General features: G+C 46.0%; 105 protein-coding genes, 1 tRNA gene and 1 other annotated feature (1 of these 107 cut by a window edge). Of the genes, 31 read left to right on the top strand and 75 right to left on the bottom strand.

The features are described 5' to 3' along the window. From J7E21_RS03095 to J7E21_RS03055, 9 genes are all read right to left on the bottom strand, one after another. A protein-coding gene (locus J7E21_RS03095) for a TrkH family potassium uptake protein (RefSeq protein WP_215104614.1) crosses the window boundary here: on the bottom strand, nucleotides 1-878 show its 5' portion. 472 nt of this gene lie to the left of the window's left edge; the window shows 878 of its 1,350 coding nt (coding positions 1-878); it begins with the start codon at nucleotides 876-878; its stop codon lies off the left edge, out of view. A 260-nt stretch (nucleotides 879-1,138) separates the two neighbouring features. Continuing rightward, nucleotides 1,139-2,281 carry an anti-sigma-I factor RsgI family protein gene (locus tag J7E21_RS03090; RefSeq protein WP_215104612.1) on the bottom strand — a complete coding sequence of 381 codons (1,143 nt, stop codon included), beginning with the start codon at nucleotides 2,279-2,281 and terminating at the stop codon, nucleotides 1,139-1,141. A gap of 227 nt (nucleotides 2,282-2,508) precedes the next feature. Beyond that, entirely contained in the window at nucleotides 2,509-3,255 is a 747-nt protein-coding gene (sigI, locus tag J7E21_RS03085; RefSeq protein ID WP_215104610.1) for an RNA polymerase sigma-I factor, read from the bottom strand. A gap of 305 nt (nucleotides 3,256-3,560) precedes the next feature. Then, nucleotides 3,561-3,803, bottom strand: a complete 243-nt coding sequence (locus tag J7E21_RS03080; RefSeq protein WP_483313473.1) for a TerC family protein — start codon at nucleotides 3,801-3,803, stop codon at nucleotides 3,561-3,563. A gap of 266 nt (nucleotides 3,804-4,069) precedes the next feature. Beyond that, nucleotides 4,070-5,149 carry an SDR family oxidoreductase gene (locus J7E21_RS03075; protein ID WP_215104608.1) on the bottom strand — a complete coding sequence of 360 codons (1,080 nt, stop codon included), beginning with the start codon at nucleotides 5,147-5,149 and terminating at the stop codon, nucleotides 4,070-4,072. Nucleotides 5,150-5,247: 98 nt separating this feature from the next. Continuing rightward, complete coding sequence (locus J7E21_RS03070; RefSeq protein WP_215104606.1) at nucleotides 5,248-8,334, bottom strand: efflux RND transporter permease subunit; 3,087 nt, start codon at nucleotides 8,332-8,334, stop codon at nucleotides 5,248-5,250. A gap of 188 nt (nucleotides 8,335-8,522) precedes the next feature. After that, nucleotides 8,523-10,091 (bottom strand): peptide chain release factor 3, encoded by a 1,569-nt coding sequence (locus tag J7E21_RS03065; RefSeq protein WP_215104604.1) that lies wholly within the window; start codon nucleotides 10,089-10,091, stop codon nucleotides 8,523-8,525. Between the two features lie 168 nt (nucleotides 10,092-10,259). Further along, complete coding sequence (locus tag J7E21_RS03060) at nucleotides 10,260-11,723, bottom strand: UDP-N-acetylmuramoyl-L-alanyl-D-glutamate--2,6-diaminopimelate ligase (RefSeq protein ID WP_215104602.1); 1,464 nt, start codon at nucleotides 11,721-11,723, stop codon at nucleotides 10,260-10,262. Nucleotides 11,724-11,740: 17 nt separating this feature from the next. Beyond that, nucleotides 11,741-12,790, bottom strand: a complete 1,050-nt coding sequence (locus J7E21_RS03055) for a M42 family metallopeptidase (RefSeq protein ID WP_215104599.1) — start codon at nucleotides 12,788-12,790, stop codon at nucleotides 11,741-11,743. A gap of 103 nt (nucleotides 12,791-12,893) precedes the next feature. On the opposite strand from J7E21_RS03055, the gene J7E21_RS03050 reads away from it, so the two are divergent. Next, the gene (locus J7E21_RS03050; RefSeq protein ID WP_215104597.1) at nucleotides 12,894-14,465 is read left to right on the top strand and encodes an ATP-binding protein; all 1,572 of its coding nucleotides are present in this window, start codon (nucleotides 12,894-12,896) and stop codon (nucleotides 14,463-14,465) included. A 36-nt stretch (nucleotides 14,466-14,501) separates the two neighbouring features. Here the strand turns inward: J7E21_RS03050 and J7E21_RS03045 are convergent, their stop codons facing one another. The 6 genes from J7E21_RS03045 to J7E21_RS03020 form a co-directional block, all read right to left on the bottom strand. After that, nucleotides 14,502-15,083, bottom strand: coding sequence for a PepSY domain-containing protein (locus J7E21_RS03045; RefSeq protein ID WP_215104595.1), 582 nt, complete (start codon nucleotides 15,081-15,083; stop codon nucleotides 14,502-14,504). A 208-nt stretch (nucleotides 15,084-15,291) separates the two neighbouring features. Further along, nucleotides 15,292-16,017: a PepSY domain-containing protein gene (locus J7E21_RS03040; protein WP_215104593.1), complete on the bottom strand. Its 726-nt coding sequence runs from the start codon at nucleotides 16,015-16,017 to the stop codon at nucleotides 15,292-15,294. Between the two features lie 2 nt (nucleotides 16,018-16,019). Further along, nucleotides 16,020-17,387 (bottom strand): sensor histidine kinase, encoded by a 1,368-nt coding sequence (locus J7E21_RS03035; RefSeq protein ID WP_215104591.1) that lies wholly within the window; start codon nucleotides 17,385-17,387, stop codon nucleotides 16,020-16,022. Beyond that, nucleotides 17,371-18,066 (bottom strand): response regulator transcription factor, encoded by a 696-nt coding sequence (locus tag J7E21_RS03030; RefSeq protein WP_215104589.1) that lies wholly within the window; start codon nucleotides 18,064-18,066, stop codon nucleotides 17,371-17,373. The genes J7E21_RS03035 and J7E21_RS03030 overlap by 17 nt, the downstream gene beginning before the upstream one ends. A gap of 66 nt (nucleotides 18,067-18,132) precedes the next feature. Then, nucleotides 18,133-19,521 (bottom strand): aldehyde dehydrogenase, encoded by a 1,389-nt coding sequence (locus J7E21_RS03025; protein ID WP_215104588.1) that lies wholly within the window; start codon nucleotides 19,519-19,521, stop codon nucleotides 18,133-18,135. Nucleotides 19,522-19,537: 16 nt separating this feature from the next. Next, nucleotides 19,538-20,467, bottom strand: coding sequence for a Gfo/Idh/MocA family protein (locus J7E21_RS03020; protein WP_353047719.1), 930 nt, complete (start codon nucleotides 20,465-20,467; stop codon nucleotides 19,538-19,540). A gap of 95 nt (nucleotides 20,468-20,562) precedes the next feature. On the opposite strand from J7E21_RS03020, the gene J7E21_RS03015 reads away from it, so the two are divergent. From J7E21_RS03015 to J7E21_RS03000, 4 genes are all read left to right on the top strand, one after another. Next, complete coding sequence (locus J7E21_RS03015) at nucleotides 20,563-20,715, top strand: hypothetical protein (RefSeq protein WP_215104587.1); 153 nt, start codon at nucleotides 20,563-20,565, stop codon at nucleotides 20,713-20,715. A gap of 139 nt (nucleotides 20,716-20,854) precedes the next feature. Next, nucleotides 20,855-21,562: a thermonuclease family protein gene (locus J7E21_RS03010; RefSeq protein WP_215104584.1), complete on the top strand. Its 708-nt coding sequence runs from the start codon at nucleotides 20,855-20,857 to the stop codon at nucleotides 21,560-21,562. Nucleotides 21,563-21,816: 254 nt separating this feature from the next. Continuing rightward, nucleotides 21,817-21,889, top strand: a tRNA-Val gene (locus J7E21_RS03005). A 121-nt stretch (nucleotides 21,890-22,010) separates the two neighbouring features. Further along, entirely contained in the window at nucleotides 22,011-23,096 is a 1,086-nt protein-coding gene (locus J7E21_RS03000; protein WP_215104582.1) for a tyrosine-type recombinase/integrase, read from the top strand. A gap of 631 nt (nucleotides 23,097-23,727) precedes the next feature. Here J7E21_RS03000 and J7E21_RS02995 read toward each other — a convergent pair. Next, nucleotides 23,728-24,459 carry a hypothetical protein gene (locus tag J7E21_RS02995; protein ID WP_215104581.1) on the bottom strand — a complete coding sequence of 244 codons (732 nt, stop codon included), beginning with the start codon at nucleotides 24,457-24,459 and terminating at the stop codon, nucleotides 23,728-23,730. A 95-nt stretch (nucleotides 24,460-24,554) separates the two neighbouring features. Then, nucleotides 24,555-24,725, bottom strand: a complete 171-nt coding sequence (locus tag J7E21_RS02990; protein ID WP_215104579.1) for a hypothetical protein — start codon at nucleotides 24,723-24,725, stop codon at nucleotides 24,555-24,557. A gap of 289 nt (nucleotides 24,726-25,014) precedes the next feature. Between J7E21_RS02990 and J7E21_RS02985 the strand changes: the two genes are divergently transcribed. The 3 genes from J7E21_RS02985 (at nucleotide 25,015) to J7E21_RS02975 (ending at nucleotide 27,455) form a co-directional block, all read left to right on the top strand. Continuing rightward, a complete protein-coding gene (locus J7E21_RS02985; RefSeq protein ID WP_215104577.1) occupies nucleotides 25,015-25,245 on the top strand; it encodes a hypothetical protein in 231 nt (76 codons plus the stop codon). A 239-nt stretch (nucleotides 25,246-25,484) separates the two neighbouring features. Further along, nucleotides 25,485-26,207, top strand: coding sequence for a DUF4145 domain-containing protein (locus J7E21_RS02980; protein WP_215104575.1), 723 nt, complete (start codon nucleotides 25,485-25,487; stop codon nucleotides 26,205-26,207). Nucleotides 26,208-26,906: 699 nt separating this feature from the next. Then, nucleotides 26,907-27,455: a hypothetical protein gene (locus J7E21_RS02975; protein WP_215104573.1), complete on the top strand. Its 549-nt coding sequence runs from the start codon at nucleotides 26,907-26,909 to the stop codon at nucleotides 27,453-27,455. 182 nt (nucleotides 27,456-27,637) lie between these two features. Here the strand turns inward: J7E21_RS02975 and J7E21_RS02970 are convergent, their stop codons facing one another. The 4 genes from J7E21_RS02970 to J7E21_RS02955 all read right to left on the bottom strand — a co-directional run bounded on the left by J7E21_RS02970 (nucleotide 27,638) and on the right by J7E21_RS02955 (nucleotide 31,952). Continuing rightward, entirely contained in the window at nucleotides 27,638-29,671 is a 2,034-nt protein-coding gene (locus tag J7E21_RS02970) for a TRAP transporter permease (RefSeq protein WP_215104571.1), read from the bottom strand. Then, entirely contained in the window at nucleotides 29,664-30,185 is a 522-nt protein-coding gene (locus tag J7E21_RS02965) for a DUF1850 domain-containing protein (protein ID WP_215104570.1), read from the bottom strand. Before J7E21_RS02965 ends, J7E21_RS02970 begins: the two co-directional genes overlap by 8 nt. Nucleotides 30,186-30,261: 76 nt before the next feature. Then, nucleotides 30,262-31,239: a TAXI family TRAP transporter solute-binding subunit gene (locus J7E21_RS02960; RefSeq protein ID WP_215104569.1), complete on the bottom strand. Its 978-nt coding sequence runs from the start codon at nucleotides 31,237-31,239 to the stop codon at nucleotides 30,262-30,264. Nucleotides 31,240-31,367: 128 nt separating this feature from the next. Continuing rightward, nucleotides 31,368-31,952, bottom strand: a complete 585-nt coding sequence (locus tag J7E21_RS02955) for a phosphatidylglycerophosphatase A family protein (RefSeq protein ID WP_215104568.1) — start codon at nucleotides 31,950-31,952, stop codon at nucleotides 31,368-31,370. Between the two features lie 102 nt (nucleotides 31,953-32,054). On the opposite strand from J7E21_RS02955, the gene J7E21_RS02950 reads away from it, so the two are divergent. From J7E21_RS02950 to J7E21_RS02940, 3 genes are all read left to right on the top strand, one after another. After that, nucleotides 32,055-32,777 (top strand): alpha/beta hydrolase, encoded by a 723-nt coding sequence (locus J7E21_RS02950; protein WP_215104567.1) that lies wholly within the window; start codon nucleotides 32,055-32,057, stop codon nucleotides 32,775-32,777. Between the two features lie 76 nt (nucleotides 32,778-32,853). Then, a complete protein-coding gene (locus tag J7E21_RS02945; protein ID WP_215104566.1) occupies nucleotides 32,854-33,372 on the top strand; it encodes a YjcG family protein in 519 nt (172 codons plus the stop codon). Further along, the gene (locus J7E21_RS02940; protein ID WP_215104565.1) at nucleotides 33,373-33,801 is read left to right on the top strand and encodes a GNAT family N-acetyltransferase; all 429 of its coding nucleotides are present in this window, start codon (nucleotides 33,373-33,375) and stop codon (nucleotides 33,799-33,801) included. A gap of 51 nt (nucleotides 33,802-33,852) precedes the next feature. Here J7E21_RS02940 and fabI read toward each other — a convergent pair whose 3' ends face one another. Both fabI and mgtE read right to left on the bottom strand, forming a co-directional pair. Next, on the bottom strand, nucleotides 33,853-34,623 hold the full coding sequence (fabI, locus tag J7E21_RS02935) for an enoyl-ACP reductase FabI (protein WP_215104564.1): 771 nt from the start codon (nucleotides 34,621-34,623) through the stop codon (nucleotides 33,853-33,855). 106 nt (nucleotides 34,624-34,729) lie between these two features. Beyond that, nucleotides 34,730-36,097, bottom strand: a complete 1,368-nt coding sequence (mgtE, locus tag J7E21_RS02930; RefSeq protein WP_215104562.1) for a magnesium transporter — start codon at nucleotides 36,095-36,097, stop codon at nucleotides 34,730-34,732. Between the two features lie 94 nt (nucleotides 36,098-36,191). Here mgtE and prpE point away from each other — a divergent pair, with 94 nt between their 5' ends. Then, the gene (prpE, locus tag J7E21_RS02925) at nucleotides 36,192-36,929 is read left to right on the top strand and encodes a bis(5'-nucleosyl)-tetraphosphatase PrpE (protein WP_215106083.1); all 738 of its coding nucleotides are present in this window, start codon (nucleotides 36,192-36,194) and stop codon (nucleotides 36,927-36,929) included. 78 nt (nucleotides 36,930-37,007) lie between these two features. Here the strand turns inward: prpE and J7E21_RS02920 are convergent, their stop codons facing one another. From J7E21_RS02920 to yjbM, 3 genes are read right to left on the bottom strand one after another with little or no spacing between them, the layout of a single operon-like run. Beyond that, nucleotides 37,008-37,883: an RluA family pseudouridine synthase gene (locus J7E21_RS02920; RefSeq protein WP_215104559.1), complete on the bottom strand. Its 876-nt coding sequence runs from the start codon at nucleotides 37,881-37,883 to the stop codon at nucleotides 37,008-37,010. A 4-nt stretch (nucleotides 37,884-37,887) separates the two neighbouring features. Next, complete coding sequence (locus tag J7E21_RS02915) at nucleotides 37,888-38,697, bottom strand: NAD kinase (RefSeq protein WP_215104557.1); 810 nt, start codon at nucleotides 38,695-38,697, stop codon at nucleotides 37,888-37,890. Continuing rightward, on the bottom strand, nucleotides 38,694-39,371 hold the full coding sequence (gene yjbM, locus J7E21_RS02910; RefSeq protein ID WP_215104555.1) for a GTP diphosphokinase: 678 nt from the start codon (nucleotides 39,369-39,371) through the stop codon (nucleotides 38,694-38,696). Before yjbM ends, J7E21_RS02915 begins: the two co-directional genes overlap by 4 nt. A gap of 287 nt (nucleotides 39,372-39,658) precedes the next feature. Here yjbM and J7E21_RS02905 point away from each other — a divergent pair, with 287 nt between their 5' ends. From J7E21_RS02905 to J7E21_RS02895, 3 genes are all read left to right on the top strand, one after another. After that, a complete protein-coding gene (locus J7E21_RS02905; RefSeq protein WP_215104553.1) occupies nucleotides 39,659-40,228 on the top strand; it encodes a CYTH domain-containing protein in 570 nt (189 codons plus the stop codon). A gap of 94 nt (nucleotides 40,229-40,322) precedes the next feature. Continuing rightward, nucleotides 40,323-40,721, top strand: a complete 399-nt coding sequence (locus tag J7E21_RS02900) for a globin domain-containing protein (protein WP_215106081.1) — start codon at nucleotides 40,323-40,325, stop codon at nucleotides 40,719-40,721. Beyond that, the gene (locus tag J7E21_RS02895) at nucleotides 40,718-41,530 is read left to right on the top strand and encodes a ClpXP adapter SpxH family protein (RefSeq protein ID WP_353047718.1); all 813 of its coding nucleotides are present in this window, start codon (nucleotides 40,718-40,720) and stop codon (nucleotides 41,528-41,530) included. The genes J7E21_RS02900 and J7E21_RS02895 overlap by 4 nt, the downstream gene beginning before the upstream one ends. Nucleotides 41,531-41,919: 389 nt before the next feature. On the opposite strand, the gene pepF is transcribed toward J7E21_RS02895, so the two are convergent. The 10 genes from pepF to J7E21_RS02845 form a co-directional block, all read right to left on the bottom strand. Next, a complete protein-coding gene (gene pepF / locus J7E21_RS02890) occupies nucleotides 41,920-43,728 on the bottom strand; it encodes an oligoendopeptidase F (RefSeq protein WP_215104551.1) in 1,809 nt (602 codons plus the stop codon). A gap of 62 nt (nucleotides 43,729-43,790) precedes the next feature. After that, a complete protein-coding gene (locus J7E21_RS02885; RefSeq protein WP_483313483.1) occupies nucleotides 43,791-44,825 on the bottom strand; it encodes a competence protein CoiA in 1,035 nt (344 codons plus the stop codon). A gap of 112 nt (nucleotides 44,826-44,937) precedes the next feature. Continuing rightward, entirely contained in the window at nucleotides 44,938-45,594 is a 657-nt protein-coding gene (mecA, locus tag J7E21_RS02880; RefSeq protein WP_215104548.1) for an adaptor protein MecA, read from the bottom strand. A 329-nt stretch (nucleotides 45,595-45,923) separates the two neighbouring features. Then, nucleotides 45,924-46,319: a transcriptional regulator SpxA gene (gene spxA / locus J7E21_RS02875; protein WP_008429739.1), complete on the bottom strand. Its 396-nt coding sequence runs from the start codon at nucleotides 46,317-46,319 to the stop codon at nucleotides 45,924-45,926. Nucleotides 46,320-46,710: 391 nt separating this feature from the next. Beyond that, complete coding sequence (locus J7E21_RS02870) at nucleotides 46,711-47,913, bottom strand: putative glycoside hydrolase (protein ID WP_215104545.1); 1,203 nt, start codon at nucleotides 47,911-47,913, stop codon at nucleotides 46,711-46,713. A 189-nt stretch (nucleotides 47,914-48,102) separates the two neighbouring features. Continuing rightward, complete coding sequence (locus J7E21_RS02865; RefSeq protein ID WP_215104544.1) at nucleotides 48,103-49,044, bottom strand: ABC transporter ATP-binding protein; 942 nt, start codon at nucleotides 49,042-49,044, stop codon at nucleotides 48,103-48,105. Next, nucleotides 49,044-50,099 carry an ABC transporter ATP-binding protein gene (locus J7E21_RS02860; protein WP_215104542.1) on the bottom strand — a complete coding sequence of 352 codons (1,056 nt, stop codon included), beginning with the start codon at nucleotides 50,097-50,099 and terminating at the stop codon, nucleotides 49,044-49,046. The genes J7E21_RS02865 and J7E21_RS02860 overlap by 1 nt, the downstream gene beginning before the upstream one ends. 15 nt (nucleotides 50,100-50,114) lie before the next feature. Beyond that, entirely contained in the window at nucleotides 50,115-51,134 is a 1,020-nt protein-coding gene (opp3C, locus tag J7E21_RS02855; RefSeq protein ID WP_215104539.1) for an oligopeptide ABC transporter permease, read from the bottom strand. Continuing rightward, nucleotides 51,134-52,069: an oligopeptide ABC transporter permease gene (gene opp3b / locus J7E21_RS02850; RefSeq protein ID WP_215104537.1), complete on the bottom strand. Its 936-nt coding sequence runs from the start codon at nucleotides 52,067-52,069 to the stop codon at nucleotides 51,134-51,136. Before opp3b ends, opp3C begins: the two co-directional genes overlap by 1 nt. A 183-nt stretch (nucleotides 52,070-52,252) precedes the next feature. Continuing rightward, nucleotides 52,253-53,956 (bottom strand): peptide ABC transporter substrate-binding protein, encoded by a 1,704-nt coding sequence (locus tag J7E21_RS02845; protein ID WP_215104535.1) that lies wholly within the window; start codon nucleotides 53,954-53,956, stop codon nucleotides 52,253-52,255. Between the two features lie 233 nt (nucleotides 53,957-54,189). Here J7E21_RS02845 and J7E21_RS02840 point away from each other — a divergent pair, with 233 nt between their 5' ends. Both J7E21_RS02840 and trpS read left to right on the top strand, forming a co-directional pair. Further along, nucleotides 54,190-54,531 (top strand): DUF3899 domain-containing protein, encoded by a 342-nt coding sequence (locus J7E21_RS02840; protein WP_215104533.1) that lies wholly within the window; start codon nucleotides 54,190-54,192, stop codon nucleotides 54,529-54,531. A gap of 50 nt (nucleotides 54,532-54,581) precedes the next feature. Then, nucleotides 54,582-54,798: a binding site (T-box leader), on the top strand. Between the two features lie 75 nt (nucleotides 54,799-54,873). Then, on the top strand, nucleotides 54,874-55,866 hold the full coding sequence (gene trpS / locus J7E21_RS02835) for a tryptophan--tRNA ligase (RefSeq protein ID WP_215104531.1): 993 nt from the start codon (nucleotides 54,874-54,876) through the stop codon (nucleotides 55,864-55,866). A 67-nt stretch (nucleotides 55,867-55,933) separates the two neighbouring features. Here trpS and opp4C read toward each other — a convergent pair whose 3' ends face one another. The 7 genes from opp4C to J7E21_RS02800 all read right to left on the bottom strand — a co-directional run bounded on the left by opp4C (nucleotide 55,934) and on the right by J7E21_RS02800 (nucleotide 64,236). Beyond that, nucleotides 55,934-56,851, bottom strand: coding sequence for an oligopeptide ABC transporter permease (gene opp4C / locus J7E21_RS02830; protein WP_215104529.1), 918 nt, complete (start codon nucleotides 56,849-56,851; stop codon nucleotides 55,934-55,936). Between the two features lie 14 nt (nucleotides 56,852-56,865). Next, nucleotides 56,866-57,831, bottom strand: a complete 966-nt coding sequence (opp4B, locus tag J7E21_RS02825; protein ID WP_215104527.1) for an oligopeptide ABC transporter permease — start codon at nucleotides 57,829-57,831, stop codon at nucleotides 56,866-56,868. 151 nt (nucleotides 57,832-57,982) lie between these two features. Next, entirely contained in the window at nucleotides 57,983-59,701 is a 1,719-nt protein-coding gene (gene opp4A, locus J7E21_RS02820; protein ID WP_215104526.1) for an oligopeptide ABC transporter substrate-binding protein, read from the bottom strand. A gap of 27 nt (nucleotides 59,702-59,728) precedes the next feature. Beyond that, complete coding sequence (locus J7E21_RS02815; protein ID WP_215104524.1) at nucleotides 59,729-60,739, bottom strand: ABC transporter ATP-binding protein; 1,011 nt, start codon at nucleotides 60,737-60,739, stop codon at nucleotides 59,729-59,731. Beyond that, on the bottom strand, nucleotides 60,736-61,794 hold the full coding sequence (locus J7E21_RS02810; protein ID WP_215104522.1) for an ABC transporter ATP-binding protein: 1,059 nt from the start codon (nucleotides 61,792-61,794) through the stop codon (nucleotides 60,736-60,738). The genes J7E21_RS02815 and J7E21_RS02810 overlap by 4 nt, the downstream gene beginning before the upstream one ends. Before the next feature lie 246 nt (nucleotides 61,795-62,040). Next, nucleotides 62,041-63,276: a beta-ketoacyl-ACP synthase II gene (fabF, locus tag J7E21_RS02805; RefSeq protein ID WP_215104520.1), complete on the bottom strand. Its 1,236-nt coding sequence runs from the start codon at nucleotides 63,274-63,276 to the stop codon at nucleotides 62,041-62,043. A 27-nt stretch (nucleotides 63,277-63,303) separates the two neighbouring features. Beyond that, nucleotides 63,304-64,236: a beta-ketoacyl-ACP synthase III gene (locus tag J7E21_RS02800; protein WP_215104519.1), complete on the bottom strand. Its 933-nt coding sequence runs from the start codon at nucleotides 64,234-64,236 to the stop codon at nucleotides 63,304-63,306. 187 nt (nucleotides 64,237-64,423) lie between these two features. Here J7E21_RS02800 and J7E21_RS02795 point away from each other — a divergent pair, with 187 nt between their 5' ends. Continuing rightward, complete coding sequence (locus tag J7E21_RS02795) at nucleotides 64,424-64,606, top strand: DUF2929 family protein (protein ID WP_215104518.1); 183 nt, start codon at nucleotides 64,424-64,426, stop codon at nucleotides 64,604-64,606. Between the two features lie 108 nt (nucleotides 64,607-64,714). Here J7E21_RS02795 and J7E21_RS02790 read toward each other — a convergent pair whose 3' ends face one another. The 3 genes from J7E21_RS02790 to J7E21_RS02780 form a co-directional block, all read right to left on the bottom strand. After that, nucleotides 64,715-66,850, bottom strand: a complete 2,136-nt coding sequence (locus tag J7E21_RS02790) for an ATP-dependent Clp protease ATP-binding subunit (protein WP_215104517.1) — start codon at nucleotides 66,848-66,850, stop codon at nucleotides 64,715-64,717. A gap of 132 nt (nucleotides 66,851-66,982) precedes the next feature. Next, the gene (locus J7E21_RS02785; RefSeq protein WP_215104516.1) at nucleotides 66,983-67,291 is read right to left on the bottom strand and encodes a metal-sulfur cluster assembly factor; all 309 of its coding nucleotides are present in this window, start codon (nucleotides 67,289-67,291) and stop codon (nucleotides 66,983-66,985) included. A 68-nt stretch (nucleotides 67,292-67,359) separates the two neighbouring features. After that, complete coding sequence (locus J7E21_RS02780) at nucleotides 67,360-68,127, bottom strand: alpha/beta fold hydrolase (protein ID WP_215104515.1); 768 nt, start codon at nucleotides 68,125-68,127, stop codon at nucleotides 67,360-67,362. A gap of 133 nt (nucleotides 68,128-68,260) precedes the next feature. Between J7E21_RS02780 and J7E21_RS02775 the strand changes: the two genes are divergently transcribed. Genes J7E21_RS02775 through J7E21_RS02765 form a run of 3 tightly spaced genes read left to right on the top strand, consistent with a single transcriptional unit; the run spans nucleotide 68,261 to nucleotide 71,284 of the window. Beyond that, nucleotides 68,261-69,073, top strand: coding sequence for a Cof-type HAD-IIB family hydrolase (locus tag J7E21_RS02775; protein ID WP_251047776.1), 813 nt, complete (start codon nucleotides 68,261-68,263; stop codon nucleotides 69,071-69,073). A 14-nt stretch (nucleotides 69,074-69,087) separates the two neighbouring features. Continuing rightward, complete coding sequence (locus J7E21_RS02770) at nucleotides 69,088-69,939, top strand: DegV family protein (RefSeq protein WP_215104514.1); 852 nt, start codon at nucleotides 69,088-69,090, stop codon at nucleotides 69,937-69,939. Nucleotides 69,940-69,952: 13 nt separating this feature from the next. Next, complete coding sequence (locus tag J7E21_RS02765) at nucleotides 69,953-71,284, top strand: CoA-disulfide reductase (RefSeq protein ID WP_215104513.1); 1,332 nt, start codon at nucleotides 69,953-69,955, stop codon at nucleotides 71,282-71,284. A gap of 56 nt (nucleotides 71,285-71,340) precedes the next feature. On the opposite strand, the gene J7E21_RS02760 is transcribed toward J7E21_RS02765, so the two are convergent. The 7 genes from J7E21_RS02760 to J7E21_RS02730 all read right to left on the bottom strand — a co-directional run bounded on the left by J7E21_RS02760 (nucleotide 71,341) and on the right by J7E21_RS02730 (nucleotide 83,363). Continuing rightward, the gene (locus tag J7E21_RS02760; RefSeq protein ID WP_251047775.1) at nucleotides 71,341-72,801 is read right to left on the bottom strand and encodes an alpha-amylase family glycosyl hydrolase; all 1,461 of its coding nucleotides are present in this window, start codon (nucleotides 72,799-72,801) and stop codon (nucleotides 71,341-71,343) included. A 239-nt stretch (nucleotides 72,802-73,040) separates the two neighbouring features. Next, nucleotides 73,041-73,415 carry a YisL family protein gene (locus J7E21_RS02755; protein ID WP_215104512.1) on the bottom strand — a complete coding sequence of 125 codons (375 nt, stop codon included), beginning with the start codon at nucleotides 73,413-73,415 and terminating at the stop codon, nucleotides 73,041-73,043. A 68-nt stretch (nucleotides 73,416-73,483) separates the two neighbouring features. Next, nucleotides 73,484-74,383, bottom strand: coding sequence for a fumarylacetoacetate hydrolase family protein (locus J7E21_RS02750; protein ID WP_215104511.1), 900 nt, complete (start codon nucleotides 74,381-74,383; stop codon nucleotides 73,484-73,486). A 43-nt stretch (nucleotides 74,384-74,426) separates the two neighbouring features. Then, nucleotides 74,427-75,605, bottom strand: coding sequence for a DUF418 domain-containing protein (locus J7E21_RS02745; protein WP_215104510.1), 1,179 nt, complete (start codon nucleotides 75,603-75,605; stop codon nucleotides 74,427-74,429). Nucleotides 75,606-75,615: 10 nt separating this feature from the next. Next, nucleotides 75,616-79,224 carry a helicase-exonuclease AddAB subunit AddA gene (gene addA / locus J7E21_RS02740; protein ID WP_215104509.1) on the bottom strand — a complete coding sequence of 1,203 codons (3,609 nt, stop codon included), beginning with the start codon at nucleotides 79,222-79,224 and terminating at the stop codon, nucleotides 75,616-75,618. Next, on the bottom strand, nucleotides 79,214-82,678 hold the full coding sequence (gene addB, locus J7E21_RS02735; protein WP_215104508.1) for a helicase-exonuclease AddAB subunit AddB: 3,465 nt from the start codon (nucleotides 82,676-82,678) through the stop codon (nucleotides 79,214-79,216). Before addB ends, addA begins: the two co-directional genes overlap by 11 nt. Nucleotides 82,679-82,748: 70 nt before the next feature. After that, nucleotides 82,749-83,363, bottom strand: coding sequence for a TVP38/TMEM64 family protein (locus J7E21_RS02730; RefSeq protein ID WP_251047774.1), 615 nt, complete (start codon nucleotides 83,361-83,363; stop codon nucleotides 82,749-82,751). A 161-nt stretch (nucleotides 83,364-83,524) separates the two neighbouring features. Between J7E21_RS02730 and J7E21_RS02725 the strand changes: the two genes are divergently transcribed. Together J7E21_RS02725 and J7E21_RS02720 are read left to right on the top strand one after the other, a co-directional pair. After that, nucleotides 83,525-84,217 carry an AzlC family ABC transporter permease gene (locus J7E21_RS02725; RefSeq protein WP_215104506.1) on the top strand — a complete coding sequence of 231 codons (693 nt, stop codon included), beginning with the start codon at nucleotides 83,525-83,527 and terminating at the stop codon, nucleotides 84,215-84,217. Further along, complete coding sequence (locus tag J7E21_RS02720; protein ID WP_215104505.1) at nucleotides 84,217-84,525, top strand: AzlD domain-containing protein; 309 nt, start codon at nucleotides 84,217-84,219, stop codon at nucleotides 84,523-84,525. Before J7E21_RS02725 ends, J7E21_RS02720 begins: the two co-directional genes overlap by 1 nt. A gap of 12 nt (nucleotides 84,526-84,537) precedes the next feature. Here the strand turns inward: J7E21_RS02720 and J7E21_RS02715 are convergent, their stop codons facing one another. From J7E21_RS02715 to hpf, 13 genes are all read right to left on the bottom strand, one after another. Beyond that, nucleotides 84,538-84,795 carry a CsbA family protein gene (locus J7E21_RS02715; protein WP_215104504.1) on the bottom strand — a complete coding sequence of 86 codons (258 nt, stop codon included), beginning with the start codon at nucleotides 84,793-84,795 and terminating at the stop codon, nucleotides 84,538-84,540. A gap of 12 nt (nucleotides 84,796-84,807) precedes the next feature. Then, complete coding sequence (locus J7E21_RS02710; protein WP_353047717.1) at nucleotides 84,808-85,965, bottom strand: PDZ domain-containing protein; 1,158 nt, start codon at nucleotides 85,963-85,965, stop codon at nucleotides 84,808-84,810. Nucleotides 85,966-86,046: 81 nt separating this feature from the next. Continuing rightward, entirely contained in the window at nucleotides 86,047-87,153 is a 1,107-nt protein-coding gene (locus tag J7E21_RS02705) for a trans-sulfuration enzyme family protein (RefSeq protein ID WP_215104503.1), read from the bottom strand. Further along, the gene (locus J7E21_RS02700; protein ID WP_215104502.1) at nucleotides 87,153-87,740 is read right to left on the bottom strand and encodes a peroxiredoxin family protein; all 588 of its coding nucleotides are present in this window, start codon (nucleotides 87,738-87,740) and stop codon (nucleotides 87,153-87,155) included. Before J7E21_RS02700 ends, J7E21_RS02705 begins: the two co-directional genes overlap by 1 nt. A gap of 168 nt (nucleotides 87,741-87,908) precedes the next feature. Further along, nucleotides 87,909-89,453: a murein hydrolase activator EnvC family protein gene (locus J7E21_RS02695; protein WP_215104501.1), complete on the bottom strand. Its 1,545-nt coding sequence runs from the start codon at nucleotides 89,451-89,453 to the stop codon at nucleotides 87,909-87,911. A gap of 110 nt (nucleotides 89,454-89,563) precedes the next feature. Then, nucleotides 89,564-90,448 (bottom strand): permease-like cell division protein FtsX, encoded by an 885-nt coding sequence (gene ftsX, locus J7E21_RS02690; protein WP_215104500.1) that lies wholly within the window; start codon nucleotides 90,446-90,448, stop codon nucleotides 89,564-89,566. Continuing rightward, nucleotides 90,438-91,124, bottom strand: coding sequence for a cell division ATP-binding protein FtsE (gene ftsE / locus J7E21_RS02685; protein ID WP_215104498.1), 687 nt, complete (start codon nucleotides 91,122-91,124; stop codon nucleotides 90,438-90,440). Before ftsE ends, ftsX begins: the two co-directional genes overlap by 11 nt. 266 nt (nucleotides 91,125-91,390) lie before the next feature. Next, nucleotides 91,391-91,741: a cytochrome c551 gene (cccB, locus tag J7E21_RS02680; protein WP_215104496.1), complete on the bottom strand. Its 351-nt coding sequence runs from the start codon at nucleotides 91,739-91,741 to the stop codon at nucleotides 91,391-91,393. 55 nt (nucleotides 91,742-91,796) lie between these two features. Then, nucleotides 91,797-92,669, bottom strand: coding sequence for a YitT family protein (locus tag J7E21_RS02675; RefSeq protein WP_215104494.1), 873 nt, complete (start codon nucleotides 92,667-92,669; stop codon nucleotides 91,797-91,799). A gap of 184 nt (nucleotides 92,670-92,853) precedes the next feature. Beyond that, nucleotides 92,854-94,026 (bottom strand): cation:proton antiporter, encoded by a 1,173-nt coding sequence (locus J7E21_RS02670; protein ID WP_251047773.1) that lies wholly within the window; start codon nucleotides 94,024-94,026, stop codon nucleotides 92,854-92,856. Between the two features lie 190 nt (nucleotides 94,027-94,216). Next, nucleotides 94,217-95,318, bottom strand: a protein-coding gene (gene prfB, locus J7E21_RS02665) for a peptide chain release factor 2 (protein ID WP_215106073.1) whose coding sequence is annotated in 2 segments (ribosomal slippage) — nucleotides 94,217-95,245 and nucleotides 95,247-95,318 — 1,101 coding nt in all. Because the reading frame shifts where the segments join, the coding sequence is not laid out codon by codon here. Nucleotides 95,319-95,380: 62 nt separating this feature from the next. Further along, entirely contained in the window at nucleotides 95,381-97,897 is a 2,517-nt protein-coding gene (gene secA, locus J7E21_RS02660; RefSeq protein WP_215104490.1) for a preprotein translocase subunit SecA, read from the bottom strand. Between the two features lie 305 nt (nucleotides 97,898-98,202). Further along, nucleotides 98,203-98,769, bottom strand: a complete 567-nt coding sequence (hpf, locus tag J7E21_RS02655; RefSeq protein WP_285228723.1) for a ribosome hibernation-promoting factor, HPF/YfiA family — start codon at nucleotides 98,767-98,769, stop codon at nucleotides 98,203-98,205. A gap of 125 nt (nucleotides 98,770-98,894) precedes the next feature. Between hpf and J7E21_RS02650 the strand changes: the two genes are divergently transcribed. Then, a complete protein-coding gene (locus J7E21_RS02650) occupies nucleotides 98,895-99,602 on the top strand; it encodes an SDR family NAD(P)-dependent oxidoreductase (RefSeq protein WP_215104488.1) in 708 nt (235 codons plus the stop codon). 65 nt (nucleotides 99,603-99,667) lie between these two features. On the opposite strand, the gene J7E21_RS16170 is transcribed toward J7E21_RS02650, so the two are convergent. From J7E21_RS16170 to J7E21_RS02630, 4 genes are all read right to left on the bottom strand, one after another. Next, the gene (locus J7E21_RS16170; RefSeq protein WP_251047772.1) at nucleotides 99,668-100,327 is read right to left on the bottom strand and encodes a ComF family protein; all 660 of its coding nucleotides are present in this window, start codon (nucleotides 100,325-100,327) and stop codon (nucleotides 99,668-99,670) included. Beyond that, nucleotides 100,324-101,652 carry an ATP-dependent helicase ComFA gene (locus tag J7E21_RS02640; protein ID WP_215104486.1) on the bottom strand — a complete coding sequence of 443 codons (1,329 nt, stop codon included), beginning with the start codon at nucleotides 101,650-101,652 and terminating at the stop codon, nucleotides 100,324-100,326. Before J7E21_RS02640 ends, J7E21_RS16170 begins: the two co-directional genes overlap by 4 nt. Before the next feature lie 40 nt (nucleotides 101,653-101,692). Next, nucleotides 101,693-102,523, bottom strand: coding sequence for a DegV family protein (locus J7E21_RS02635; RefSeq protein ID WP_215104484.1), 831 nt, complete (start codon nucleotides 102,521-102,523; stop codon nucleotides 101,693-101,695). Between the two features lie 171 nt (nucleotides 102,524-102,694). After that, nucleotides 102,695-103,255, bottom strand: coding sequence for a DUF4440 domain-containing protein (locus J7E21_RS02630; protein ID WP_215104482.1), 561 nt, complete (start codon nucleotides 103,253-103,255; stop codon nucleotides 102,695-102,697). A 133-nt stretch (nucleotides 103,256-103,388) separates the two neighbouring features. Between J7E21_RS02630 and J7E21_RS02625 the strand changes: the two genes are divergently transcribed. Continuing rightward, entirely contained in the window at nucleotides 103,389-103,997 is a 609-nt protein-coding gene (locus J7E21_RS02625) for an exonuclease domain-containing protein (protein WP_215104480.1), read from the top strand. Nucleotides 103,998-104,044: 47 nt separating this feature from the next. Here J7E21_RS02625 and J7E21_RS02620 read toward each other — a convergent pair whose 3' ends face one another. Continuing rightward, on the bottom strand, nucleotides 104,045-104,719 hold the full coding sequence (locus J7E21_RS02620; protein ID WP_215104478.1) for a response regulator: 675 nt from the start codon (nucleotides 104,717-104,719) through the stop codon (nucleotides 104,045-104,047). A 27-nt stretch (nucleotides 104,720-104,746) separates the two neighbouring features. Continuing rightward, nucleotides 104,747-105,892, bottom strand: a complete 1,146-nt coding sequence (locus J7E21_RS02615) for a sensor histidine kinase (RefSeq protein ID WP_215104476.1) — start codon at nucleotides 105,890-105,892, stop codon at nucleotides 104,747-104,749. 398 nt (nucleotides 105,893-106,290) lie between these two features. Here J7E21_RS02615 and J7E21_RS02610 point away from each other — a divergent pair, with 398 nt between their 5' ends. Continuing rightward, nucleotides 106,291-106,926, top strand: a complete 636-nt coding sequence (locus tag J7E21_RS02610) for a YigZ family protein (protein ID WP_215104474.1) — start codon at nucleotides 106,291-106,293, stop codon at nucleotides 106,924-106,926. A 162-nt stretch (nucleotides 106,927-107,088) separates the two neighbouring features. Continuing rightward, complete coding sequence (locus J7E21_RS02605) at nucleotides 107,089-108,135, top strand: LCP family protein (RefSeq protein ID WP_215104472.1); 1,047 nt, start codon at nucleotides 107,089-107,091, stop codon at nucleotides 108,133-108,135. A 103-nt stretch (nucleotides 108,136-108,238) separates the two neighbouring features. On the opposite strand, the gene J7E21_RS02600 is transcribed toward J7E21_RS02605, so the two are convergent. Further along, nucleotides 108,239-109,315 carry a glycosyltransferase family 4 protein gene (locus J7E21_RS02600; protein ID WP_215104470.1) on the bottom strand — a complete coding sequence of 359 codons (1,077 nt, stop codon included), beginning with the start codon at nucleotides 109,313-109,315 and terminating at the stop codon, nucleotides 108,239-108,241. A 421-nt stretch (nucleotides 109,316-109,736) separates the two neighbouring features. Here J7E21_RS02600 and J7E21_RS02595 point away from each other — a divergent pair, with 421 nt between their 5' ends. The 3 genes from J7E21_RS02595 (at nucleotide 109,737) to brnQ (ending at nucleotide 111,797) form a co-directional block, all read left to right on the top strand. Further along, complete coding sequence (locus J7E21_RS02595) at nucleotides 109,737-110,027, top strand: hypothetical protein (RefSeq protein ID WP_215104468.1); 291 nt, start codon at nucleotides 109,737-109,739, stop codon at nucleotides 110,025-110,027. A 106-nt stretch (nucleotides 110,028-110,133) separates the two neighbouring features. Next, nucleotides 110,134-110,325 carry a CsbD family protein gene (locus tag J7E21_RS02590; RefSeq protein ID WP_215104466.1) on the top strand — a complete coding sequence of 64 codons (192 nt, stop codon included), beginning with the start codon at nucleotides 110,134-110,136 and terminating at the stop codon, nucleotides 110,323-110,325. A 122-nt stretch (nucleotides 110,326-110,447) separates the two neighbouring features. Beyond that, nucleotides 110,448-111,797 carry a branched-chain amino acid transport system II carrier protein gene (gene brnQ, locus J7E21_RS02585; RefSeq protein WP_215104465.1) on the top strand — a complete coding sequence of 450 codons (1,350 nt, stop codon included), beginning with the start codon at nucleotides 110,448-110,450 and terminating at the stop codon, nucleotides 111,795-111,797. Between the two features lie 40 nt (nucleotides 111,798-111,837). Here the strand turns inward: brnQ and J7E21_RS02580 are convergent, their stop codons facing one another. Further along, a complete protein-coding gene (locus J7E21_RS02580) occupies nucleotides 111,838-112,779 on the bottom strand; it encodes a YflT domain-containing protein (RefSeq protein ID WP_215104463.1) in 942 nt (313 codons plus the stop codon). A gap of 152 nt (nucleotides 112,780-112,931) precedes the next feature. Then, on the bottom strand, nucleotides 112,932-113,528 hold the full coding sequence (locus J7E21_RS02575; RefSeq protein WP_251047770.1) for a general stress protein: 597 nt from the start codon (nucleotides 113,526-113,528) through the stop codon (nucleotides 112,932-112,934). 264 nt (nucleotides 113,529-113,792) lie between these two features. Here J7E21_RS02575 and J7E21_RS02570 point away from each other — a divergent pair, with 264 nt between their 5' ends. Continuing rightward, nucleotides 113,793-115,220 carry a tetratricopeptide repeat protein gene (locus tag J7E21_RS02570; protein WP_251047769.1) on the top strand — a complete coding sequence of 476 codons (1,428 nt, stop codon included), beginning with the start codon at nucleotides 113,793-113,795 and terminating at the stop codon, nucleotides 115,218-115,220. Nucleotides 115,221-115,343: the final 123 nt, after the last annotated feature.

Genomic DNA, 115,343 nt, shown 5'->3' with positions numbered 1-115,343 from the left:
TCACTGAATTGTGTAATATCGATTGTGACAAGCCCTCCGGACCGGGAGGAAACGGAATGGAATAGTGCCCCGAAAAACGTCTGATGCCAGGACATTCCTTTGAATGCATTGACCGACTCCAAAATCAAAATGCCGATCGTGCCGACGACCAACAGCATGCCGAAAATACTCGTCGTGATTTTCGTGAACAGTGAAAAGCGGAAATTTTTCGTATCATTCGACAAAAATTCCTTTAGTTCGATCAATACAGGAAAACCGATCGCACCGAGTATGATCAGAAGCATATTGACGATCTGGACGAAATAATCATCGACATACGGCTGCAAGGAAGATCCGGTGATGTCGAAGCCGCCGTTCGTTGTCGCAGTAACCGCGCCGAATACACCGTGAAGGAGCGCTTCGCTGAAACTGTAGAAATATTGGGTAAAGTACACCGTCAATATGAGTGCCCCAATCGCTTCGATTAGCAAAAGAATCTTAACGATTTCTGTGATCAGTTTCACGACGCCAGCCATGCTCGACTGGTTATGGTCGACCATGATCAATTGCCGTTCCCGAAGCCCGATTCGCTTACCGAGCAAGATCCAGAAGAATGTCCCGATCGACATGATTCCGATGCCCCCGAACTGGAGAATGGTCATCAAAATGATGATCCCGAACACAGACAGCGTTTCCGAGACGTTGATCACCGTCAATCCCGTGACGCTGACAGCACTGACGGCGGTGAACAACGTATCGATATATGTCATGCTCACTCCAGGCTGCAAGACTCCCGGAAGCCTTAGGAGCAAAAAGGAAAAAGCAATCGCTACGAAATAATACGCTACGATTGCCTGGGCAGGTGTTAGATTCCGGATCCGTTGAACTGATTTGATCATAGGCGTAAAATTCCCTTCCGCAAGTAACTCTCTTCTCATTCTATGTAAAGAAAGTGGAAAAGAAAAGAGCTATTTTGAAATGTAGAGCGATTCCACTGAAAAACTGCACATACCCATGTGCTTGACACCATTTATTTTGAGCTTCGAAAAAAACGCCTATTCCTTAGAAATGCGCAGTTGCCGGCGCCCTCTAAAGAATAAACGATTTGAATGGCAGTCATATCGGTGATTTCGCCATCAGCAAAAGAAAACAAACGGCTTTATTGCGGGTCATCTTTCTCCGCTTTTTTATCCGGATTTGGCGCATTCACTTTTCCATCAGTTGAACTTGACGATGAATTGTTTTTATTATGCGCTCCCTGGCCATTTCCAGGCTGCCTGCTGTTCGAATCTGCTTTTTTCGGCGCATTATTTTGTGGTTTTTTCAACTTGTTCTCTTCGCTCACACTTTTTCCTTTCGAATCATTGTTGCTGTTATTGTTTTGTTTTGCTTTTTCTTGCTTGTCTTTATTTTGCTGTTCTTTTTGTTTATTATCATTGTTTTGCTGATTTGTTTTTTTGCTTTCATTGCCTTTAATATCAGCTGGATTTTCTTTTTTATCCGTTGAAGATTTTGGCTTGGCAGGAACTGAGCTGTTGTCTTTTCCTGCATTTGGATTTTTCGGTTGACCCGAAGACGACTTTGCAGATTTTGACGATTCTTTTTTCACCGCTGGAACTTCTGTGCTGGATGTAGGCTTGTTCCCGTTGTTTTCTTTTAGTGAAGCGGGTTTCGGTTTTTCTGCTGGAACCGGTTGTGATTTGCCTGCATCATCTGAAGGGCTAGCTGGTGATTTGTCATTTGAATCTTCAGCTGGCGATCGCACATCCGGGTTTTCCTTTTCCGCGGGACCAGGTTGATCGGTTTGGCCATCGCTATTCACGTTTTCGATTTCCTTCTCTTCAATCTGAGCAGGTTGCACCTCATTATTCTCATTGGTTGGGGAAGATAAAGTCCGGCTGTTTTCAGCAAATTGCCCAACAGGCACTTGTTGCTTGTTCGCTTGGCGCCATTGTTCTTTACTGGCTTCTCGCAAATGGATGTGGAGGGTTCTACCTGCATTGGCGGTTAATGCCGCTAATGTAATTTGTTCAACGGTTGAAAAGGTTTTTGTGTCCCCTCGTTCTTGTACAGTCGTAATGGTCACTTGCTCAGTGTCATCGTTTATCGACAGGGCAAGCACATTTTCCAATACATCTGCCAAAGTCCCGTTTTCCCAAGCATCAAGTTGCTCGATCAATTGCTGGCCATCCACATTCAGCTCCCGCAGTGAAATTACATGCCATTCGTTGTCTACGGCGAGTTCAATGCCAGGATTGGATTCCACCTGGACATAGCCGTATGCTTCTTGTTCCGGCATCATGAATGTGGAGAAAGCCAAAATCAATACAGCGACTGCTGCAATAATTGGCATCGCAAGTACCTTAACGCGGCGGCGTTTTAATTTGGTGTTGGAGAAAGATTCAAAAAACGCTTCCTCCCCGACCGCTGTGCCTTCTTGCGGATGGCCGGTCACGAAACGGCCATCCGCAAGCATGAAGACAGAGCGGTCTCCATCAAGTTCAATACATATGCCTTTTTGCATCCGCATCAGTTTAACCGCTCCTTTAAATAATCTTTTAAATAATGCAAATCGCTCATCAAAAGCAAAGCCATTGCAATTATGTATTTTCGGTTCCGTTCAATCGTTTTCCGTGACACCTGGACGAGGTCTTCGATTTGCTTGACCGGCAGTTTTTTCTTGTCGAGCAAATACTGTTTATAATCGTCCGTTTCCGCTACCAGCTGCGCAATTTGCATGGCGTTTCTTCTGGCGTCTTCATGAGATGGCGAGATTTTCACGAGCATTTGGAATGACAAACCATAACTTGCAAGCAGCTGTTCAAAACGAAGGATTTCCTCTCGCCTCTTATCATTTTGTTGTTCGATTGTATGATAAACCGTTGAAGCCGCATCCCCAATATGGCTGTGATGGTCTTCATTTGGAGATACTGAAAAATCATGGCTGAACTCGACTCGTTTGCTTTCTTTTCGAATATAGTCAATGACCCGCCGCCTGATGACCATATGGGCAAATGTCAGAAATGATGCATCATGTCCAGGCCGGTATTGGCGGATCGCTTCATGAAACGCTGAGAGCGCAATGCTGAATTCATCTTGGTGTTCATCAATGAACCGTTTGCATACTTGGGCAGCCGTCTTTTTTACAAAAGGCATATGTGAAGCGAGCAAATCATTCAGTGCTTCTTCATCTCCTTGCTGCGCCTGTTTGACCATCGTTTCTAATGGCATTCCGGCGCCATGCCCCAACAAACCGCCTACAGCAGTCAAAAGCATACAACTCACCTCATTTCAAATCCTTTTCTTCATTGTAACTTTCCGTCCAAGGATTGAAAAGAATGAGGCGACTCTAGCCATTATTCTATTCGTAGCTGAACGCTATTTTGTGTCCGTCCATTTATCTTCCAAAAAATAAGCTTGGTGGGCAAATGCTCCACTAAGCTTATCGTATGCTTTAAGCATTCTGTTTGTTTTTTCTCCCCCCTGTGAAAACACCGACTAGCACAATCTCTAAGAGGACCGTCCAAAACGTCAATGTTCACGGCGTCGAATGCGGAAAATCATGCAGCAAACTTCCGAATTTAGTGGGACAAGGTCAAAACGAGCAATTTGACACCTACCCAGTCGGCAACGACAAAAGCAGCGGTCTCCAATTGCGGGAATCTTTCCAGCAAACGGTTAAACTTATCGACTGCAAAGCGCAAGAAGATGCCCCCGATCAAGCCACCGGCAAGCATAACAGCAAATTGACCGCCGTTGATTCCGCCAAGATCAAAATCACCGAGATGCAGCAATGTCACAGCAAGCGCTACGGCTGCTAGCAATCCCCCGATTCCGATAGCACAAGCAGCACCCAAGTGTATTCCAACAAAATGGTATCCATAATCTCCTCCTATTTATGAACAACAAAAAAGACCTATGTCTAATGAAAGGCAAAGGTCTTGCTAAGCGCGATGTTGATCCTCTATGACAAATAAGCCATGTCTTGGCGACTGTGAAGCAGGTTTCCCTCTAGCTACTCCCCTTTGACGAGAGTCTTGATTATTGAATTATACATAGATTATGGCACTTGGCTGGATTCCGTAAACATTCAAGTGATGGGCACTTGATAATTTTTATCGGCTCGATGCTCTTTATAAAACGCCACCATGGCCGGCATCGTTTCAAGGAAATCAGCGCATTTGATGTCACTCTCTTGAAGCAGGGCTTGTGCCCGCTGTGTATCGAATTTTGCCTGCCAGTCCATATAATCCAGTGTTTCCGCTTCAACGCTGAGGTACTTCCGAACCATTGGGATCGACATCGACAGCGCGGCCAGCTTTTTCGGCAAGTGGCCTTTCGGATAAGTTCCGGTCATTTCGTGCACCATTGCACGGTAAACTTCCTCGACAGGATGCGGATTCGGATCGGTCAAATGGACTGTAGCTCCTGCGGCTTCATCCAATAAACTTAAATAAACCGAAGCCTCAAGTATATAATCAACCGGCACGACATTGATGGTTGCTTTCGAGTGGCCGATATAAGGAATCACCGGCATGTGCTTCATGCGGTCAATCATGTTCAGGAAAAAATAAGGGCCGTCAAATTTCGATGTTTCTCCGCTTTTCGAATGTCCTCTGACAATTCCCGGCCGAATGATTGTCACCGGCAGTTCACCTTTCAACTTGTCGACCAATAGCTCCGCTTCAAATTTTGTTTCTTCGTAATGATTTTTGAATGCTTCCGGGCGGATCAGTTCATCTTCACGAATGATTCCTTCCCGAGCTCCTGCAACATATGCGGTGCTGAAATACATATAACGCTTCAGGCCTTTCAAGCTTTTGACAAAGTCATTCACATGCCCGGTGCCTTCGATATTGACCTTCCGGGCGATCGCTTCCGGGACGGCCAAATCATAGATCGCTGCCAAATGCCAAAAAACCAGCTCACGGTCCTGTAGATACTGTGTATCTTCTCCTGATAAAGCCAAGCCTGGTTTTGTAATATCACCAGCAAGCAAACGGATGCTTCCACATCCTGTCTGCTTCTCGATGCGGCCGGCAGCCGTTTTTGCCGCCTCCATTTCAGACGCTAAAACAATCGCGGCAAGCGTCACCCCTTTTTCAGCACTCGTTTCCATCAGCCGCGTGGCGATAAAACCTGGAAATCCTGTAAACACCATCATCTTCATCCAATCCCTCCCCTTTTTTATATTCTACTAAATACTGGATAGCTTAAGTGAAAATAATGCATAAAAAAACCTGTGCAGAATTATCTGCACAGATCTGGTTAACTTTCGGTTTTTTCGGCTTTTCTTTTTTTGCTGTTCATCCAGCGTGTTTCCCGGTCGAATAAACTGTAGACAACTGGAACGACATACAATGACAGGAACGTTGAGCTGATCAATCCGCCGATAACGGCGATTCCCATCGGCTGGTTGATTTCTGTACCTTCCCCGATGCCGATTGCAAGCGGCAGAAGACCGAGTATGGTCGTCAAAGCCGTCATTAAAATCGGACGTCTGCGATCATGGACCGCTGTCGTGATCGCATCTAAGGAACTCAAGCCAGCTGCTTTCCGCTGATTGATGTAATCGACGAGGACGATCCCGTTGTTGACGACAATACCGACGAGCACCAGCACACCGATGACCGCTGTAATGCTGATTGGGGTTTGTGTCACAAACAAGGCTATCGACACACCGATGACCATCAGTGGCACCGTGAACATGATGACGAGCGGGTATTTGAACGATTCGAATTGCGCTGCCATAACGATATAGACGAGCACAATCGCCAATACAACCGCTAATAACATATCATTGATTGCATCATCAAAGAGTTCGCGGTCGCCACCGAATGAGATTTGTGTCTGTTCCGACAGCTCGAGTTCTGCAATGGCTTCATCGACAGCTGCCGACATTTCGCCCATCGTTTTATTGGATGAATACTGAAGCGTAAAGGAAACACTTTCAGCTTGGTCGACACGGCTGATCGATACCGGCCCTTGCGCGATTTCAATATCCGCCAATTCCTGAAGTTCGACAAAGGCACCGGACGGGGTGCGCAATGTCAGCTCACGCAAGGTTTCTACGCTGTTGCGGTCTTCTTCATTATAAGACACGAACACGCTCAGCACTTCGTCCCGCTCATCAATGAGTTGCGTGGCGAGCACACCGCGCGTGATATTGTTGACGGTTTGGGCGATTTGCGCAGGTGGCAAATTGTTTTCAGTTGCCGCCTCGCGGTTGATGGTCATTTGAATTTCATCAATTGTTTCTTGGCGGTCATTAGTCAACTCCACTAAATTCGGTAAAGCTTCCAAACTTTCATTGATGTCTTCGACCGCTCTATCGAGGCGCGGCTTGTCTGTATCGGTCACCGTAAAGCTTAACGTGTTTGGAGTAGATCCGGCTGCTGTTTGCAAATTAAAGCTGACGACAGCGTCTTCACCGATTTTTTCCACCACGCGTGGCTGTACTTCATCGACAAACTCAAACACCGATCGATCCCGCTCATCAAGCGGCACTAGTTTGACGTAGACTTCTGCTGTATTGGATTCTGCACGTCCTTGTGCCTGCCCTTCCTGAGTCGATCCGATCAAGCTGACATAGACATCCACATCCGATTCTGCTTGAAGCTCTTCTTCAATTCTGTTGACTACGCTATTTGTCGCTGCAGTAGACGCCCCGTTGTCGAGTTCAACTGAGACGCTGACAAAGCCTTCATCAGTTGCCGGCAAAAATTCAGTTCCTACTTGGGACACGCCATATGCACCGATCCCCAAAAACGCAAGTGCCGTTAAGAGAACGATAATCCGGTGACGTAATGCCCAAAGAACGCTTTTTTCAAAGCGCAGCACTCCTTTTGAATCCGGTTTCACTTGCTTTGGCTTGCCGTCTTTTTGCCCGAGCATCCGTGAAGCCATCATTGGAATGACGGTTAATGCAACGGCAAGCGACGCAATCAAGCTAAAGGAGATCGTTAAAGCAAATTCGAAGAAGATTTCCCCGATCAAACCGGAGATGAATATGACCGGCACAAAAACGGCGATAGTCGTAAATGTCGAAGCGGTAATCGCCCCTGCGACTTCACGTGCTCCGTCCGATGCCGCTTTCTTCGGTTTTTTGCCCATCGCCAAATGCCGTTCGATGTTTTCGATTACGACGATGGCATTATCGACGAGCATCCCGATTCCGAGTGCCAAAGCCCCGAGCGTCAAGATGTTCAACGCAAAATCGGCGAAAAACATCAGCACAAATGTCACAATGACAGAATAAGGAATCGCAACACCGATGATGATCGGGCTCTTGATGCCGCGAAGGAAAAAGAACAGGACGAGCATCGCAAAAATGCCACCAAGAATTAAAGTTTGACCGATGTTATTAATTGCTAACTTGACATAATCTCCTTGGTCGAACAACACATCGGCTTCTACAGATGAAAAGCGGTCTTCTGTCAGCAATTCATCCAAGCGCTCTTGAAAAGCGGTGGATACATCAGCGGTATTGGCACCGGATTCCTGCAGCACTGACAGCAGCACCGCGGGTTCATCGTTGGCACGTGTTTCACTATTCGTTTCACGTTCAGCAATAGCCACTTCCGCTACATCGGCAATGGTGACCTTATCGCCAGATAGCGCATCAACCGTCACGACAAGATTTTCGATGTCTTCCACACTTTCCAAAGTGCTGACGATCCGCGTCGTCAAATTGCGGCCATCCTCTGTCTCGATTGGATCACCCGGCAAGGATATGTTGTTCACTTGAATCAATTGAACAATATCCGCCTGTTGTAACCCTCGTTCTTCCAGCTCCTGCTGGTCAAGTTGAATCGTTACGTCTTCGATCAATGAACCGGAAATGTTAACACTTGCTACCCCGTCTGTCTGGCGCAGCTGTGTTTCTAGCTCTTCCGCTACAACACGCACATCTTGCTCGGCATCAGTGGCGCGAAGAGACAATTGGATAATCGGAAACTGTGACGGGTCGAACTTCAAAAATCGTGGATCGTTCGAGTCGTCAGGGATCGGAGTCTGAGCAATACGCTGCATCACTTCCGACTGAACATCATCAATGTCCGTGTCCCATCCGAACTGCAGCAAAATGAAATTGGACCCTTCTTGGCTATTGGATTGAATAGACTCAATGCCGGGCAAAGTCGCCAAGTTCGCTTCGAGCGGCTTGGTGACTTTTTCGTTCACTTCGGTCGGGCTCGCCCCTGGATAATTGGTGACGACTACACCAATTGGAGGGTTCAGCTCTGGAATTAATGTAACGGGTATCCGGAGAAATGACACTGCTCCTAAAATAATGACCAAAAGCATCGTGACGATGGTCAATACTGGTCTTTTGATGGAAAAATCACTTAGCTTCATCTGTTCAATCCCTCTCTATGACTGGTCCCTTTATCATAAGAAAAAAAGAGCTCTACCGCAAACTTGAGGCTGCATGTTCACAATAACGACATGTTTTTCCTATTGCCTAGTCCCAGCTAAATTGACCCAGCCCTGATTTCAACACAAAAAAACACAGCGCACTTTTCAGGTACGCTGTGTTTTCTCTCTTATAATAAGCTATACAAGCGGATTCCCGGATTTTTGTCCTGGAACCAGCGCGTTGCAAAATCATTTTCGAACAAGAACACCAAATTGTCATAGCGATCTTTCACGAGCATAGAGCGTCCGCTCGACATCGACTCTTTGACGTCTTCTTCGTTTTCGATCCAGCGCGCGATTTTATTGCCCACAGGCTCCATTCTCACATCCACATTATATTCATTTTTCATGCGGTGCTCGAACACTTCAAACTGAAGCTGGCCGACTGCGCCGAGAATAACCTCTTCCAAGTGCAGAGTTTTATAGTATTGAATCGCGCCTTCTTGAACCAATTGCAAAATCCCTTTATGGAAATGCTTTTGTTTCATGACGTTTTTCGCCGTCACTTTCATGAACAGTTCAGGCGTAAATTGCGGCAGCGCTTCAAACTCGAATTTCTTGCCGCTGGTTATCGTGTCGCCAATCTGGTAATTGCCGACATCGTGCAAGCCGATAATATCCCCCGCTACAGCTTCAGTTACCAATTCACGGTCATCCGCCAAAAACTGCGTTGTCTGGGAAAGCTTAATCGATTTTCCGGTTCTCGTTAAAGTAACGTTCATGCCGCGTTCAAATTTCCCGGAGACAATCCGGACGAACGCAATGCGGTCACGGTGAGCCGGATTCATATTGGCTTGGATTTTGAAGACAAAGCCGGAAAAAGGCGTCTCGACCGGATCGACGATGTCTCCTTCCTTAGTCATGCGCGGCTGCGGTGGCGGCGCGAACTGCAAATACGTCTCAAGGAATGTTTCGACGCCAAAATTTGAAAGTGCCGAACCAAAAAATACAGGCGTCAATTCGCCTTTTTTCACACGGTCGATGGAAAAGTCATTGCCTGCTTCTTCCAATAGTTCGATATCTTCGAGTGCCTGCGTATAATAGGACGATTTCGTCATCTCGTGTTCTCCAGCCAAATGGCCTTTTTCATCGAGTTCCATGAAACGGCCGACATCAGAGCGAAACGGCTCGATGCGCTTATTGAAGCGATCGTAAATCCCCATAAACTCTTTGCCCATGCCGATCGGCCAGTTCATCGCGTACGATTGAATGCCGAGCACTTCTTCCAATTCTTCCATTAACTCTAGCGGTTCCTTACCTTGACGGTCCATTTTGTTGATGAACGTAAAAATCGGAATGCCGCGCATTTTACAGACTTTGAACAATTTTACGGTTTGTGCCTCGATGCCTTTGGCGACATCGATGATCATGACAGCGCTATCTACAGCCATCAAGGTACGGTACGTATCTTCACTAAAATCTTGGTGTCCGGGTGTGTCAAGAATGTTGACGCGGTGTCCAGCATAATCGAATTGCATAACGGACGAAGTTACGGAAATTCCGCGCTGCTTTTCAATTTCCATCCAGTCGGATGTTGCGAATTTCCCGGATTTTTTCCCTTTAACTGTTCCGGCATCGCGAATCGCACCGCCGAATAGCAATAGCTTTTCGGTTAAAGTCGTTTTCCCGGCATCCGGGTGGGAAATAATAGCAAAAGTTCTTCTACTTTCAATTGCTTGTTCTAATTGGCCTGACATTGTATACGCTCCTTTAATATCCTCTCTCCATCTTAGAGAAGGAATTTGCAAAAAACAAGAATTATCGCCAGAAGTTGCGGCATCCGGCACATTCCTAAGCATAAAAATGAACGGAGAAAAATACTGTGATTTTTCTCTGTTCAGTTCAAGCTATAGCCATCTGACAGTTTAAGATCCGAACTTTTTGCGTGCTTCATTTTCCGCAATTTCTTTGTCGCTGTGCGGGTATTTTGTATTTTCGATAATTTGGTAATCTTCGTGGCCTTTTCCTGCCAAAATGATGATATCGCCAGGTTCCGCTTGTTGAATAGCGTGCCGCACCGCTTGCTCACGGTCTCCGATGCAGGCAAAACGGTCGTGCAGCATGCCTGCCGACAGGTCAGTTAGGATACTATCATATTGTTCGTAGCGTGGGTCATCTGTCGTCAAGATGACATAATCCGCAACAGAGGCTTTCTCTGCCATGATCGGGCGTTTCGTCTTATCACGATTTCCACCTGTGCCCACCAGGAAAATAACTCGTCCGGTTTTGAAATCTTCCACCGCAGCGATCGCTTTTTCGATTGCATCCGGCGTATGGGCATAATCGATGAACACAGAAATCGGTGCGTCGATCTGCGCTTTTTGCATGCGACCCTCGACTGGCGGAATGGCTTCTAAAGCGGTGATCACATCCTGAATCGGATATTCTTCCGCAACTAACGCCGCAATTGCCGCTAGCGCATTGGAGACGTTGAAATTCCCTAGCAGTTTCATCGAGACCGGGTAACTTCCTTGCGGGCAATAGAGCACAAATGAAGTCCCTTCTTTTTCCAGCTGCACTTCTTTTGCATTGAACATCGCATTTCCGCTCATGCCATATGTATAAACCGGAAACGGTGTCATTGCAGCGAATTTTTCCGACCATTCATCGTCTGCGTTTAAGATGGCCCGTTTGTTCTCGGTCAGATTTTGGCCGAGCTGAGAAAATAGCAAGCTTTTGGCGTGGCCATACTCTTCCATCGTGCCATGAAAATCCAAATGGTCATGTGTGAGATTGGTGAAGACTGCCGTATCGAACTCGACACCGGATAAGCGGCCCAAGACGAGGCCATGGGATGATACTTCCATCGTCATATGCGAACATCCCTCACCGTTGGCACGGCTGATCATTTCATGAGTCGTCAGCACATCGCTCGTGGTATTCGCTGACGGATGTAATTCCCCGTTCAAGTTAAACCCGATTGTACCGGTCAATGCTGATTTTTCCCCGAGTTCCATAAGCATGGCGTGAAGCATGCCCGCGACGCTAGTTTTACCGTTAGTTCCAGTGACGCCAATCATATTCAGCTTCTTCGACGGATAGCCGTAGAAGCGGACAGCGAGAATGCCGAGCGCGCGGGTTGTGTCTGACACTGTGACGACTGTTGCCCCTTCGATAGCGAGCGGTTTTTCGGCAAGAATGACCGCCGCGCCTTTCGTAACCGCTTGCTCTGCGAAATTATGCCCATCAACCGTATAGCCTTTAATGCACACAAAAAGCGAGCCATCCTGTATTGTTCTCGAATCCATCGTGATATGCGGAATAGCAAGCGGCAACTTGCCTTCTATAGTTAAAATTGGAATATTTGCGAATAATTGCTTGCTGTCCATCTGAAATCCTCCTAATGTTATGACCCGATCGGCGAACTTGCATATGCATGAAGCAACTTGGCTGTCGCTTCGAGTGAATCGATATGCGTTCGCTCATAAGCATGAGATGCTTCGATCCCTGGCCCGAACAATGCATGTTTCACGTCTGCGCCTGCACCAATTGCAGCAGAAGCATCAGAGCCGTAGTACGGATAAATATCCACTTTGTAATCGATGCCATTTTCCTTAGCCAATGCAATCAATTGGCGCGTCAGTCCGTAATGGTATGGCCCGCTTGAATCTTTCGCACATATCGATACCGTATATTCATCCGATGTTTGGCCGTCGCCGATTGCGCCCATATCGACTGCGATATATTCTTCGGTTTGTTCGGGGATATTCGAGTTTCCACCATAACCGATCTCTTCGTTATTGGAAATATAGAAATGCGTCGTATGCGGCAAAGTATCACCGCCTGCAAAATGTTTCGCCAGTTCCAGAACTAGCGCAGTGCTCGCCTTATCATCCAAATGGCGCGATTTGATGAAACCAGAATCGGTTTTTATGAAGCGCGGGTCGAATGAAACAAAATCGCCGACTTCGATGCCCTGTTCACGCACTAGTTCTGCAGAATCGCATTTTAAATCCAAGCGCACTTCCATATTGTCAGCAGAACGTTCAGCCGTTCCGGAATCCTTGTAGACATGGACTGTCGTCTGGTGAAGCAGGATTGTTCCGCTGATGGTCTCACCGCTCGCGGTATGGACGAGGCAGTTCTCGCCTTCTATGGCATTGAACTTGAAGCCTCCGACAAGTGACAATTTGAGGCGGCCTGAAGGCTTGATTTCTTTCACCATCGCGCCAAGCGTGTCGACATGCGCTGTCAACAGGCGATGGCGCTTATCGTCGTCTCCTTTAATAGTCGCAATGACGCCGCCTTTGTTCGTTGTTATATATGGAACTTGAATTTGATCAAAGTATTTTTCAACTATTTTCATAACTTGCATCGTATAGCCGGATGGACTTGGAGTCGTGACTAGTTTCTCCAAAATCGCAAGCGTTTCGTTTTCTTTCCACGAATATGCCAATTCAATCACTCCCTGATTTTCTAATCATATCAAAAACAGCCATATTCGCACAGTCCCGACTATAGTAAGATAAATAAGACTTTTAGTTGGACGAGGTGGATTTATGGATAGCTCCCTGACAAACCGCAAGCGCAATCAATTATTTATACACCTGTTCGGCTTTTCCAGCCTAGCTCATTTGACGCTTAATTTTTTTGTCGAATCTAATGCGGCCATTGTGGCGCCGATTTTCGGCATGGTTGCTTATATGTTTCTTTTCACATTGCTTTATACGAAATTACCGCCTGCCAGGTTGCGTTTAGCTGTGCTCTTTGCTATAAACGCCTACATTGTCATTCTCCAGTTCGAATCCTTATCATCTGTGACAGCGATTTATTTTATCATTCCGATCATCGCAGCCTCTCTTTATAATGATACCCTGTCTATTATTGCATTATCCGCATTAACTGTAATTGAAGTGTTGCTGCTGACGTTTGTGTTCGATCTCTTTGAGGCAAGAAGTTCGCTCGAGTATATTCATGTCTCAATGTTAACGTTTTTTGGGCTGGTCATGTTGCTGGCGGTCCTGCACAGTTCATACTTCAGCAGTTATTGGCGGCAATTGGAGCTGCGCAACGCCTCTATGAAAAAAGCACTCGTATCAAAAGAAGGCTATCTCGAGCTTTTTTTCCAGGCAGCCAAAGACGCGATTGCGGTTTTCGACTCGGAAGGCAGAATCATTGCGATCAATCCCGCTTTCGAACAATTATACGGCTGGACCGCTGATGACTCCCTCGGCAAGGTGATTGCCCTGTACCCTCCGGAACATGCAAAAGCAGCAGAAATGCGTGCTGAACAAGTCCGGCTTGGGGAAAACTTTACGCTTGAAACGGACGATATCAAAAAAGACGGTACTCGCTTTCCTGCCCAAATCACCCTCTCGCCGATTTTCGATGCACATGGGAAAGTGATTGCCACTTCAGTCATTTCGCGGGATATCAGCTACCGGAAAGAAACCGAGCGAATGCTTTTGCAAACGGAAAAGCTGAAAATGGCCGGTGAAATTGCAGCTGGCGTGGCACATGAAATCCGCAATCCGATGACCGTCATTTCCGGCTTTGTCCAGATGATGCACAACGACCCGAACCATCTCTACCCGAGCTACACGTCATTGATGCAATCGGAACTCGACCGCATCAATTTGATTATTAGCGAGTTTTTGATACTAGCAAAACCGCAAGCACCTGAACTAAAATCGTTGGACGTCGGAAAGATTCTCGATGAATGCATTTTTCTGTTCGGCCCCGAATTTGCCGTTCACGATATTGTCGTGAAAACAGACTCCACCGGGCCTTTTCGCGCTGAAGGGGAAGAAAATCACTTAAAGCAAGTATTTATTAACTTACTGAAAAATGCGATCGAAGCGATGGAAGAAGGGGGGACTTTGCGGATTGCTGCCAGGCAAACAGAAGCTGACAAACTGACAATCAGCTTTGAAGATGAAGGCCCTGGCATCCCGCTGGAATTAATTGAGCGTGTTTTCGAACCGTTTTATACGACAAAACCTACAGGCACTGGACTCGGTTTATTGATCTCCCAGAAAATCATCCAAGAACACGGGGGCAGTTTAGCGGTGAAAAACCGTAAACAACAAGGCACTTGTGTCATCGTTACATTGCCTCTGTCCACTGTATAGCAAAACAAAACTCCCGTTTAGCTACGGGAGTTTTGTTCAATCATCATGATCGGTTTCGACGTGGAGAACAATGCCGTTAATCGCATCCACCTGCACTTCGTAGTCGGTATCCCCGTCTTCAAACTCCACTTCATATATAAACATGCCGTGTTCTTTCTCAAGTTCCACATCATCCAATTTGCCCGTAGCGACTGTACGCGCTATTTCTACCGCCTGCTCTTTGCCGATCAGCTGCTTTTTAAAAATGGTTTGCGGATTCTGCTGCTCATGTTTATTGACGGCAGCCAGTTCCGATTCCGTTTGCCGGATGGAACCATTTACCGCATCGATTTCAAATTGTTGCACTGTTTGCGTTTTCTTCACTTCGACTGAATAATGCGGATTGTCGTCATCTCCGTTCAGCTTAAGCTCAACACTTTCTCCCTGTGCTTTTGTTTGCGCAATTTTCCCTGCTTCCTCCACACTGATAAAACGCTGCATTTCCACTTCCAGCGCTGCCTCTCCCGCTGTTTCCACTTGCGGTTTTTCAGCATTCTGTGACGTTCCCCCATCTGCCAACACAATGCCTCCGAACGCCAATATTCCTGCTGCTGCCGGGATGTAAATCAGTTTTTTCATTTCGGTCTCTTCCTGTTTTCTTAATAGATTTATCATATGCGCTAGAGCTTAAAGAACGCTTAAACGGAGATGAGAAATTTATGAGAACAGTGATTTTCTGCACCTCTACGACAAAACGATCTGACAGATTTTCTAAGATTTGAAAAAGGGACTGTGCCAAAAGTCATTTTCATGAGCTTTTGGCACAGTCCCTTTATCCATTATGCATTTAGTCGTCCCATTCAACCGTCATCGTTTCTCCACGAATCGCATGGATTTGAATTTTCGCTTCCCTGTCCGTTGCGTCATCATCAATTTCCACCAAATAATAACCGCCATCGGCCGTCTGGACAAATTCAATATCATCCACTTCGCCGTTCAAAGTTTCTTTTGCTATGGCAATTGCCGTATCTTTGCTGATGATACGCTCAGGTTCCGCTACCGGTTCTTCTGGCGCTGTGGCGGGATCTTCAGGGTCCGCTGCAATTTCGCGCGGCTCTTTTTGGACATCCATGATCTCTCCGTCTTCAGCAGAGACGACTAGAGTTTTCTTTTCCGTGTCACTTAACATCTCAATCTTGTATGCATTGCTTTTCTGCACATAGTGCACTTCATCCACTTCCCCTACTTCAGCAGCCTGCGCAAATTCTGCCGCTTCGCTTTCCGTCATTTTTTTTGCGGGACCTTGTGGTTCTATTAATTCCAATGAAGTGACTTGCCCATCCGCCCTGCTGACGACCGCTAAATACCGGCCATTTGCCCGATTGAACTCAATTTGGTAAAAGTCTTCCGCTTCCATCGTATTGTTGATTTCCCCGCCATACAGCTGTTCAATCGATGCTTGTGCTTCTTCGATTGTCACCGAATCGGCAGATGTTCTCGGAAACAGCAGCAATGTTAAAATTAACAGCAAAAGCACACTGGCGACAGCAGACATAGCCCACGATTTCCGCATGATCATCCCTCCTGTTCCGATTGTAGCGCGGGAACATTAAAATTCTCTGAGAAAACAACCGTAACTGTCGTCCCTAATTGTTCGATGCTCTCAATTTCAAGTTGGATGTGGAGTGAATCCGCCAGTTCTTTAGCGAGTGCAAGGCCAAGACCGAAACCGCCTGTTTCCCGGCTTCTTGCTTTGTCGACCCTGTAAAAGCGTTCGAAGACATGCGGCAAGGATTCTTTAGGAATTCCGACGCCGTAATCCTTGATCTTCACAAACACTTCGCCTTTTTTCCCTGCCTGTATTTCGATCGAAGCTTCGCTATACTTTCTCGCATTGTCCAAGAGAATATACAATAACTGCTTCAATTTCTGCACATCTGTCGTGACCAGCAGCATTTCATCTTCAAGCTGCAGCTTGAATTCCCGTTTGTACGAAGCATTCATAGCGGTCATCACTTGTCCGAGCACTGGTGCTAAATTGATTTTTTGCCATTCCACCTGTGCTTCGCTGCGCCTTGCAATGTGGAGCAATTGCTCGATCAATTGGCGCATGCGCTCCGTTTCATTGCGGATGGCGGTCAATGCCTCTTCCTGAATCGCCGGCTCTTGTGCCCCTCTGCGCTGCAGCAAATCAGCGTAGCTGCTGATGACGGTAAGCGGTGTCCTCAGCTCATGGGATGCATTTGATACAAACTCTTCTTGCTTTTTATAATTTTCTTCTAAAAGGCCGATCATTTCATTGAATGCGATGCCCATTTGGCTCAATTCGTCTTGCGAGTTGCCAGCGATCGGCAGTTTCTCGAATGAGCCGTCGCGCTGAATGCGCTGCATCGTTCCGGTCAGCCCTTCAATCGGACGCGTCAATACACGCCCCAGCAAAGCGCTCGATAAGAAAATCGGGATCATCGCAAGCAAGCTGACGGAAAACAGTACAATGCGCAAAGTAGCCAAATTCGCGTTTACTTCCCTTAATGATTGGGCGATGATCAACTCGACCACCTCGCCGCTTGGCCAAATGACTGGCGCCGTCACATAAGCAAATTGTTCACCTTCAACCGTCATTCTTCCTGATGTTCCTTCGACGTTAGTTGGAAATTCCACTTGGACGGACGGGCGCTGTATCGTACTGAACAGATTTGTGCTGGGGTTTTTTTCCTTAATCAACCCATCGACCGGCACATATGCACGCAGGACATCTCCCGGGTCTTGGCTCGTGTTGGTGTTGAAAGTAGCAGTCATCACATCCACTTCGGATTTTAAACGTTCCACTTCCGAATTATACGCCAAGCTGCTGAAGGAAAAGTAAATGACGACAGCGAGTATGGCCAGTACGAAGAACATCAAAAGCGTCGAAGACAAATGGATTTTATTTTTGAGCTTCATGCTGCTGCTCCTTTAAGACGTAACCGACGCCACGCACCGTCTGCAAATAAGTTTCATTTTCACCGAAATCGACTTTTTTGCGCAAATAACGGATATAGACATCGATGACATTCGTATCACCGTAATAATCATAGCCCCAGACAGCGTTCAATAATTGTTCGCGGCCCAGCACTTGTTTCGGATGGCGCATCAAATAAAGCAGCAAATCGAACTCCCTGGGCGTCAATTCGATTTGTCTCGCGCCTCTTTTCACTTCCCGTGTGCTTTCGTTCAGTTCGAGCTGTTCGAACCGGTGCACATGTTGGTCAGTTGGGCTTTTCGACCGTAAATTGGCCCGGATTCTCGCCAGCAATTCTTCGATTTCGAATGGTTTTGTAACATAATCATTGGCTCCCAGGTCTAGTCCTGCCACTTTGTCTTTGACGTCATTTTTTGCCGTCAATAAAATGACCGGTAAGGTGGCATTCGCCGCACGGATGCGCTTTAATACATCAAGCCCATGAATTTCAGGCAACATCAAATCCAGCAAAACCAAATCCCATTCATGTTCACGGAATTTGATTAAGCCTTCCGACCCCGTCAAAGCGACTGCGGTTTCATACCCTTCGAATTTCAGCTCCAGCTCAAGTACACGAGCAATGCTTTTTTCGTCTTCCACGATCAGTATGCGCTCCGTCATGTGGGCCCCTCCCTTTTTCCCTATAATAGCAGGTCCGAAAAGAAAAAAGCGACCTCAAGGCCGCTTTTACTTCAATACTGTCCGGACCCATTTCGCTTTATTTTTATAAGGCGGGAACGATAGGTTGGTCGATAGTTTTGTGGATTTCCGCAAGATGGATTTGGCGTGTGTAAATGTCTCGAAACTGGTATGGCCGTGGTACGCACTTATGCCGGAAGGGCCGATACCGCCAAATGGCAAGTGGACGTTGACCATATGCGATACGGTATCATTGATGCTGCCGCCGCCAAACGGCAACTGATCCAGGAAGAACCGTATAGCACGGTCATTTTCCGAGAACAGATATGCGGCCAGCGGTTTCGGCAGCTGGCGGATTTGGCGCATCAATAGCGGCAAATCGTTATAGGTGATGACCGGCAAAATGGGGCCGAATAACTCATCTTCCATTGACGGATCGTCCCACTGGATTCCGTCGAGCAAGGTCGGTTCAATATAGCGGTCCACACGGTCAAAATCGCCGCCATAAACGATATGGTCCCGCTCTTTCAACAGAATGTCAGTTAAGCGGTCGTGGTGCTTCACATTGACGATGCGGCCGTAATCCGGGCTGTCCTGGGCATCTTCCCCATAGAAATCGCGGATTGTTTGCTTGAGTATCTTCATGAACGGCTCTTTGACAGCTTCATGGACACAAAGATAATCTGGTGCCACACAGGTCTGTCCGGTGTTCATGAACTTTCCCCAGGCAATGCGTTTTGCGGCAAGCTCCAAGTTGGCGGTCTGGTCGACGATTGCGGGACTTTTGCCGCCGAGTTCGAGTGTAATCGGCGTGAGCCGTTCCGATGCTGCTTTCATGACTACTTTCCCAACCGGCACACTGCCAGTAAAGAAAATATAGTCGAATGAGGCATGGATCAACGCCGTCACTTCTTCCCGCTCCCCTTCGACGACTTTGACGTAATGTGCTGGGAAGCTCTCCTCTAAAATGGTGCGGATGATGCGCGCGACATTCGGCGTCGCTTCAGATGGCTTGACGATTGCGCAATTGCCGGCTGCGAGTGCTCCAATCAGCGGCTCCATCACCAATTGGAACGGATAATTGAAAGGCCCGATGATAAGGACGGAGCCGTATGGTTCACGAATCACAAAGCTTTTGGCCGGCTGCAGATAAAGCGGCGTTTTCACTTGTTCAGGCTTCACCCAAGCTTCCAAATGCTTCGTCATATAGCCGATGCTATCGAGCACGAATCCGACTTCTGTCGCGTATGCTTCAAACTCGCTTTTCCCGAGATCCAATTGCAGCGCTTCGATGATGTCATCTTCATAAGCCTGAATCGCCGATTTTAACCGTTGCAGCTGCACCTGGCGAAACTCGGCTGATTTCGTTACTCCTGTATAATAATAGCCGTGCTGTTCATTGATCATTTCTTCTACATCATTGGCGGTGAAATTCACAGGTAAGCCTCCCATATCATTTTGTTAATAATTGGTCAATATAACGCTGAACGACCAGCCCTTCGTCAAATCCAACGAGGAATGTCGATTGCTCTTTCATTTCAGCAAAAAGCGACGGCACAACTCTGTCCGTTTTCACTTCTTCACGTGTGTTTCCCAGTTCTTCACGGTACAAATGCGACCAGTTTTCAAGCGTCAGTACACCATCTTCGCCGTACACTTTGAATTGCAGCAATTCCTGCTGGCCCACTGCGCTCAAGCCTGACAACAAAAACGGTGCCCCCTGCTGTGTCTGGCCGTATGCGACAATGCCTGTTTCACATTTCTCGATTTCTTCAGGATAATCCACTTGATGCGCAGTAATCTCCAAAGTGCCGAACAGGCGGTGCATCAGTTGCAAATAATGCGGAAACACTTCCCGCACAAAGCCGCCCTGGCTGCGCGAGGCAATCCACGGATTTTGCTGCCAAGCTCTCGGCCATTCCGGGAACACAGTGTGAAGTTCGACGCGGCGGACTTTGCCGATGTCGCCGCTTTTTATGAGCAGCGCCATTTCACGGACTACCGGCGAATACATGAGCGGAAAATGCATAGCGGTATGAATTCGGTTATTGACAGCCGATTCGGCCATCACCTCCCCGGCTGCGGCATCATGTGCCAGTGGTTTTTCACATAACACATTTAAACCTCTTCTTGCTGCGGTTTCCGCAAGTTCCGCATGACTTTTCGGCGGTGTACCGATATAAACCCAATCAATCGGCGCTTGAAACAGCTCTTCCAAAGAGTCTGTCACAGGCAAATGGTAAGTTTTTTCAATGTATTTCAGCCTCTCCGAATCCGTGTCATAGACTGCTTGTATGTCCACGCCAGTCTCTTCCATCGTTTGCTTGATGATCCTTTCTCCTACTATGCCAGCACCAATAATCCCGATTGAAATCAAAGCCATCACCCCTTTTTTATTTCATTGTTTATAAGTGTAACCTTCCAGGGTATAGAATAGTCAAACAAATACATTCGGAGAAAATTAGAGGAGGAATCATCATGAACGAACATGCACACTGGTGGGAACCGATTTTCACTGGCACACTTGAATTAGGTGTCGACAAAGAAAAGCTCGAAACGGCCAATGAAGAAAGCATTTTATATTTTGGCGCAACCACCACCCAACTGGAGCAGCCATCGCATACAAAATGAATTTGCATCTACATAACAGCAGCGCTTGATCCGGCCAGAAGCGGAAACAGGCGTTTTTTTATTTTCTTCTATATAGTGCGACCACGTTGCCGCTTGCGTTGCTTTTCGCTATAATTCGAAATAGAAAGCAGGGATCTTTATGAAAACATTATTTCTCTTTATCGGATTATTGTTGCTGACAGGATGTACTATTCCTGGCGCGACTGAAACAGGCGGCACAACAGACCGTATTCCTGTCGAAGTGACACAAGTGATCGACGGCGATACCGTTAGAGTCATTTATGAAGGCAAAGAAACCACAGTGCGCTATTTATTGGTCGATACACCCGAAACGAACCACCCCCGATTCGGCGAACAGCCCCTTGGACCTGAAGCGACCGAGCGCAACAGGGAAATTTTAAAAACTGCCGATCATGTCGAAATCGAATTTGACGTTGGCGGCCGCTTCGATGATTACGACCGTTTGCTCGGCTATTTCTATGCAGACGGGGATAGCGTCCAAGAGCAATTGGTAGCGGAAGGATTTGCACGTGTAGCCTATATTTACCCGCCGAATACCCGTTATGTCGATGAATTCCGGGAAGCGGAAGCTACAGCCAAACAAGCGGAAATCGGCATTTGGCAGTTTGATAACTATGCAACGGACCGCGGATTTAATCCAGACGCATATCAGCCGGACAATGCCCCAGCTACTCAAGATTGCCGCATTAAAGGCAATATCAACCGGAGCGGCGACAAAATTTTTCATATGCCCGGCACCCCTTCCTACGAACAGACCAACCCGGAACAATGGTTCTGTACAGAACAACAAGCGCGCGATGCCGGATTCCGCAGTGCCGGCCAGTAAGTAAGAGAAGGAATTCCATGCAGCAACTCGTCGTGTGCCTTGATTACCTCAGCTCATCCGCTGTCGAGGGGCTGCAACACTGTCTTCAGCTGATGACAGCAGTGGAGTGCTGGTCTAAAGTGCATGGCCGCACCACTATCGAATGGAGCATTTTTCTTACTGATTGATGATGAACGAAAAAGAAAAGTTTTTTCACAAAAGCTATTGTCTTTTTCTTTTGCGCCATATATAATAATAAATGTCCTTGAGATTACGATTCCTTAGCTCAGCTGGGAGAGCGCTACCTTGACAGGGTAGAGGTCGCTGGTTCGAGCCCAGTAGGAATCATACTTGCATACGCAATGCGTTGCTATCATTAAGTTTCAAAAGAAAGTGCGTAGGACTGCACTCAACTTTTGAGCGGAACACTTCGTTATTCTGTAAATTACAGAATGAGGAGTGTTTTTTTATGTCCATTAACTTTTTTGAAGAAAAACCACGTATCGCTAAAAGGCAACCGCATAAACGGAAGCCTGAAAAAATCATCAAAAGAGAAAGCATCAAATCTCTATTTGAAAAATTCCTTGATGCCAAAGTTAAACAAAATCTGCGCCCTACCACCTTGAATAAATACGTTATTGCTTTTAAAAGTTTTGAAAAGTTCTACAGTACCATCAGTGACCAACCTTTATACCTCAGCAATATTTCCACCGATTTAATCAGCGATTATGTCTACTGGTTGAAGAATGATTGCGTTAAATTTGAAGGCCATAAATACACGCCTGCGGAATATCAAACCAAAGGACTTGCAGATGCTTCTATAGAAACAAGAATTAAAAATCTAAAATCTTTCATGAGTTGGTGCCAGAAGGAAGAATTAATTCAGAAAAATCCTTTCGATAAATTTGAAGGATTCCAGCAAAACAAAAAAGACATTGATATACTCACCCGCTCCGAAATTGATGAATTACTAAAGGTCGCAAAAATCCATTCTAAGAAGTCCTTCAAGCATTTTCGTGATTACGTCTTGTTGCACCTGTTAGTGGACGGTATGTTACGTATTACTGAGGCACTGCTGATATCGCCAACCGATATTAACCATTCGGACAAGTCAATATTAATCCAATCGGAAAATGCGAAGTCACGCAAAAGCCGCATGATTCCTTTATCAAATAAAACTTACCGTCTAATTGAGCAACTGTTGATTGAGAATGAGGCGTTCGAGGGCGAGGTCGATGATTTACTGTTCTTGTCGCTGAGCGGGAAAATGTTGAGCAAGAACAATGTGCTGAGAGATATTAGAAAATATGCTGTCGAAGCGGAAATATCCAAGCGCTTTTACCTTCACCTTTTAAGGCATTCTTCGGCCACCCATTACTTGTCGTCTTCTGGTGATATTGAAAGTCTGAGGAAAATCCTTGGTCATTCGGATTTACGGACAGTTCTCATATATGCTCACATGGCAGATAATACAGTTCAACAACGACACGCCTCTGCTGGATTTTTCGGAACGGATAATAAAATTTACAGAAAGCGGAATAATAGACGGATATAAAAAGGTCTGGGCAATTTGCTCAGGCCTTCTCTTTTGGTCTGTACTACAGTCTGTAAATCCTTTACAGATTACAGTAAAATGGGGATTTTATTCATAACCGTCTACAGCAACAACCTATGGAAAACACCACTTTTCTATTCATTTTCTATAGTTTTCATATAGTTTTTCGATGATTTTCAACGTCTTTTTCATGGGTTTTCTGAGGTATATCGTGCTTTTCTTCGTTATCCTGCTTGGAGTTTAAATAATTAAAGGGAAAAGATGGGGAGAGAAACTCATTGGTAGTGCGTGTTTGCTCAATTTTATATGTAAAAAAACATGTAAATTTTGATGGTTTTCTTCAAGTATTAGCATGCTGACTTTCGAAACCTTTAGATGGGGAAAAGTTTTTTTCACTGCTCCCTCACTCTGGTCCTCTCTCTCTAGAAAGGTTTTTTAAAAAGACCTAGGAGGCTGTCAAAGACATATCCTATTACCATTTGCTTGTGTCACCGCTCCATTTACTGATTTAGTAATAGGAATGTATTCTGTGATTTAATATGTTCCGTAGTGCATGAAGCAAACGTGTTTACTGATGATTAAGTTGAATAAGTAAAAGCCGACATTGCGCAGCAATGATCGGCTCATAACATCAAGTGACCTGATAAAAATATTCTTGTAGTTGCTGTTTAATTTCGGGATTGATGATTGGTTTAGGAACTCTCCAGCAGTGACGGAACCCAAAAGTTTCATTAATCCTTTTCCATACGATATTACTAAAGGTTGTATATAGAGGTTGGAAGTTCGCTTTAGGCGCCCGCTTCTTTAGTGGATTAATCGTTGTAACATGGTACTCCTTCCAAGCGGACCTAAACAAATTGTCGACTTGAACTTGAGACTTTTTATCAAGAAGCACTCGAGTATCATCGGACTTAATATCATAGTATACATGAGCACCTTGTACTCGATTATACTCATTCATGATTTCTCCAGTTTCCATATCTATTTCTTGCTCCTTTACACTCACTGGTTCCACCAGAATATTACGAGCATAGAAGAACGATATGTACCCATTAATAGTTCCAGATGGCACGTTCAATGCTTTCCCGATTTCATCAGATATAGGTATGACTTTGTCATCCAACAGCACTTCTAAAATCCTTGCTATTAAATCAACATCTTTTTTACCGACCTTGCAATCCAGTATGTGAACCAATGTATTTTTAGGTTCCAACGTGAAGAAATTTTTTCCTCCGATTTTCTCTTCTGTTACAAAATAATTTACCTTCAGTTCTTCCAGATATTTCTGCTTGTGACGTTTGAATGTGGCAGTCGTAATAAATAACACACTGTCGCACAATTCTTGTGTAGAATACTTTTCCATTTTGTAGAATCTCCTTCTGTAGAATTATTTGTAGAAGGTGCAGGAACTCACTAACATATAATAAGTTTACTTATATAAAATTGAGTTGGTGCAACCTACTCTTGATTAAATTTCAGCATGTCCTCAATTAGTCCAGGCGTCTGAATAAAAATAAATGCACGATAGCCTTTTCTGCTTTTACTTTCTACATCTCTCACAAATTCGTGACCTGCTCCTTTTAAGTTTTCTGCTAAAGATTTCTTCATGATTACTTTGTACTTTGACATTTTCCAAACCTCCACAAAATTTTTTCTACCGTTATTATATTGATGAAATCCGAAATCGCAGGAGGACTTTAGAGGCATCTTTACGTTATGTCCAAATCATTCCTAACGTTATTTACTCATACTGTGGCGTATATACCTCTGCTACGCATAGGTAATACGCTTACCTGCTGGACTACGCTCAGCAGGGCTGCTTTTTCCCCTTTGGGGTTATAAATATATAAAGTAGATTGCCAGCACTTGAGAATTGAATCATAATTCTTATTAATACAAATCAAGGAGGAATATCAGAATGGGAATCACTGAAGAAACTGCTCACAAGTTGGTTGAATCGTTGGATACTATCGGGTATGAACTGAAGCGTCAAAATGATATGAAAGAAGATGTAATACTGGAGCGGGTTGCTAATCAAGTTGCCGATTACGAACCGAACTTGGCAATGATATTGGATATGGTACGGAATAAATACCAAGGTTCATGCAGTGAACCTAAGCAAATTTTAAAGCCGTTTGAAACGACTTAAGGAAAATCCCAAGGTCATTGCTAATGACCTCGGGATATAACATTTCGTTACGCACCTACAGGTATGCTCCGTTTTAGGGCATACCTTTTTTGCATTGTAAACTTTTCCCACCATAGTTATACTTAATGGAAATGGCCATCAAGAAAATGATCGTGAGATTGCCTGTGGCAATCTTCATGATTCATACACACCAACAGTTGCTAATAAGATAAACTTTATCGAACTAGGAGTGATTATATATGGAAAGATTTTCAGCGAAAGTATACTGCCGTAAATGTAAAAACAGAAACCATCATGGCATTATAATGTCCCATAGTGAAAAAAGTGAATACCCTTATGATGATTTTGATTGGAAGCACGAATACTTTATAGTCCAATGTCTTGGGTGTGATACCGTTGCTTTTGTAAGTGAATACGGAGACGAGTCTATGATTGATTTAGACCCGCATGGCGAGAACAGACATTTCACAGATGTTATTGTCTATCCTGAAGAACCAAAAGTTGAAAAAAAATCGAGATATGAACCGCACAAACCTTTAGACTTCAGGGAATCTCCAGAAGCAATACAAATAATGTATTCTCAGATTGTCTCAGCTTTTAATATGGAATCCTATTTATTATCCGCTGTGGGATTAAGAATGCTAGTGGAAGGAATCTGTAAAGATTTAGGGATTCAAGGAGGATACGTTCTCGACGAATCTGGGAATAAAAAGTTGAAAGAAGATTCAACTGATGAAGTGTTTAGTAAAAGATTAGAAGGCAAAATAAACGGTCTTGTTGAGAAAAACGTAGTAGTTCAATCCCAGGCAAATATCCTGCACAAAATTAGAGGATTAGGAAATTCTTCCGCTCATGAACTTAAGCAACCTACAAGGAGAACCCTTAAACTTGCTATTGACATTTTAGAAAAGATAATCGAGCAGATTTATGAACTTGATAATTATAGTTTTAAATTTAAATAAGCACCCATTGGGAGTGCTTATATTTTTTTACCTATTAACAACAGCATGTCACTTGGTCGCACTGGTGGTCGTTTAGGACGTTCAGCGGTACTTTACGATAGATTCCTAATAGCGCAATAAAAATGTCACTGCTGAAAGATATTTCACACCAATATTTCGTTTAGGTACCTGTGGTGTAAGCAGAGTGTCAACTGGTCCTCCATCTTCAAACACGTTTTTTCTACTGGCGGGGCGGGGTATTGAAATCCTTTCTGCTGGGAATAAAAATTTTTCACACCAACCTCAACTTGGTCCTCTCTTCTTATAAGGAATTTTCTCCTGGACGAGGGGACTTCATAACCAATAATTGAATATTAATATTCAACGAACAAACGTTTCTGACTTTCTTTGCTGAACTGACATCTGTAAGAAAATGTTTATGCACTTTGTTCGAGAAATATTATGCAACCCTACTCCAGAAACGTTGATTCTTCAACGATGTATGAAAAATGTATACATGACACTTTCACGCATGTTCAGAAACGTTGTAGGACCAACGTTGCTAAAAACATTTAGTTTACACAAGTAAAGTTATCGGAGGTTGAAACCTAATACCATATACACTTCTTGCATAACAATAGTTGTCAAGAGAACTATTTGCGTATGTCTGCCTTACGTTTATTTACCTCCCAATATACTGATATTAGGAGGCGAATAATAATGAACAAAAAAGCACACGCACAATATGGACGTTGGCACGAAATGATGGGTCGCTGTCATAATCCGAATCATAAATTATATAAATACTATGGTGCCAAAGGTATCACTGTTCATGAGCGGTGGCATGATTTTTGGAACTTTGTCGAAGATATTGATAGCCACTTGTTCAACGGTCATCTACTTTATCAGTCACGCCTCGAATGGCAACTTGATAAAGACATTAAAGGTGGTAACATTTATTCGCTGGAGAATTGCACTGTAGTTACAGCGGAGAAAAACCGAAGAGAAGCATACGAAAAGCAGCAAAGAAAAATTATTGCCTATGATGATACTAAAGAAATTGAGTTTAAATCTGTATCCGATGCAAGTAGGAAACTTAACATTGGAAGGAACGGCATCCAATATTGCTTAAAGAATGGTTGGCAGAATAAATCTACTGGCCTCCGTTTTAAATATAAAATTGATGAAATTTCTGTAGACTTGCAATCAAATTCTGTATTATTAACACAACAGAATAACGAATGTGTTCATGTATCAACGTCTGCTTGATTCTTGCCTGAAGGAAATTAAGTCACTCCTTGACAGGGTAGAGGTCGCTGGTTCGAGCCCAGTAGGAATCATACAAGAGCAGTCGTGAACTGCTCCAAAAAGCCAGCCGGTGTTTCGGTTGGCTTTTTCTTATGCAATGATAAAAAAGATGGAAGCCACTTGGGGCTTCCATCTTTTTTAATTTATGCTGTTTGTGGTTTCGGTGTTTTTTTGTCTCTAGACATCCATTGGATCGCAAACAACACGACGAACACTGCCGCCCCTATAAGATCTGTAAATCCTTCAGGGTAAATCAAGGCAATACCTGTAACGAACGTGATGACCCGCTCAAACCAATTGAGTTTGCGGTACCAGTAACCGATAAGTCCCGCACCGATGGCGATCATTCCGGTAACCGCGGTAGCCACTACCCAAATCAATTGAGGCCAAGTCGTATCGATCATCAATAGTTCTGGAGACAGGACGAACATATACGGAATGATGAACGCCGCTATGGCAAGTTTTGCTGCATTAAATCCGGTCCGTATCGGCTCACCTCCGGAAATCCCAGAAGCTGCAAATGCCGCGAGTGCAACAGGCGGCGTAATATCCGCGATAATCCCGAAATAAAAGACAAACAAGTGAGCAGACAATGCGACCACAATCGGTACTGTTGCACCAACCGGCTCATCAATCATCAACAAAGTGATGATTGCCGGCGCGGCAATAGTGGATGTAATAACATAGTTTGCTGTTGTCGGCGACCCCATTCCGAGGACAATCGCTGCAAGCATCGTGAAGAACAAAGTCAAGAGCACGTTTCCGCCGGAGGCAGACACTAGGCCGTTCGCTAACGCGAGCCCTAAGCCAGTCTTCACGACGACACCGACAATAATACCTGCAGTGGCGGTGGCAGCTGCCACAGACAGCGCAGTTCGTGCACCATCCACGAGCGCATGAATCATATCTTTAAAGTTGAGCCGGGTATCTTTATTGAAAGAACTAACAAAAATTGTAAGTAAAATGCCATAAAGGGCAGCTTGCATCGTCGGTATCCCTATTAATAGGAATACGATAATTGCTAAAATCGGTGTTAATAGATAGATCTTTTTCAGCACTTCTTTGCGGTTCGGCATTTCTTCTTTCGAAAGGCCTTTCAAACCGATGCGCTTCGCTTCGAAATGCGTCATAATCCACACACCCGTAAAGTAAAGCAAAGCTGGGATTGTTGCTGCTTTGGCGATTTCCCAATAGGTTACGCCTCCGATAAATTCGACCATCAAGAACGCCGCTGCCCCCATAATCGGTGGCATCAGCTGGCCGCCCGTTGAAGCCGCAGCCTCAACTCCGCCGGCAAACTCCTTTTTATAACCGAGCTTTTTCATCATCGGAATCGTGTAAGAACCGGATGTAACAACGTTGGCGACCGAACTCCCGGAAATGGTCCCTTGCAAAGCACTCGAGAAAATCGCTACTTTTGCAGGCCCACCGGTCAAGTTTCCAGCTAAGGTGACGGCCAAATCATTGAAATATTGGCCGACTCCTGTTTTCACGAGGAACGAACCGAACAGCAGGAATGTAAAGATGAACGTTGCGGATACGCCGATTGGAGTTCCGAGAATCCCATCTGTCGTAAAGAACATCAATTGAATGAGAGAATCCAAGTCCTGGCCGCGGTGTCTCATGAAGCCTGGGAAGTATGGACCGAAAAAGGCATATGTTAGGAACAAAGCTCCAATGACCGTAATCGGCATACCGACTGCCCGTCTAGTGGCTTCTAAGGTCAGCAGAACCGCGAGAATCCCGACACCCAAGTCGAGTTCTGTTACACGGCCGATGCGGAACACCAAATCATCATACATGATCGGCCAGTAGGCACCGACCCCGACGGATAATAAGGCAAGTATGTAATCGTACCAGGCAACTTTATGGCGTGCCCCTTTGCGCCGGCGCATCGGGAACAATAGGAAAATGAGCGACAGGGCAAAGCCTAAGTGGATCGAACGCTGGATATATGCTGTGTACTGCCCGAATATAGCAGTATACAATTGGAACAATGAAAATGCGAGAAGCCCAAAAAATACGACGTGCTTGATAAATCCAGATAAATCCCGCGTATTTGACTCAGGGTCATATTTTTGAAGTACTTCTTTCTGTTTTTCTTCTGAGATATAGCTCTCATCTTCTGGCGGAAGCTTTTTTTCTTCTCTTTCTTCTGGCGATAGTTTATCACTCATAGATGTTCACTCCTTCTAATTGCTGATAAATGGAAAGGCGTTGGGCACGGAAAGTATAAATCTTGCCTCTTTCCAAACTCTTTTTCAAATCGAGTTCTTTTCCTGCGAATAGGAAAACGAGTTCCGCGTCCACATCACCGATAAGCAATCGAAATTCAGGTAGCTCCCGCTTCATATCCTTAATAAAGTATTTCCCGTCTTTTTCGACAAAGCGCTCCCCTTCTCCTGCATTCGACGGCATACCGATATTGAAATCTTCGTACTCCAGTTCCGTCAGTACCAATTGCCCATCGCGACTTAGGCGATAGCTTTCAAAGACTTCCGATAAATGGATCGAGTGCGTATATCGAATCTTGAAACGGTCTTCAATAACTGGAATTCGGACAGCTATCTCGCTTGTTTCCGAATCGATGAAGACGAAGTGTTTCTCATATGGGATAAAGAAAATTGCGGAGCAGATAAGAATGAGGACGGCTGTTATGAGAAGGATTTTGCGAATGGATTTGTTATGCAAGTCGATCCTCCTAACAATAAAAAACAAATAACGACGATAAAGCTTGCGCTTTATCGCCAGTTATTCTGATCAGTTCTTATTGATTTACTTCATCGAAGTAACGTTGTGCGCCAGGGTGGATATCAATCCCGATGCCTTCAAGAGCAGTTTCTGCTTGGATGTATTCTGACTTGGCGTGTTGAATTTGATCTGTGTTTTCATAAATTGCTTTCGTAATATCATAAACAAGATCCTCAGAAATATCGTTTTGGACGACTAGCATCGCAAGAACAGAAACCGTCGGAACATCTTCTGTCAAGCCATATGTGCCGGATGGAACTACGGCTTCTGCATAGTACGGATATTTCTCGATCAATTCGCCCGCTTTTTCTGCTGACACCGGTACTATGTTGACATCAGATGTAGCACTCAAGCTTTCGACTGCGCCGGTCGGCGTTCCAGCTGTGATGAATGCTGCTTGCACTTGGCCGGATTGCAGGCTCTCTTGTGATTCACCAAAATCCAAGTTTTGAGCGTTGATGTCGTCCATTGTCATTCCGTGGATTTCGAGTATTTGCTCAGCATTAATGTAAGTCCCTGAACCAGGTGCTCCGACCGATACTGACTTTCCTGCCAAATCTTCAACAGAAGAAATGCCAGAACCTTCAGTCGTTACGATCTGGATCGTTTCCGGATAAAGTGCCCCGATTGCAGATACGCTATCGATGACTTCCCCTTCAAACATGTTAGACCCTTCAGATGCATAGAAAGCCGTATCTGTTTGCACAAAAGCGATTTCCCCAGTGCCATCAGCAAGAGCAGTCATATTCGCTGCAGAAGCTTGTGACACTTCAGCAGTCGTATCGACGCCTGTTTCATTTTCAATGATCGTCGCCATTGCTCCGCCAAGCGGATAGTATGTTCCTGTTGTTCCACCAGTCAAAATACTGATGAATTCAGGATCTGTTGATTCACCGCCTTCTCCATCAGTCGCAGTGTCATCTCCACAGCCCGCTAGAAATACAGATCCGGCCAACGCGACAGTCGCGTAGAATCCAAACTTTTTGTTCAACATAAATCGGCCTCCCTTTATCTTTGTATTCTTTCAATCTTCATAATACCATGACTTTCTGTCCAGCTGTCAATTTAATTTTGACAATGGAATCGTTTTCAAACCAAAATTTTGTAAATAAAAACCAATATTTACGTTTCTGCACCAGGAACATGAGTTTCCGGCGTGGTCTCTTCCGGCTTCAGATCCTCGAAGCTTCTGCCTTCTTCTTCCAGATCACGGGTTCTATGGGCGATGCGTGCAGAAGCACAGGCTGCCACACTAGAAACCAGGTCATCCAAAAACGTATGGACATGCTCGCCGTATTTCGTATCAAGCTTATGGATTATGCCGGTTTTGTTTTTATCCAAATGGCCGAACGTCGTGACTGCGATACTGCCGTAGGTCAACACTGCACCGAGACCGATCATTTCATCGACACCGAACAAACCTTCATCCGAACCCACGATTTGCTGTAGGGGCTGGGACAGCTTGCCTTGCTCTGCCAGTTCATCCAGTTCGATGCCGACTAAAAGGGCATGTTGCATTTCCCGTTTGCGTAAAACGCTCTCGACCGACTCGACGCAATGCGCCAAAGTCAGTCCTTCATTGAAGGGCAATTGCATATCGAGAACGATTTCTGCAATATCTTCTTTCGTTACGCCTCTTCTCTCCAAAGCTTCATGCGTCGCTTTATTGACTTCTTCTGAATGCACACGGAAATGTCCACCATCCATTATGCGATCCCCTCTCTCTATTGGATTTACCTGCCTCCCTATTATACCTTGCAGGGGGAATATGTTACAATTTTTGTACAATATCTTGAAGGAGGCAACACCATGAACAAAGGAAGCGTAGAAGATTTCACGCTCTACAGCGAAGCCTTACAAGAAGAAATGCAATTGCTGGTCCATTTGCCGGCAAATTATTCTCCTCTATATAAATACAGCCTCGTCATAGCAAATGACGGCAAGGATTATTTTCAGTTAGGGCGGGTTCCGCGGGTCATCGATGAACTGCTAGAAAACCAGGAAATTGAAAATATAATATTCGTCGGCATTCCTTACAAAAGCGTTGCTGACCGCAACCGCAAATACGAACCAACTGGCGACCAGCATCAAGCGTACTTGCGGTTTTTGGCCCATGAATTGGCGCCTTATCTCGATGAAAAATATCCTACCTATCAAGTGGGCATGGGGCGCACATTAATCGGAGATTCGCTCGCAGCCACCGTTTCCTTGATGGCAGCACTCAAATACCCGAATATTTTCGGGCGCGTCATTTTGCAATCGCCGAAAGTCGGCCCGGAAATGATGCAAGCTGTTGAGAATTTTCCGATGAACAATTCCTTCACGGTTTATCACGTGATCGGCAGCGAAGAAACTGCGGTTAAGCTGACGAATGGGGAAACGGCTGATTTTCTCAGCCCTAACCGGGAATTGAACCAGTTGATGAAAAATAAAGGGTTTTCACTGTTTTATGAAGAATTTAAAGGAGACCATACATGGAAATACTGGCAACCTGATTTCAAGCGTGCGTTGCTTATGAATTTCGGTATGTAATGCTTAAGGAACCAAGGAAAACATTTTGATATAATTAACAAGGCGAGTATTTATTAGATGAGGAGGTCTATTGATTATGAAATATGGAATTGCAGCATTTCCATCGAAAAAATTACAAGATTTAGCGAACTCTTACCGGAAACGCTATGATCCGCATTATGAATTGATTACGCCCCACATTACATTAAAAGGGCCTTTCGAAGCGGATAACACTCAGGTCAAAGCGATGGCAGAAGAGCTCAGAAATGTCGCCAAGCGCCAGAAGCCTTTCGGCATCCATGCAACACGCGTCAGCACTTTTTCTCCGGTGACGAACGCACTGTACTTTAAAATTGAGCAATCCAAAGAATTGATGGCTCTCCACGAAGACCTCCACTCCGATCTGTTAGGCGGTATGCCGGATCATCCTTTTGTTCCGCATATTACGATTGCCCAAAAAATGTCAGATTCAGAACATGCTGATGTATATGGCCAACTGAAAATGGCAGGTATCGATCAGGAAGAAATGATCGATCGCGTCCATTTGCTGTATCAATTGGAAGATGGCTCATGGACGGTCTACGATACATTCCGATTGACGGGAGATGAATCCTAATTGCAAAAAGTCAAATTAGCTGAAACTGTATTGGAAAAAGAACAGGCTTTTGACATACGACGAAAAGTTTTTGTCGATGAGCAAGGCGTTGCACGGCACATCGAGATGGATGAACACGACGACAGCGCGACACATTTTGTCGGCTATGAGCTAGAACAACCAATCGCCGCTGCAAGGATCCGCGAATACGAACAAGGCGTCGGCAAAGTCGAGCGGGTCTGTGTCCTTCCAGAATACCGTGGCCACCATTTCGGCGCAGACATGATGGATCAGCTCGAGGAATACGCCCGCTCAATCGGCTATTTCCGCTTAAAGCTTAATTCCCAAACCCATGCACTTCCGTTCTACGAGCGGCTGGGCTATGAAGTGGTCTCTCCGGAGTTCATGGACGCCGGCATTCCCCATCGCCAAATGGAAAAAACGCTATAACAAAAACCTTCTGAGCATAGCTCAGAAGGTTTTTATATTGTCTAATGCTTCTTACAGAACGTGAAAGCCGCTGTCAACGTGGAGAACTTCGCCGGTGATGCCGCGTGACATATTACTGAACAGGAAGACGGCCGTATCGCCGACTTCTTCCGATGTCGTATTGCGGTGCAGCGGTGCTTTTTCTTCGATTTCACGTAAAATCGAATTAAAATCGCTGACGCCTTTGGAAGACAAGGTGCGGATCGGGCCGGATGAAATAGCGTTGACGCGGATGCCGTGCTTGCCGAGGTCAGCCGCCAAATAACGGACAGACATTTCAAGTGAGGCTTTTGCAACGCCCATGATGTTATAGTTCGGCATGACGCGCTCTCCCCCGATATACGTCAAGGCCACGATGCTGCCGCCTTCTGTCATTAATGGCTTGGCGTATTTTGAAACGATCGTCAGCGAATACGAGCTGATGTTGTGCGCAAGCAGGAAGCCGTCGCGGGATGTATCTGAAAAGTCTCCGGACAACTCTTCTGTTTTCGCGAACGCGATGCAATGCGCGAGCCCGTCGATTTTCCCGACATTCTCTTTGATTGTGCTGAAGCATTTTTCCACATCTTCGTCGCTTGTCACATCACATGGCAAAATCTGTTCATGCTTGCCGTCTAGTGTCGCGACCAGGTCACGCACTGATTTTTCAAAGCGCTCCCCTGCATATGTAAAGATCAAATTCGCGCCTGCTGCATCCAGTGAACGCGCGATTCCCCATGCAATGCTCCGTTTGTTGGCTACACCCATGATGACATACGTTTTATCTTTCAATGAAATCGACATATTCATACCTCCTAATATTATTACCTGGTACTAATAATACCCCATAAAAAACGAAAGTGCAATTGCACTTTCGTTAATTTCGCGTAAGACGGCTTTGCTCCCTTGTTTATAATTGCGCTAAGAAAGTAGTCGCCAAACCCAAATAAATTAAAATCGAAATGATGTCATTCAAGGTCGTAATAAACGGTCCAGACGCAACCGCCGGGTCAATTTTCATCCGGTGGATCCATAGCGGGATAAATGATCCGGCGAGTGTCGAGACAAAGATCGAGCTCGCTACTGCTGTACCGACGAGCAAACCGATCAGCAATTCTGATTGCCAGAAATATACGAGTCCGACGACCACAATACCGCACACTACTCCTGTAATAATGCCGGTTCCCGCTTCACGGAACAGCAGCTTCATTTTGCTTTGTTCTTCAATATCCCCTGTCGCAATCCCGCGAACAGCAACTGCAAGCGCCTGCGTTCCGCTATTTCCGGCCATGCCGGCAATCAAGGGAATGAATACAGCAAGGAGTGCCACTTGATCAAGCGTCGCTTCGAACATCCCAATTAAATTCGCCGTCAGCATCCCGAGGAATGTCAGCAAAATCAGCCAAGGCAAGCGCTTTTTCGCTGCGGTCAAAGGGCCTCGGTCAAACGTATCCATATCGGACACGGCGGCCAGCTTGGAGTAATCATCGGATGCTTCTTCATCTAGCACGTCGATAATGTCATCAACCGTAATGATCCCGAGCAAGTGATTCTGGAAATCGACGACCGGGAGTGCGAGAAAGTCATAGTCTTTGATCATGCGCGCGACTTCTTCCTGGTCTTCGCTGACTTGGACACTGACGACACGGTCGTTCATGATCGATTCGATCAAAGTATCTTCATCGGCGATGATTAAGTCGCGGAGCGTCACAATCCCTGACAAGCGGCGATCTTCATCGATAACGAAGACATAATAAATTGTTTCCGCGTTCGGGGCGGCATTGCGCAAAATGTTCATCGCGGAACGTACTGTTGAGTTCATCGGAATCGCCACATACTCCGTCGTCATGATCGACCCGGCCGTATACTCCTCGTAATGCAGCAAGTCTTTGATTTGGCGTGCTGATTCCTTGTCCATGATCGTCAAATAGCTGGCGACCTGGTCTTTGTTCAATTCATTGAGCACATCAACGGCATCATCCGTATACATATACGAAAGAATATCCGCCGCATAGCGCGTATCCATTTCTTTGAATAGGTCTTCGTATTCGTCATCATCCACTTCAATGGCTTCAAAAATATCCGCCATTTCTTTTGGAGAGAGATACTGATAGAGCAATTGCCTCGTGCCTTCATCCGCCTTTTCATAAAAGCTTGCTTGGTCGTACGGATGGTGCGACAAAAATTCTTCACGGAATGCTTCAACATCCCCTTGCTTCAATAATTCGAGCATCAGCTCTTCGTTCAATTCTTCATCACGGATCATTGTTTCTTCCATCTTGTATACTCCCTCCTTTCAATCGTTTCAGCTTTTTTCCTTTCAACGATGCGTTACACTTAAGATAGCAAGGCATATATAGGAGCTGATGAAGTTGAAATATGATGTTATTGGTGATATTCATGGGTGTTTTGAGGAGCTGAACGAATTGATCATACGTCTAGGCTATCAATTCCAAGACGGCATTCCGCTGCATCCTGAAGGCAGGAATCTCGCCTTTGTCGGAGATGCCATGGACCGCGGACCGGATTCACTCGCTGTCTTGCGGCTATTATTTAAGATGCAGGATGAAAACACCCTTTATTATTCCCCCGGCAATCATTGCAATAAACTATACCGCTTTTTCAAGGGCAACCGTGTTGAACTTTTGCACGGGCTTGAAATAACCGTCGCCGAGTGGCGGCAACTTGAAAAAAGTGAACAGAAAAAATTTCGGGATCGCTATATCCGCTTTTACGAAGAACTCCCGCTCTACCATCAGCTACGTGATGACTTGATTGTCGTCCACGCTGGACTTCGGCACGACATGATCGGCAAAACCTTGAACCGCCACATGATCATATTTGCGCTATACGGGGAAATAACCGGTGAATACCATTCGGATGGCCGGCCGGTGCGCGGCAATTGGGCTCGCACCTATAAAGGTGAGCAATGGATCGTTTACGGCCATACGCCAGTCAAAACAGCTTATTTTAAAAACAAGACCGTCAATATCGACACCGGATGCGTATTCGGCGGAGCGCTGAGCGCGTTGCGTTTCCCGGAAATAGAGCTCTATAGCGTAAAATCGAAACAACCATACCAGAAAGACCGCTTCCATCAGTTTGAATAAAGAGAAACTTTAATCAGTGGGGTTGCCTATCCCCACTGATTATTAGTTGATCCAATCGGACCGTTAAAGCGAGATAAATTAAATCAATGCATGCATATCATCAGCCAGAGCGGATGTAAACTCCATCCGCTCGCCTGACAACGGATGATCCAACTGCAACTCGGTGCAGTGCAGCGCTTGCCTCGCAATAATGCCGAGGCCTCCGCCGTATAAATCATCCCCAAGCAGAGGGTGGCCGATGTGGGCCAGATGGACGCGGATTTGATGGGTCCTCCCTGTATTAAGCTTCAGCCGGATGTGGCTAGCGCCTTTCATCGTCTGAATAAGGTCCATTTCGGTTTCGGCAAATTTCCCGTCCGCTCTTACTTCCCGTTCGATAATGCTTGCTTCTTTGCGTCCGATGGGGGCTGTTATGATAGCCTTTTCATCGGTTACTTCACCGTGGACAAAAGCTTCATAGCGCCGATTCATCCGCTTTTCCTGTTGCTGCACTGACAGCAAATGATGGATATGGCGATTTTTGGCGATGCACACTAGGCCTGAAGTATCTTTATCCAGCCGCGTAGCAATATGAAGTGTTGACGGAACGCCGTGCTGTTCAAAATGCCCCGCAACAATATTCGCTAGGCTGCCGAGCGGTTGATTACGTGATGGAATCGTATTTTGGCCGGGCGGCTTTTCGACAATCAACAGTGCCGCGTCTTCATAGACGATGACTAGCGGGCCGTTCTCAGCCGCCAACCCTTTGCCGTTCGCTTCTTTCGGAAAAACAACGGTCACGGCATCCCCGATTTCAAGCGGATGCCTGACCGTCACTTCCGAACCATTGACCAGCAAATGGCCTCCGCTATATTTCACAGAAGCCAAAGTTCTTTTCGAAATGCCATAATTTTGGAGTGCGTTCCGCAAAAGCCCGCGCTCTGTTGCTGTAAATTCGACTTGAAAAGCTTTCATTTCGTCAATCCTCCGATAGCTCGCTGTCAATGAACGAATCATGGACACGGCGCCAAAACGGGAATGTCCGAAATCTGGCGAAACGGACTTTTTCTTTTGCAACACGGTACTCAATGGATTCCACATCTTTATGCAGCAATTGGAAATGGTCGACGGTCACCATGAAATCCGGCGCCTTCACCGGCAGCAATGTGCAGATGTGATGCCCTGGCAAGACGAGCGGCGATCCGACAGTCCGGAATACCCGGTTATTGATCGACGCCATTTCCGTCAATTGCATCGCCTCCAGGGACGGATGGATAATTGCGCCGCCTAGTGCCTTGTTATAAGCCGTACTGCCGGAAGGCGTGGACATACACAAACCGTCTCCACGGAACCGCTCAAAATGGCTATCGTTCAAGAACACATCCATGACGAGCGTCACGTCAGGGGATTTGACAGTAGATTCATTCAATGCCAAATATACGGAAGGCTCTTGGTCGTTGCGGTAAATCACTGTCACCTCTAGAAGTGGATACTCAGTGACTTCAAACTGTTTTTTGGCGATAGCCAGCACAAGTTTTTCAATTTCGACCGGTTTCCAGTCTGCGTAAAAGCCCAAATGCCCCGTATGGATCCCGACAAAAGCGACTGAATCCAAGCGGTCGCTGTATTTATGGAATCCGTGGAGCAATGTGCCGTCGCCGCCGATGGATAAGACAATTTGGGGCTCTTCTTCGTTCCATTCCATTCCGAAATCTTCTAAATAAGTGCGGGCTTCATTCATCAATCGATCGGATAAGTCATCGCTTCTGGAAATGATGTAGAATTTCATGTCTCTTTTCGCCCTCCTTCCATGTCCGTTGGGAACCTCGTCCCGGGTGATTCTTTAAACTCAGAAAAATATGCTTGCGCCTCCTGGATTTCATCCCGGATCTGCGACATTTCCTCATCCAATTGGAATGCCGCTTCGGCCGCGCGCTGCAGTCGGAGTTTAATCTCTTCTGGAAACACGCCTTTGTATTTATAATTCAATGAATGCTCAATCGACGCCCAGAAATTCATTGCCAAAGTGCGGATTTGAATTTCGGCGAGAATCAGCTGTTCACCGTTGATCGTCTGTACCGGATATTCGACAATGACATGATACGACCGGTAGCCGCTTTGTTTTTCATTCGAAATATAATCTTTCTCTTCCACAATCCGCAAATCATTGCGCTGGCGCAAAAGCTCCACAACAGTTTCGATATCTCCGACAAACTGGCACATCATTCGCAAACCGGCAATGTCCTGCAAGTTGCGGGCCAATTCTTCCGATGGTTCAAACAGCAAGCCTTTTTCCAAGGTTTTATCATATATGCTTGCCAGCGGTTTGACTCGGCCGGTGACAAATTCAATCGGCGAATTGGTATTATTCGTTTCAAATTGCTTGCGCATCCCTTTAAATTTCACTTTCATTTCATCGACAGCTTGTTTATACGGTGCCAAAAATCGATTCCATTGCCCCATGTCTGATCCCCCCTACTACCCGCTTCCTTCTCTATCAAGCGATCATGCCCACTACAGGGCCTCTATTCTCATACCGTTATTTTACCACAGCAAGTCCCTGCGTTGCAGATTGCATCAAACTAACCGATAATGAAATTAATCTTAAAGAGAAACTTCAATCAGTGGAGGTTCTTCATCCTCCACTGATTGTTAGTTGAACCAATCGGACTTTTACGGCCCGTTGATCTCCCACTTTAAAGAAGTGCGAGTCTTATGGACCGTTAAAGCGGGATAAATGAGGTGAAGATATGTCAAAAGAACTTGAAATCGAATTTAAAAATATGCTGACAAAAGAAGAATACACGAAGCTGCTGGCAGAAACTAAAAAAACGCCCATCAGCCAAACCAACCATTACTTCGATTCAGCTGATTTCCAGCTCCGCAGCCAAAAAGCCGCATTGCGCATCCGCCAAACAGGGGGCCGTTTCGAATGCACACTCAAAACCCCGGCTCCTGCCGGCAATTATGAAACGACCGATAATTTGACTTCCGGACAAGCTGAGGACATTCTAAAAGGGAATCGTTTCGACGCACCGGAAGTCCGAACAGAGCTTGAACGGATGAACGTTTCCCCAGCTGAATTAAAACTGATCGGCTCGCTGACAACACATCGAGCCGAAATAGATTATGCAGGAGGGCTTCTCGTCCTTGACCATTCGGAATACTGCGGCATCGAAGATTATGAAATGGAATACGAAGTGACAGATGAAACTTCCGGCAAGTCGATATTCCTTAACTTTTTGGAAGAAAAATCGATCCCTGTACGCCCTGCCGACAAAAAAATCGCCCGCTTTATGCAAGCGGCACAGCAGTGTTAAAAGTTAAATCCCAATCCCTGGCATGCGATTTGTTTGAGATATTTTCCATGCGTTGATAGAATGGATTTACAGCAATCACAAAGGGGACAAGATGATGACTGGAAAACCGCTAATTCCGTATGATGAAATTGGTGCGGAAACATTATCAAAGCTAGTGGACGCCTTTTACAAACGTGTCTCAGCACATCCAAAACTTGCGCCCATTTTTCCAAATGACCTTACCGAAACGGCTCGAAAGCAAAAGCAATTTCTGACACAATACTTGGGTGGCCCGAACATTTATTCAACAGAACATGGACATCCGCGGTTAAAAGCGAGGCATCATCCATTTTCGATAACACCTGACCGGGCACAAGCCTGGCTCGAATGCATGAGTGAAGCGATGGATGAAGTCAATCTCAGCGGGCAATTCCGTGAGACCTTTTTCAATCGCCTTGTCTTAACCGCACACCACATGGTGAATGATTACGACAGCGAGGAGGAGTTGGAGTGAGCAACCTGGATTTGGCAGAGCAAATCCTCGAACACAAAGCCCCCTGTAAACCGATGGAGCTTTATGTGTTCATGGACCCGATGAACCCTACATGTTGGGATCTTCAATCCATCATTCGAAAATTGCAAATCGAGTACGGCCATTATTTTTCCATGCGGGTCGTCTTGAGCACTCAGTTATCAGCATTGAACACGACTGTGAAAAGCTCCGAAATGAGCGGAGATAACCTTGATCATCCGGCATTGCCTTCAGTCGCCATTAAAGCAGCTGAACTTCAAGGCAAGCGCGCCGGCAACCGTTTCCTCTACAAATTACAGGAACATTTATTTCTTCAATCAAGAAATGTCACTTCTTACGATGTACTGCTTGAAATTGCACAAGAAGCAGAATTGGATCATGAAGAGTTTAAGGACGACTTCCATTCAGTTCACAGTGCCAAAGCGTTTCAATGCGATCTCCGCATTACGCGCGAAATGGAAATTACCGAAGTGCCAAGCATCGTCTTTTTCAATGAATGCATCGAGGACGAAGGCGTCAAAGTTTCAGGCCTTTATTCATATGACGTCTATTTGACCATCTTACAGGAAATGTTGGGAAAAGACCGGCTCTACCGGCAGTCCCCGCCTTCTCTCGATGATCTGTTCACAAAATATCAAACGATGGCAACCCATGAAGTTGCAAGCATCTACAATATTACGGAGCAAACAGCAGAGCACGAACTGAAAAAGCAAGTGCTGCTGCAAAAAATAGAACGCTTCACACTGCAGGATGAAACTTTGTGGAAAGTAAAACAGCCTTGCCCCCTCTAAGGGGCAAGGCTGTTTTACTGCTTTTTTTGCAAGCGAAAGGCGCCTTCCACGTCCGGAAGGCGCCTTTCTATATCTTACACAAAGGGGATGGGAGAAATGTTCACGCTCAAACAAAGGGGTGTATGTTTGTATGTGATTTATTTCACAACCTAATAATATCACGGCATAATAGTTAATGCAATAAATCACATACTTTTTCACAAATCTGTCATAATATCAAACGCTTACATTAATCTCTTAAGAAATAAAGTTATTTAAGAATAACTATAATCACTGCAATAATAAGCATTATTGGAATCCCTCACTCTTTTTCGAGCATTTCGCAATAATATAAACAACCTTCTGTGGAACGGATCCACAGAAGGCTCAAGTAAAGTTCAAAGGTTAAATTATTTTTTCAACAGCAAAGCTTCCAGTTCTTCAAGCTTTTGTTCGAACACTTTGCATGCTTCTTCGACAGGCTGTGAAGACGTCATATCAACGCCGGCTTTTTTCAGCACTTCGATCGGATAATCGGAGCTTCCCGCTTTCAGGAATTCATTGATATAGCGTTCTACAGCCGGCTCGCCGTATTCAAGGATTTTCTTGCTCAGCGCAGTCGCTGCACTGAAGCCGGTCGCGTACTGGAATACATAGTAATTATAGTAGAAATGCGGAATCCGTGCCCATTCCAAGCCGACTTCCTCATCTATCGCCGTATCTTCCCCGAAATACTTCTTGTTCAGTGCATAGTACACTTCCGTCAAACGGTCAGCCGTCAGTGCTTCCCCGTCCTGGTCCATTTGATGGATTTTATGCTCAAACTCAGCAAACATCGTCTGGCGGAAAACCGTTCCGCGGAATCCATCTAGCCAGTGGTTCAGCAAGTAGATGCGTTCCTGCTCATCTTCTGTCGTTTGGACCAGATGCTCATTCAAAAGCGCTTCATTCGTCGTAGATGCCACTTCAGCAACAAAGATCGAATAATCGCCGTAGACGTATGGCTGATTTTGGCGCGTGTAATAACTGTGGACACTATGGCCGAACTCATGTGCCAAGGTAAAGAGATTGTCTACATTATCCTGCCAGTTCATCAAAATGTATGGGTTTGTTCCGTATGCACCTGAAGAATAAGCGCCGCTGCGTTTGCCTTTGTTTTCTTTCACATCGACCCAGCGGTTATCGATGCCAGATTTAACGATGCCGACATATTCTTCCCCTAGCGCATGCAAGCCGTCTACCATCATGCCGGTTGCCTGATCGTACGGGATCTCCATTTTCACTTCCTGGACGAGCGGTGTGTACATATCATACATATGGACCTTGTCTACGCCGAGCACTTCTTTGCGCAGTGCAATGTAGCGGTGCAACAAGTGCAGATTGTTGTTGACAGTTTCGACCAATTGATCGTATACCGCTTCCGGAATGTGATCATCCGACAGTGCAGCTTCGCGTGCCGATGAGTAATTGCGGATTTTCGCATGGACGTTATCGCGCTTTACATTGCCGGACAAAGTCGACGCAAAAGTATTGCGGAACTTGCCATAAGTGGCATAAACCGCTTTAAACGCAGCTTCCCGCACACGACGGTCTTTGCTCTCCATAAAACGGATGTAATTGCCATGTGTAATCTGCACTTTTTCGCCATCTTCGTTTTCGATTTCAGGAAATTCCAAATCGGCGTTGTTGAGCATGCCGAATGTTTCAGAAGAAGCACCGACCACCTCGGATAATTGCGCAAGCAGCGCTTCCTGTTCGGCTTTGAGCACATGAGGGCGCATCGTGTTGAGTTCTTCGAGTGCATGCTTATAAAGCTTTAAGCCATCATGCTCGGCGACGTAGCCATTCAATTCCGACTCCTCAAGCGATAGAATTTCAGGCGTCAAAAACGATAAGCCTGCTGCAGTTTTTGCAAAAAGCGATTTGATGCGGCTGTCCATCGCCTGATAAGTGGAGTTTGTCGTATCTTGGTCATAGCGCATATGGGCATATGTATAAAGCCTGCGCAAACGTTCAGTTAGGGCATCTTTGTAGCTGAGTGCTTCAAACAAAGCGTTTGCTCCATTCGTTAACGTACCCTCATACTGGCCTGCTTTTTCAGCCAGTTTTGAAACGGCAACAAACTCTTCTTCCCACTGTGCATCTGTTGCAAAAATATCTTCCAAGCGCCATGTCAATTCTGCAGGCACTTGATCTCTCGTCAATAATTTCTCTGTCATCCGACTGCCTCCTTTATCCCTTTGTTTCGGGAAACGAATTACACCTTATTTTCTCAATTTTCTCACGTTTTTGCAAGCGCCTGGTAGGAAATATCCACCACTTCTATAGCCGATGCCCCAATTCCTTCTTTATAGATAGTTTCATAAAGACATAACAAGCGAAAAACTTTCTCCCGCTCATGTTGTGCCGAAAGCTTGACCATACCTTTTTCAACCAATGCTTCAACAGAATTCCCTTCTTTGATCATCACCGCCGCTTTCATTTGCCAAATCAGGGCATGCTCCGCGATCAAATGCCCTCCTAATAAAGGCAGCCCGAAAATTTCCGGCACCGTCTGTTTATCTAGCTGCAATTCATAGCTCAATCGCCAAAACGCGTTGCGCATCCGATTTCTCGCATAGAGCTGAGAACGGATAAACTTGTTTTTCTCCGTCCGAAACAGCGCCGCCATAACTCTGTACTCTTCTTTTTTCAGTCGCTTGGGGACGGCAAATGGGTAGACTTGGTGCTCCATTTTAAGAACAGAAGCCTTTCCAACCCACCGGTTTCCTTGAAGGTAAAATAAGTTGGAGAAATAGATAAAGAGGGATTGTTCGGGGTGGAAAGATAGCAGATATGGCTTGTCGGCAGCGCCAAAGAACATCTCTTGCTCGAACGGCCGGATTTGAAAAATACCCGGTCCCGCAAGTGGAATGGTTTCTGTTCCACGAATCCAACTAGGTTCCAGTTGGGTGGAACGGTAGCCTTCGCTGCGTCTTATTACTTGTTCGGAAGTCAGCGCGCTGCACTGAAACTCCAAAGCGTTGTTTAACACCAACAGGTCAGGACGTTGCTTGATTTCCGGGAGGTAATGCTCTAAATCGACTGAAAGCTTTTGCTGTTGGAGAAACGAATACAAGCGGGATTTTCCGAGCAAGTGAAGCAAAGTTTCAGGTTCACTGCCAGGCGTACACGAAAATTGCTGGAGGTGTGCAAAATGCGGAATTTTGGAGGTGCCGACTTTGAGGATGACTGGGGCTTTACAACACGGACAATAAAACTGGCTGGTACTGCGCATCTGGAGCAGTTGTGCGCGTGTGTGATGCTCCTGTAACACGAATAAAGCTTGTTTGTGAAGGGCTGTCAATATATGAATCACTCTCCTTTTTTTCAGTCTACGATTGACAGCAAATTTACGCAATAAAAAAAACCTCTAGTTAGGAGGTTTTTTAGCCGAAATAATGCAGCACGTTCGCTAAAGCGTCTTCTTTAAAGATTGGCTTGCCGTATTCTTCAAGACGATGAATCGTCACCGGGGATTGTTGCAAGTATTCCGTAATGACACTCAATTGATCTTTCATGTCTTTTTCAGAATGCAAGATTTCATCAAACGCAATGTGCAAGAAGTATTTTCCTTCGAAATGGTAGAGTGCTGTGTCTAGTGGAACATACATAAGCCTTTTAGCAATCGGCAGCAGTTCTTCCACTTCAGAGAGGATAAACGAGTATTCAAGCTTTTTCTTATCGGTGTCATCGTAAACCGGTTCGAACTCGTCAAATTCCTGTGACTCTACTTCTTCTCCCGCAAACATTTTGCGGCGTTCTTCTATGTCATCCGGCAAATCAAGTTTTTGCCCATCTTTTGTTAATTGTGCACGTGTGACGGTGACTTCAAGCCCTTTGTCCATAGCCTGGACTTGGATCCACAATGGTCCTTCCATAACGAAATCGGCTTCTTCATTGACCTCATCCATCATTTCCCAGAAAAGCTCTTCGCTTTTGTCTCTGTTAAACCATATTTCGTCACGGCTAAACCCTCGCTCTTCGACATCGAGATAGGAAATGTAAAACTTCACTGTGTTATCGTTAATGCGTTCTATTTCCATTTTACACCTCTCCTTTTCGGATTGGACTAAGAGGAAACCCCTCAAAAGCCGTGATTTTTTACTGTCTTCATTATACCTTTCCTGTAGGTAGAAAAACATTTTTATGCCTACAGCGATATAGAAGATAATTACCTTCGAGTTTATTCTAATCGACAGACTTTTGCAACTAAACAAGATAAAGAGAATCTTCAAACGAGCTTCTAAGGACAACAAATCTCCCGCTTAAAAGAAGTGAGAGCTGATTGTCTGGTAAAGCGAGATAAAGAAAAGCCGCCCATAGATCCCTTATGACAAGCCATAAAGTCCGGACAGCTATTTTCTAGTTATTCTCAGTTGACCATGCGCTGAGCTTCCAGCAATTGATACGCGCGCACTTTACGTGGCAGGAAACGGCGGATCTCATCTTCGTTATAGCCGACTTGCAGGCGTTTTTCATCCATGATGATCGGGCGTCTAAGTAAGCCCGGATGCTCTTGGATTAATTCATAGAGGCGTTGCAATGGCAAGCTCTCCACATCTACATTCAGTTTTTGGAAGATTTTCGAACGTGTCGAAATGATTTCGTCCGTTCCGTCCTCAGTCATACGAAGAATTTCTTTGATTTCACTAATAGTCAAAGGTTCAGAAAAGATATTGCGTTCTGTATATGGAATATCGTGTTCTTCCAGCCACGCTTTGGCCTTACGGCAAGACGTACAGCTTGGAGAAGTGAATAATGTAACCATCATAATGGAGCACTTCCTTTCGGATTCATAGATGCTAATGGGAATCTATTCTTAAATAAGAATCACTATTGTTTAGAAGCTCTACAAACATTATACAACATTAAGTTTCAGGTTTATATAGTTGTTCGCAAAAAAACGAAAAAAACATTGATTCCGTCACATTCTCGCTATACTTATTGCAAGACTGTTAAAGTTATACAATAGAAATTTACCCGCTTCTGTTATCAATTAAACGTCATTAAGAAAAAAATATTCTCAGTTACATTAAACATCTGAAACTAATGCTTCTATATATAGTACGTTTTATCACTCAAAAGGTTTCAACAACCATTCGAATCTTTCTCATTAAAAAACAGCCCCATGCCGGTAATTGTGGCATAAGGCTGTTTGTTTATTGCTGCGGAGTATAATCGACACCTGGCGAATAACGATTTCCTGCATTCCATAAAAGGAACTCATCGATGCCTTCATCGTTCAAAGCAAGGATTTGTGCTTCCACTTCTGCTTTTCCGTAGCGCATGTAGTTGCCCGCCCCTAAATAACTAGCGGTGAAATCTTGCAGCCACGGACGCGACACAGGTGCGTTTTCGAGCTGGCCGAGAACTTCATTTTCAACTTTGGCATATTGTGCCACTAAATTATACGGCTCCAGATCGGGTTTTGCAATGCCGAAATATGAAGTCCAGTGGCTAGGGTAAATCATCGATGAAATCACATCAACATTCTTTGAGATTTCCGAAAAGTTCTGTCCGATTCCTGGTGCTTCCGGCAAGGTAGCAGCGTAGCCGAAAATATCAACGGAAACATCCACATCATAAGGCTGCAGCTTTTCACGTGCATAAGCAACAAAATCTGTCACTGCCTCTACTCTGCGCTGCACAGTATCCAAATCCGATTCAGCATAATCGCCCATGGAATAGTCCAACTCTTCTCCAAGACGTTCAAATCCTTCAGGAAAACGGACATAATCAAACTGGATTTCCTTGAATCCGAGCTTTGCGGCTTCAATAGCGATTTCGATATTATAGTCCCAAACTTCCTTGAGGAACGGATTCACGAAAGCTTCGCCGCGGCGATTTTTCCATACTACGTCCCCACTTGTAAACGATAAATCTGGCCGCTCTTCTGCGAGAATAGTGTCTTTAAAGACGACGACGCGTGCAATCGGATAGATTTGTTTTTCTTCCAGCTGCCCCAGCATCGCGCGGGGATCTTTAATCAACGCTTCACCGATGCCATATTCAGCTAGAGGAGAATCATTATCCGGTACATAAGTTAAATGCCCCATATCTTCTTTTATGTCAATGACCATAGCGTTCAACTCTGTTGAGTCAACCAGGCTTACAAGCGAAGGAAAACGTTCCCCTCCTGCTGAATTTCCGGTGACGAAGATTCCACGAACTGCATCCGGGTATTCAAAATTCAAGCCGGAGTCGAACTGAAAACGGTCGGAAGTTCCGAGTATGCCCGAATCAATTGCGGCTATTTCATATGTACGGGTAGAAAAGTCCTCTGCAGACATTTCAGCTGCTTGTGCAGTGCTGCCAACTCCTAAGAGCAACACAGTTGCAGCAAGCCATTTTATGGATTTCATTGAGCTTCACACACCTTTACCACTTTTCTACAGTCTACCATTTTACGAAACTTTTGACAGACTAAACTAGTAAATAAAGAGAAATCCCGATTTTTTTGTTTAACTCAATCGAACTTTTTTACAAAAAAATGGAACAAGCGCACGCAGCCTATTGGCAACGTGCGCTTGTTCCAAATCTATGGATTTGCATTATTGTTTAGTGGCCATTCGCTCTTGCAGTTCAGCAAACTCTTTATCAGAGCATTGAACAAAATGGTTCGGTGTAATTTCACGCATTTTCACGTCGTCAGTTTCTGTGTAGTTATGGACTGCTGGATCGTAGGCTTTGCGTATCCGGTTCCGCTCGTAGTTTGGATCTGGAAGCGGAATTGCCGAGAGCAACGATTGCGTATAAGGATGCAGCGGGTTTTCGTATAATTCATCTGCCGAAGCAAGTTCCACCAGCTTTCCGAAGTACATAACGCCGATACGGTCTGAAATGTATTTTACCATCGACAAATCATGCGCGATGAACAAATACGTCAAGCCTTTTTCTTCCTGCAATTCTTTCAGCAAATTCACGACCTGCGCTTGAATCGATACGTCGAGTGCAGAGATCGGTTCATCGGCAATGATAAAGTCAGGATCGACTGCAAGAGCACGAGCGATCCCTAGACGCTGGCGCTGGCCGCCTGAGAACTCATGCGGATAACGGTTGGCGTGTTCTTTGTTCAATCCTACCGTTTCCAACAGATCATAAACCATCTTCTTGCGCTCCGTGGAATTTTTCGCCAACCCGTGGATATCAATGCCTTCTGCGATGATATCCATGACTTTCATACGTTGGTTTAAAGATGCATAAGGATCTTGGAAAATCATCTGCATTTTACGGTTGAACTTTTTCAATTCTTTTTTGGACTTTTTGCCGTGGACGCTTTCTCCTTCATAGAGAACTTTCCCGTCCGTCGCATCGTATAACCGGATGATTGAGCGTCCTGTTGTAGATTTTCCACAGCCCGACTCCCCGACGAGGCCTAAAGTTTCCCCTTTGTATATATCAAAGGAAATGCCGTCCACCGCTTTGACTTCATTCGCTTTTCCGACATTAAAATGCTGTTTCAGGTTATGGATTTCAAGCAATTTTTCAGCCATCAGTTTGCGCCCCCTTCATAGTAACGGCTGCCTGGGAACTTCTTCATCCGTTCAATGACCATTACCGGCGGCTCGACTTCCGGAGCATCCGGATGGAGAAGCCATGTTGCTGCCATATGTGTATCGCTGACTTTGAAGAACGGAGGCGGCTGTTCCATATCGATCTTCATCGCGTATTCGCTGCGGAGAGCAAAGGCATCACCTTTTGGCGGATCGAGAAGATCCGGAGGCGTACCTGGAATCGCGTAAAGCTTTGCATCTTCTGCATCCATCGAAGGCATAGAGCTTAGAAGGCCCCATGTATACGGATGCTGCGGGTTGTAGAAAATCTCATCGACGGTACCGATTTCGACGATCTTCCCGCCATACATAACGGCTACACGATCTGCTACGTTCGCCACCACACCAAGGTCGTGGGTGATGAAAATGATCGATGTATCGATTTTTTTCTGCAAATCTTTCATCAATTCCAGAATTTGCGCTTGGATTGTTACATCCAGTGCTGTCGTCGGCTCATCGGCAATCAAAATTTGCGGATTGCAGGCTAATGCAATCGCAATAACGATCCGCTGACGCTGGCCACCTGAGAATTGGTGCGGGTATTGCTTCATGCGCAATTCGGGTTTCGGCATTCCGACGAGACGCAGCAAATCGATTGCTACTTTTTTCGCTTCGTCTTTGCTGACTTTTTGGTGCTTTAGTATCGGCTCTGTAATTTGACGGCCGACTGGCATCGTCGGATTTAGCGAAGTCATTGGATCCTGGAAAATCATTGAAATGTCTTTTCCTCGGATTTTCTGCATTGCTTTATCGCTAAGCTTCGTCAAATCGCGGCCGCCAAACAGAATTTCGCCGCTTTTGAATTCAGAAGTCGCTTCCGGCAACAAGCGCATAATCGACTTGGTTGTCACTGACTTTCCGGAACCGGATTCCCCTACAATTGCCAGAGTTTCTCCTTTATATAAATCAAAGTTAACGCCACGAATCGCCTTCACTTCACCACCAAATGTGTGGAAAGAAAGTTCGAGGTCTTTTACTTGAAGTATCTTTTCCATCTAAGGCTTTCCTCCTTAATCTTTCATCTTCGGATCAAGCGCATCACGCAAGCCATCACCAATCAAGTTAAATGCAATCATGATCAAACTCAGGACAACTGCTGGGAACAGCAAAATGTGCGGCTGGTACTGAATCAGTTTATAGCCGTCATTGATCAATGTCCCGAGAGAAGCATCAGGAGCTTGCAGGCCAAGACCGATAAAACTCAAGAATGCTTCGAAGAAAATAGCGCCTGGAATCGTAAACATCGTATTGATGATAATGACGCCAAGAACGTTCGGCATCAAATGTTTCCAGATGATGCGGCTATCGCTCGCACCAAGTGTGCGCGCTGCCAACACGAATTCCTGATTTTTGTACTTAAGAACTTGTCCACGGACAACCCGCGACATTCCGGTCCAGCCGGTTATCGTCAGGGCGATGATGATCGCGAGTATCCCGGGATCCATAATGAGGATGAAGAGGATAACGACGACCAAGTTTGGAATACCTGTTAAAATCTCGACGATACGCTGCATGACATCATCAATGCGCCCGCCGAAGTATCCCGAAATTCCGCCGTAGATGACACCGATTACCATGTCGATCGCTGCTGCTACGAAAGCGATGAATAAGGATACTTGTGTACCTTTCCAGACACGCGCAAACATATCACGGCCAAGGCCATCTGTGCCGAACCAATAATACTGGTCGACATTCTTCATTTCATACAAGTCGACGGTCTTGCCCCCCAGTTTTCCTTCACCATTAAAGATACCCAGATTTTCCACGACGGGAATTTTCGGTGGTAAGTTCGCATGTGTTATGGTTTGTGCATTCGGTTCATAAGGGCTGAGGATCGGACCGATTAGCGCCATGATGACGATAAAGCCGAATAGGACCAAACTGACGATAGCCCCTTTATTTTTCTTTAGACTGCGCCAAGCGTCCTGCCAAAAGCTGACACTCGGTTTAGAAATCTTTTCTGCTTGAACTGTATCTCTGGCGATGCGTTCAAAAGAATCTTTTGGAAGATTTTCATAATTCTGTGTCATTAATTCTTACCTCCTGAAAGACGAATACGAGGATCGATGACGCCATACAAAATATCTACTATTAAAATAATTGCAATCAAAAATACAGAGAAGAACATCGTCGTACCCATAATAATAGAGAAATCGTTGACCATTATGGATTTAACGAATTGCTCACCGATTCCAGGAATCGCGAAAATTTGCTCGACTACAAGAGAACCTGTCAAGATACTGACTGCCATTGGCCCAAGAACAGTAACCAACGGAATCAGTGCATTTCGAAATGCATGCTTGAAAGCGATTTCAGAACCGCTCGCGCCTTTAGCTTTCGCCAGAGTGATGTAATCCGAACCAAGAACTTCAATCATTTCCGTACGGATAAACCGGGCTGCTGTTGCAAGCGGGAACATCGCCAAAGCAATCGATGGCAATACGCTCGACATGAATCCATCTTTCCAAAGCGCCACTGGGAACAGATCCCACTTTAAACCGAACCAGTATTGAAGCAAGGATGCAAAAACAAATGACGGAATGGATATCCCGATAATCGCTACTATGGTACTCGTATAATCCACCCATGTGTTTTGCCTGAGCGCTGCCACCATTCCGAACAGTATTCCTAGGAACGTTCCGAGAACCATACCTTGGAATCCGATCTGAGCTGACGGCCCCATGCGACTTAAAATAACATCCGTTACGTCTGCGCCTTTGAATTGGTTAATGGAAATACCCAAATCACCTTGAAGCAAACCAAACATGTAATTGAAGTATTGAACAGGAAGGGGTTGGTCCAGTCCGTACCGTGCTTCTACGACTGCCCGTTGTTCAGGAGATAATTTATCTGCGGAAGCAATTGGGGAACCTGGTAATACTTTCATCAAGAAAAATGTAAACGTGGCAATAAGCGCTAACGTGATGAACATGTAGATGAGTCTTTTTCCTATATAGCGTGCCATGGTGCACCTCCAAAATAAAATCACTTTATTGCATAGACTTGCTGAAAATAAGCTTTTTTACTGAATAAGCATAATACTGTTAATTTTCAGTGAATTTATTTACATTAGAAAAGAGAGTATATCAATCCTTTGATATACTCTCTTTCTATTATGTTTTCCTAAAGTACATTCAGTTGGGAATTCTTATTCCTTACCGGAAATATAAGCCCATTTGTAGCTGTAATCTCCACCGAATGGATGTTTAACAATGTTGTTAACATACGGCTTTTGAAGGGACATGATACCGCGCTGATAGATCGGTGCGATAGCAGCGTCTTCTTCGATTAAGAGTTTTTCAGCTTGAGCCATTGCTTCCCAGCGTCCTTCAGCATCCTGTGCCAATTCGCCTTTAGCTTGCTCGATCAATGTATCAAACTCTTCATTAGAGTAAGACATCAAGTTATGTGAGCTGCCAGTTACGAATAGGTCTAGGAATGTCATCGGATCCTGGAAGTCAGGGCCCCATCCAGAGTTTTGGATGTCGTAATCCTGTGCTTCATCAAGCTCTAAGCGTACACCAAATGGTACAGCTTTCAAGTTGACTGTCAAACCTTCAAGGTTTGTTTCGAGCTGATCTTTCAAGTAAGCGTCCATTTTACCAGCAAGCTCAGTATCGCCACCCAGAAGTTCAAGTGTCACTTCTGTTTCGCCGATTTCCTCTAGGCCTTGCTCCCAGTAAGTTTTCGCTTCGTCAGCATTGAATCCAAGCATATCTCCGTTGATCTCACGGAAGTCTTCGCCTGCTTCGTTGAAAGCAAACTCAGTTGGAACCAAATAGTTTGCCGGAAGGGAACCGTTAGCAAGAACAACATCTACAAGGGATTGCTTGTTGAAGCCAGTAGCAAGCGCTTTACGGATGTTTTCATTAGCCATTGCAGTTTCTTCGCCGTCACGTTCTTGGTTGAACTTCAAGTAGAATAATACAGGCTCTTGCTCGCGTAGAACTTCTGGATCTTCAGCGTATTGCAAAGCGAATTCGCCAGAAAGACCAACGCGATCTTTTTCACCAGATTGGTAAAGGTTTACAGCAGTTGATGTTTCTTTAACTACGTCAACATTGACTGCGTCAAGTTGAACAGTTTCAGCATCCCAGTACTCAGCGTTTTTCTCCATTGTCCAAGTCAGGCCAGTGCCATCCCAGTTTGTTAGAGTAAACGGACCGTTGTATAGGATTGTTTCAGAGTTTGAAGCATAGTCTCCGCCTTGCTCAGTTACGAATTCCTCATTTAAAGGATAGAACGTACCGAAAGCCATCAAAGACATGAAGTAAGGAGTCGGGCGCTCAAGTTCTACAACAAGAGTGTTGTCATCTTCAGCAGTGATTCCGAGTTCTGAAACTTCCATGGACCCTTCAGAAACTTCAGTAGCGTTTTTGATCGTGCCAGCCATCATATATGGTCCGTAAGGTGAACCAGTGTCTGGGTCAATCGCACGCTGCCATGCAAATACGAAATCGTTAGCTGTGATCGGTGTACCGTCCGACCAGTTAGCATCGCGTAATTTGAATGTATAAGTAAGTCCGTCTTCGCTAACTTCCGGCTCGCCTTCAGCAAGTGCTGGTTCAGCAATGTTTTCTTCGTTTAAACGGAACAAACCTTCGTTTACGTTGTTAAGGATTTCGAATGCTACAGCATCCTCAGCCATAGAAACATCCATTGTTGGAATTTCCGCACTTTGGATCAAGTTAAGCTCTTGTACAGAATCCGGCTCTCCGCCGTTGCCTTCTGTGCCTTCTGTTTCTGTAGTTTCAGTTCCCGTATCTGTGTCATCTCCGCCGCCACAGGCAGCCAAGAAAGCACTAAGTACCAAAACTAGACCAAATAGCCATAAAATCTTGCTGTTTTTCACTAATGTTGCCCCCCTTGAATTTTCTGAAAAATTGGTACAAGATTTATTATACATAAATATTTTTTTGATGTACAGCGTTTTTATTTGCATATTTTACATTTTTTGCTTTATTAAGTCGGCTAAATAAGCTGAAAAGCGCGTCATGTAAGCGTTTTCTTCTCAATTGAAGTAGGAATAAAATTTTGATTTTTTTTGTTATTTCTTCTACAATTAGAACGAATAGAGGTGCTGAAATGAAAAAAAACATCATTGGGGTCGCCATCATTCAATCAATTATTTTATTGACGATGCTGCTTCGGAGCGATCCGTTTTCTTTACTGTCTTACATCAACAACTCCTTTATCTACGGGGGAATTCTTGTATTCTTCGGCGCCTGGGTCTTTGTCGTCCGGACTGGAGTTTTCGACATCTTCACCATGAGCATGCGCAAAGTATTCAAGGGTAAGTCCACCCTCGAAGAAGATGATATGCGTTTGCCTTCAGAAACACTTGCATTCTCAAGTTCACCTTTTTTGGTAGTGGGTGCATTTACGCTCATCCTCATGGTCATTTCACTGCTGATTTACCAATTGTAAGTTGTCTATTGCAGGCCGATTCTTTTTTGTATTATAATGAATTCAATAAGAAATGAGCGCTGACAAAGATTAGTAAATGCAGTTCCTTCTATAATATAAGAGAGCTTGTGGCTGGTGTAAACAAGCAGAAGGCTGTATTGAATGGACTTTCGAGCTGGAGGGGTGAAAAAAGTAGCCGCTTTCGTCTTTTCCACGTTACGGAATAAAGAGGCCGCAATTGCGGCAACCAGGGTGGTACCGCGGAACCGCACATCATTCGTCCCTTTTGTTTCAGGGACGGGTGATGTGTTTTTTTGTTTTCAAACGTGTATTCCGCATTACCCATTCGAAGGAGGAGTTTCAATGAAGAAGATATTTTCAGGAGTCCAGCCTACAGGAACCTTGACGCTCGGCAATTACATTGGCGCATTCAAGCAGTTTACAGAGTTGCAACATGACTATGACTGCATCTTTTGCATTGTCGATCAACACGCCATCACCATGCCACAGGACCGATTGGAATTAAGAAAGAACATCAAATCACTTGCCGCGCTTTATCTTGCGGCCGGCATCGATCCGGAAAAAGCGACATTGTTCATCCAGTCTGAAGTCCCCGCTCACGCACAAGCCGGATGGATGCTGCAATGCGTAGCGACCATCGGCGAACTCGAACGCATGACGCAGTTCAAAGACAAATCTTCAAAAGTGGCTTCGATTTCTGCGGGCCTCCTGACCTATCCACCGCTCATGGCCGCAGACATACTGCTATATCAAACAGATATAGTGCCTGTCGGCGACGACCAAAAACAGCACATTGAACTGACGCGCGACTTGGCTGAACGATTCAATAGGAAATACAACGATATCTTTACGATCCCAGCCATCCGGATACCGAAGCACGGGGCACGTGTCATGTCCTTACAGGATCCGGCCAAGAAGATGAGTAAATCCGATACGAACAAGAAATCAATTATCACACTGCTCGATGATTTGAAAACGATCGAAAAGAAAGTGAAGAGCGCCGTCACTGATTCGGAAGGGATTGTGCGTTACGATCCGGAGAACAAACCTGGTGTTTCGAACCTGTTGTCTATTGAAGCAGCACTGACTGGCGCTTCCATCGATGAACTGGTCGCTAAATATGAAGGATCAGGCTATGGCGAATTCAAAGCGGGTGTGGTTGTGGCAATTACCGAGCACTTGGCACCGATCCAGGAACGCTATTATAAGCTGATCGACTCAGATGAACTCGACACGATTCTTGACGAAGGCGCAGAAAAAGCGAATTTCATCGCCAATAAAACATTGAAAAAGATGGAGAACGCAATGGGCCTTGGCCGCAAACGGAAACGATGAAGAAACCCAAATAAAAAAGATGGGCCAGAAGATTTTCTTCTGGCCCATCTTTTTGTTTTCATGAATACTAGCGCAGCGATTTCGGGTTCAAAGCATCTTTCAAGCCTTCCCCGATAAAGTTGATCGATAAAATCGTCAACGTGATGATAATTGCTGGCGGCATCCAAATCCATGGTTTGCCTTGTAAAACATCCGGTTCATTTGCGGATGACAGCATATTGCCCCAACTTGGTGTAGCTTGTGGAACGCCGAATCCTAAATAGCTGAGCGCAGATTCGATGACGATCATCGTAGCAAAAATCAAAGTTCCTTGAACGATGATTGTGGAAACTACATTCGGCAACAGGTGTTTGGTGATGACTTTAAACGGTGAACAGCCGATCGATAAGGCAGCCATAATGTATTCATTTTCCTTTTCGGCCAAAACCTTACTTCGCACCAAGCGGGCTACCCCACCCCAGCTAAGTGCACCGATGACCATAATCAATACCCATAATCCATCCACAATGCCGAAAAGGATTGTATTCAATACAATTACGAAAACGAGGAATGGAAAATTCAGGACAAAATCCGTAAAGCGCATCAGGATGCTGTCGATAAATCCGCCGAAAAATCCGGCAAGCGCACCTACGAGTGTTCCAAAAGTGATGACCAATACCGTTGCGCTAAAACCTACCAATAAAGAAATGCGGCCGCCATAGAACAATCGGGTCAGTACGTCACGACCACTTTTATCCGTACCTAGCAGATGATCACTGTTCGGCTCGATACTCATCGCTCCGATGTTCACTTTCGATACATCCGGCAGAGGCGACAACAAATGCGCGATAAATGGTGCCGAAAAAGACATTAAAGTAACGAGTATAATAAAGAATGTGCTAATCATAGCCATTTTATTTCTTAAATACTTCTTGCGTGCAATTTGCCAGGGAGACAAGCTTCTTTCCGGCTTTTTTTGTTGAGTGATGGTTGTTGATGATGCCATTTACTGCTTCCTCCTCAATCCAGGCGAATTCGTGGATCCACGACGCCATATAGAATATCTGCCAACAAGTTACCAAGTAATGTCAGAAACGATAACAGCATTGTCAGTGCCATCAAGGTTGGATAATCTCGGCTCGTTACGGATTCCAAGAACAGCTGACCGATGCCCGGATAAGTGAAGATCGTTTCTGTAATGATGGCTCCGCCGATCAAAGCGGCAAAGTCAAATCCGAGGAATGTAACCAATGGAATGATCGAATTGCGCAAAATGTGGACATTGTAGATTTTTTTGATGGGTGTCCCTTTTGCGCGTGCAGTGCGGACAAAGTCCTTACGGGAATTTTCGATGATGTCATTGCGCAAAAACTGCGTATAGCTGGCTGTACTCATCGCGCCGAGCACCAATGCCGGCAAGAGCACATGATGCATGCGACTCACATAATACTCGAAACTTCCCCGCTCTACCAGAATATCGACAGATCCGGCAAACGGAAACCAATTTAACTGGAAGGCGAAAATATAGATAGCGAAAACGGCAGCGACGAAAGACGGAATCGCGAGCATGATGTAGTTAAATCCAGCAATGGCATTATCGCCCAATGTGTAAGGCCGCCTACCTGAATACATGCCCATCATAAAGGCCATAATATAGGTGATGACTAATGCGGTAACCCCTAATAATAAAGTGTTAGGTACTTTTTCCATAATAAGATCAAATACTGGGATTTTGAAGCGTGTAGATTTACCGAAATCCCCTTGCACGAATCCAGTGATCCAATTGAAATACTGGACCGGCAATGGATCATTATAACCCAGCTTTTCACGCATTTCTGCTATGTATTCCGGGTTGGTGTTCAGCGGATCGATTTCTCCACTAAGGGAATCCCCCGGCATCAATTTAGCGAGACTGAAGACAACGATGGAAATCAGGATCAACATCGGAATCATTCCAAGCAATCTTCTAATCGAATATTTAAGCATAGGTACTCTCCTTGTCTGATAAATTCTTGGTTGTGCTCTCCGGCACGGTAAGAATTGTTTTAAGTAAACAGCCCTTACCGTGCATAAGAGCTTCATATAAAGATTCAACGATGGGCAATTTTAGCCCATCGTTGAAGGTTTGTTGCTGATATTATTCTGTTACGAACCACTCAGCAGGGCTGTTTTGACCAGAAACGTCATATTCAACTCCGCCAACACGGTTGTTAAGAGCTACAATTTCTTCAAGTTCCGCGATGTAAAGCATCGGAAGTTCTTCGTTTAGGATTTTCTGCCACTCTACATACAATTCTGTACGCTTATCTTGATCAGTGCCGACGATTTCGATATCCAAGGCATCGTCAAGCAATTGATCTGATTCAGTGTTGTTGTAACGTGGGTAGTTCCAAAGCTGGTCAGATTTCCATAGACCTGATGGATCCGGGTCAACGCCTGTTCCCCAGCCGCCGAAGAATGTTTCGATCGAAGCGTCATCTTTTTCTACCATATCGTAGTAAAGGTTAACTTCTACCATTTCCACATCTGTTTTCAAGCCGACTTCTTCCCAGTACTGTGCAATTGCTTGAGCACGGGATTCGAATGTCGGGTTGCCTGTAGCATAGTGAGAGAATTTAACGACGAATTCGTCGCCATCTGGATCTTCACGGAATCCGTCATCGTTTGTATCAACATATCCTGCTTCATCAAGCATCTGCATTGCTTTTTCTGGATCGTATTCGTATTGAGTCAATTCGCTATCATCAGCTGAGTTCCAGTGAGAAGTCGGAACCGGCTTGTTGACTACATCAGCATAACCGAAGAAGAATGCATCCACCCATTCCTGGCGGTTTAGTGCATACATCATTGCCTGACGCAATTCTTTGCTTTGGTACTTCGGCAGTTCTTCTGAGATTGTTTGAGATTCGTTATCGAATTTACCAAGTTTGAATCCTACATAGTAGTAAGTCAATCCTGGGTAAGTAACGATTTTAACATTCTCAAGAGGTTCTACTTCAGGACCAGATACTGGCTGAAGGGAAATCATATCGATATCACTGTTTTGCAAAGCTCCGACAACAGAAGAGTTATCGATAACGCGCAAGACGATTTTGTCCAAGTTTACATCGCCATTCCAGTACTCGTCGAATTTCGAGAATTCAACAGATTCGCCAGGAACGATTTTGTCCACTTTGAATGGCCCAATTCCGATTGGAGTTGAACGAACCCATTCAGAAGCTGACATTTCTGCTACTGGCACATCGCCAAGTACAGATTCTGGAAGTGGATATGCCCAGAGGTTAGTTAAGTTGTTAACGCGTGCTTCGTCGAAAGTGATAGTGATTTCGTAGTCGCTGACGACTTCGATACCTGAGATAGAGTCAGCATCACCGCTACGGTAAGCTTCTGCTCCTTCAACTGTTTGAACGTTAGTGTAACGGGGACCGTCGTAGTCTGGATCTGCAAGAGTTTCAAGTGCAAAAACCCAGTCATTAACTGTCAATTCTTCACCGTTGTGCCATTTCACGCCTTCTTCGAATGTGAAGTTGAAGACTTTATTATCTTCAGTTTCCCAAGAAGCGACGTTCGGTTCCGGCTCCAAGTTCTCGTTATAGCTGATTAAAGCTTCATCGAACAAATCGATGACTTCAAAATCAGTTGCGATGCCGTAAAATGCAGAAGAGAATAGACCTTCCGGTGGAGCATCGAGTCCGTATACAAGTGTACCGCCTTGCTGTGGTTCGCCTTCTTCAGAAGAGCCTTCGCCTTCTGAGCCTGAATCACTGGTTGTATCGTCGCTGCCGCCACATGCCGCAAGGAACGCGGACAAGATGAGTACTAGCGCGAAAAGCCAGAGTAAGGATTTTTTCTTCATCTGTTTTCCCCCTAAACATTATTTTGATTAATACAAATGGCACGCAACTTGATGGCCGGGACGCACTTCTGCTAACGCTGGTTTCTCTTGTGAGCAGACTTCCATTGCTACCGGACAGCGCGTATGGAACGGGCAGCCGGTAGGTGGATTTTGTGGACTCGGCACATCGCCCTTCAAGACAATTCGCTCTTTCCGCTTCGCCGGATTCGGTTCCGGTATCGCGGAAATGAGCGCTTGTGTGTAGGGATGCAGCGGTTCTTTGTATAAATCTTTATTTGAAGCAAGCTCAACGAGATTGCCCAAATACATTACTCCGATTCGATCACTCATATGCTTGACGACGCTAAGATCGTGGGCAATAAAGAGGTATGTTAGATCGAATTCGATTTGCAATTCTTTCAGCAAGTTCAATACTTGCGATTGCACGGATACATCAAGGGCGGACACTGGTTCGTCCGCTACAATCAACTTCGGGTGCAAAGCCAGTGCACGGGCGATTCCTACACGCTGCCTTTGCCCCCCTGAGAATTCGTGGGCGTACTTATAATAAGCCTCTTCAGGCAAACCAACTCGTTTCAAGAGCGCTTTAATTTCAGCTTCGAGCTCTTGTTTATTGCGTTTTTCATAATTCAAGATCGGCTCAGCGATTATATCGCCGACCATCTGCATCGGATTGAGAGATGCATAAGGATCTTGGAACACCATTTGGAAATCCCGGCGCGCGCGCTGCAATTTGGCTCCGGATAACCGGGTAATGTCTTTCCCTTCAAAAATGATTTTGCCGTCTGTAGGTTTCATCAATCGTAAGATCGTCCGTCCAGCTGTGGATTTTCCACAGCCTGACTCCCCGACTAATCCGAATGTCTCACCTCTTCGAAGCGCAAACGATATATCATCAACAGCTTTGACATTACCGATTGTCCGCTTGAAAAATCCTCCAGTAACCGGGTAGTATTTTTTCAAGTTGTGGATTTCCAGCAGGTTTTCACGATTGTCCAGATGATCGATTCGGTCTTGAATGAAATCTCGTGTTGTCATAATGCGGTGACTCCTTCTCTATCTCTATCTTTATCTCTTTTTCTGTCTGCCGGCCAACTTTCATCAAACAAGAGGCAAGCCGCTTCATGTTCATGTCCCACATCAACAAGCTGTGGTGTGACAGTCATACATTCCGGCATCGCCTTTGGGCATCGGTTAGCAAAACGGCATCCGACTTGCGGCATGTTGATCACAGAAGGTACCAAGCCTTCGATTGTCGCAAGCTTTTCGACCTCTTCGTCCATTTTTGGAATCGCTTTCATTAATAATTCCGTGTATGGATGCTTCGGTGCAGCAAACAATTCCTCCACCGGCGCTCGCTCAATAATTTTCCCAGCATACATAACTAGTACTTCATCGCAGATTTCCGCTACCACCCCTAAATCGTGAGTGATCAAGATGATCGACATATCATTTGCTTCCTGAACACCTTTCAACAGCTCCAGAATTTGGGCTTGCACCGTTACGTCAAGTGCAGTCGTCGGCTCATCCGCTATCAAAAGTTTCGGCTGGCAAGCGATGGCCATGGCGATCATGACGCGCTGGCGCATGCCCCCGGATAATTGGTGGGGATATTCTGTGACGATTTGCTCAGCACGCGGAATGCCCACTTGCTTCAACAATGACACTGAACGGAGGCGCGCTTCTTTTTTCGTCAAATTTTCATGGTTTAATATTACTTCTGCTATTTGATACCCGATCGTAAATACGGGGTTAAGTGACGTCATCGGTTCTTGGAAAATCATCGAAATATCTTTACCGCGGATGCTGTTCATCCGTTTGTCGGAGAGTTTTGAAATGTTCTCTCCTTCAAATTCGATTTCACCGCCGCGGATTTTTCCGATACCTTCTGGCAATAATTGCATGATGGATAAAGACATGACGCTTTTTCCGCATCCTGATTCGCCGACAACTCCGACGATCTGCTTGCGCTTTACATCAAAACTCACACTCTCGACTGCGTTATAATAATCTCCTTCAATTTTGAATCCCGTTTGAAGGTTTTTGACCCGCAAGAGCGGTGTATTCTCGTTGGAACCAAACATAGCTGACATGAAAAACACCTCAAAATTCTTTTTTTTCTGTTAATTTCCTCTTATTTTAAGCATATTACAAAAGGATTACAGGCGCAATATAATTTTTGTATTTCAAGCAAAGATTACCATTTTTTTCACTATTAAATCCCTCTAAAATCATGTGGCTGTAAACTTCGACCAACTATACAAGCTTTGCATATTTTTCACTAAAATATTAAATGACTATTAAAAAAAGCTCCCAGCGACGGGAGCTTTTTCGATAAATTAGATTTTTTTCAGCACGAGTGACGCGTTATGTCCACCAAATCCGAGCGAGTTGCTCATAGCATAAGAGAGGTCTGCAGGCCGTGCTTCATTCGCTACATAGTCCAAATCGCATTCCTCATCCGGTGTTTCATAGTTCATAGTCGGTGGCATAATGCCTTCTTTTAAAGCCAAAGCAGTGAATATCGCTTCAATTCCGCCAGCAGCACCAAGTAAATGTCCTGTCATTGATTTTGTGGAGCTCATTCCTAGTTTATAAGCATGATCCCCAAAGACTGTTTTTACAGCCATCGTTTCATACAAATCATTATATGGTGTGCTGGTGCCGTGGGCATTGATATAGCCGATATCCTCGTTTTGGATACCTGCATCATCGATCGCCTGTTTCATCGCACGCGCTGCGCCTTCTCCGCCTGGAGCAGGTGCCGTTATATGGTGGGCATCTCCTGTGGATCCGTATCCGACAAGCTCTGCATAGATTTTCGCACCGCGTGCTTTTGCGTGTTCGTATTCTTCCAGAATGACAATGCCTGCACCTTCGCCAATAACAAAACCATCGCGGTTTTTATCGAACGGACGCGATGCCGTCGCTGTATCTGCATTGGTTGTCAAGGCAGTATTGGCTGTAAAGCCGGCAACTGATAGGCGCGTAATCGGTGCCTCCGCTCCTCCAGAAATCATGACATCGGCATCTCCTCGTTGGATGACTTTAAATGCATCGCCGATTGAGTTGGTGCCAGAAGCACATGCAGTTACCGAACAAGAGTTGATCGCTTTTGCTCCAAAATGAATCGACACCTGGCCTGATGCCATATCCGGAATGATCATCGGGACAAAGAAAGGACTGATGCGGCGGACCCCACGGGAATTTAAAACATCCATTTGGTTTTCGATTGTTTCCATTCCGCCGATTCCTGAACCGATCCAAACGCCAGTCCGAAGAGCAGTTTGATCGTCCAATTCAAGTTCTGCATCTTTCATCGCCATAATGGATGAAGCAAGTGCATAATGCGTAAAACGGTCCATCTTGCGCGCTTCTTTGCGCTCAATATAATCTTCAATCGAAAAGTCTTTTATTTCTGCGGCCACTTTTGCCGGATATTGGTCTGCGTCCAGGCGGGTCAATGGACCAACGCCAGACTTTCCTTCTTTGACCGCTTCCCACGTTGTTTCTATGCTATTCCCTAGCGGTGTCACAGCACCGATACCAGTAATGACTACACGACGATTTTGCATTTCTTTTTCTTCCTTTCGCATATCCGATTATTTCCCCCATTTCATAGCAATGGCGCCCCAAGTCAGGCCGCCGCCGAATCCGACCATGACGACAATATCATCGTCTTTGATGCGGCCTTCTTCCAAATCCTCGACAAGGGAGATTGGGATGGAAGCAGCAGAGGTATTGCCGTATTTTTGGATGGTTTTCGACATTTTCTCCACCGGCAAATCCAAACGGGTCCGTGCAGCTTCCATGATCCGAATATTCGCTTGGTGAGGAATCAGGAAATCGACATCCTCTTTTTTGAGTCCTGCTTTTTCAATGACATTTAGCGCTGATTCGCCCATTTGGCGAACCGCAAACTTAAAGACCTCACGCCCGTTCATGATAAGATGCTTGTCTTGATACAAATGTTCCCCGCCAGAGCCATCAGCGCCCAGTTCAAACGCCAAAATTCCGCGCCCTTCGGAAACTTTCCCGATAACAGCTGCACCTGCCCCGTCACCGAACAAGACAGCCGTATTACGGTCTTCCCAGTTGGTGATTTTCGATAACTTCTCAACGCCTACTACTAAGACATAACGGTACGTATCCGATTCGATGAATTGTTTTGCTGTGATGACGCCATACATAAACCCTGCACAGGCTGCGGAAATATCCATCGCCGCCGCATTGACAGCACCTATTTGCTGCTGGATATCACAAGCTACTGATGGAAATGGGCGGTCAGGGGTAACTGTCGCCACTAAAATCAACCCAATTTCCGTTGGATCGATGCCAGCATTCTTTATAGCCTGCTGTGCAGCCACTCTTGCCATGTCGGAAGTGTCTTGGCCACTATGTGCCATCCGGCGTTCTTCAATTCCTGTCATGGTGCGAATCCATTCATCTGAAGTATCCATTCGCTGCTCGAGGTCGAAATTCGTCAATTTTTCTTCTGGCAAACATCTGCCAGTACCAATGATTCCAGCATTCATATATGTCCCTCATTTCGATTAACATCAATTGTTAGTACCTGGTGTTAATAATACGATATTCTCTCACGGATTTCAAGTTACCGACATATTTCCGACAAAAAATTAGGATTCAAGAGAAACTTTCTTTCTGTCGCAGCGTGCATATGCTATGATAAACCTAGATATTCTTATATAGAGGTGAAAACAGATGCATTACATTGGAACACTTATCTGGTCTGTCCTTATTATTTCCACATTGAATTACGTGGTAAGTGCCGTTCAAAACGTACCGTTTGACTTTATGATCGGCATTTACTTTGCTGTTGCAGTCGCTGTACTGATCTTTGTCCTTGATATGATCATCCCGAAAGAAGCAGCAAAGGAATTTTAATAAAAAAAGCGGAATCCATAAAAGGATTCCGCTTTTTTTCGCAATAATTCCGGACGTCCGCTGTTGAACTACAAAAAAAAGCCGCATTTTTAAAAATGCGGCTTTTTCCTATGTCTGGATGAGCAATTGTTTCTGGTCATCCATCGTTAATGTCAAACTTGAACCCGGTGGGATGTCCCCTTTGATCAATTCTTTTGCGATGCGTGTTTCAATTTCACGCTGGATAAAACGTTTCAATGGCCGCGCACCAAAGACCGGATCGGTTCCGGCTTCAACGATATAGTCGATGACCGAATCCGTGACTTCCAAAGCAATTTGCTGCTTCTTCATCCGGTTCGCGAGTTCACCAATCATCTTTTTGGCGATGCCGTAAAAATGTTCATTGGACAAAGCGTGGAAAATGACGATATCGTCAATCCGGTTCAAAAGCTCCGGACGGAAATGTTTACGTAATTCCATCATGACGATATCTTCCATGTCATGATCATCAATATTGCCGCTGATATGCTGTGAACCGATATTCGACGTCATAATGACGACTGTATTGGAGAAGTTCACGAGGCGGCCCTGGCTATCCGTAATCCGGCCATCGTCAAGAATCTGCAGGAGAATGTTGGCAACATCCGGATGTGCCTTCTCGATTTCATCCAGCAGGACGACCGAATATGGATTTCGCCTTACCGCTTCCGTCAACTGACCGCCTTCCTCATAACCGATATAGCCTGGAGGGGCACCTACGAGACGCGACACGCTATGCTTCTCCATGTATTCGGACATGTCGATGCGGATAAAATGATCCTCCGAGTCGAAAAGGTTCGCTGCCAAGGATTTTGCCAGTTCCGTTTTCCCGACACCAGTCGGCCCGAGGAAGATAAACGATCCGATCGGCTTTTGTTCATCTTTAATGCCAGCACGTGCGCGCCATACGGCTTCTGTCACAAGCTCGACGGCGCGGTCCTGTCCAATTACGCGCTCTTTCAGTGTATCGCCGAGACGCAATAGTTTTTCGCGTTCGCCTTCGACCAGTTTGGTCACTGGAATACCGGTCCAACGGGCGACGATGCTAGCGATTTCTTCTTCTGTCACTTCCTCGCGCAATAAGCGCTCCCCGCCGTCTCCGGCAAGTTCCTGTTCAAGCACCGACAGTTCTTTTTCCAGCTCTGGAATTTTGCCGTGTTGCAGCATCGCTGCCGTGTTCAAATCATATTTGTTTTCTGCATCTTCCAGTTGGCGGCGGTATTGATCCAACTGTTCACGCTTTTGCTGGATCTTTTGCAGTGACTGCTTTTCTTCATTCCACTGCTGCTGCATTCCTTCAGAAGACGATTTCAGCTCCTGGATTTCTTCACGCAGTGTCGCCAAGCGAGTTTTGCTCGCTTCGTCTTTTTCTTTTCTGAGCGCCTGCTCTTCGATTTCCAATTGCATGAGACGCCGCGTCACTTCATCGAGTTCTTGCGGCATCGAATCGATTTCTGTGCGGATCATCGCACACGCTTCATCGATCAAGTCGATCGCTTTATCAGGCAAAAATCGTTCTGTGATATAGCGATCTGACATCGTTGCTGCTGCAACGATTGCCCTGTCATGGATGCGCACCCCGTGGTGGAGCTCGTAGCGTTCTTTCAATCCGCGGAGAATCGACACCGCATCTTCGACAGAAGGTTCACGAACCATTACTTGCTGGAAACGCCGTTCGAGTGCCGCATCTTTTTCGATATGCATGCGGTATTCATCTAAAGTGGTCGCGCCAATGCAGTACAACTCCCCGCGCGCAAGCATCGGTTTAAGCATATTCCCTGCATCCATCGCACCTTCTGTTTTTCCGGCGCCGACAATCGTATGGATCTCATCGATGAATAGGATAATCTGACCTTCGCTGTCTTTGACTTGCTTCAAGACACTTTTCAGCCGCTCTTCAAATTCCCCGCGATATTTAGCTCCTGCAATAAGTGCGCTCATATCCAATTCGTAGATGACGCGGTTTTTCAACCCTTCCGGTACGTCATTGCGGACGATACGCTGTGCAAGCCCTTCAACGATGGCTGTTTTCCCGACTCCAGGCTCCCCGATCAACACCGGATTGTTTTTCGTTTTTCTTGAAAGAATACGTATGACATTGCGGATTTCCTGATCGCGCCCGATTACAGGGTCCATTTTGCCGGATTGCGCCTGTTCCACCAAATTGCGCCCGAATTGTTCGAGAGGCGACTTTTGTTCTTCGTTCGGATTTTGGGATTGGACCAATCGAATCACGCTCCTTAAATTATTTGACCTTCTTTGACTAATTCAATTATAAAAAATCCATCTGTTTTTTGCAACCGAAATGCTCATTGAAAAAAACCTGCCCAGCAGAAGCCGGACAGGTTTTAAACACTTTTATCGGACGCCAAGCGCCATTTTGGCGTAGCGTGACATATGATCTTTGCTCCAGACAGGTGTCCAGACGATTTTTACGTCGACTTCTTCAACTTCCGGAAGTTCGTACAAGGCCGTTTTAACCATTTGGACGATTTGCGGTCCCATTGGGCACCCCATTGAAGTTAAAGTCATTGTCACCACGCAGAAGCCGTCCTCGGACAGTTCGACATCATAAACAAGACCCAAGTTCACAATATCCACTCCAAGTTCAGGGTCGATGACGTTTTCCAAAGCGCCTAATAGATAGTCTTTTGTTTCTTGATCCATTGAGCATCCCTCCTTTTCCTGTTACTAGTTATCTTACCAAACATCGAAACGAATTGACATCCACTTGCTTAGCTCTTCACTTGCCTAACAAGCCATTCGGTAGCAGCGAGCATGCCGTTCCGGCTGACTGCATGGGCAGCCTCGGTCTCTTTCATAAACGTCAAACGTTCCGGATAGTCTGCATAATCTTGCTGAAGCGCATGATACAGCCGTTTTGTCGGCTCGAATGGAACCGTCGGATCTTTTACGCCATGCCAGAAAAAGACTGGACGCCCACTCAAAGCTTGCCGGTTCATACTAATATCAAAGCGCGACAAAGCTTGGAGCATCCCTGCCCTTTCTTCATCGGTGAGCGGCAATTCAAAGCCGCGTGACTCGTATTGCCGCATTTGTGCTTTTGCCAGTTCCACGTAATTGCCGGAACCCATCATCACTGCTGCTGCTTTGATCCATGGATAGGTCGTCAATGCGCCGAGCGTCGTGATGCCGCCCATCGACGTCCCGCCAACTGCAGGTTCATCATTTGCCAAACCGCGTTTACTCAGCTCTGTATGCAAAAAGCTGAGCTCTTCGATGGATGTCAGCACGATTTCCCAAAAGCGCAAGCTGATTTGAACTTCATCTTGCGACTCATCACGCTCTCCGTGAAGCAGGGCATCCGGTAAAATGACGCGGACTCCTTTTTGGGCCAGTTGCCAAGCATAGTGCAAATTATGTTCTTTGGCGCTTGTGTGACCGTGGAGAAAAATAACTGTCGGCAATGCACCGCCCTTATGGCCTTCTGGTGTAATATGTAAAACAGGGATATGGCCCCACAATTCTTTCGCGACATTCATGCGCCTCACTCCTTTACCTAAATGCTACCAATTTTTTTCAAGCCGCGCAAATCGTCAGCTATTGATCAGGTTTTTTGACGAATAGGCAAGGTTATCGCTAAACTGAAGAGAGATAGAAAGGAGCCGGATTATAATGAAGCAACATTTGATCGTATTGGATCTGGACGGTACCTTACTGACAGACCAAAAAGCCATTTCACCAAAAACCAAACACATTTTGAATAAAGCAAAACAAGCAGGGCATCAAATTATGATCGCTACTGGCCGCCCTTATCGTGCCAGTGAAATATATTACCGCGAACTTGGGTTAACGACCCCCATCGTCAATTTTAACGGAGCATTCGTCCATCATCCGAAAGATGATCTCTGGGGACTGCATCATACGCCGATCGGCTTGGATATTGTCCACGAAGTTGTGGAATCGATGCATGATTTTGATTTCCATAATATTGTTGCGGAAGTGTTGGATGATGTATACGTACACCATCACGATAAGAAATTAATGGATATATTCAGCTTTGGGGATCCGAGCATCACAACTGGGGATTTGCGGAATTACTTAAAAACTGATCCCACTTCTATACTGATCCATGCACCGTTCGAAAAAGTCCCAGCCATTCATGAACATTTGTCTGCAGTGCACGCGGAAGTGATCGACCATAGACGCTGGGGTGCACCGTGGCACGTAATTGAAGTTGTCCGTTCCGGCATGAACAAAGCAGTCGGCATTGACCGCGTATCAAAATCACTCGGCATCTCCAAAGACCGGATCATCGCTTTCGGCGATGAAGATAATGACCTGGAAATGCTTGATTATGCAGGAGTCGGGGTCGCGATGGGCAACGCCATTGCACCGCTGAAAAACATTGCGAACGAAATTACGTTGAGCAATAACGAAGACGGCATCGCAGAACTGCTGATGGACCGTTTAAAACTAAAATTCTAAAAGGAGGAGTATCCATGAGATTATTTGCAGACAGCGCGTCTGATTTACCGAAAGATTTTTTTGAACAAGAAGAGGTTGTCTTGTTCCCTTTGCGCGTCCATATCGGCGATGAGGAATACGAGGATATCCGGACGATCGATTCCATGAAAGTCTATGATGCCATTCGCTCAGGCGTTCATCCGAAAACCTCTCAAGCGTCTCCGGAAGAGATGATGAAGGCATTCGAACAATTGGCGAAAGACGGAGACGAAGGATTTTATATTGCTTTTTCATCTGAACTGTCGGGTACATACGCGACAGCGGTGATGGTGGCAGATCAAGTGCGGGAAGAATACCCGGATTTGAAACTGACAATTTTGGATTCCAAAGCGGCATCGCTCGGCTATGGCCTGCTCGTTAAAGAAGCAGCGAAATTGCGCAATGCTGGAGAAAGCTTAGAGAACATCATCGAAAAAGTCCGTTTTAAGGCCGACCATCTCGAAAGTCTGTTTACTGTCGAAGATTTGGACTATATGGCCAAAGGCGGCCGGATTTCCAAAGGTAGCGCATTTGTCGGCGGCTTGCTGAACATCAAGCCGTTGCTCCATGTTGAAGAAGGCAAGCTCGTACCGATCGAGAAATTGCGCGGCCGGAAAAAAGTCATCAAACGGATGATCGAATTGATGAAAGAGCGCGGACAGGATTTGGACCAGCAAACGATGGCCATCAGCCATGCCGATGATCTGGAATTTGCGAATGCTTTAAAAGAAGAAATCGAATCCGTATACCAACCAAAAGACATCGAAGTCCATATGGTCGGATCTGTCATCGGCTCCCATACAGGACCGGGCACACTTGCTTTGTTCTTCTTTAACCAAATTAATTGAGGAGTGGAATCGCATGAAGAAAGTGATCATAGTTGGTGCGGTAGGCGGCGGGGCGACAGCCGCTTCGCAGCTCCGCTATTATGATAAAGATATGGCGATCACCGTATACGACCGGGATTCAACGATGTCATATGCTGCATGCGGAACCCCTTACGTCATTGGCGGCGTCATTGAAGAGGAAAGCTCGATCATCATGGCAAACCCGGATCAATTCAAAAACAAGCGCAACATCGATGTCTTGCTGGCGCATGAAATCGTCGAAATCGATCGTATTCAAAAACAAGTGCTGGTCCGCAACCTGAGTACAGGTGATGAATTCAGCGATTCTTACGATGCGTTGATTTTATCGCCAGGCGGCAGTGCCATCATGCCGGAAATAGCCGGATTGGATAAAGGCAATGTTTTCACGTTGCGCAGCTATGCTGATATGCAGGCCATTCAAACTTTTATCGACCGTGAAAAGCCGTCCCATTGCGTCGTTTCCGGCGCTGGTTTCATCGGTTTGGAAATGGCCGAAAACCTCTGCCATTTAGGCCTTGAGGTCACTATCGTCCATAAGTCGAGTGCCATCCTATCGATTTTGGATGAAGACTTATCCAAGTTGCTGCACTCAGAACTCGAAAGGCACAACATCGATGTCCATACCGATGCCGTCATAGAAAAGATCGATAAAAAAGAAGCCCACCTTTCCAATGGCAAACGCCTCGCAAGTGATTTAGTCATCATGAGCATCGGCTTTAAACCCAATACTGCGCTCGCTGAACAAGCGTGCTTGAGCATCGGCGAGACAGGCGGCATCCGTACTAATGAGTTTATGCAAACAGATGATCCGGCCATTTATGCAATCGGGGACGCCACTGAAAACAGCGACTTTATTACAGGTGATCCGAAACGTGTGCCCCTTGCAGTTCCTGCACATCGGCAAGCATTCCTTGCGGCGCGCCACATCACCGGCAGTCCCATTGCGAAAAAAGGCTTGCTCGGCACATCCATTCTGAAAGTGTTTGATCTGGATGCTGCGATGACCGGCTTGACCGAAACGCAAATCAACGAAAAAGGCCTGTTAGCAAAAACAGTCACCCACACCGGAAATTCGAATGCGGGTTACTACCCTGACCACAGCAAATTGACCTTGAAAGTCCATTACAACCCTGAGACTAGGCAAATCCTCGGCGCTCAATGTGTCGGCGGTAAGGGAGTAGATAAGCGCATCGATGTAATTGCTACTGCAATTTATGGAGGGCTCACGATCGACGATTTGCAGGCGCTAGAATTATGCTATGCTCCGCCGTTCTCCTCACCGAAAGACCCGGTCAATATGATTAGCTATAAAGCGATCGAATAATTTTTCAGCACCAAAAAGCCGCGGTAGGATACAAATCCTACCGCGGCTTTTTCTCATTAAATTTCTTTCGCTTGCTGTTTTTTCGCCGCTTCATCGGCTTTTCGCTGCTTGCCTTTTTTCCAGACAACCCATAGGAAGCCCATAAAGACCAAGTACATGAGGGCGAGAGTTGCGACGTACGCCGTATTCAGCCCTCTTTTTTCGGTAATATGATACGTTTCCACAAGTTCCCGGTTCAACGTCAAACGGTATTGCCCATCATCATTAGGGCGGACAATATCATTTTCGAACAAACCACGAAGTTCCATATCGTCTCCGATGATTTCCTGGTCAAGTGTCAGGTTTTTTGTTTCCGAAGAATTGTTGATGGCGATAATCCATGCTTCTTCTTCGTTTGAACGCTTATAAACCATCCAGCCCTCTTCTTCGTGAAGCATTTCAAGCTCCCCGGTACGCAATGCTTCTGAGGAGTTGCGCAATGTAGTTAAATTTGTAATGTAATCGACCAATTCTTTTTCTACTGCCATATCCAAAATCTGATGTGAATCGGGCAGCGCTTCACCGTTCATCGCTGTTTCCGAACCGTATTGGACGACTGGGATCCCTGGCATCGTAAGCAGCTGCGCAAATAACATCCGCCAGCGGGTCGGCGGGTAGCCTCTTGATTCCACGATGTCTGATGTAAAACGCGAACCGTTGAGTGAATCGACTTGGATCAAATTCCCTGCTGATTGCTCCATCAGGTCCGGCACAGCGGTCAGCGGCTGATCAAACACGCGGTAGCTATTGCGCAACGTGTCTTCTACGCCTTCTTGCACCACAGCATCAAACCCGGGCTGTGCTGGCATTTCCGCATCCGCCAGCACATAAAATCCACCGTCTTCTTTTAACGCATTGGAAAAGCTCTCGACGAATGCCGGGCTCAGCTCATCCGACTGCTGCAAGCGTACGCCGTCAATCGGATAGTCAGCACGGAACTGCTGGAACATTTCGATCAGCGCCTGCTGTACTTGTTCATTGTCCGTATCGAGCGCTATTGTGCCATCCTCATTTTCGGTAAACCATTCCGGATTTGTTGCTGTCCAGCTATGTTCAGCGTTCAAAGTTTGAGTCGGCAAATCGACGATCAACTTCATATCATCCGAATGGACTTTTTCAATCAGTGCCAAAAATTCTTCAGATGTTCCAAAATGGCGTTCCAGTTGCCCATAATCGATAACCTCTTTACCATCATAACTTGCTGATTGGAAGACAGATCCGATCGACAAAACAGTGAATCCCATCTCCCGGACATGGCCTATTTCACTTTCCATCCCTGCAAAATCACCGCCACTGAATCTGGACGGATCTGTTGAATCCACCTCATAGTCATTCTGTATCAGTTTATTGAAATAGCGGTCTACGAGGACATCGTAAATGATTTCATCTTCAATCGTGCGTGTTTCTTCAGCCGAAATGCCAGCTGATGGCCATAGTAAAGCCGCTATCATCGCCAAAATTATGCTTTTTCTTTTCAATTCCGTAACCCTCCTTCAATGAGGTCAAGATTGTTGCTCACCCGGTCTATTTTATCAAACTCCCCTACCTGCCGCCAGGTCAAGTTCGTGACAGCTAGGCAGTTCATCGCCAGTTTCGTCCAAACTGTGAAGACTGGCGAACTGTCGGCTTCATTTAAAGTGACCTATTTCGCCCAAAAAAACTCCCCTTCCACCGTCAGCTGCTGCTAACAATGAAAAGAGAGCCTAATTTACGCATGTTATGCTAAGAAATCGAAACCGATCGGCAATTTGAAGCCGAGGAACAAAGTCACGAACAAGAATACTGCAAACAATGCCCAGAATAACGTAACCGGCTTTTGCTTCTTGCCGCGCACGAGCACCATTTCCATCATTCCGATCGTCAATAGTCCGAATAGGAATTTCAAGCCGTATAGCATTGCATCGAATGAAGAATGCGCGATGAACAATGTCAGCCCTGTTATGATAATCAAAACGTAGAGCAATCTCGTAACCATGTGGACGATTTTGCGTCCTTTGCTGTCGCGCTGCATAAATGCCGCTACGAGGAAAAGAATGACGCCTACCACCCACACAGTAATGTGTAAATGTGTTGTATCAGTTAAAAATCCCAAAAGCTCACCTCATTTAATATAGTCCTATCAAGTTTACCACAAGCAGGACAAGGAGAAGTGATTCTTCCTTATGACAAATGTGTGACGAGTGTCCCGATCGATTGGATAGATACTTTGATCGTATCGCCCGCCTTCAAAAACTTCGGCGGGTTAAAACCTTTGCCGACACCAGCAGGGGTTCCGGTCAAAATGATATCGCCCGGTTCAAGCGCAACAGACTTGGAAATTTCAGCGACCAGCTCATCGACGCGGCGGATCATATTTTCCGTGTTGCCGTTTTGACGGACTTCATCATTCACTTTAGTGACGACAGACAAGTTCTGCGCTTGCGGAATTTCATCTTTCGTGACGAGATAAGGACCCATCGGGCAGGACCCCGGCAAACTTTTTCCTAGGAAATATTGCTGATGCTTTTCCTGCAGGTCACGCGCCGTCAAATCGAGGGCAATCGTGTAACCGAAGACATAATCGTATGCCATCTGTTTTGGAATCTTATGCCCGGCTTTCCCGATGACCACAGCGAGTTCGCCTTCATAGTCATAAGAATCCGTCACATCTGCATGTGCCGGCACCGTCTCTTCGTCGGCCGCAACGCTATTCGCCGCTTTGGTGAAGACAACCATGTCGATAGGTGCCTGACCGCCCATTTCTGCTGCATGATCAGCATAGTTCTTGCCGATGCAAATGACATTTTTCGGTGGTTTCGGAATCGGCGCGAGCCATTCGATTTCCGAAAAAGAGTGTTTGAATTGCTCAGGGGTTTCCGATTGGACAGCCGCTTCCGTCAATTTGCGGATCTGTTCCACAAACTCCATCCCTTGTGACACTCCGTCAATCAGCTTTTCCGGAAACTCCGGCAAGACATTCAGCTGCTCTTGGATTGCGAGGGCATCCCACACGGCTTCTTCTTTTTTTACCTTTGGTCCAAAACGTTCTTCTCCTTGAAAGCGAAACGATAGAAGTTTCATTCATCAAACACTCCTTTTCTATGATTGCATTCATTATACACATTCAGCGTTTTGAATTGTTGCTTTTTTCAAAATTATTTCCGTACGTCCACCGGCGCCACAACATTTCAATCGGACCGCGGGTGAATTTGACAAACCAGAGTTCCGCAAAAATCAATTGAATGACAAATATCCCAAGAGCGATTAATGTGCCGGTCAACAGACCCACTTGGCCATATAATCCGAAGCCGAATGAATAAAAGATGCTCGTCGCGAGAATCGATTGGGTAATGTAAATCGTCATCGACATTCTGCCAGCTTTGATCAGCGGTGACATCGCTCTTGTGAAGCTCAACTTCTGGGACCACAAAGCAATGACCGCAGCATAGCCGATTGCTACAAGCGGCCCACCGAAAATTTCCTGTACATATTGATAAGCATAGTTTTTATCGAATAGATAAGGAGCAGATTTAAGTAGCAGACCGACAACTAGCGTGCTTACTGCAAGCGCCAACCAGATTTTCTTCTTTTCTGCGGCCAGTTCAATCATCCGCCATTTAGCTGCAGCCGCACCGACCATCATTAGCGGCAAAATGGTGACCGTTAGAATGATAAAGCTGAACGGATTATTAACGTAATACCAATCTGTTAGCCGGCGGCTGAAGATTTCTGCGAAACTGCCAGATTGATAGGCAGCAATCGATCTCTCCGCTTCCTGATAGCCGATGTATATATTCGGATCCACCGCGACCGCCATAAACATAATGACCGTAAACAATAGATGCGGCAGCGCATAAAGCATCACACCGAGACCTAACAGCCAGCCCGCAGGCAAACGCAGCATGCCGATCAGCAATAGGCCCATAATGGCGTAAGTGATCAAAATATCCCCGTACCAAATTAAGAACGCATGGACGATACCGAATACCAACAGCACCAATAAGCGCTTGACGGCGACCGGCATAAACGGCTGCTCAAATTTCTCGGCCCGCAAAAACTGCATCATCAGTCCATAGCCGAACAGCATGGAAAATAAAGGGTAAAAACTTGCTTGAACGAAAATATCCAAAGCGGTGAAAATCGCTTGATCCGTGTTGCCGCTGAACCACTTGTACGGATCGATATAAGAATACGGGGTATGGAACGCCAACATATTGATGAGTAGAATGCCAAGCAGCGAAAAACCTCTCATCAAATCAATGGCTTCCACCCGTTCATGTAAAGAAATAGGCTGTAATTTCAAAATAATCCTCCTAGACTTCCACTTCTTCGCTAGTGGAGAACAAATATAAAAGACGTTGTTTGATCGGTATGCGCAAAATCGCTTCCACTGCTTCCTGATAAACTGATAGTTGGATGCTGTAGCGCTCTTTCATCGCCGACTGGATATCGCTCAGCTGGCGAGTCTTGTCTGTTTTGTAATCGAGCAGCACCCATTCCCCATCTTCCAAGAACAAGCAATCGACGATCCCCTGGACAATCTGATGGTCCCCGTCTTCATCGGCACGCGCATACGTGAACGGGACTTCCCTTTTGATGTCATCCGCATTCATGAGCCGTTCTGCTGTTGCGCTTTGGAAGAACGCTTCGACTTCTTGTACTTTGACCGCTTGGGCTTCTTCTTGCGTGAGGATTTCACGCCCGACTAAATCATCTAAAAATTGACGGATTTCCTCTAGGCTAAGGCGGCGCTCAAGTGGCAAATGCTGCATCACGGTATGGACTGCGGTGCCGATGTCCGCTGCCGATAATTTCCGGTCCATCAAAAAGTCAGGCCGGTGAGGCGTCGCTTTTTGCGTTTTCGGCTGGAAATTCTGGATGAACGATTCGGGCTCATCCAAGCGCTGCAATAGCTGTAGGCGCTTCATCTCGGTCACCGACTGTTTGGAACGCTTGTCGACTGCACGCTGATGAGGATAGCGGAAATCGAAACGACTCTGGATCAAAGCGCTATCTTCACTTGATTCCGGACGGTGCTGCTGTGCGTCGAGCAGCAGCGGCGGCTCTTCAAGAGACTGTGTTTCGACGATTTCCACATGGAAGCGGGAATGATGCTCCATTACATCTCCGCCGGTGTGCAGTTCGCTTGCATCCGGGTGTCTGGAAACGGCTGGGCCAATCCAGTCCAGGTAGGATTTGGCACGTGAACGCTTGAAATCCGGCAGCAAAACCTCACCGGTGGCGGTTTTCCATTTTTCGAACAGCCGGTCGAGTTCTTTTACCGATGCAGTCAAATACAGTTTTTCTTTTGCACGGGTCATCGCCACATATAATACGCGCATTTCTTCCGCTCTCATCTGCAATTGCTTCATCTCTTTGACCGCAAGATAAGGCAGTGACGTATATTCGAGACGTGTATCGGGATTGACTGCTTTCACTGCGAGCCCGTATTGCTGATCGAACAGATACGGTTTATGGAAGTCCATTTCATTGAACTGACGCCCCGTTCCAGCGAAAAAGACGATGGGAAATTCCAAGCCTTTTGATTTGTGGACCGTCATGAGACGGACAACATTTTCTTTTTCACTCAAAGATTTCGCCGTCCCTAGATCATCCCCGCGCTCACGCATGCGATCGATAAACCGCAGAAAGCGGAACAATCCTCGGAACGCCGTTTTCTCGTATTCAAGCGACCGGTCGTGAAGTGCACGCAAGTTCGCCTGGCGTTGCTTGCCATTGGACATGGCCCCGGCCATTTCGTAGTAATTCGTGTCCATATAAACTTGCCAAATCAACTCCGATAGAGAGCCACGGCGTGCTAAATTGCGCCATTGTTCCAAGTTGTTCGTGAAACGGCGGAGCTTCGCTCGTGTCGCTTCCTCCATCGAACCGATACGGATGAATGCTTTTAACGCATCATAAAATGTTCCCTTTTGATCGGCCAATCGGATAGCAGCAAGTTCATTTTCCTGCAAGCCGAAAAACGGGGCGCGAAGCACAGCGGCAAGCGGGATGTCCTGATAAGGGTTATCGACAACGCGCAATGTGTTGAGCATGATCATCACTTCAAGGGCATCGAAATAACCACCGTTCAGCTCAGCATATAGTGGTATGCCGCCCATTTTAAACTCATCGGAAAAATCTCCTGACCATGTCATCGAACGCATGAGCACAACAATGTCCCGGTATTCGAGCGGCCGTTCTTTTCCACTCCACGGGTCGTGCACAGTAGCGCCGGAATCCATCATTCGCCTGATTTCCCCCGCAATCCAGCGGGCTTCCCATTGGGATTTGTCCATCTCGCTATTCGCTTCCTCCGCCTCTTCTTCCGTGTCCGGTTCATGGATGAGCGTCAAGCCGATCGGCACAACCTGATCGGGGTAAGGGGCTTTCGGCTTTAGCGCCGCGTCTTCATCGTAATCGATCTCGCCGACACGTTCGCCCATGATTTGGGAGAATAAATAATTGGTTCCATCGAGTACTTCTTTGCGGCTCCGGAAGTTGGCGTTTAAATCGATGCGCAAACCAGTTCCATCCGCTGTCCGGCTAAAGCGGGAATACTTGCCGAGAAACAGCATCGGCTCCGCCAGTCGAAAACGGTAAATCGACTGTTTGACATCGCCGACCATAAATAGATTGCCATCTTGTTCCGAACCGGATTTGACCAAGTTCAAAATCGTTTCTTGAAGCATGTTCGTATCCTGGTATTCATCGACCAAGACTTCTTTAAAGCGCGCGCGATAGTCAATGGCAATCGCAGACGGTTGCCCGCCGTCACTCAAAACCTCTAGTGCATAATGCTCCAGATCCGAGAAATCCACCAAGCCCCTGTCGATTTTGAGTGCATGATAACCTTGTGCAAACTTCTTCGTCAAATCGACCAAAGTCCGCATAAGCGGAGCCATTTCACGCATTTCCTCGAGCAGGCGGTGAGGAGCACGGGCAAAATAGCCGTCTTTTACATCATTGAAGAGTTTTTTCGCTTCGTTTCTGCGTGCCTTTGCTTGTTCTGCCAACTGCGGATCGCACGAATCTTTTTTCACCGAAGCCAGACGCTCCCATTGGATGTTGCGTGCATAACTGTGAAGCGCAGACCACGACTCATCCAGGGCATCGAGCGCAGCACGGATCAGCGTGGCATCCATTCGAAAGTTTTCTTCCAAGATAGCCGGCCCGTCCGGTCGAGTCGCCAAGTCCCAGCCCTCGTCCAGTAAATCGAGCGCCGCTTCAAAACTATGACGTATTGTCATTTTCAAGTCTTCCATAAACGGCAAATCATCTATCGCTGCATCCTCCGGCACATCGTAGAGCTTTGGCAGTTGCTCGAGCCAAAGATTTGGCTCTGGATGGACACGCGAATAATCATAGAGCTTGCTTAATAAAATTTCCATCGCTTGGTCGCTGCGATCGGAAGTGAAGCTGTCTGCCAACCGGTAGATCCTTTCACGCTCCGCCCCCTCGTAAGCGTCTTCAAGCACCGCCTCCATGACATCGTCACGCAGTAAAGCCGCTTCGGTATCTCCTGCAATGCGGAACCCTGGATCAATTTCGAGCAGATAGGCGTATTGCTTGACGACCTGCAGGCAAAACGAGTGCAAGGTGGAGATCTGCGCTTTGTTGATCAGGCGCAATTGCTTTTTCAAATGTGCAGAATCAGGCTGCGCCACTACCGCTTGCTCTAAAGCATATGACATCCGGTGGCGCATTTCAGCAGCTGAAGCATTAGTGAAAGTGACGACCAGTAATTCATCGACCGAAACCGGGTCCTGTTCATCGAGCACTTTTTCAATCATCCGGTTGATCAAGACCGCGGTTTTGCCGGAACCCGCCGCCGCAGACACAAGCATGTCCTGGCCTTTTGCCCAAATCGCCTGCCATTGCTCGTCTGTCCACGTCACATTATTCGGTTTTTCAGGTATCATCAGCTGTCACCTCCTTGCGAATTTTCTCCACTGCCTGGTCGGAACTCAACACTGGCAGCCTTCGGTATGTCTGATCCGGGTCGCTCGGATCAAACTGGCACACCGGCCGAAAGTTGCAGAACTGGCACGGTGTATAATCTTTCAGGCGATACGGTTTAACGGCGGTATTGCCGTCAAGAATGCCATTCCCTGCAGATTCATGCTGTTTGCGGACATATTTGCGGATCGTTTCCAAATCGTCTTTTTCCACTGTTTTCGATGAGCCCTTTGAAACCGATCCGTTTTTATTGAGGCGCACGGGAATGACATTTGAATAACCGTCGATGCCATTGTCCATCGCCTGGATGATTTCCGGGTCTTCTACAACAAGGCCGTTCATTTTGAATGACTTGGACAGTTCTTCTTCCAGTTGTTCCGCAGTCAACAGCTTGGTCAGTTTCAGCATCGGATTGTGCATGTGGAAATACAACACACCCGCAGGCTCCGCCTGTTTCCCCAGCCAGCGTTTGGAGTGAGTGAGCGCTACGTCCAGATATGTAAAGGTCTGGAGCGCCAGCCCGTAGTACACTTCCCCAAAATCCAGGCCTTGTTTCGATGATTTGTAATCGACTACACGCAAATAAGGCTTGCCACCTATATCGGTCGAGTCAATGCGGTCGATGCGCCCTCTGACGTCCATTTTCCGCCCGTTTTTCAGCGCAATGCTAAGCGGTGGAATCGCTTCCTTCGTGCCGAAGCCGACTTCAAGCGCAATCGGCACAAAGCCCGATACTTGCGCGTGTTTGCTCAGCATAAAAGCCGTTTGGCGGATGATGCCCTCAAGCTTGTATTGGATATAGCGGTACCGATGCGAACTCAACAGGATCTGATTGACGAAATAAGGCGATAATTGCTCTATCGCCTGTTTCGCCAAATCCGTGCATTGTTCTTTGCTCAGCGACGACCACGAAACGCCGAGGCGCATCACTTCATCCGAAATCCACTTGATTGCGGCGTGGAACAAATCGCCCATCGCCGGCGCCGCTAAGCGATACTGGCTGCGCTCTTCCAATCTCAAACCGTAAGCCGCGTAATGGGCAAATTCGCAGCTGTTATAAGTTTCGATTCGCGAAACACTGGAAGCGATCGGCGCACCGTATAAAGACTCTGCGAGTGGTTCACTCAGCTGCTCTGCAGTATTCGGCTTTAGCGGCTTGAAGATTTGGTCGATAATCGATGACCACAGAGGATCTTCACGGTAATAATCAAGCACAGCCTGCCACTGATCCGTAAGCTCGCCGATTCTGATTTGTGCAGCGAGGTAAGCCAGTGTCGCTCTCGGATGAGAAATATATTCCGACGCATCCGCTTCGTGCAATTCTTCCGGTCCGATCGCTGCAAGTTTCGGTTCGATTTGAAGCAAATCCGCGATTTTTTTAATATATAAAGACGGCAATAATGCTTTTCCTTCTTCATCCGCAATCGGATAGGAAATCGTCAACAGATCAGAAGCGGATGAAAACGACCGGTAGGCCATGTACGTTTCATCCATCAGCCGCATTCTGGAACTGGGCGCAAGTTCGATTCCGACCTTCTCGAACCACTCCCGTTCTGCATCGGTCAATAGCCCTTCGTGTTCGATGCGCTGCGGCAAGACGCCGTCATTCGTTCCGATGACAAAAACTGAACGGATGTCCATCAAACGTGCGAGTTCCATTTTCGCCACGGTGACTTGATCGAGTGATGGCGGAATGCGGGAAAATTCCAATGTCTCGAACCCTTCATCCAAAATCCGCGCAGCACTTTGGAGGCTCAGTTCTTTATCCCCGAACATCAAGACGAACTGATCCAATACGCCGACCCACTGATTCCATGCCTGCTCATGTTCGGTCGCTGCGAGCAGCTGATGATTCGCCTCTTCCCGGTCTTTCAGCGTTTGGATTTTCGCATAAACATCCAGTTCTTCGACAAACTGAAACAGCACTGCTGCAAAATCACGGCCGGTTACACAGTCGCCCAGGCGCGATTTCAAGCGCTCAAGCGGATCCCTAATTACATCGCGGACCGTCTGCAATTCCATTTGGAGAGCCAATTCCTCATCTGTCTGTATCCCTGAATGGAATTCCAGGCCGCGGTATTTTTTATAGATCCAGCGTTTATCATCAAGCCATCGGTCTCCGTAAATGCCGTTGGCGAGCACGAAATTTTCGAGCTGATCTCCACGTTCTCTCCACCTGGCTAAATTGCCTTCCGGGAAAAACAAATCCGTCTTCAAAGCACGGAAGACCGGCTCATATGAATAATTGGCGATGATTGCTTCAAGTGCAGAGCGGCTGAACTCGATGAGCGGGTGATGCAGCATCGACTTTTTCTGGCTGATAAAATAGGGAATATCATACTGCGGAAAAATCGTATTGATCAGTTCATCGTAAACTTCCGGCTGCCTGTACAGCACGGCAATATCCTTATAGCGGTACCCGTCCATCAACTGCGTGCGGACGGACCGTGCGAGTGCATGGATTTCAGCACGCCGATTGGACGCTTCGACTAGCGTGACTGCCCCCTGGCCTTCTATAGAAGGCGCCGGAAACGTCTCGAAATAGCGCTCCACATGCAAAAGTTCAGGATTCATAAAGCGCTTCGGTTCCTGCAAGTAAACGGCGGGCTCTAGTTCAATCCCTTCAGCAGCTGCCAGTTCAGTCAATCGCTGTGACGTAACCGCTGGCTGATGAAACAGCGACTGCTCGTCTTCTGGACTACTGTCGGTGTCCATCGGCAAGACGATGGATACCGACTTGGCATACTTAAGCAATTCCGCGATAATCTGGAACTCACGCGCCGTGAAACTGGTGAACCCATCGATGTAGATGGCTGATTTTTTCATCGTCTCGGAGTGGCGGATCTTTTCACTCAACAAACCAAGATGCCCTTCTGAATCAACGAATACTTTCCCGAGGCGCCGGTCAATTTCGAGCAAGATCAGCTCCAAGTCCGCCGCTTTATCCTGCAATGTGCGCGGCGCTCCTGCCTCTTCAAGCGAAGAGCGAATATTGCCGAGTTCATCGTAATCGATGCAATAGCGGGAGAATTCTTTGATCAATTGTTCAATCTGGTCCGTAAAGCCCCTTTTTCCTGCAGCTCTTTTGAACAAATGGAAGTCCGCTTTGTGTTCTTCGAGGAGACTGCGGATCAGCATTCGGTAACCGAACGTATCGATTTCTTTGCGGCTGATGCCCCCGACTTCCTGCAACACACGCCATGCAAGGCGCTTGAACGTCACGGCCTGTGCACGGATCATGCCTTTCATGCCATATTCAGCAGACAAGCTATATTCCGTCGAAAACGACATTTGATCTGGTACGATAAGAAAAATGGGATCTCCATCAGCATGATCTTTCAAACTCTCGACAATTTCCTCTTGGGCAAACCGGGTTTTTCCTGTCCCGGCACGCCCGTATACGATTCGTAAAGACATCCAATCCCCCCTCTATACAGAACATTTGTTCTAATTATATATTATTTCAAGCGGTATAGCGAAAACCTGATCAGGATAAAGGTTCTTTTTCGCGCTCTTCTTTCGCTCGGCGGAAGTCGGCTTCCACTTTTTTGTTGAGGCGCTTTTCAAGGATTTTTCCGACCACATACAATAGCACGATCACTCCAATGACGATCCCAGTCCGGATCGGTTGAGTGAACAGTGCCCGAATATCATAACCGACATAGGAAATGGTAAATACCATGACAAATTTTCCGGCCATCAAAGTCAGCAAATAATAATGGCGGCTAATATTCGATAATCCCGCCACTAAATTGACCAGTGCCGATGGAGTAAACGGAAAACATAGCAGTAAAAATAGCGGCCCAAAACCGTTTCGTTCGACCCAATGAATGAGCCGCTTCACTTTTTGGTGGCGTGTCATGAAATTCACGACACGCGCTTGGCCGTATTTTCGGATCAATAAGAATACCGTATATGATCCAGCTACTGCCCCTGCCCACGACAGCAAAAAGCCGAGCCATAAGCCGTAAGCCGTCGCATTGGCGAAAACGAAGACAAAGAGCGGCAGAAACGGCAAGAACGCTTCGATGAACGGCAGCAAAAAGCCGATAAACGGACCGAATGCCCGGTACGATTTCGTCAACTCAACGATGTTTTCCATAGTAAAAAAATCCATCATAGTCTCATTCCTTTTAGTAGCGCGATTTGTCAAAAATGATTCAATAAAATAAGGAAAATATATGCTATGCTATTATAATTACTTTACACTCTTTCTCCCGGTTTGGAAAAGAGAAATACTTTCAACAAAAGGAGCGAGGCAAATTGCAGGAACACGGATTTACATCCGGGCTGAAAGCCGGCGCCAGCATTGCCATCGGCTATTTCCCGGTAGCGCTGACGTTCGGCTTGCTGGCAAAAACGACCGGCTTGTCGCTGATTGAAGCGACCGCCATGAGCATCTTCGTTTTTGCCGGCGCTGCCCAGTACATATCTCTATCTCTCATTACAGCAGGCGTATTGCCAGCGCTCATCGTCGTCAACACGTTCATCGTCAACATCCGCCATTTCCTGATGACGGCGGCGTTGAACGAAAAGATGCAGCCGGATGCACGCTGGAAAAAAGCGCTCTATGCGTTCGGCATTACCGATGAAACCTTCACTGTGCTCGCCACCCAACGTGGAGACAATATCCGCACTTCTTTTGCCGCAGGGGTCATCGTCATTTCCTATGGCAGTTGGGTCAGCTTTACGGCACTCGGCCATTTGATCGGCGCCAGCCTCCCGGCATTTCTCCAAGCTTCCATGTCAATCGCGCTTTACGCGATGTTTGTCGGTTTGCTCGTCCCGTCCATGAAAGGCAACCGGAAAGTCGTCAGCCTGGCTTTGATTGCCGCGCTTTTCAACTCACTGTTCTACTTCACCGGCTGGCTGTCGACCGGCTGGGCGATCATGGTCTCGACACTCGCTTCGGCGATACTCATTGAACTGGTTTCACGGAAAGGAGTGGCTGCTTGATGGGCGCATGGTTTTGGTGGATGATTCTAGGAATGGCCATTGTTACTTATATTCCACGCGCTATTCCGTTAACCTTTTTGGAAGGCCGGGAATTGCCGGAAGCCGTACAGAATGTATTGAGGAATATCCCGTATGCCGTCTTAGGTGCATTGATTTTTCCCGCTGTATTGTTTATTCAAGACAACATATGGTTTGGTGTGATCGGTGCAATTGCTGCATTTGCTATCGCCTTTACCGGGGCGAACGTCATCCTCGTCGTACTCGGGACGATTGCCATTCTTTCCATTTATGGACTGTGGTTCGGATAAGAAAAAAAGCCGTTACTCATCTTCATGAGCTTCGGCTTTTTTTCGTTTATGATACATATTGCTCGCATACCAGAATCCAGCTGTCAAAGAAGCAGCGTTGACGGCAAACAACAGCCATGTATGCGTAAATCCTGCATATACCGCCGCTGCAATGAGCGCCACGGTCAGGATCAACGCAACCACATGGTTGAAAGTCACACGTGTGAACAAAATGACGAGCAGCCCGGGTACGAAAAGTGATAGAAAAAATTTGGTTACCATCGAATCCATATTCTTCTCCCCCTACTCAACAATCAAGAGTCCCAGGCGGTGGTGGTCATGGCGGAATACAACGTGCTGGCGCAAGCGAACCTCTAAATTATGATCGACCACTTCTAGGCGGCAATGTGCTGCGTTAAGTTGAATCGCTTCATATAGTTCGGTTTCGTTCGTAACGATTGTGCCATTCACTTTGCGGATGATTTCCCCGCGTACGAGCCCCATCTTTTGTGCTGGAGATCCAGGAAGCACATCAATGATCATCACACCCTGCGCTTGAGGCGTCACTGCATAATTTCCGCTTTTTTCTTTGTGCGCATAATACAAAGAGATGAGCAAACGGCTAGCAGCGCCTGCTGCTAGTGCGATAATCGCCATCGGCATCCACAACAAACCGAACAAAGCGAGAATGATCGTCATAACAGAAACCCAGGCGATGGATTTCGCGACTTTAGGATACAAATACACCGGCAAAGTGCGGTGGCTGCGCCCTTGGAAGCCGAAGACGAACGGGAATAAAATAAAGGAAAACGCCGTTTCCCCGATCGGCAATTGCGGCCAGTACGGTGCATACTCGGAAATCATTTCGCCAGGGACGATCAGGATAACCGGAAGCAACCAAAGGCGGCGCGAAATATAGGCGGCAGCACGCAAACCTCGTGCTGATTTATGCAAACGCGGCGAAGCGGCTGCGGCTGCGGCTTTTTCCACCATACGGCTCTCGATGAAAAGAACTACACCCGTAATCAAAGCAACCGGAACGAGCCAGCCAGACGATAATTCCCTGCCCGCCATCTCGGCGAACCCTAAATCGACGCTCCAGCCATTGGATTGAAACAACCAGACGATAAGAGCGGCTGCTCCTGCCAAATAAACGAAAGAAGCGGCGTGGTAAAAACCTGTCAGCATGACGATGACGCTGACAATGCTGAGCGCAATCAGCCATTCCAGTGGAACGACCAAACCGGCAACGATGATGATGGCTGACAAGATGATTGCAGCAAGCAAGCCATCTTTTAAGAGGCGCCTAAACTCGGTCCCGCCATAGACGATCCGTGTCCGGAAAATGCGGCGTTCCTTTTTTACGCGGAAATATCCAAGCATCGTCGCAGCAAATAACGCGACATAAAAAACAGGGTTAAGAAAAAACATGGCAATTGCCATCAAAAAATCCGTTAACACTCTACTGACACCATCCTTAAGCTAAATGAACTTATCTTCCATTGTACCAAAGATGCAAGGATAGCCCTACATCTTTTTCAATCATTTAAACGCAAGAGCCAACTGCCCCAAGATATCTTCCGTGCCTTCGATACCTGCAGATAATCTGACGATGCGCTCATTGACGCCGATTTTTTCTTTTTCTTCACTCGACAGAGCCCTGTGGGATGTCCCGAACGGATAGGAGACGGTCGTTTCGACACCGGCTAACGTCGGAACAATTTTAATCCAGCCGAGTGATGAGAAAAACTTCGAAACATCCGCTGTTTCAGGCAGCTCGAACGAGACAATCGCGCCTTTTTCCGGATACCAGACACGCGCTTTGTCCTGGAGAAAATCCGCGATGGCCTTGGCGTTGGCTGTTTGCTTTTCCATGCGCAGCGCTAAAGTTTTAATGCCGCGAATCGTCAGCCAAGCTTCGAAAGGGCTTAAGTTCATGCCGAGATTGACAATCCGTTTCGTCGCCTCGTCGATCAACGCAGCATCGCCGACCAAAACACCGGATGTGACGTCACTGTGTCCGCCGAGGTATTTCGTTGCACTATGTACGACCAAATCCGCCCCTTGGGCATAAGGCGTAAACGTGTAAGGCGTCGCGAATGTATTATCAATCATGATTGTGACGCCGTAATGCTTTTTCATTTGCACTAATACTTCAATATCTTCAATGCGCAAAAAGGGATTGGTGATGGATTCACTGACAATCATTTTCACTTCCGGGTAGTCGATCAAGATTTGTTCAACTTGGCTGATCTGTGAAAAATCGGCAAAATGAACCGTAATCCCCAGGCGGTTTAATTCTTCTTTCAATAGATGGAACGTTCCGCCATATACATCCTCAGCAGCCAGCACATGGTCGCCTGCGCGCACGACAGCCAGAATCCCGGCCAGTATCGCGGCCGTCCCGGAAGATGCCGCTACGCCCTTTGGAGCGCCTTCTAATACGGCTACCGTCTGGCCGAGTGCATCGGTGTTCGGATTAGCTGTACGGGTATACAAATACGTCCCGTTCCCTTCGTAATAGCCTTCCAATTCCTCTAGCGAAGAAAAAGAAAACGCTGAGCTTTGGTAAACCGGCATAACTTTCGGGCGGATGATCCGTTCCTCCATCGTTGCTGTATGAACTGACTTTGTTTCGATTGTCGCCATTAAAATTCCCCCTCATCTATTTCTTCGATAAATCCATTCATCATTTCCTCGTCCATCGGCCCGACAATTTTATGCCGGACACGGCCTTCCCGGTCGATTATGTAGGAAGTCGGAATAGAGAAAGCCTGGTACAATTTCCCGACCTCACCGTCTACATCCATCGGAATCGGAAAACCTAGGCCAAACTCTTCCACAAAACTCTCGATGTCTGATAGTCCACTGTCTTCTGTCGTCAAATTGACGGCCAGCACTTCTAGATCATTAGCTTGCTGGTTTTCATAAAAGTCCTGCATATGCGGCATTTCTGCACGGCACGGGGGACACCACGTTGCCCAAAAATTAAGAATGACCGCTTTTCCGCGGTAATCCGATAAACGCATTTCTTCTCCTGCAAGCGTAGTGAGTTTAAAATCAGGTGCAAGTTCACCTTTCGCAAGGCCTTCATCAGTCGGCAAAAACTCGACATTGCTTCCGAGCGCCATATTATTCAGCGCGCGATCTTCCCGTTGGCTGTCTAGAACCGTCCATACTGCAAGAATGATGATGAAGACGGCAACAAGCAGAAGCCCTATCATTTTCTTCGACATTCATTTCACTCCATTCAACCTCCATCATACGACAAACGCCTAGTTTGCCGCCAGTAAATTCGCACGTTTGGGTAGAATAAGGAAAAGCTTAGAAAAAAAGCCGGCAAGAGAATCTCGCCTGCCCAATAAATTGGATAAGAGAAACACATCTTGACGGCTTTATTAAAATTAATAAGATAAATAGTTGGCCGGGTTCACTGCATTGCTGCGTGATCCGTTCCAAGATCCTACATGTATTTCAAAATGCAAATGAGGACCTGTCGATCGTCCGGTATTGCCCATTCCACCGATATACTGACGCTGATCAACTTTTTGTCCGACCGATACTCCAATGGAATTCAGATGCGCATAAACAGTCGCATAGGGCTGGCCATTGATAGAGTGGTTCAAGATGATTACATTGCCATAACCGCCCATCGCTCCTGCAAATGATACAAAGCCGCCAGCCGATGCGACGACCGGTGTACCTGGGCTATTCGCTATATCATATCCTAAGTGAGATTCTTGGCCCTCACCGATATTGCGGCCGCCAAAACCTGAAGTATGGCGCCCCGCTGCCGGCATCACAAAATTAGCTGCCGTTTGGACGACAGGAATAGGTGCTGGAGCTGGGACTGGAGCCGGTGCCGGAGTGGCCGCTACCTTGGGAGTAGCAGCTTTGGCAGTTGCCGCTGCAGATTTTGCGGCCGCAGATTTGTCTGCTGCTGCTTTGTCCGCTGCTGCCTTGTCTGCTGCTGCTTGTTCAGCCGCTGCGCGCTCGGCTGCCGCTTTTTCTGCTGCTGCACGTTCGGCTGCCGCTTTTTCTGCCGCGGCTTTTTCTGCTGCTGCTTTTCGTTTGGCTTCTGCAATTCGCTGATGCTCAGCTTCTTCTTGCTTCGCAAGTTCCGCCATGCGCGATTGCTGGCCCATAATCTGTTTCTCTACAGACGCACTTACTTCAAGCGCTTCCTCATGCTGTGCTTCTAAGTCTGACTTTTCATCCGCTAAACGTGCTTGTTCAGCTTCCATTTGCTTTTTCAAACCAGCTTGTTCTTTCTTCTGGCCGTCCAAAGATGCCTTCAATGTAACCAATTCCACTCGGCGTTCTTCCTGTGTGGCCAAAATGGTTTCAACTGCTTCTTTTTTAGCTGCCAGTTCTTTTTTATCAGCTGCTTGTTCGCGCATAATGTCGCGGTCTGCTTCCATTAATGTGTTGACTGCTGAGAAGCGATCGATAAAATCAATAAAGCTGTTCGCTCCCAAAAGAACATCTATGTACTCGACAGAACCACCGCTCAACTGAATCGCGCGTGCCCGTTCTTTAAGCAGTTCGGTGCGCTCATCGATTTTTTGCTCCAAATCTTTAATCGCTTTTTTCAGTTCATCGATTTCTTCTTTTGTCTGATCGATTTCTGCTTGTAAAGTATTGATTTGCCCTTGCGTTTCTTGCATTTTTTTATCCAGTTGCTGGATTTCTGAAACGATGCTATCCAGTTTAGACGAGGTTTCTTTGATCTCGCCTTGCTTTTCTTGAATGCCGGAACTTAAGTTTTCTTCTTTTTGTTCAAGTTCCCCTTGTTCTTTTTGCAATTTCTGTTGCTCTTTTTGGACTTCTTGTTGCTGTTGTTCCAGTTCATTTAGTTTGCTGCTATTTGCGTGAGCAGCAGGTACGAGTAAAGATAACGCTAAAATCGAAGAAACACCAGTGATCATCCATTTAGACTTCAATTTCAAGTTCGTTTTCCCCTTTCGTTTTACGTTCATTTTCTATATCTGTATTATTTTTCCTAATCCATGCGCGCTTAAGGCCTATGGTGAATGTGCGACCATAGGCCTTAAATTGATTATACACGCAAAAACTTGCGAATGGACATAAAACTTCCCCATATACCGATGAAGATCCCCATTGCCAGGATTAAAGCACTTACTTGATAAATAAACGGTGAGAACTCCAGTAGTTGGAATAGTTCTCCGCTTAGGCGCGGTTGTGCAAATTCCGTTACTCTTTGGTACAGCACAACAATCAAGCCGATCGGCAAAATCGAACCAAGAATCCCTAACCACATGCCTTCTAAAATGAAGGGAATGCGCACGAACCAGTTTGTTGCACCAACCAGCTTCATAATCTCGATTTCAGTCCGTCGTGCGACGATGGTAATGCGAATCGTATTGGAAATCAAAAACATAGCTGTGAACAACAGCGACAAAATGAGAATCAGTCCAACATTACGTCCTGCATTCAGGAAATCAAAGAGTTTTTCAATTTTCCCCTCACCGTATTCTACATTTTCGATGTATTCCAGTGTTTCAATTTCTTTCGCCACAGTTTCAGTTTGCTGAGGCTCCACTGCTTTGACGTAAAACACATCAAATAGCGGGTTGCTTTGTTCGAACAAGCTAAGCTCTTCACCGAAGTCGAGCACCAAATCCGTTAACTCTTCTTCTTTCGTTGAAAAATCCGCTGATTCGACGCCTGCTAAATCGGTAATTTCTTCCTCGAGCTGTTCGATCGCTTCTTCATCTGCATCAAGTGATACAAAAACTTTAATTTCTACATCATTTTCAAGGTCATCCGCTACTTTGTTCAAATTCATCATGATCATGACGAATACGCCCACCAACAGTAAAGTGACGGTAACAGCGCTGACCGATGCAAAAGTCATCCAGCCATTTCTGCCGAGGCTCTTCAAGCTTTCCTTGATATGCCGGCCGAATGTTCTAATCTTCATAGCCGTAGTCACCTCCGGCTGCATCGCGAACGATGAGTCCGCCTTCAATAGCGATAACGCGATGTCTTAATTTATTGACGATGTCCCGGTTGTGTGTCGCCATGATGATGGTCGTTCCTTTTGAGTTGATTTGTTCAAACAAGTTCATAATGTCCCATGCTGTCTCAGGATCAAGGTTCCCCGTCGGTTCGTCAGCGATCATGACTTTCGGTGTGTTGACGATCGAACGGGCAATCGACACGCGTTGCTGTTCACCGCCGGACAATTCCCGTGGAAACATTTTTGCTTTATGTTTCAGCCCGACCATGTCCAAAACTTCCATGACGCGCTCTTTGATCGCTTTCGGTTTTTCTTCTATTACTTCCAATGCGAAAGCAACATTTTCATAGACATTTAACCGTGGCAATAGTTTGAAATCCTGGAAGACAACGCCAATGTTGCGGCGCAAAAGCGGTACTTTCCGGCTTTTCAATTTAGCGATATCTGTTCCATCAATCAGCATCTGTCCTGAAGACGGCCGTTCCTCGCGGTACATCATCTTAATGAACGTCGTCTTTCCAGCTCCGCTCGGACCGACGATGTATACAAATTCGCCTTGGGCAATCTCAACATTCAATCCGTTGAGTGCCACAATGCCGTTAGGATATTTTTTGTAGACATTCTTCATTTGTATCATTTATAAACCACCTATATTATTTCAGCCAATGCTGAAATCAGATTTCCGGTATACACAGTAAATTTGCAGCACGCTTATTATAACACCCATAAACCTCTTTTTTGTTACAGTTACATTTCAATTCAGACTCAGTCTCGATACAAATAATTAACTGAAATTTTAATTTTATAAGGTCTTTATCCTTCTATAACTTCCTTATTCTTACCATAAGTATGTATAAAATCACTATTTTTTTCCAAAAAAAATAAACCAGGCAAAATGCCGGTTTATTTTTGGTTAGCGAGATATTCCGATACGACTTGTGCTTCTTCACCTTGGATGATGTTCGCTGGCATAGCACCTGCGCCGTTTTCAATGATAGCCAAAATTTCTTCTTCTGATAGGCGTGAACCTACATCGTTCAATGCCGGGAAGTTTCCTGCGCCTTCCAAGTTCTCACCATGGCAAGAAATACAGTTTTGCTGAATGACTTGCTCTGCATCCACCGTTGTTGTTTCAGTTTCTTCTGTTTCGCCGCCAGTGTCAGCCGGTTCTTCCGGAGTCGTTTCTTCTCCGCCGCCACAAGCCCCAAGTACTAACATAGAGCCGAACAATACGGTCATCAATTGCTTTTTCATGGAAGTTCCTCCTTCGTCTCTTGCTATTTATACCTTCTTTAAGAGTATACCAAATTTAAGCGCGTTTGAAACCTTCGCCTAGCACTTCCGAAGCATCGGAAACGATGACGAACGCTTGCGGATCGATCAATTTCACCAATTGTTTCAGCTTGGTAAATTCCGTCTGCGGAATGACCACCATGAGAATCGGCTTTTCAGTCCCTGAATAACCGCCCGTTGCGGTCAATTCGGTGACACCACGGTCAACTTCTTCATAAATCGCCTCACGGATTTCCACTTGTTTGTTGGTGATGATATAAACCATTTTAGAACGGCCGAATCCAACTTGAACCAAGTCGATCGTTTTCGTTGTCAAGTATAGTCCGATCAATGCGTACAAACCTTTTTCGATATCAAAGACAATTGCAGCTGCCAAGACGATCATCCCGTCGATGATCGCAACACTAGTGCCGAGCGTCAAACCTGTATATTTCGTGATGATTTGCGCAGCGAGATCCGTGCCTCCTGTAGAAGCCTTCCCGCGGAACACGATGCCAAGCCCAAGCCCGACCATGATACCGCCAAACAAAGAGCCAAGAAGTGGATCTTGTGTCCATGGCTCCCAGCTTTCCGTCATAAAGACGACTAACGGCAAAAATACAGTTCCGACCGCTGTTTTGATGCCGAAATTCTTCCCGAGCAAAATGAGCCCGGCAATAAATAATGGAATGTTCAACGCCCATTGCACAAAGGCCGGCTTCCATTCAAAAAGCCCAAATAAAATGGTACTGATTCCGCTGACGCCGCCGGATGCTACTTCGTTCGGCAATAAGAAGACGTTGAATGAAACCGCGACAATCGCCGCACCGGCAAGCACTGCGAGATAATCCAGCACGGTCGACAAAACCGGATGCGGATGTTTTTGCTTACGTATATTACGTTTGCCCATAAGATATAATTCCTCTTTCTTCTATAATTCGTTCGAACCCTGTCAGAGTATAGCAGAACCCCCGATTTTTGTGAACTTCATCCAAATAAAGCAACTTGCCCTTTCACAGCGAAAGGACAGCTACTTAGGTGAGGCTTCTATTTGGGACCATTGAAAATTCAACCGTTTATACACAGTTAAAAATTCATTGAAGGTTTTTCAGAACTTTTGATAGCGGATAGATGCCGATACTCTGAATGATAAGGGACAGGAGTATAGCAGCGAAAGCCAGGGAAATGAGCAGCTGATCTTTTCCTGAAGCCGTTTCTTCAAGCCACAGCAACAATGCGACTGACATCGCGCCTTTTATTCCTGACCAGGCAGTTAAAGTGATCGTCGAAAAATCATTTTTGAATTCATTTCTCCATTTAGACACCCCGTAAATGAACAGCCCGATTATAATAAAACGGACGCTAATTGTGAGCAAGAAAATAGCAATCGCAAACCACCAGCCCGAGAAAGCCAGATAGTCGGCGCTACGGATGCCGATCAGAAGAAACAACACAGCTAAAAGAACCGGGGTGACAATATCCCAAAAACCGTCAAGCGATGGCTGAAGTGTATCTTCTTTAATTTCCTTGCCCATTTCATAAGCTACGAATATCCCTGCTGTTACCGTCGCCAGGACTCCCGAGACGCCGATTGCCTCTCCAATATAAAAAGCGCCGTAAGCACCGATTACACTTAACATGACCTGGTATATCTTGTCTTGCCTAAATCGGATGGTTTCCCTCATCAGCCATCCGGCGACAACTCCCAGAGCTACTCCTCCGATTGAAACGACCAGAAGTTCTGAAATGAATTCGCCTAAAGAAAATCCTCCGCCTGTCTGATACATTGCCAGGAAGATAGTGAAGAAAACGATGCTTGTTCCATCATTGATCATAGACTCCCCTTCCACCACGTCTGCAATCTGTTCAGCGCCGCTGCTTTCCTTCAGAATCGTGATGACCGACACCGGGTCAGTCGGTGTCAGGATAGCTGCCAGCAAAAAGGCAGCAGTAAAAGACAGCGCGGTAAAAAATGTTCCTGCCAGATATATCGATAAGCCTAAAAAAAGAACAGTTGCAATCAAGCCGATGGTGCTAAAGCTAATGATAATACCGATATTTTCCTTTAACTGTTTTAAAGGGAATTGATAAGCGGACGTGAAAAGGATAGCCGGAAGAAAGACATTGAAAATAATATCCTTCGAGATATTGAAGTCCTCGAAATAAGGGATAAATGATAAGCCCAAGCCAATCATGACCAGTACAACAGGTACCGGAAAAAATTTCTTCTTGATATCGATGGTATAGACGATATAGCCGATAAACAATAAGAGAAGCAGTTGATGGGTAATCAAAACCGAAACCTCCTTTCATAGTTAACTCCGCTTCTACATAGTATACCTGGCTACGAAAAGAGAAAACCCCGATAAGGAGACTTTTGGAAAGTGTCCTTATCGGGGTTTTGTTCGAATTCGCTATTTTGCATTCTATTTAGTTGAGCAGCTCATTAATTTTTTGTTATTGCATTTTCGAACGCAGCATCGCGTGGATAAACCCGTCCAAGTCGCCGTCCATGACCGCTTGAAGGTTGCCGGTTTCATGGTTGGTCCGGTGGTCTTTCACCATGGAATACGGGTGGAAGACATAAGAGCGGATCTGGCTGCCCCAGCCGATTTCTTTTTGCTCACCGCGGATTTCCAACAATTGCTGTTGTTGTTCTTCGATCTTCAACGCATATAGTTTTGCTTTCAACATTTGCATCGCTTTCTCGCGGTTTTTGATCTGTGAGCGTTCCTGTTGGCACGTGACAACCGAATTGGTTGGAAGATGCGTGATGCGGACAGCGGAGTCCGTCGTGTTGATATGCTGGCCGCCGGCGCCGCTTGCGCGGTACGTATCGACCTTCAAATCTTCCGTGCGGATATCGATTTCAATTTCACCTGTAAACTCCGGCATCACTTCACATGACACAAACGAAGTGTGGCGGCGCCCGGATGCGTCGAACGGTGAAATGCGCACAAGGCGGTGGACGCCTTTTTCAGCTTTCAAGTAGCCATACGCATTATGGCCTTTAATGCCGAGCGTTACAGATTTCACGCCTGCTTCGTCTCCAGCAAGATAATCCAAAGTTTCAACTTTGAAACCGCGTTTTTCTGCCCAGCGCGTATACATGCGCAGCAGCATCGAACACCAGTCTTGAGACTCGGTTCCGCCGGCTCCTGGGTGCAGTTCCAGAATGGCGTTGTTTTTATCGTACGGCTCGCTCAGCAAGAGCTCGAGTTCGAAAGCGCTGAGATCTTTAAGAAACTGCTTCAGTTCCTCACTCACGTCTTCATGAAGCTCTTCGTCGGGCTCTTCACGCAAAAGTTCAAGCGTCATTTCCATATTCTCTTGCTCGTCTTCGAACTTGCGATAGCGATTGACGGTATCTTTTAATGCATTCATTTCGGAAATGACGATTTGAGCTTCTTCTTGGCTGTTCCAGAAGTTCGGGTCGATCATCCGCTCGTCCAACTCCTGAATGCGTGCCTCTTTGTTTTCTAAGTCAAAGAGACCCCCTAAAGTCGGCCAGTTTTTCGGCTGTTTTGTCGAGCTCGTTGCGAATATCGGATAATTCCATCATAATAATTTCCTCCTCATAATAATGCCGAAGAGCTTTTGCTCTTCGGCCATGTAACTCATTTACGAAGCTGCTCCGTGGCAGTTCTTAAATTTCTTGCCGCTGCCGCATGGGCACAGGTCGTTTCGGCCAACTTCCATTTCACGGCGCACCGGTTCTTTCTTTTTGCGCGGTGCTTCTCCGCCTTCTTTCGGGTTGACTGCCTGGCCTTTAGCCACTTCTTCGCGCTGAAGATTGTTTTTAATCTCCGCTTTCATCGAATATTTCGCAACATCGTCTTCAATCGCTGCAATCATCGCTTCAAACATCGCAAAGCCTTCGTTTTGGTATTCGCGCAATGGATCGTTCTGGCCATAGGCGCGCAAGTGGATCCCTTGGCGTAATTGGTCCATCGCATCAATGTGATCGATCCATTTCGTATCGATCGAACGCAACAGTACGACTTTCTCGAATTCGCGCATGCGTTCCGGCGTCATTTCCACTTCTTTTTCATTGTAATGCTTGGTCACTTCACCGCGGATATGCTCGATGATCTGTTCTTGCGTCTTGCCTTCGAGATCTTTTTCAGTGATGGTATCTTCCGGCAGTAAATTCGCCGAAATCACTTCAGTAAGGGATTTCAAATGCCATTCTTCCGGCGTTTCACCAGTTGTGTAGCTTGCAACCATGCGGCCTACCGAGCCATCGATCATATTCTCGACGAGTGCACGCATATTATCGGTCTCCAGTACTTCCAGACGCTCTTTATAGATGATTTCACGCTGTTCGCGCAAGACATCATCATACTGCAAAAGGCGTTTCCGTGCGTCGAAGTTATTGCCCTCTACCCGTTTTTGGGCAGATTCGACAGAACGCGTCACCATGCGCGACTGAAGCGGCTGGGTATCGTCCATGCCGAGTTTACCCATCATGCTGCGCATCGAATCAGATCCGAAGCGGCGCATCAGGTCATCTTCGAGCGATAGGTAAAACTGCGTAACGCCCGGGTCGCCTTGACGCCCGGAACGGCCGCGCAACTGGTTATCGATACGGCGGGATTCGTGGCGCTCTGTACCGAGAACCGCAAGTCCACCTGCTTCAATGACGCCTTCGCCGAGTTTAATATCCGTTCCGCGCCCTGCCATGTTGGTAGCAATCGTCACCGCGCCTTTTCGGCCGGCATCCAAAATGATTTCGGCTTCATGAGCGTGGTTTTTCGCATTCAATACCGAATGCTTGATGCCTTTTTTCGTCAAGTATGCGGAAATGATTTCTGAAGTTTCAATAGCCACGGTACCGACAAGGACCGGCTGCCCTTTTTTGTGGCGCTCGATAATGTCTTCCGCTACGGCTTTGTATTTGCCTTCTGTCGTAGCGTAGATTAAATCGACACGGTCATCCCGGATAATCGGCTTGTTTGTCGGAATAGAGATGACGTTCATATTGTAGATATTGCGGAACTCTTCTTCTTCCGTTTTCGCCGTACCCGTCATGCCGGAAAGTTTCTCGTACTTGCGGAAATAGTTCTGGAAGGTGATGGTCGCCATCGTCATCGACTCATTTTGCACTTCCAAGCCTTCTTTTGCTTCAATCGCTTGGTGAAGACCGTCTGAATAGCGACGGCCTTTCATCAGGCGGCCGGTGAATTGGTCAACAATGACCACTTCGCCTTCTTGGACAACATAGTCGACATCATTTTGCATTGTGACATGCGCTTTCAGCGATTGGTTGATTGCATGGTTCAAGCGGACATGCGTTAAATCGAACAAATTGTCGATCCCGAAAGCTTTCTCGACTTTTTCAATGCCGTCTTCCGTCAATACTACGCCTTTAGTCGTTTCATCATATGCGTAATCTATGTCTTTCGTTAACAGGCGCGCAAACGCATTCGCTTGCATGTACATTTGTGCCGACTTCTCAGCTTGCCCTGAAATGATCAGCGGTGTCCGAGCTTCATCGACTAAGATGGAGTCAACTTCATCGATTACCGCAAAATGAAGCGGCCGTTGAACCATATCTTCTTTATACAGCACCATATTATCGCGCAAATAATCAAAGCCGAGTTCGTTATTCGTGCTGTACGTAATATCAGCTTCATACGCTTCTCGTTTTTGGTCTTTCGTCAAGCTATTGATGTTCAAGCCAACCGTCAAGCCGAGCCAATTATATAATTCGCCCATTTCTTCCGCATCACGGCTCGCCAAATATTCGTTTACTGTGACGACGTGGACACCTTTTTTTGTTATGGCGTTCAAATATACAGCCATCGTCGAAGTTAAGGTTTTCCCTTCCCCTGTCTTCATCTCGGAAATATTCCCTTGGTGAAGTGAAGCTGCGCCCATGATCTGTACGCGGAACGGGTACATTCCGAGGACGCGCTTAGAAGATTCCCGCACCGTTGCAAAAGCTTCAGGCAGCATATCACCCAGCGTTTCCCCTTTTTCGAAACGCTCTGTAAACTCATTTGTTTTCGCTTTTAACGCTTCATCCGGTAAAGCACCATATTCATCCGCTAATACTTCCACCTGATCTGCAACTTTTTCCAATCGTTTTAAATCCCGTTTATTCGGGTCGAATACTTTATTCAATACTCCAAGCATGTTAACCGCTCCCTGCATGGCGATTCCGGTTCAAGCTAGCCGGTTGACCGCGATTGCTCGTATTTTCATTACCTTTGGTTCTTACGTTCGCCTTCATCAAATGCAGCATTTTCAATAAAAATCTCATCATTCATTTTAACACTGCACTATAAAGCGTGCAAACAATGCATCGGCAAGACCATAACAATAGATTACCAAAAAGCGCCGATATGTATTACCGATCGATTGACAGACTCTATTTTCAACAAAGAGCAACAGAAATAAGCCCACAAAAAAAAGCCTCCCGTTACAGGAGGCTTTCTGTTTTATGAAGTTGTTTCAATCAAGCCGTATGAACCGTCTTTACGTTTGTAGACGATATTTGTGCCATTGGATTCGGCATCGGTGAAGACGAAGAAATTATGCCCCAGCATATTCATTTGAAGCACTGCTTCCTCTTCGTCCATCGGTTTCAAATCAAACTGCTTTGTACGGACGATTCTCAAATCTTCCTCTTCCGAATCTGCAGCGCCGTTGTTTTGCGCTTCGCTTTCGGCTATTGCAAATGCAAGCCCCATTCCTTCACGGTCACGGAATTTTCGGTTTACTTTCGTTTTATATTTGCGGATTTGACGTTCAAGTTTCGCAACGATCAAGTCGATTGCCGCATATAGATCGGCGTGCCGCTCTTCAGCACGCAATGTTAGATTTTTCATTGGGATGGTTACTTCCACTTTTGTTTGGTTATGGTTATAGGTTTTTAGGTTCACCATAGCGGTAGCGTTCGCGCCGTCGGTGAAGTAACGTTCGATTTTCTCGATTTTCTTTTCAATATGGTCGCGTATCGCGGGAGTTACCTCAATATTTTCGCCTCTGATGTTGAATTGCAACATATGAACTCCTCCTTCTTTTTGCTATCTATCTATTTCTACTAGTTCCCTGAAGAATCCTTCTTGAAACGTAAAAAGTTTCAGGACGATAACAAAAAGGTAAACTATGAGACAAGGAGATGAAGCCAATGTTTACAAAAAAAATAGTCGTTGTTACGGGTGCCGCACAAGGGATCGGCAAAACTGTAGCAGAATATTTCCAGAAACAGGGAGCCACAGTGATCGGCCTTGATATCACCCCCCTCGCGAGTGAAGGAATCGAATACCACCACTGCGATGTCGGGGATTTTTCTTCAGTGGAAAATGTCTTTCGCGATATTTACGAGACGCATAACAGCATCCACGTCCTCATCAACAATGCCGGCATTTCAGAATTCAAGTCGCTATGGGACATTACAGAACAAGATTGGGACCAAGTGCTCGATACGAATTTGAAAAGCGTCTTTATCTGCAGCCGTGAAGCCGCCCGTTATATGGATGACGACATCCGCTCAATCGTCAATATGTCTTCGACACGAGCATTCATGTCAGAGGAAGGAACGGAAGCCTATTCGGCGTCGAAAGGCGGCATTTACGCATTAAGCCATTCACTTGCTGCGAGCCTCCACACAAAAGGCATCCGCGTCAATTCGATCGCCCCGGGCTGGATCCATACCGGGGACCCGACAGAATTGCGGGCCGTTGACCACCAGCAGCATTGGAGCGGACGCGCCGGGACGACCGACGATATCGCAAGAGCATGCTTATTTCTATCAAATCCGGACAATTCTTTCATCACAGGTGAATGTCTCACGATTGACGGCGGAATGACCCGGAAAATGATTTACGAACATTGAACAAGCGGCTGCTCAGCAGCTGTTTTTTTATGCCTTTTAGAGCAAATGAAATGGCCGATGCCTCGTTAGGCGCGGATCAAGGTCAGCATGCGGATGTCTTTAGCGCCGCCTTGCGTCAACGCTTTGGCCGCGTGGCGCATCGTAGTGCCTGTCGTATAAAGGTCATCCACCAGCAAAACCTGTTTCGGAACCGCCTCACCATTTAGATGGAACAAATCGGTTGAAGCGATCCGTTCTTGGCGGTTTTTTTCACCTAAAGTTTCGCCGCATTTTTCGAGCAAATGGCTGTACCGAACTCCTGCTGCCACGAGCAATTGATCTACTTGCGAAAAGCTGCGTTCATGAAGTTTGCCAGGGTGAAGCGGGATCGGCACAACCGTTGCCCGTTCTTTAACGAGAATTTCCTTCAAGTCGCTAGCAAACACTTCCGCTAGTACGACATCTTTCAAAAACTTATATTGATGAAACCAGTTTTTCATCGCTTCATTATAGCTGTATAAACTAATACCTGATTCGATCAAATCTTGATAGCCATGTGCTTCCCAGTACAAACAATCGCGGCATAATGCATCGCCTGGCTTGCTGCAAAGCCTGCAGCCTGAGGTGTTGAGCTTCAAAAATCCGCTTCTGCACTCCCTGCACAGCACTTCCGGCAGTTCCTGTAGAAAAATCCCCCGCCAAGACGGAACAAAGCGCAGTTGTTGATCGCATAAATAACAGTTCATGTGATCGCCTCCTTATTATAAGAAAGAATCGTTTGACGGGCCTGGTCCATTTGGTGTGCGATCCCGTCGTGGAAAAACAGGACATCCCCCGTCGGATCAGCAGCGCTTCGTCCGACACGCCCCGCAATTTGAATGAGCGCTGCCGCATCGAAAACCCGGTGATCGGCACCGATGACCGCAACTTGCAAATTCGCAATGGTAATGCCGCGCTCTAAAATCGTCGATGTCGCTAGGCCCAAGAGTGCGCCATTTCTCAGCCGCAGCACTTTCTCTTTGCGGTCCGGATCTTTCGAATGGACCGCTTCAATGCGCGAATCAATTGCCTTCAACAGCGGTGCTGCTTGATCAATCAATTCGACAGAAGGGAAAAACAACAGGAATGGCTGCTTTTTTTGGAGTTTATCCTCGATCCATTTTTTTAATGGCACAGGAATTTTTTTTCGATGGATTTTCCGTTCGTAATTCCACAGAGCCCGGTAACTGGGGACAGGCAACGGCGCACCATGATAGCGGCGGAAAATGGTGGAGTGCTCGGAGACGTTTTTTTGGAGTGTTTTCGATGGAGTCGCAGAAATGTAGATAATCGGGGCGTTCCGTTTCCTCGCTTTTTTCACTGCCCGTTCAAGTGAAGGATCGAGCGAATACGGAAAGGCATCCGCTTCGTCGACGAACAGTACGTCAAAAGCTTCATGGAATCGGTACAATTGATGGGTTGTGGTGAGGATGATTTCTCCGTAGCCGTTTTGTTCGGGGCTGTTGCCATAGAGGGTATGAATGGTGGCGTCCGGGAAAGCTTGGTGAAATCTCGGAGCCAGTTCAAGGATGACATCGGTGCGCGGGGCTGCGACACAAATGCGCAAACCTTTTTGCAGCGCTTCATAAATCGGGGCAAAGAGGATTTCTGTTTTGCCCGCTCCGCAGACTGCGTACAGCAAATGGTCACTGCCCCTTTCGATGCTTGCGGAAATGGCTTGTGACGCTTTTTCTTGCAAAAAGGTGAGCGATCCTTGCCAGCCGAATACTCTCGGCCCAATCTGTTTGGCGGTTGGTGCCGTCCATACAACCAATTCCGTGCAGCTGCTGATGCGGCCCATCTTAATGCATGTCCGGCAATAGCGGCAAACCTTGTTGCATGTCGCGCAATAATAGGCAATGATGGATGCTTGCGAGCGCTCGAGGCATCTGCGGCATTCGCCGGCATCTGTAATGCCTGCAATCACTTGTGCTTTGTTTTGCTGAATGGCTTCTTGCAATTCCTGTTCCGAAAAAGGAAATGCTTGCCTAATCCAAACACGCCCGGTTAAAAATGCTTCCATTGGTCTCATGAATGTCCTCCTTTTTGGGTAGCCAAAAGGCCTTAGCAGGTCATTTCTTTGCCCAGCCAAGACCCATAGCGCCTTCTCCTAAATGTGTACCGATGACCGGCCCGAAATGGGAAATGGTGAATTCCACATCCGGACAAGCGAGTTCAAGTTCTGCCTTCCATTTCTCTGCTTCTTCTGGTCGGTTCGCATGGATGACCGTCGCTTGCAGCGGCTCTTTGCCGCAGTCTTTCTTCAGTTCTTCCGCGATGCGGTTCATCGCTTTTTTTCGTGTGCGGATTTTTTCATACGGCACGATCAATTTATCTTGGAAATGCAATAGCGGCTTGATTTGGAGCATGCTCCCGACGAGTGCCTGCGCACCGGACAAGCGGCCTCCGCGCTGCAGGTGGCGCAAATCTTCCACCATGAAATAAGCCCGCAACGATTGTTTCATTTCGGCAAGTGCAGCAAGAATCCCTTTTGCATCCATTCCTTGTGCTGCCAAATCAGCTGCTTTCAATGCATAAAACCCTTGAACCGCACAAGCTATCTCAGAATCGAATACTTGGACATCCAGCTCTTCAACCATGTCCCCTGCTTGTACCGAGCCCGCAAAGGTTCCACTGATGCCGCTGGATAAATGGACCGCGACGACTTCATCGTATTGTTCTGCCAGCTTTTCATAAAGTGTAATAAATTCACCGATCGGCGGCTGAGACGTTTTCGGAAGCTCTTCCCGTGCTTTTTCATAAAATTCCTCAACACCCAATTCGGTTTCAGCATAAGCTTTTGTGCCGAACGTGATCTGCAAAGGAACAACATGGATTCCTTTGTCCTTTGCTTGCTGCGGAGGAATATACGCTGTACTATCCGTTACAATTGCTGTTTTCATATCTAATCAGCCCCCACTGCTATCTTATCAAATCTGGTCTGCCAATTGGCAATAAAAATAAGTTTCCTTGATGAATCAATCAATGTGATATGCTTCATCCGGAAATTAAAAATGCTTTTCCCGACAGTAGCAGGATAGCCAGTGTCAGAAAAAGCGAAGTCCGTTAAAACTTTATTGGTTGCCGATGAAATGCAGACTGGTCACTTTCCAGTTTCCTTCTTCTTGCTTGAAAACGACTACTTGCCGACCGGATTGCTCCATACCCTGTTCAGTGCCGGCTTCTTTCATCTCCACATCAATCGTAGCATACACTTCTGCACGGCCTTCCTCATATTTCACGATTGTTTCATTGCTGGTTGTATACGTCGTATCGTATGTTTCAAAAGCTTGCGCCAGTGCTTCTCTATCTTCTTCCCGGTCAAAGCCGTCTGGATTCTCGGCGATCACGCCCATGTAACGGTCCAGATCCTCTTCATTGAATGCTGCGATATATTCATCGTAAGCGCCAAGGATTTCCTGTCGCTCCGTTTCCGGAACTTCCGCTGCGATGATTTCGCCATCATCGTCCAATGTAAAACCTACTTCTTGATCTTTGATGCCATGTTCGACCGCGTTATTTTCACTAGTAGCATTGCCATCTTCTACATTATTGTTGTTAACCGCCGAATCGTCTTCGCCCGAACAGCCTGCAAGTGTAAGCATAAGGCCAGTTGCTAGTATCCATTTTTTCATGATGCATTCCTCCTGCGCTCATTTTGCCATAGCTTTCTGTGGAATACAATGAAGAAACGGTGTCATTGTCGAACAGGACAGTTCATCTCGCCTTACGGTACAATGGAAGAAAGCTTATAAGGAGGCAATGCACGTGGAGAAATGGGAAGCCGAACGATTGCTCGACAAAAAACTGCAAGATACCCGCACCTACCCGAGACGAAGAACCCCGGCGCGCGCGAAAAAATATACCTTATCAATGGAAGCTGTAGAGAATTATGTCGTCCTTGATTTCGAGACGACAGGCCTGCGTGCAGGAGACGATAAAATCATCCAAATTGGAGCCGTCAAATATATCGGGCACAAGCAGCAGCAGACGATGTATTTAATGATCAACCCGGAACGGGCGATTTCAAGCACCATTACACGGATTACCGGGATTCAAAACAGAGACGTTGAAAATGCACCGGTGATCGAAGAAATCGCCCCGCAGCTGGTTGGCTTTATCGGTGACTTGCCGATTGTTGCCCATAATGCACCTTTTGATATGGGCTTTCTCTATGCACTGGAGCAGTTTACGCCGATTCCCCCTTATCAGGTGATCGATACGGTCAGGCTCGCACGTAAATTCATCACGGAAACACCGAACCATAAGCTGACGACTTTATCAGCTTATCTGGAGCTCGAACACAATGCGCACGATGCGCTCGGGGATTGCCTCGTCACCGCATCCATCTACCAGTTCTGCATCGGACGCATGTAAAAAGCGCCGGAAGCATATGCTTCCGGCGCTTTTTCTATTTTCCCGCTTTAGCGGACTTCTACCCAACCGTTTTTGATGGCGGTTACAACAGCTTGTGTCCGGTCATTTACTTGCATTTTTTGGAGAATACTTGATACGTGGTTTTTCACCGTTTTCTCCGAGATGAACAATGTTTCTCCGATGACGCGGTTGCTTTGCCCATCCGTCAAAAGCTGTAAAACTTCACTTTCGCGCTTTGTCAATAAATGGTAAGGGCGGCGAATTTCCGTCTGATGGAAAGAGCCTTTGTTTTCGCGTTCGCTCAAACGGCGGAATTCCATGACCAAATTGCGCGTCACTTTCGGATGCAGATAAGATCCGCCTTTAGCGACGACTTTGATCGCCTGGATAATCGCATCTGCGTCCATTTCTTTCAGCATATAGCCGAGTGCACCTGTTTTCAGAGCGTGCGTCACATACGATTCGTCATCGTGAATGGACAGCATAATGACTTTTGCGTCCGGGAATTTCTCGATCAATTCCCCTGTTGCTTCGACGCCATTTTTCTGCGGCATATTGATATCCATCAGCACGACATCCGGATGATGCTCTTCGTAAAGCTTCAAGACTTCTTCGCCGTCCCCGCCTTCTGCAACTACTTCGAAAGAATCTTCGAAATCCAAGATGCGCTTTACCCCTTCACGAAATAATTGGTGGTCATCGATAATAATAATTTTCGTCATTATGTCGTCCTCCTCAAATACCATATCTTATATACCCGCCTTCAGCGGAATATGAAACATCAACACTGTTCCTTCTCCGAGCGTAGAGTTGATGAAAAATTCTCCACCAATCAATTCGATCCGCTCCCTCATACCGGTCAACCCAAAAGACTGGTCTTTGACAATCCCCTGATCAAAGCCCGAGCCGTTGTCTTTGATGATGATGGAAACTTGCTCTGACAGCCATTCCATCTTGACTTCGATGTCCGTCGATTTGCCATGGCGGATCGCATTGGAAACCGCTTCTTGCACAAGCCTAAAAATGGACGTTTCAAAATTGTTCGGAAGCCGTGTTTCTTTGCCATTCGATTGGAAATCAAGCCGGACACCATGATTATATTCCTCAATCGTTTCCAGATATTTTTTTAAAGTCGGGACAAGCCCGAGATCATCCAGTGCCATCGGACGTAAGTCGTAGATGATGCGCCTGACTTCCGTCAGGGCTTGGCGCACCATATCCTTTAACGAAGAAATTTCCTTGAAAGCCTTTTCCGGCCCTTTTTCACGGAAGGTCTTTTCGATCAAATCTGAACGCAAGAGAACATTCGCCATCATTTGGGCTGGGCCATCGTGAATTTCCCTCGACAGCCGTTTGCGTTCTTCTTCCTGTGCTTCAATAATGCGCAAACTATAGTCTTGTTTCGTTTTGGACTTATCTAGCACTTCACCGACATCTTCCGAATCGGATGACAAATAATTTGTCGTCACATTGATCTGATTAACCAAGCGCTCTGCACGTTCGATCGTCTGCAGAAGTTTTTGGAGCTTTTTTTGGAGGCGATCACGTTTTTGGCGATATTTCTTTTCTTCTGCACGGTTCAATGATAACTGCACTTGCAGCTCGTTCGCCAATTCATACGCTTCACGAACCTGGCTTTCAGTGAATTTATTAAAAGAACGGGACAATTCAGCGAGACGCCGGCGTGCTGCCCGCGTCCTCTCTTCCAAAGCGTCGCCTTCCGCAATGATGCGGCCGATGTTCGCCCTGACATTCTCCAGTTCGTCTTTCATTTCTTCGTAGCTTTGGCGACTTTCTTCGCTAATGGCGAAAATATCTTTTTTTGACTGATCCATCTTTGCGACCAGTTCATCAAAGATGGAATCCAATGAAGTTCCATCGCTTTTCTTTGCCATTCTAAAACCGCCTTAAGCTATACTTAACGTAGCCCTTTAATTTCTTGCTTCTTTTGGCTTAACGGGCTTTAACAAGTATACCACTTTATGTGCAAACCCATATTAAGAATACATTACAAACTATATATGTTGAACTAAAGAAATATCAGTCAATTACCACTACTACTTGACCACTAACAATTTGCGAACAAACAAACAGATATGGAGCAAAACTACGGAGACTCCCAAGGGAGCAACGTAGCGACGCGACACGAGTCAGCCGACCCCCCGCAGGAAATGAATAAGCGAAGGGAAGCTGAGCAATGCTTTTCTCGGAGTGGTTTTGCGGAATATCTACAGTGGAAATTTATTAGTTCAACTTATATATCTGATTTTATTTTACAACAGGAGGAGTTAAATTGCGAGAAAATTACATAACAGTAGGAGCTTCTGCCAGTGCAGAAATACTCATAAACAAGTCCCGTTTCATTGGCCATGCGGCTCGTGCTGAAACGGAAGAGGAAGCGATCGCTTTTATCAATTCGATCAAACAGCTTCACCGGCAAGCTACGCATAATTGTTCTGCGTATATCATCGGCGAACACGACTCCATCCAAAAAGCCAACGACGATGGGGAACCAAGCGGCACTGCCGGCGTCCCTATGCTAGAAGTATTGAAGAAACAAGGATTGAAAGATACCGTGCTGGTCACAACGCGCTATTATGGGGGCATTAAATTAGGCGGTGGCGGTTTGATCCGTGCGTACGGCAAGTCAGCTACTGAAGCCATTGCAGCTGCCGGCATCATTGAACGGCGCCTCCATTACCTAATGCAGGTGTCGATCGACTATACGTGGCTCGGCAAGATGGAAAACGAAGTCCGTCAGTCCGGATATCCTTTAGCGGGCATCGAGTATTCGGATTTCGTTGAATTATCCATCCATGTGCCAATTGAAAAAGAACGAGAATTTAATTCGTGGATGAACGAAATGACGAATGGGCAAGCCAAAATCAGCTCCGAAAAAACCGAATTCCTTGAATTTCCGTTACCATAGTTTCTTTTCATTTACGCACGGTGCAAATCACTGTATAATATCAACAGCACAAAAAATGAAAATTCGTAAATTCACTATGTCCATATTCTTACATTACAGACATGGACATGTGCGGGACGGTTCCAAAAGCCCCACATAATCCCTTCTAGAGGAGCTATTATAATGAACCGTAAATTGCACCGTAAAGAGCAGTCAAGACGCCGGCGAAAAATAATGAAAATCACCGCAATCTTGTCAGTTTCACTTTTGATCTGTTTATCCGTCTTTGGCATTTGGCTCGTGAAAAAAGCAGAATTCGCTGCGAATAATGCTTATACTGCAGACGGCCGCGATAAATCCGATCTGCGGGATGAGCAGGTTGAACCGCTTAACGACAACATTTCCATTCTTTTTATCGGAATTGATGACAGCGAAGCACGAAACCAAAGCAGCGATAATGTCCGATCCGATGCCTTGGTTTTAGCTACATTGAATAATGCGGATAAATCGGTGAAGCTCGTCAGCATTCCACGTGATACGTATACGTACATCCCGGACTCCGGCCGAGAAGACAAAATCACACACGCCTATGCGTATAACGGTCCACGTTCGACTATCGAAAGCGTCGAAGGGTTGCTCAATGTACCTGTCGACTATTACATGACGATGAATTTTGACGCCTTTGTCGACGTGATCGATGCGCTCGGCGGCATTACAGCTGAAGTTCCATACGACATGAAAGAAAAAGATGAGACCGATTCCCACAATGCCATCGAACTTGAGGAAGGTATCCAGGACCTGAACGGCAGCGAGGCACTCGCTCTAGCAAGAACCCGTTATTATGACAATGACATCGAACGCGGGAAACGCCAGCAAATGATCCTCGAATCCATCATGGACAAAGCCTTATCGGCTGGTTCTATTACAAGATATGGAAATGTCATTGAAGCAGTTGGGGACAATATGAAAACCAACCTAACTTTCCGCGATATGCAGGCATTTTTCGAATATGCGAAAAACGGCAAACCGAATGTAGAAACGATGAGCGTCCAAGGATACGATGATATGTCGACGGGCATTTATTATTATATGCCTGACGAAGAGTCTCTTGAGGAATTACAGGACATCCTGCAAGGCCATCTCGGCTTGAAGCCGGACACGTCCAATCTGTCTTTAAATCCAGACGATTTTGCCGAACAAGCTCTCCCTTCAATGGTGCCAGAGCAATAAGAAAATAAGGCCTTAGAAACGATTTCGTTTCTAAGGCCTTATTTCATGTTCACGCGTATTCGAAATCTCCATGTGCAAAGAAAAAAGCGGCCGCAGCCGCTCGTCATTTCCCTATCATTCTTACCAGGTTGATCAAAGGGCGGTAATTCTTTCCTGCCAACCCAACGACCTCAACAAATAACTCGATCGCCAGCAGCATGACACCGATCAGCAAGATGCCTCCCCACAATGTAGCTTGTGAGAACAACAAGGTAGCTAATCCGAACAGTGCCGCTATGCCATAGATGATCAATACCGTTTGGCTATGTGAAAAACCGATGTTCAGTAAGCAATGGTGCAAATGCGATTTATCCGCTTCCGAAATGGATTTCTTCTCGCGGACACGCCGCACGATCGCAAAGAATGTATCAGAAATCGGCACACCGAGCATGATGATCGGAATGATCAATGCTACAACTGTGACGTTTTTGAAGCCCATGAGCGCCAAAACTGAAATCATGAATCCGAGGAACAAAGCTCCTGTATCCCCCATGAAAATCTTCGCTGGATGGAAATTATAGAACAGGAAGCCGATTGAACTAGCAGCAAGAATCGCAGCCATCGACATGACGAACACATCGCCCATGATATAGGCCATCGCGGCAAGCGTTAACAATGCGACTGTCGAGACACCAGCTGCTAGGCCATCGAGTCCATCAATCAAGTTGATGGCATTGGTGATGCCCACAATCCAGATGATCGTCAGCGGGATGCTGAAGTAACCGAAATCCAGCACGCCACCGAAAGGCAAGTTGATGAAGGAAATTTCAAGTCCCCCACCGACCACCACGACGCCTGCCGCCACGAGCTGCCCGAGCAACTTCGCTTTAGCCGTGATTTCAAGCATATCGTCGAATACGCCTGTCACAATGATGATCACTGCTCCGATGATGATAGCTGTTTCAATCGGAATCCAGGATGAAGCAATAGCTGATGAAACGGGATCTTTTGGTTGAAGAATGAAATAAGCAATCAAAAAAGATCCAAATATAGCTAAACCGCCTAAACGCGGCATTATTCTTGCGTGCACTTTTCGGTAATTGGGCCGATCTACTGCCCCGATGCGAAATGCTAATCTTTTCACAAGGGGTGTCAGGAGAATCGAAGCGATGAATGCCACAACCATTGTAAGGTATAGCATGTCCTTCCTCCTTAAAAAAATCTCATTTTGCATACATATCCATTATTATTATAGCACGCTAGAAGAAAAATGGAAGTGATAACTTCCCCGCGCTCAAAGGCTTTCCTCATTATTACGGGACGGTTTGGAAGGTAGAAAAGTTTCCATTGTTCAAAATTCTATTGAAAATAAAGAGAAACTTCAATAGTGGGGGTTTTCTTAATCCCACACTGATTGTTAGTTGATCCAATCGGAACGTTGAAGCGGGATTAATGATAAAGCTAATGGCTACTGACGGAAACCAGTTCTTTAGTATTGGTATGTTAAACTTTTTATTAAATTCCGATAATTAAGTGGCGCTTTTGTAGTATTATATCCTTTATCTGATATAATAAACATATAGATTACTATTAACATACTATAATGAGCGGGAGTGCTAATTATGGACAGTAACCTTCTATTTTACGCATCAAAGAAACACTGGTCCCCTTACGATGAAGCCGCTGTGTTGAAAATGGATTTTCTAAAAAGAGCAGAACTTGCACGGTCGATCAATTGTGAAGGCTTGTTAGTGGACTTATCACTCGATCAGCATCCTGAAGTCCGACAAGGCGTCGCCGCAAATGCAGCTACACCACTGATGACGTTGAAACGATTAGCCGAGCAGGATTTATGCTTATCTGTCCAAGACAAAGCCCAAGAAACGCTAAACAGACAATCACAAAAATCGTAAGCATCAGCTTCCCAACATACAGGGAAGCTTTTATTTTCCATTTAAGGTTTACAGTTTCATAGAGCGGCTATATAAGAAATAAGATAATTTTAAAGGAGGCAATACCATGGCAGAAAAAGGTGGATTTTCAGATAAACTAAAAGGTGCCGTCAGCAAAGGCAAAGGCGAATTGAAAGACCAAGTCGGCAACGCGACCGATAACCAGGATATGCAAGCTGAAGGCAAAACGGACAAAACAAAAGGGAAATTCCAAGATACCGTTGGCAAGTTTAAAGACGGCATCAATAAAAATAAGTAATAACTTGAAAAGCCGGCATTCATGCCGGCTTTTTTATTTTCCCTATTATAATTTTCATAACTGCGTGAATTCAGTTATAATAAATTTCTGTGCAACTATGTTTAATTCAGAAGGAGAACTCCATGAATAAGAAAACGCTTACAAATTCTGAAACCTTGACCATCGGCCTTATGCTTTTCGCGCTGTTTCTCGGTGCTGGAAACCTTATCTTCCCCCCTTACCTTGGACAATTAGCCGGTGACCAACTACTTCTGGCCATATTCGGGTTTCTACTGACAGGTGTGGGCTTGCCGCTTCTCGGCATCCTGGCCATCGCTAAGGCGGGTGGAGATTTGCAATCCATTGCCGGCCGAGTACACCCGGTCTTCGGTATCGTCTTCACAATGATCGTCTACTTGGCAATCGGGCCTTTTTTCGGAATTCCACGTACTGCAACCGTTGCGTTTGAAATCGGCACTGCGCCATTTTTAACAGCTGGACTAGCGTCGTCGTTTTGGTCGCTATTTCTGTTCACCATCATTTTCTTCACTATTACCGTTCTATTTGCTTTAAATCCGACCAAACTGGTTGATCGCATCGGAAAAATCCTTACGCCGATACTTATTGTGGTCATCGGTTTCCTGGCTGTGAAAAGCTTCCTGACGCCAATGGGCCCGATCGGCGCGCCAGTCGGAAATTATGACACAGAGGCATTTTTCGAAAGCTTCCTGCAAGGGTATTTGACCATGGACGCTATCGCGGCGCTCGTGTTCGGGATTGTTATCATCCAGTCCATCCGCGCTAAAGGCGTTGAAGACAAAAACGTCATTTTAAAAACGACGGCCTATGCAGGATTTATCGCGGCAACCGGATTGTCGCTCGTGTATCTGTCTCTGAGCTATATCGGTGCCACCAGTGTAGAAGCTGTCGGGATGCAAGAAAACGGCGGTGCAGTAATCGCCCTGGCTGCACGTGTCTTATACGGAGAAATCGGCGGCTTCATTTTAGCGCTGGCAATCACGTTTGCTTGCTTAACTACTTCCATCGGGCTCGTTTCGGCAACGTCCCAGTTTTTCAATAAGATTTTCCCGCAACTCTCTTATATTGTCTATGTCTTCATTTTTGCCGGCTTCTCGGCCATTATAGCCAACGTAGGATTAACGCAGCTTATTGCCATTTCATTGCCTGTATTATTGGCGATTTATCCACTAGCCATTGTGCTCGTAATATTATCATTTTTCGACCGCTCTTTTTACCAAAAACCGTATGTCTACATTATTCCATTAGTGTTGACGGGTATTATCAGTATTTTCGACGCATTGAAAAGCTCTGGATTTGAATTTGCTGCAGCCAGCCAACTGTTCTCGTATTTACCGTTTTATGAGCAAGGAATCGGGTGGTTAATGCCTGCGGTCATCGGAACGATTATCGGCATGATCATCGCACGGATGTCGCATAAACCAAACTCACCACGCAAACAAACTGCACAATAAAAAAGGCCTGAGAAAAGAATATTTTCTCTGGCCTTTTTATTTAGAATAACCGAGGCGTCGGTGGTGTGCCTGTTTTTTTCTCAACTTGATTATGAAAATCATTTACATTCCGCGGGCTTTTTGGAGATTCAAAATCATCCCGGCGATCGTTCAACAAATGCTCTTCTTCAGAGTCTCTGCCGAATGGAGCCGGCCCAAGGTTCGGATCTGCTCCGGGTGATGGTTCATTCTGGCGGCGGTTTACTCCGTCTTCACGGTTAAGTTCCTTTTCGCCTTCAGAAGTTCCGAGTTCCGGCTCATGATCCATGCGTTTTTCAGCTGGTTTCTCTGCACCTGATGGCTTTGCACGATCTCCAGTCGGATGGATTTCATCGCCTTTTAGGCGCGAATCCTGCGATTTACTATGCGGTTGGGATTTATTCGTCTCTTCACGTGTAGCATCCGTCGTATAAATCCCTTTCACTCCAGTATCACGGTGTTTTTCGTGCTTTTGGTCATCTTTATCAAGAATTTTTTCTTCGTTATACTGTCTTCCCTCGCGCTCTATGTCGCGGCCAAATGGAGCAAATGCGGTATTGCGGTCTTCACCTTCTAAATCCATCGGACGGTTATCATCCGAATGCGAAGAAAAATGTTCACTTTCCCCGCTTCCGCTAGGTGTGCCATCCGTATAAAGCAAAACAGCTCCGCGCTCAATTTCACGATCATAATGGTCAACTGCATCACGGTCCAAACCGAATTGTTCGAGCTTCGTTCGCGCCTCGTTTTCGCCGGTCAAGAAAATCTTCATGCGATTTTTGAAGGAATTTGCCTTGTAGGCATCCACCCCGTACCGGTCATGCGCTTGCTTCACCATGTTCTTATCGTTCGCCAGGACATGAATATCTTCGTTTCGGTATCCTCTTGCGATAAGAGTGTCTAGTGCTTGCTCCATTTCCTCTTGCGAATACACAATTTCATATTGACGGTTTGTCTGTGCCATCTTCATAACCTCCTGAATTAATCTTTTCTTAATTTTTGTTTACCCTCACTGCATAGACGCTAAAACATCGCATTATTTCTTTGACTCCATGATCCAAACGCTTTTAAAAAACAAATAAGCCCCCATCCTGATATGGATGAAAGCTCTACTAGTTATTTATATTTTTTATCGCTCGTACTATGCGTTTCCGCTTTGCTGCTGCCGCCTCTTGCTTTTTCGACTTCAGGCTTTTCCTGCGTCGAAAATGACACATGCCGCTCATCTTTTACAAGAGTCGGGTCTTGCAGGAACGTCTCCCCGCGTGCAAATCGATCTTCCTGCTCATCGTAGTTATTATCGACCGATTTTATGAATTGCTGGCGCTCTGCATCGGCAGGAGTATCCAGTGAGCTGCCTTCCGCTTCTCTCACAGCTTCCACAATTCCTTCTCTTCCACCTTCAGCGTATAACAGAATTCCGCCTTTAGCTACATCTTCCGTATAGCGCTTAGAATCCGCTTCCGACAAATCGAGCGATTCGACAGCTTCTCGGATTGCACTTTTCCCTGTCATAAAGCTTTTCAATTTGTCCCCGAACGTGCCCGCTTCTTCGACTTGAACTTGTGTCCCTCTTAAGCTGTCGGCATTCTCTGCGACTGCATGAATATCAGCTGCCGAATACCCTTGTTCGGTCAATTGCGCAATCTTACGCTCATAATCTTCCTGTGAATAGACAACGCCTAGTATTATTTTATTGGATGAACTCATCATAAAAAACCTCCGATTATAAATAAGTTAATTTGTTGGGTTATTTCTGTTTACCCTTAATCTCTTATAACCTAAACTTCAATAAGTCACTCGCATTGAATCAAAAGAACTATGCATAAAACTAATTAATGTAATGATTTGGATTATTTTTTAGTTATTAGGCACTTTTTACCTTTTTTCTAAAAACAAGAGTTATGATAATAAAAAAGCAGTTTATTTTGAAAATTGATGCTATCATAGATTTAATATGAGTAAATAAAGTAACATATGGATTTGGAGGCGGTAATTATCGTACTGAACAATCTCTCGGATTTCCGCCTACCGGGACCGCCTGGTAGAGCTGGGGAAAACTCTCCTACATGGATGATTGAAGTGCTGCCCATGCAACTGGAAAGGAGAGTGGAAATGGATACAGGAATGCGTTTGAAATATCATCGGCTGAAAAAGCGTTTCAGCTTGGAAGAAACAGCATCAGGCATTCTTTCGACAAAAGATTTGAAAAAAATCGAAACTGGACAGAAAGAACCTGCACTCAAAGAGTTGGAAGCTCTGTGCAAAAAACTCGAAATCCCGCTAGCCGCGAAGGACAATCCGATCGGCAAAGTGCTCGTGAAAAACTTCAAAAACTCGCTGCTCCATCCACAGAACAAAGGCAAGATCATGGAGCATTACGCAGATATCTCCAGCCACCCTCTATTGCGCGCAGATGAAGATGTCGAACTCGAATTCGACATCCAACAGATCCGCTACTTCATCATCACCGGTGATTTGGAGTGTGCTGAAGATAAGATCAAGGAAATGGACCGCTTCAAGGAATTTATGAATCAGGAACAGTATTACCTGTTCAATAAATATAATGGGAACTATAACTATATTCTTAATGATTATGAACAGGCATTAAAGACCTATTTGATCGCTGAAAAGATTGCTCCAAAATCCATTTCTGCTGCAGAACTTGGCGATCTCTATTATTCAATCGGGATATCTAGCAATTATTGTCGTGAACATGAATTGGCTTTTAAATATTCAGATTTAGCTTTAAAGATATATCAGCAAGAGTTTGTTCCGAAAAGGATTGTGGAGTGTCACCTTAATATAGCAATAACCCACGAACATTTTGGAAACCATAAACTATCAATGGAGCATTATAAAAACGCCTTAACTATCGGCAACAAATTGGATATCGATATTTTGAAGTTCACTACGGAATATAATGTAGGTTATTCGTATTTTATTTATCAACAGTATGAACAAGCGATTCCACATTTGCATAGCGCTTTAAAATACATCCCCGACGAATACGTAGCTGACTCTATTTCCGCGCATTGTATTTTGATTAAAAGCTATTTCGAACTTGGCAATAAAGTTAAAGCCCATGAAACAAAGGTTATTGGTTTAGAGATTGTAAAAGCAAAAGAGTTGCGCTTAGATTCACCTTCAAATTCCGCCTTTATGGATGCTTACATGGAATTCGTAGCTCTTACTTATTTGTTAAATGATCAAGAAGAAGAATTTGAGGCAATTTTATTAAATAAACTAATAAAAAGTTTTGAAAATTCCGATAGTTTTCATGACTTAGGATATTACCTTGGTTATTTGGGTAAGTTATACTTTAGACAGGGTCGATATAAAGAGTCTGCTGAGGCATTGGAAAAATCAAAGGATGCGTACAAGGAAGTACTTAATATTGATTAGGAGTGGAGAATAATGAAAAAAGGTATCGCCATATTATTTGTATCCGCAATTGCATTAAGCACCTTACCAACATTCAATACTGTATCCGATTCTGAAGAGTTAGCTGCTAAAGCTCGTATTCCT

Source organism: Planococcus sp. ISL-109 (genome assembly GCF_018613655.1).
In the GTDB taxonomy this organism is placed as follows: domain Bacteria; phylum Bacillota; class Bacilli; order Bacillales_A; family Planococcaceae; genus Planococcus.
This window is presented reverse-complemented; position numbering and strand designations above follow the sequence as displayed.

Coding starts and splice junctions, on each gene's coding strand:
- J7E21_RS02575 (WP_251047770.1), bottom strand. CDS start 113,528: ATGATGAGTTCATCCAATAAAATAATACTAGGCGTTGTCTATTCACAG.
- J7E21_RS02840 (WP_215104533.1), top strand. CDS start 54,190: ATGAAAAAAAACATCATTGGGGTCGCCATCATTCAATCAATTATTTTA.
- J7E21_RS03065 (WP_215104604.1), bottom strand. CDS start 10,091: ATGTCAGGCCAATTAGAACAAGCAATTGAAAGTAGAAGAACTTTTGCT.
- mecA (WP_215104548.1), bottom strand. CDS start 45,594: ATGGAAATAGAACGCATTAACGATAACACAGTGAAGTTTTACATTTCC.
- ftsE (WP_215104498.1), bottom strand. CDS start 91,124: ATGATACAAATGAAGAATGTCTACAAAAAATATCCTAACGGCATTGTG.
- J7E21_RS02975 (WP_215104573.1), top strand. CDS start 26,907: ATGAACAAAAAAGCACACGCACAATATGGACGTTGGCACGAAATGATG.
- J7E21_RS03075 (WP_215104608.1), bottom strand. CDS start 5,149: ATGAAGATGATGGTGTTTACAGGATTTCCAGGTTTTATCGCCACGCGG.
- J7E21_RS03045 (WP_215104595.1), bottom strand. CDS start 15,083: ATGAAAAAACTGATTTACATCCCGGCAGCAGCAGGAATATTGGCGTTC.
- J7E21_RS03035 (WP_215104591.1), bottom strand. CDS start 17,387: ATGAAGCTCAAAAATAAAATCCATTTGTCTTCGACGCTTTTGATGTTC.
- J7E21_RS02730 (WP_251047774.1), bottom strand. CDS start 83,363: ATGGAAAACATCGTTGAGTTGACGAAATCGTACCGGGCATTCGGTCCG.
- J7E21_RS02705 (WP_215104503.1), bottom strand. CDS start 87,153: ATGGCGACAATCGAAACAAAGTCAGTTCATACAGCAACGATGGAGGAA.
- J7E21_RS03020 (WP_353047719.1), bottom strand. CDS start 20,467: ATGGCTTTGATTTCAATCGGGATTATTGGTGCTGGCATAGTAGGAGAA.
- opp4A (WP_215104526.1), bottom strand. CDS start 59,701: ATGAAGAAAAAATCCTTACTCTGGCTTTTCGCGCTAGTACTCATCTTG.
- J7E21_RS02785 (WP_215104516.1), bottom strand. CDS start 67,291: ATGGATCAAGAAACAAAAGACTATCTATTAGGCGCTTTGGAAAACGTC.
- J7E21_RS02980 (WP_215104575.1), top strand. CDS start 25,485: ATGGAAAGATTTTCAGCGAAAGTATACTGCCGTAAATGTAAAAACAGA.
- J7E21_RS02570 (WP_251047769.1), top strand. CDS start 113,793: ATGGATTTGGAGGCGGTAATTATCGTACTGAACAATCTCTCGGATTTC.
- J7E21_RS02700 (WP_215104502.1), bottom strand. CDS start 87,740: ATGTCGAAGAAAATGATAGGGCTTCTGCTTGTTGCCGTCTTCATCATC.
- J7E21_RS02765 (WP_215104513.1), top strand. CDS start 69,953: ATGAAGAAAGTGATCATAGTTGGTGCGGTAGGCGGCGGGGCGACAGCC.
- fabI (WP_215104564.1), bottom strand. CDS start 34,623: ATGTCGATTTCATTGAAAGATAAAACGTATGTCATCATGGGTGTAGCC.
- J7E21_RS02770 (WP_215104514.1), top strand. CDS start 69,088: ATGAGATTATTTGCAGACAGCGCGTCTGATTTACCGAAAGATTTTTTT.
- J7E21_RS03050 (WP_215104597.1), top strand. CDS start 12,894: ATGGATAGCTCCCTGACAAACCGCAAGCGCAATCAATTATTTATACAC.
- opp3C (WP_215104539.1), bottom strand. CDS start 51,134: ATGACACAGAATTATGAAAATCTTCCAAAAGATTCTTTTGAACGCATC.
- addA (WP_215104509.1), bottom strand. CDS start 79,224: ATGATACCTGAAAAACCGAATAATGTGACGTGGACAGACGAGCAATGG.
- J7E21_RS02985 (WP_215104577.1), top strand. CDS start 25,015: ATGGGAATCACTGAAGAAACTGCTCACAAGTTGGTTGAATCGTTGGAT.
- J7E21_RS02900 (WP_215106081.1), top strand. CDS start 40,323: ATGACTGGAAAACCGCTAATTCCGTATGATGAAATTGGTGCGGAAACA.
- J7E21_RS02860 (WP_215104542.1), bottom strand. CDS start 50,099: ATGGAAAAGATACTTCAAGTAAAAGACCTCGAACTTTCTTTCCACACA.
- J7E21_RS02960 (WP_215104569.1), bottom strand. CDS start 31,239: ATGTTGAACAAAAAGTTTGGATTCTACGCGACTGTCGCGTTGGCCGGA.
- J7E21_RS02780 (WP_215104515.1), bottom strand. CDS start 68,127: ATGAATGTCGCGAAAGAATTGTGGGGCCATATCCCTGTTTTACATATT.
- J7E21_RS02815 (WP_215104524.1), bottom strand. CDS start 60,739: ATGACAACACGAGATTTCATTCAAGACCGAATCGATCATCTGGACAAT.
- J7E21_RS02920 (WP_215104559.1), bottom strand. CDS start 37,883: ATGAAAGCTTTTCAAGTCGAATTTACAGCAACAGAGCGCGGGCTTTTG.
- J7E21_RS03060 (WP_215104602.1), bottom strand. CDS start 11,723: ATGGACAGCAAGCAATTATTCGCAAATATTCCAATTTTAACTATAGAA.
- J7E21_RS02675 (WP_215104494.1), bottom strand. CDS start 92,669: ATGGGCAAACGTAATATACGTAAGCAAAAACATCCGCATCCGGTTTTG.
- J7E21_RS16170 (WP_251047772.1), bottom strand. CDS start 100,327: ATGAACTGTTATTTATGCGATCAACAACTGCGCTTTGTTCCGTCTTGG.
- J7E21_RS02600 (WP_215104470.1), bottom strand. CDS start 109,315: ATGCTATACCTTACAATGGTTGTGGCATTCATCGCTTCGATTCTCCTG.
- opp4C (WP_215104529.1), bottom strand. CDS start 56,851: ATGGCATCATCAACAACCATCACTCAACAAAAAAAGCCGGAAAGAAGC.
- J7E21_RS02595 (WP_215104468.1), top strand. CDS start 109,737: ATGGACAGTAACCTTCTATTTTACGCATCAAAGAAACACTGGTCCCCT.
- hpf (WP_285228723.1), bottom strand. CDS start 98,769: ATGTTGCAATTCAACATCAGAGGCGAAAATATTGAGGTAACTCCCGCG.
- opp3b (WP_215104537.1), bottom strand. CDS start 52,069: ATGGCACGCTATATAGGAAAAAGACTCATCTACATGTTCATCACGTTA.
- J7E21_RS02955 (WP_215104568.1), bottom strand. CDS start 31,952: ATGGATGGTGGACATTTCCGTGTGCATTCAGAAGAAGTCAATAAAGCG.
- brnQ (WP_215104465.1), top strand. CDS start 110,448: ATGAATAAGAAAACGCTTACAAATTCTGAAACCTTGACCATCGGCCTT.
- J7E21_RS02715 (WP_215104504.1), bottom strand. CDS start 84,795: ATGGATTCGATGGTAACCAAATTTTTTCTATCACTTTTCGTACCCGGG.
- J7E21_RS02750 (WP_215104511.1), bottom strand. CDS start 74,383: ATGAAACTTCTATCGTTTCGCTTTCAAGGAGAAGAACGTTTTGGACCA.
- J7E21_RS02945 (WP_215104566.1), top strand. CDS start 32,854: ATGAAATATGGAATTGCAGCATTTCCATCGAAAAAATTACAAGATTTA.
- J7E21_RS02995 (WP_215104581.1), bottom strand. CDS start 24,459: ATGGAAAAGTATTCTACACAAGAATTGTGCGACAGTGTGTTATTTATT.
- trpS (WP_215104531.1), top strand. CDS start 54,874: ATGAAGAAGATATTTTCAGGAGTCCAGCCTACAGGAACCTTGACGCTC.
- J7E21_RS02950 (WP_215104567.1), top strand. CDS start 32,055: ATGAACAAAGGAAGCGTAGAAGATTTCACGCTCTACAGCGAAGCCTTA.
- J7E21_RS02795 (WP_215104518.1), top strand. CDS start 64,424: ATGCATTACATTGGAACACTTATCTGGTCTGTCCTTATTATTTCCACA.
- J7E21_RS03090 (WP_215104612.1), bottom strand. CDS start 2,281: ATGATGCCGGAACAAGAAGCATACGGCTATGTCCAGGTGGAATCCAAT.
- pepF (WP_215104551.1), bottom strand. CDS start 43,728: ATGACAGAGAAATTATTGACGAGAGATCAAGTGCCTGCAGAATTGACA.
- J7E21_RS02590 (WP_215104466.1), top strand. CDS start 110,134: ATGGCAGAAAAAGGTGGATTTTCAGATAAACTAAAAGGTGCCGTCAGC.
- J7E21_RS02865 (WP_215104544.1), bottom strand. CDS start 49,044: ATGGCTGAAAAATTGCTTGAAATCCATAACCTGAAACAGCATTTTAAT.
- J7E21_RS02620 (WP_215104478.1), bottom strand. CDS start 104,719: ATGACGAAAATTATTATTATCGATGACCACCAATTATTTCGTGAAGGG.
- J7E21_RS02605 (WP_215104472.1), top strand. CDS start 107,089: ATGAACCGTAAATTGCACCGTAAAGAGCAGTCAAGACGCCGGCGAAAA.
- J7E21_RS02720 (WP_215104505.1), top strand. CDS start 84,217: ATGGGCGCATGGTTTTGGTGGATGATTCTAGGAATGGCCATTGTTACT.
- J7E21_RS03015 (WP_215104587.1), top strand. CDS start 20,563: ATGAACGAACATGCACACTGGTGGGAACCGATTTTCACTGGCACACTT.
- fabF (WP_215104520.1), bottom strand. CDS start 63,276: ATGCAAAATCGTCGTGTAGTCATTACTGGTATCGGTGCTGTGACACCG.
- spxA (WP_008429739.1), bottom strand. CDS start 46,319: ATGGTTACATTATTCACTTCTCCAAGCTGTACGTCTTGCCGTAAGGCC.
- J7E21_RS02800 (WP_215104519.1), bottom strand. CDS start 64,236: ATGAATGCTGGAATCATTGGTACTGGCAGATGTTTGCCAGAAGAAAAA.
- mgtE (WP_215104562.1), bottom strand. CDS start 36,097: ATGGAAGAAACAATGATCCGTGATGAAGAATTGAACGAAGAGCTGATG.
- J7E21_RS03010 (WP_215104584.1), top strand. CDS start 20,855: ATGAAAACATTATTTCTCTTTATCGGATTATTGTTGCTGACAGGATGT.
- J7E21_RS03030 (WP_215104589.1), bottom strand. CDS start 18,066: ATGACGGAGCGCATACTGATCGTGGAAGACGAAAAAAGCATTGCTCGT.
- opp4B (WP_215104527.1), bottom strand. CDS start 57,831: ATGCTTAAATATTCGATTAGAAGATTGCTTGGAATGATTCCGATGTTG.
- J7E21_RS02580 (WP_215104463.1), bottom strand. CDS start 112,779: ATGGCACAGACAAACCGTCAATATGAAATTGTGTATTCGCAAGAGGAA.
- J7E21_RS02775 (WP_251047776.1), top strand. CDS start 68,261: ATGAAGCAACATTTGATCGTATTGGATCTGGACGGTACCTTACTGACA.
- ftsX (WP_215104500.1), bottom strand. CDS start 90,448: ATGAAGATTAGAACATTCGGCCGGCATATCAAGGAAAGCTTGAAGAGC.
- J7E21_RS03000 (WP_215104582.1), top strand. CDS start 22,011: ATGTCCATTAACTTTTTTGAAGAAAAACCACGTATCGCTAAAAGGCAA.
- sigI (WP_215104610.1), bottom strand. CDS start 3,255: ATGCTTTTGACTGCTGTAGGCGGTTTGTTGGGGCATGGCGCCGGAATG.
- J7E21_RS02635 (WP_215104484.1), bottom strand. CDS start 102,523: ATGAAAACAGCAATTGTAACGGATAGTACAGCGTATATTCCTCCGCAG.
- yjbM (WP_215104555.1), bottom strand. CDS start 39,371: ATGGGGCAATGGAATCGATTTTTGGCACCGTATAAACAAGCTGTCGAT.
- J7E21_RS02615 (WP_215104476.1), bottom strand. CDS start 105,892: ATGGCAAAGAAAAGCGATGGAACTTCATTGGATTCCATCTTTGATGAA.
- J7E21_RS03070 (WP_215104606.1), bottom strand. CDS start 8,334: ATGAAGCTAAGTGATTTTTCCATCAAAAGACCAGTATTGACCATCGTC.
- J7E21_RS02650 (WP_215104488.1), top strand. CDS start 98,895: ATGTTTACAAAAAAAATAGTCGTTGTTACGGGTGCCGCACAAGGGATC.
- J7E21_RS02640 (WP_215104486.1), bottom strand. CDS start 101,652: ATGAGACCAATGGAAGCATTTTTAACCGGGCGTGTTTGGATTAGGCAA.
- J7E21_RS02870 (WP_215104545.1), bottom strand. CDS start 47,913: ATGAAATCCATAAAATGGCTTGCTGCAACTGTGTTGCTCTTAGGAGTT.
- J7E21_RS02990 (WP_215104579.1), bottom strand. CDS start 24,725: ATGTCAAAGTACAAAGTAATCATGAAGAAATCTTTAGCAGAAAACTTA.
- J7E21_RS02630 (WP_215104482.1), bottom strand. CDS start 103,255: ATGAAAAAATGGATACTAGCAACTGGCCTTATGCTTACACTTGCAGGC.
- addB (WP_215104508.1), bottom strand. CDS start 82,678: ATGTCTTTACGAATCGTATACGGGCGTGCCGGGACAGGAAAAACCCGG.
- J7E21_RS02905 (WP_215104553.1), top strand. CDS start 39,659: ATGTCAAAAGAACTTGAAATCGAATTTAAAAATATGCTGACAAAAGAA.
- cccB (WP_215104496.1), bottom strand. CDS start 91,741: ATGAAAAAGCAATTGATGACCGTATTGTTCGGCTCTATGTTAGTACTT.
- J7E21_RS03040 (WP_215104593.1), bottom strand. CDS start 16,017: ATGCGGAAATCGTGGGCTATGTCTGCTGTCGCCAGTGTGCTTTTGCTG.
- J7E21_RS02970 (WP_215104571.1), bottom strand. CDS start 29,671: ATGAGTGATAAACTATCGCCAGAAGAAAGAGAAGAAAAAAAGCTTCCG.
- secA (WP_215104490.1), bottom strand. CDS start 97,897: ATGCTTGGAGTATTGAATAAAGTATTCGACCCGAATAAACGGGATTTA.
- J7E21_RS02915 (WP_215104557.1), bottom strand. CDS start 38,697: ATGAAATTCTACATCATTTCCAGAAGCGATGACTTATCCGATCGATTG.
- J7E21_RS02810 (WP_215104522.1), bottom strand. CDS start 61,794: ATGTCAGCTATGTTTGGTTCCAACGAGAATACACCGCTCTTGCGGGTC.